Below are 83559 nucleotides of genomic sequence, written 5' to 3' on the forward strand. Positions count from 1 at the left end.
CGAGGGACGGGCCCGTCAAGCCGTGACCGGAATCGGTGAAAATACGTTAGCGCAACCGGTGAAACCGCCTTTGCGCGAACGGTGCGCCTGTTTAGCGAAACTGGTGAAAAATAGATTGACGCTAACATCGGACGCCCACCCGGGGCTCGTCCGGGCGCTCGGCGAGGTCTTCCAGGGCGCCGCGTGGCAGCGCTGCGCGGTCCACCTCATGCGCGACTGCATGCGCGAGGCCGGCTCCTGGCAGCTCAGGCGCCGCGTGGGCAGGATCGTGTCGCAGGTGTTCCGCGGGCGCGACGCCGCCACCGTGACGGCCATGTACCACGCGGCGTGCGACATGCTGGCGGGGTGCTGCCCCAGGGCGGCGGCGGTGCTGGAGGAGGCCGAGCCCGACGCGCTGGCCTACCTCGACTTCCCGCCGACCCACTGGAGGCGCCTGCGCACCAACAACGTGCAGGAGAGGACCAACCGGGAGATAAAGCGCAGGTCGCGCGTCGTGCAGGTGTTCCCCTCCACGGGCTCGCTGGTGCGGCTCGCGGGCGCGGTCATGTGCGAGCAGGACGAGATATGGCAGGAGTCCAGGTACTTCTCGGAGGCGAGGATGAACGAGCTCTACGACGACGGTCGCACCCGGGGGACCGACGGTCACGTCGATTGGGCGCGGCTTGAGGCGGAGGCCAGGAAGATGCTCGAGTCCGGCCTCGAGCTTGCGGACAGGGTCGAGGCGGCATAGGATATCAACCGTATTCCAGATTGCAGGACGCCGGGCCGACTCGCTTCGGATCGGGCACTACACCAACTTTCTCGACACTACCGTTTCGAATAGCACTAGTGCCTTATCCCTCCCCTGAGTTGCGGTGAAATAGGGACTGAATAGGCCTATTAACAGCTTAAACACTCCCTATTTCACTTCAACTCAGGGGATTGCATTACTGGTAGCGCAGGCACTCTACGGGGTCGAGTTTTGCTGCCCGGCGGGCGGGATAGAAGCCGAAGATGACGCCGATGCCGACGGAGACCGCAAAGGCCAGCAGCACCGTGGCGATCGAAAAGCTCGGCGTAATGGTACCGCTGGCACCGAGCTCGCCAAGCACGCCGGAACCCGCGGCGAACATCGCTAGACCCCAGGCAATCAGGTAGCCAATCAAAACACCCAGCAGGCCACCGGTGACGCACAGCGCCGAGGACTCGGCCAGAAACTGCGCGGTGATATCGCGACGGCTGGCACCCAAGGCTCGACGAATCCCGATCTCGCGGATACGCTCGGTCACATTGGTGAGCATCATATTCATGATGCCGATGCCGCCAACGAGCAGTGAAATGCTGGCAACGGCGCCCATGATGAGTGAGAACGCGCCCATAAAGGAATTGAGGGCGTCGATGGCGCCTTTCATGGAGGTTGCCGATACACTGTCGTACTCATCATCCTCCGCGATACCCTTCATTGCGCGCACCTTGGATTCAATCGTCTTGCACAGCTTATCCACGTCTGTACCCTCGGTGGCGAGCGCCGTTACGCTGGGAAACGACGGGTTCTCGTCGCCAAAGAGGCCCGAGATGGTCTCGCGCGGCATGTATAGCGTGAGTGAGCCCATGGAGTCGCTGCCGCCGTCGATAACGCCGACAATCTGTACCTCGCCGTTGGAGACCTTAATGGTCTTGCCCACCGCGTCCTGCTCGTTGCCGTACAGCTGATCGGCGCCGCCACGGCTGATGAGCGCCACGCGTGCGCCAGATTGGGACTCGGCCTGGGTGTAGGTGCGCCCCGCGACGAGCTTGCTGGCGCCCACCGCGTCGAGCATGTCGCTATCGACGCCCTGCGCCATGACGGTATAGCTTTTGTCAACGGCCTTGTACTCGGTATAGGCGCTGTCCACGATGCCGATCTGCTCGATCTGCGGAACCATCTTGCGAAGCTTCTCGACGTCCGACTCAGTGAGTTCTTGCGACGAATAGATTTGCACCATGCGTGCCGCATTGAGGCCCAGGCTGTTGACCAGGCTGTTTTGGATACCGCCGATAAGCGAAGTCATGGCAATGACGGAGGCGATGCCAATGACGATGCCCAGGATGGTGAGTAGGCTGCGTCCCTTATTGGCCTCGAGGGAGTGAAGGGCTTCTTGGATAAGATCGCGCGTGCTCATGCCTTCACTTCTTTCGTCGGATTGGCGTGTGCAGAAATCATGGGCAGGTTGTCAATAGCGCCACGCAGGGTCTGCGGCGCGTGCGCAATGTACGCGCCGTCGTGGATCCTGCCGTCGCGAATGGTTACGGCACGGTCGGCCTCGGCGGCAATGCCGGGATCATGCGTGATGAGCACGATGGTCTTGCCGCGTTCCTGGAGTTTGTGGAAGGTCTCCATCACGAGTGCTCCGGTGGCGGAGTCCAGGTTTCCCGTCGGCTCGTCGGCTAGGATGATGGGTGGATCGTTGACGAGGGCACGCGCGATGGCAACCCTCTGCATCTGTCCGCCCGAGAGCTCTGAGATGCGGTGGTCCCAGTGGTCGACCGGCAGCGTGACGGCTTGCAGCGCATGGACGGCGCGCATCTCACGATGAGCCCGCGGCACGTTGGTGTACGACAGCGGCAGCATGACGTTTTCGATGACCGAAAGGCGCGGAAGCAGGTTAAAGCTCTGAAAGACAAAGCCGATGCTCAGGGCGCGGACTTCGGTGAGCTCGTCATCGTCGAGCTCCGCCACGTTGAGGCCCTGCAGGTAATAATCGCCTGCCGTCGGCTTGTCCAGGCAGCCCAGGATGTTCATGAGCGTCGACTTGCCCGATCCCGAAGGGCCGGTAATGGCCACGAACTCGCCGGGATTCACTGCCAGGCTCACGTTATGCAGGATATGGGCGCAGCCGGCCTCGCTCTCAAAAATGCGATGCACGTTGCGGATGTCGATGACGGGACGCATTACATGCCCTCGTCGGCAGATGTGCTGCCAGAGTCGCCGCCGTCGGCCGTCATGCCCGCGCCGGTGTCCACGATGAGGGTGTCGCCGTCGCGCAGTTTGGTGACCGGTACGTCCGCGTTGATCTCGTTGCCCTGGTCATCGCGCTTGACCTGCGTTTTGCCGACCACGGCATCGTTATCGTTTTGCGTCACGACGGTTACCTTTACGCGTCGGGTCTGTTCGCCTTCGCCGTCGGTTGCCACGTTGACGTAATAGTGCTCGCCATCCTCGGTCATGAGAGCCATGGTCGGTACCATCACCACGTAGTCGAGCTGTTCGGTCACCACCGAGACCTCGGCGGTCATGCCCGGCTTGAGACGCGCGTCGGGCGCTTCGATCAAAATGTCGACGTTAAAGGTCACACTGCCGCCGCCGTTGGCGTCGGAATTTGCCACCGAAGCGATTGTCGTGACCGTTCCCTGGCTCACGATATCGGGAAAGGCAGGATAGGTAACGTTGGCGCTCTGGCCCACGGCGATCTTGGCGATATCCTTTTCACCCACCTGAACGGTGACCTTCATCTTGGAGAGGTCGGCGATCTGCATGCACTGCTTGCCGCCGCTCGTATCGCCTTCGCCCATAATCATGCCGCCCGTCACCGTGGCGCCGACCTTGGCGTTGAGCTCGACGATGCTGCCCGAGCTGGGCGCGGTCACGGTGCGCTCGGCGGCTTTGGCGTTGGCCTGGTCCAGGGTCGCCTGGGCCGAGGCTAGGTTGCGTTGGGCGCTCGATACGGCACTCGTGTCGGCGGTGCCGCTGGCGCCACTCGCGCCTGCCGCTTCTGCGTCAGTCGCAGAGGCGGCTTGGGCGGCTGCTACCGCTTTCTGTGCGTTGGCGAGGTCTTCCTGTGCCGCCGCCACCGCGCGCTGCGCCTCGGCAACGTTGCGATCGAGCTCGTCGTTTTTAATCGTCATGAGCACGTCGCCCTCGTTGACGGACTGGCCAGCTTGCACGTTGATCGATGCCACTGTGCCGTCGACAGAAGGGGAGACCACCGAAGCCGAGATGGGCTTGAGCTGGCCTTTGGCCTCGACGGTGGTCGTAAACGTGCCCTCGGTGACCATGTCGGTCAACGGCCCGTTGGTACCTGCGGGTCGTGCGTTGATGACGAAGGTCATGACAACGGCGATGAGCACAACGGCGGCCACGACGCCGGCCGCAATGCCGCGTCGGATGAGCTTTTTGCGCCGACGCTCGGCACGCTTCGCCTTGAGCTTGGCGTAGGCCTCTTCGTCAGAAATCTCGGTTGTATCGCTTGTGCTGCCGTTTTGCTGTGTTGCGTGCACGGTTGTTATGAGGGGAAGCGTTTCGGTGGCACCCTCGGGCGCTCGCTCGGTATCATTCGGTCCCGGGGTGATGGTGGGGACATTCGACATGGCGTCTCCTTTATAGAAAGTTCCTCGATAAGTATATGCGCCCGTCGCGAGAGGCGGGCGCATTATGGAGGTATCTTTCGGAACTGTTAGATTGGAGCGTCAGTTCCCCTTTGTGCGAAGGCGTGATTCCTTATGAGTGCACGACCACGCATAGGCCTACGTTGATGCAATCGTGGAGTGCCTTGGCATCGGCCAGGCGCAAGTTGATGCAACCGTGGCTGCCGCACCATTTGTACGAATTTGGGTCGTCAAAGCTCTGATCGTTTTGCCATGTTGCATCATGGAAACCAACCATGTTGCCTTCAAACGGCATCCAATACGACACGGGGCTTTCGTATTTTGGTTTTCCGGTCTTTGGGTCTTTGGCTCCGATGAGCTTGCTTGCGCCGTCATTGCTATTGATCTGCCAAACGCCCTCGGGGGTGGCATCCTCTCCCGGTTTGCCCGAGATAAAGTTGGCTTCCCACACGATATTACCGTTCTCGTCATAGTAGCGCGCGTGCTGCTCGGACAGGTCGACGTCGATATACGCCTTCCAGTCGGGCTCTCCCTTTGCGGTATAGGTGTCGGCCTTCTGGGAGTACTTAATCTCGATTTCGCCGGTCTGCTTGTTGTTAATGGCGTCCTCGACCTGCTTGGCAAGCGCGTCGCTATCGACGGACCAGCCAAAGTCACCGCCCTCGACGGCACATTCTTTGCCGTCGGCACGCGTCCACCAGCGGGTGGTGCCCACGGTATTAAAGCTATTGGCGAGCTCGGCTGCCCAGCTACCGATCTGCGACGTATCGAGTGTGGGGTTGGCCGGATCGGCAAAGCTGATCCACTGCAACACGGAGCTGCCGTCGACCTTGCCGGCATCCTCGCCGTTGAGCTTGAGGGTCACGTTGACGCCCAAGAAGTTGTTGGCGGCATCGCATGCGGCCTGAATCTGATCATTGGTCAGAGTTTCATTGAGCGGCTCATAGGCATCGTTGCCGAGCTTGGAAAGATCTACAGTCTCGGCCAGCGAGGCAAGCTCGAGCTCGGCATACTTAATGACATGCTCGCGGTTGAGTTTTTCGTTGGAGCGCGCCTTCTCGACGGTAAACTTGCCGGCTTGCTCGTCATAGGAGCTATTGGCCTCGAACGTGCCCGAACGGCCCTCGTTAAACTCGTCAATGGCGGCGCCCAGATCCTCCTCAAACTTCTTTTGGTCAAAGGTGTCAGAGAGCATGGACAGGTCGACGTCTTGTTCAAGATTGACTTCGTTGGAGGTAGCGGTTGTTTTGGTCTTGCCGCTTAAGGATTCCACAAGGCGGACCGGCCATATAAAGGCTTCGTTGCGGCTGATGATTTCTTTTGCGGCAGCTTCGCCGTCGACGATGGGTTCATCGGACTCAGGCTGATAGGTCCAGTTAAAGTCGTCGCCTGTCACCGTGAGCTTATAGTGCTTCCATGCCGAGTTGACCTTAGTGGCAGCAGACGAAGCGTTGGAGAACGAGACGTCGACGCCGGCAATAGTAGTGTTGGGGTAGGCTACCTGCGAAAATGCTACGATGCCTATAATATAGACAATGACAATAAGACCCAGGACGACAAAGAGCGTCGTCTTTTTGCCCGACTTATTGTTTTCGGCGGGTTTGCGCGCGGGGCCGCGATCGCCTCGAGCGTGCGTGGGGGGTTGCTTGGGCGCATTGCCGTTTGCCTGGTGCTGCTGACGTTGCTGACGCTGCTGGTTCGGGCGTTGGGAAGCGTTTGCCGCACCACGCTGCTGATCGCGGCTCGGCCCGATAGGACGCGGCGGCTGAACGCCGCCGGTGTGCCTGCTCGGCTGCTGCGGATCGGGAATCAGTTGAGTTCGATCGTTGTGCGACATCGTATGCATATCCTTCGAGTTTCGCCTTGCGGCTCATCGTGTTTTTACTGGGCTTGCATTATAGCGATTACCCAGTTGTTTGTGGTATTGAAACGGTGGCATTGGCAAGAGGTTGGACATTTGTCCCACCTCTTGTTTTGGTCGGGTCTTTATCCACACACGCCGCATTTAGCGCAAGCCGAAAGTGCTGCGGGAGCTTGTGCGATGCCGCCCTTGGCCGTCTCTCGTAGCGTGGCCGGCAACGCGTGGCCCACCGAGAGCATGACGTGTGCCATCTGGTCGAAGGGCACAAGGCTTTTGATACCTGCAAGGGCGAGCTGCGCCGAGCTAAATGCGGCCGCCACGCCGATCGCGTTGCGGTTTTGGCATGGCACTTCGACAAGGCCGCCCACGGGATCGCATACAAGACCAAGCAGATTGCTCAGTGCGATAGAGCTAGCGTCGAGTGCCTGCTCGGGCGTGCCGCCCAGCATCTGGACGAGCGCTGCAGCGGCCATGGCGGCGGCGCTGCCCACCTCAGCCTGACATCCGCCTTCGGCACCGGCGACGCAGGCACTTGTGGTGAGGTTGAGACCAATCGCGGCAGAGCAGTAGAGTGCGTCCATGACCTGTTCGTCATCGAGCTGTAGATGGTCGGCGAGCGCCAACACGCAGCCGGGCACGACGCCCGCAGAGCCGGCCGTGGGGGCGGCGACGATGACGCCCATGGTGGCAGAGCGCTCAAGCACAGCCATGGCGCGGGCTACGGCTTCGGTTTGGACGGCGCCCATCAGGTTTGTGCTCAGATCGTTGCGGCATGTGGCGTCGACGAGTTTAGCCTCGCCGCCGATAAGCCCGCCGAGCGAGCGCTGCGGTGCGGCGATGGGCGCCGTTGTCTCCTCGCGCATGACCTCGAGTACGCGGCGCATGGCGGCGACGGCGTGCTGCTCGCCGGTCAGGCGGGCTTCGCGTACGGCCATGACGGCGCCGATGTTGAGGCCCAGTTCGGCGCAGGCGTCGAGGAGCTGTTCGCCATCGTCGAAGATTTCCTTGGCGGAAACGCCGGGGGAGAGCGATGAGGCCGAGCCGGGAAGCTCAATGAAGGTGGCGTAATCGACATGGTCGAGCATGCGTAGCATGGGAACGACGATGTCATCGGGGGTGCCGTCGGTCTCAAAGACGGAATAAGCTTGGCCGCCTACCTCGGTGCGGTAGGTGCGGCAGAAGGCAATGTTTACGTGTGCGTAGGCGAGCTGGTTCGTGAGCGCGGCGAGAACGCCGGGGACGTCCTGGTGCGCCACAAACAGGGTGGAATACATGCCCGAGATATCGACGCCGACGCCGTTGATGCGGCTGATGCGCATCTTGCCGCCGCCAAGGCTCTCGCCGCGGACCTGCGCCGTGGCGCCCGTGTCATCGACCATGTCGATGTCGACGGTGTTGGGGTGGATGGAGGCGTCGTCGCCCTTAATGTCAAAGTGATAGCTGAGGCCCCGCTCGCGCGCGAGGTCAAAGGCCTGCTTGATGTTCTCGTCGTCGGTGTCGAGGCCCAAGATGCCCGCGACGAGTGCGCGGTCGGTGCCATGGCCGCGGTAGGTGTGGGCAAAGGAGTTCCACAGGCCAAAGGTGACCTTGGTGATGCGGCCTTCCAGCAGGCTGGCGGCAACTTGGGCACAACGCAGGGCGCCGGCGGTGTGCGATGAGCTGGGGCCGACCATGATGGGGCCCAAGATCTCGAATGCCGAGGTCGTAGCTAGTGTTTGCGGCTTGCCTGCCATATGCGCTCCTGTTCTATCCCGTCGTCCCGAGGGGCGGGGCATACGCTGTCCCGCCGTTCCGAGGGCTTTAGTATTTGGTCGCCTGCTCGGACAGTCCTGCTCACACGGAGGCCACATTAAGTGGCCTCCGGCTCGTGCGGAACTCGCGATCGACCAAATACTAAAGTCCTCGGAACTTAGGATACATGGTTGGAGTTGCTCTGCTGCAAAAATTATCGGCCTGTGACCTATTCCATGTCCCAGTTCGGCTCATCTTCACCACCGTTCAAATAAAAAAGAGGTACCGGTTGTTCCGGTACCTCTTTTTGGTGCGTTTTTATTTGGCTGTGGCTTTTCTCGTTAGCTTACAGGCCGCAGGCTGCTTTGAGTTCGTCGATGCGGTCCGTTTTCTCCCAGGTAAAGTCGGCGTCTTCACGGCCAAAGTGACCGTAGGCTGCCGTCTTTTCATAGATGGGGCGACGCAGGTCCAGGTCGCGGATGATTGCGCCCGGGCGCAGGTCAAAGGTCTTCTCCACGGCCTCGACGATCTTGTCCTCGGCAATATGCGCGGTGCCAAAGGTGTCGACCATGATCGACAGCGGCTTGGACACGCCGATGGCGTAGGCCAGCTCGACCTCGCAGCGATCGGCCAGGCCGGCGGCGACTACGTTCTTGGCGACCCAGCGAGCGGCGTACGCGGCAGAGCGGTCGACCTTGGTGCAGTCCTTGCCGCTAAAGGCGCCGCCGCCGTGACGGCCGTAGCCGCCGTAGGTATCGACGATGATCTTGCGGCCGGTTAGGCCCGTGTCGCCCATGGGGCCGCCCACGACAAAGCGTCCGGTGGGGTTAACATAGATATCGGCGCCATCCCACGGCATGTTCTCGGCATCCATGACGGGTGCGATGACATGCTCGATGAGGTCGGTCTTGATCTTGCCCATGTCCTCAACTTCGGCAGCGTGCTGCGTGGAGATGACGATGGTTGTGACCTCCACGGGCTTTCCGTCCTCGTAGCGCACGGTGACCTGGGTCTTGCCGTCGGGGCGCAGATAGGGCAGGGTGCCGTCGTGGCGCACGGCGGACAGGCGTTCCGCCAGGCGGCTTGCCAGGTAGTGCGGCATGGGCATGAGGGTCTTGGTCTCGTTGGAGGCGTAGCCAAACATCATGCCCTGGTCGCCGGCACCGATCAGGTCGATCGGGTCGGTGGTGGCGCCGGTCTGGGTCTCAAATGACTCGTCGACGCCCTGGGCGATATCGGGGGACTGCTCGTGGATGAGGCTCATGACGCCGCAGGTATCGCAGTCAAAGCCAAACTTGGCGCGGTTGTAGCCGATGCGGCGGATGACGCCACGGGCGATTTCCTGCACGTCGACGTATGCCTGGGTGCGAATCTCTCCGGCGACGATGACGGTGCCGGTGGTCACGAGGGTCTCGCAGGCGCAGCGGACGTTTTCCACATTGGCGGGCACGCCGTTGGGCGCAATATAGCCCTGCTCCTGCAGCTCTATTTCTTTGGCGAGGATTGCGTCGAGGACGGCATCGCTGATCTGGTCGGCGATCTTATCGGGATGGCCTTCGGTCACCGACTCCGACGTAAACACAAAAGACCCCTGCTGGGGCGGGATGGAACGAAGCTCTTCTGACATGACTGTCCTTTCGAATAACGTGTCCCAGCGACCGTTACCATTCCGCCGGGCTCTGTATGCAGGGGCACATCATAGCGCGTAAATCCAACATTCACACCCTTTTCGCACCTACTCATTGGGTAGCTAATTTGGGACGGGGCTTTTTTAGCTACTCCGGCTGATTGTTTGCTGGTTTAGCCGATAGCCTGCCGGGGCAGCTAAAAAAGCCCCGTCCCAAATTAGCTACCCGGCTTCGATGACTGGGTCGGTGCCCTTTGTGCGGAGGTGGGCATTGTTGCTTTATACTGGTACGGTTAGACATCCATCCTGCAATCGAGGAGATTTCCATGGCATCAGACGTTCGCGTCCGCTTTGCACCCTCACCGACGGGCAAGCTGCACATTGGCGGCGCCCGCACCGCTATCTATAACTGGGCTTTTGCCCGCGCAAACGGCGGCACGTTCATCCTGCGCATCGACGACACCGATCCCACCCGCTCTACCGACGAGAACACGCAGATCATTCTGCGCGCTATGCGTTGGCTGGGCCTGGACTGGGACGAGGGCCCCGAGGTTGGCGGCGACTATGGCCCCTATGCCCAGACCGAGCGCCTGGACCTGTACAAGCAGGCCGCCCAGAAGCTTTGGGACGAGGGCAAGGCCTATCCCTGCTTCTGCACCAAGGAGCAGCTCGAGGCCGACCGTAAGGCCGCCCAGGAGCGTAAAGACCCCTTCCAGGGCTATCAGCGCCGCTGTCGCGATCTCGATCCCGAGGAGGCACGCCGCCGCATCGAGGCCGGCGAGCCCTACGTCCTTCGCATCAAGGTGCCCGAGGACCGCGGCGATGTCGTCATTCACGACGCCGTCCACGGCGAGGTGACCTTCGACGCCAAGGAGCTCGACGACTTTGTCATCTTCCGCTCCGATGGCACGCCCACGTATAACTTCGCGACCGTCGTCGACGACGCCATGATGAAGATCACCCATGTCATCCGAGGCGACGACCATCTGTCCAACACCCCGCGCCAGGTCATGGTTTACGAGGCCCTCGGCGCGCCCGTTCCCACGTTTGCCCACATCTCCATGATCTTGGGTGCCGACGGCAAGAAGCTCTCTAAACGCCACGGCGCCACCTCGGTGGAGGAGTACCGCGACGCCGGCTACCTGTCCGACGCGTTCGTTAACTACCTGGCGCTGCTCGGCTGGTCGCTCGACGGCGAGACCACGATCATCCCGCGCGATGTCCTGGCCAGCAAGTTCTCGCTCGACCGCATCTCCAAGAACCCGGCGACCTTCGACCCCAAAAAGCTCGACTGGGTCAATGCCGAGTACATCAACAACATGTCCGACGCCCAGTTTGCCGACGAGATCATGGTCCCCGAGCTGCACGAGGCCGGTATGATCGAGGGTAACATCGAGTACGGCGAGGACTGGATCGATGCGCTTGCCGCCATCGTCAAGCCCCGCACCAAGATGCCGGCCGACGCCGTGACCGTCGCCGCTCCCATCTTTGCCACGGCCGAGACGCTCGAGTATGACGAGAAGTCTGTCAACAAGGGTTTGGCCAAGGAAGGCATGGGCGCCATTCTGGATGCCGCCAAGGCCGCGCTCGAGGGCGTGGATGAGTGGACGGCTGCCAACATCGACGCCGCGCTTGAGCCGCTGCCCGAGCAGATGGACCTCAAGAAGCGCGTGGTGTTCCAAGCTGTGCGCGTCGCCGTCTGCGGTAACATGGTGAGCCCCCCGCTGGGCGAGACCATGGCGCTCGTCGGCCGCGACGACTGCTTGGCGCGCATCGACCGCGCCCGCACGATGGCGCTGTAGCAGCTGCGTAAACGCATGTATCCGAGCCCCGTTCACCCGAGCGGGGCTCTTGTTTCTAAAGACGTATGGGATGGGAGGTACAGAGACCATGGCCGAGCAACTGTCGCTGTTTGGTTCGCCGGAACCGGATGAAGCTCCGAAGTCCACGGCCCCTGCCGCCGCCCCGGCGCAACCCGGTCTCGCACCCGAACCCGTCTCCGCCTACGCGAGCGTGGTCGTCGACATCCCGACCCGTGCGCTCTCCGAGCCATTCTACTACGGCATCCCGCAGTCCCTTGCCAACGATGCCCAGATCGGGTCCACGGTCCTGGTCCACTTTGGCAACCGTGCGGCCGCGGGCTATATCGTCGATATCGCGCCCGGGCTGGGCGACCTGCAAGGCAACGACACCCTCGACCCCTTGCGCATCAAGCCCATCGAGGCCATCCTCAGCAAGCCGCTCTTTACCGCCGAGGCTGCACGCATTGCGCGCTGGATGAGCCACGAGTACGTCGCGACGCTTTCCGAGTGCCTGCGTCTGTTCTTGCCTCCGGGCGGCAGCCCGCGTGTCGTGAAGGGTGATGACGGCGTGTGGACCGTTGAGCGCCCCGCCGTAAAACCCATCCAAAACCGTTGGGTCATGCTCACGCCCGAGGGATTCGACTACACGCCGCCCAAGACAGCGGTCCGTCAGCGTCAGCTCATCGACGCGCTCCAATGCGGCCCGGTCACGACGCGCGACCTCAACCTGCTCTACAACAGCATGTCGGCAACCATTAAAGCGCTCGAAAAACGCGGCGTCGTGGTGGTGGAGGAGCGCCGCGCCTGGCGTGGGTGTAGCGAGCAGACCACGTTGTCCTCGGCAAGCGGCAAGGCGCCGGTTTCTCTCACCAACGGCCAGCAGCAGGCGCTCGCCCAGATTGAACGCGCCCGCCTTGATGCCCATGGCGACGTGGTCCTTGTCGATGGCGTCACCGGTTCCGGTAAAACCGAGGTTTACCTCTCGGCCATTGAGCGCGTGCTGGCGGCCGGCCGTTCGGCCTGCGTACTCGTGCCCGAAATCTCGCTGACGGCCCAGACCGTCGGCCGCTTCCGCTCGCGCTTTGGCGAGACGGTCGCGGTCTTCCACTCGCGTCTTTCGGCCGGCGAGCGTCTGGACCAGTGGGATATGGTTGCCAGCGGTGCCGCGCGCGTGGTCGTGGGCGCCCGCTCGGCGCTCTTTTGCCCGCTCAGCGATCTTGGCCTCATCATCATCGACGAGGAGCACGAGACCAGCTACAAGCAGGGCTCCAGCCCGCGCTACCATGCGCGCGAGGTGGCTGCCGAGATGGCGCGCCGCTATCGGTGCCCGCTCGTGTTGGGCTCCGCCACGCCCTCGGCCGAGGCCCTCGACCGCTGTCGCCGCGGTATGTACAACGGTGCCACCTGGACGCGTGTCGAGATGCCCGAGCGCCCGGGACACGCCGTGCTGCCCACGGTCCGCATTGCCGATCTGCGCCGCGAGTTTGCGCACGGCAGCCGCTCCATGTTCTCAAAACCGCTGATGGAGGGCTTGGAACGCGTGGTCGAGCGCCGCGAGAAGGCCGTACTGCTGCACAACCGCCGCGGTTTTGCTCCGTTTTTGATGTGCCGTGAGTGCGGCTGCGTCCCCACCTGCAACCACTGTTCTACCGCGCTCACGTACCACGAGCGCACGCACACACTGCAGTGCCACACCTGCGGATCGTCCTGGCGCGTGCGGCCCTATCCGGCGCCCACGAGTCGTTGTCCCAAGTGCGGCAGCCGCTACCTGGCAAAAATGGGCCTGGGTACGCAGCAGATCGAGGACGCCCTACACCAGATGATGCCCGAGGATGTCGCCATCATTCGCATGGACGCCGATTCCACACGCGGCAAGGATGCGCACAAAAAACTACTCGAGCAGTTCGATGCCGCCGATTGCGCGGTGCTGCTGGGCACCCAGATGATTGCCAAGGGCCTCGATTTTCCCGAGGTCACGCTCGTGGGCGTGGTCAATGCCGACTTTGCGTTAAAGCTGCCCGATTTTAGGGCGGGGGAGCGCGCCTACGATTTGCTGGAACAGGTCGCCGGCCGCGCCGGTCGCGGCGATCGTCCCGGCGAGGTTATCATCCAGACGTATCTGCCCGAGGACCCGGTCATTCGCGCCGTCGCCGAGCACGATCGTTCGATCTTTACCGACTACGACCTGGACCAGCGCCGAGACGCGCTGTACCCGCCTTTCGTGCGTCTTGTCAACATTTTGGTGTGGTCGGCGAACGCGGATGACGCGCAGGACTACATTGGGCGCATCGCAAAGCTCCTCAAGCGCCGCTGGCATGCCGCCGCTCCTGACTTTTTGCGGGCCGGAAGTGTCGTGCCGCAGGTGCTGGGACCGGCTTCGTGTGTAATCGAGAGAGCCAAAGACCGTTATCGCTTCCATCTGCTTGTAAAGTCGCCGGTAGGGTACCATGTCTCTGATGATATCGACGCCTGCCTCAAAGAGGTGGGCTCCGTGCGCGGCGTGAGCGTGAGCGTTGACGTCGACGCCTATGATTTGATGTAACAACCCGAAAGGATGGCCATGGAAGCCAACGGAATCGTACTTTCGCCCGACCCTCGTCTGCGTCAGGAGTGCGCCATTATCGAGGAGATCACCCCGGCGATCGAGGCGCTTGCCGAGAAGATGAAGAAGATGATGTTCGACAACGGCGGTTGCGGCCTGGCTGCCCCGCAGATCGGCGAGCTCATCCAGCTCGTCACCATCGACTGCGACTACACCGACAAGAACGACTATGATCCCTACGTGCTCATCAACCCTGTCATTGTTGAGCAGAGTGACCATCTGGTGCCGTTTAGCGAAGGCTGCCTGTCCATCCCTGGCATTAGCTGCGAGATCGAGCGTCCCGACCATGTCGTTGTCGAGGCATACGATCTGGACGCCAACCTGATTCGCTATGAGGCCTCGGGCGACCTGTTCTGCGTGTGCCTGCAGCACGAGATCGATCACCTGCACGGCAACACCATGTTCGAGCGACTCAAGCCGATGCAGCGCATCAAGGCCGTCAAGGAGTACCAGGACGCCCTGGCCCGCGGCGCTCGACCGGGCGAGACTGAATAAGGTCGTCCGTCCCTGGGGCTGGCCGCCTATATATCGTCCCGCGCGCAGTTTCGCAGCGCAGCGAGAATGTTTGAGCACGGGATGATATATAGGCGGCCAGCCCCAGGGACTACTAGTTCTTGGCTCGGTTCGCCCGGGTGCCGTCGGGCCAGGGAGGGACGTCTTCGCTGATAATTGCTTTGTTGGAAGAGCTGCTTTTATTGCGGCTCTTTCTTTGGTTTTGGGTATATTTGTTCTTGTTGAATTGTTATTGCGGATGGGCTGGCGACTTGGCTTTCCGCTGGTATTTGTAGCCGTCTCGGTTTTGTTTGAGGGGAGACGTTCTTGATGCGTATTGTGTTTATGGGTACGCCCGATTTCGCGGTGCCGTCGCTGACTTCGCTTGTTGAGGCTGGGAATGAGATTACGCTGGTAATTACGCGTCCCGATGCTGTTCGCGGGCGTGGTAAAAAGCTGGAGCCGTCTCCTGTTAAGGCCAAGGCGCTTGAGCTTGGTCTGCCCGTTGTTGAGGCAAATCGTATGACGCCGGATGTTATTGATCGGCTTAAGGCTGCTGATGCCGATATTTTCTGTGTGGCTGCCTATGGCTGCATTTTGCCCGATGAGGTGCTGCATATGGCGCCGCTCGGTATTGTGAATGTTCATGCTTCGCTGCTGCCCCGTTGGCGTGGCGCTGCTCCCATTCAGCGTGCCATTCTTGCTGGTGACGAGGTTGCCGGCGTTTCCATTATGCGCATTGGGCATGGCGTGGATACGGGCGCTTATTGCGCCCAGGCGTCGACCTCGGTTGCCGGTAAACATGCCGAGGCACTCACGATGGAGCTTGGTGAGCTGGGCGGTAAGTTGCTTGCCGATACGCTTCCCTCGCTTGCCGATGGCTCGGCTGTTTGGACTGAGCAGGATGAGTCACTCGTCACTCATGCTGCCAAGATTTCCAAGCAGGAGATGCGTCTGGATCCGCAGATGGCCGCGCTTGATTGCGTGCGTCATGTGCTTGCCTCTTCCGACACCGCTCCCGCTCGCTGCGTGATTGCCGGCAAGACCGTGCGCGTGCTCGATGCCGCGCCGGCAGATGTATCGCTTGGCGAGGGGCTCGTCGCCGTTCGGGCCAAGCGCGTCTACCTGGGCCTGTCCGATGGCGCGGTCGAACTGCTCGAGGTTAAGCCCGATGGTAAGCGTGCTATGGCTGCTTCTGCCTGGGCTGCCGGCCTGCAGGGTGCGGATCTTTCGTGGGGTGTTTTGTCATGAGTAAGCTTTCCCCCGCGCGCAAGCTCGCGCTTGATGTTTTGATGGAGGCCGATCGCCGCGGCATGTACGCGCGTGACGTGCTCTCGTCGCGTGCTTCGGCCAAGGCCATTGACCAGCGCGATTCTGCTTTTGCCGCTCGTTTGGCACTGGGCGTTGCAGCCACCCAGGGCATTTTGGATGAGCTGCTCGACCAGTTTCTCGATAAGCCCAAAAAGGTCGCGCCTCGTGTGCGCATGGCACTTCGTATCTCGGCCTTCGAGATGCTCTACCTGCATACCCCGGGTCGCGTTGCGGTGAGTCAGGGCGTTGAGCTCGTGCGCAGCGGTGCTAAGTCTGCCGCCGGTCTGGCGAACGCCGTGCTGCATAAGGTTGCGAACAACGTCGAGGACTTTGCCACTGCGGCGGATGCCGATGAGTCGGAGCGCCGTTTGGTTCGCCTATCTCGCCTGATGGGCATGCCGCGCTGGCTTTGCGCTCGCATTATGGCGTCGTTCGATACACCCGAGGGCGCGCTCGGCTTTGCCGGCAATCTGGCGCCCGCGCCGCTGGCTTTGCACGAGAATGCCTTTGCAACCAAATCCGATCCGTACATTTCGCAGCTTGTGGCACCCGTGTTCCCGGGTTGCCATGCGCCGGTCGACGCGCAGGCCACGGTTGCGTCGGGTGTGTTTGAGCGCGCAGCTGCCGTGGCCTCGGACCTTAACGCCCAGCTCATCGCTACCGCGGCGACCCGTCCCGGGCGTTGTCTAGAGATTGGCGCCGGTCGTGGCACCAAGACCTATGTGATGATGTGCCAGGCCAAGCGTGCCGGTTACGACCGTCAGCACACCGCACTCGATTTGCACGACCGCAAGTGCGACCAGAATCTCGCACGTCTGCATAAGGCGGGCATTACGGGTGTTCGTACGGTGTCGGGCGATGCCTGCGAGCTTAATGAGGTGCTCACGTCCTTTGACGCGATGCTTGGCGAGCCTGCCCTGTTCGACACGGTGTTTATCGATGCTCCGTGCTCGGGCACCGGCACCATGCGCCGTCATCCCGAGATACCTTGGCGTCTGACCGAGAACGACGTTACGACTGAGTTGCCCCGCCTGCAGCTGACGATGCTCAAGGAAGCAGCCGCGCGCGTGGCTGCCGGCGGTGAGCTTATCTATGCCACCTGCTCGGTCTTCGACGAGGAGAACACGCAGGTCGTTGATGCCTTCCTAGCCTCTCCCGAGGGCGCCGGCTTTACCGTGGCGCCGCTCTCCGAAGCCCAGATTTTGCAGCTACCCGATTTCGCGCAGGCCAAGAAGCTTGTCTCCGTACGCCAGAACGACCGTGGACTTTTCCAGAGCGTCCCCGCAAACGCCGATTCCTACGACGGCCACTTCTGCGCCAGACTGGTCCGCAAGTAAAACGGATTCCAAGGGTAGCTAATTTGGGACGGGGCTTTTTTAGCTGCCCTGGCCGCCAGTCGGCCAAACATTTGCGTTATCAGCTGGGGCAGCTAAAAAAGCCCCGTCCCAAATTAGCTACCCTACGTTTCAAGATGACCTGCCCGCCACGAAATGGGCCTATCTACTACATTAAACCCATTACCCTCAACCATGCCGAATTTAGCGAAAACAAAACCGCAGGTAGACGGCTCGTCGATTTTGTAAAAAAGCAGGTGTGCTCGGACCATACGGGTCAAACGTAGTAGATAGGCCGTTTTCGTGGCGCAACCCCAGACCAGTCGCCGGGGCGTGGGACATTCCTGAAAAAATTCGGCCCTGCGATCGGCGTTGATCGCAGGGCCACGTTGTTCTTAGTGGTTATGTGGGCAGTCGGCGCAGCAACCACTGGTGGCGCTGGTGCTGGACCCGCCACTGCGCTGGTCGGTGTTGTAGAAACCGCTGCCGTCGAACTTAATGCCGCTGGCCGAGAACGTCTTGGATGCCGGGGCGCCGCAGCTGGGGCATACGACCTCGGGAGTCTCGGACATGGGGTGCTCAACCTCAAAAACGTTGCCGCAGCTCGTGCACTTATATTCGTAGCGCGCCATAATACTTCCTTTTCAGCACAAAGCGGGCAGATCGCTCTGCCCGCAAAAATTCAAACAGCTGTAACTGTACCCCATATCGGGGGTTTTATCACGCTTCGCCCCAGAATCTATGGGTGCTGCGCAGGAGCTTCGCAGTTTTCCCTTCGGCCTCCGCAACGTCTGCCTCTTGTGCTTGCCACGTCCAGTTGCCTGTGGCTACACCCGGCACGTTCATACGTGCGTCGTCGCCCAGCCCCAGCACATCCTGCAGCGGCATCATCACCAGGGGGGCGTCGCTTGCGAGCGCGTCGCCCATCAGCTTGGCCGCCACCTCAATACCGATCGACTCGTCGCCGCCTGCAAAGGAGCGCGTGCACCAGCCAGCGAGCGTCGAAGTGTCGTGCGTCGAGGTGTACAGGATTTTGCCCGGCGTGGGATGAATTCCGCCGCGAACGTCGTAGTCACTAAACTCCAATACGTCCATGCCGGGAAAACCGCAGGTCGAAGCCATAGCGCGAACGCCAGGCGTCAGATAGCCCAGATCCTCGGCAATAAAATTGAGCGGACCCAGCTCGTCGTAGGCGGTCTGGAACAGGTCCTTGCCCGGACCCGCAAGCCAGCGGCCGTCGGCACAGGTTTTGCCAGCGGGAATGCTAAAGTAGCTGTGGAAGCCCAGGAAGTGGTCCAGGCGCACGCGGTCGTAGAGCGCGAACGCTCGGCGCAGGCGGTCCATCCACCAGCGATAGCCGTTCTCCTTCATGTGATCCCAGCGGAAGGTGGGGTTTCCCCACACCTGACCTTCGGGCGCAAAGTTGTCGGGCGGCGCACCGGAGATCTCGATTGCCTTGCCGGTATCGGACAGCCAGAAGTTCTCGGGCTCGCTCCACGCATCTGCCGAATCGTCCGACACATACATCGGGATATCGCCGATGACCTCGATGCCCTTCTTGTGCGCATAGTTCATGAGCTCGCACCAAGCCAGGTCAAAGCGGTACTGCATGTACGCCTGAAGCTCGGCCTCGTCGTGGAAGCGCTTGTCGTCGATCAGATGCTCGTTGTAGCGCGCGACATCTGCCGGCCAATTGTGGCGCGACTCGCCCTCAAAGTATTTCTTAACGGCCATGTAAACGCAGTACTTCTCGAGCCAATCGGCATTGCGATGTTTAAACGCGGTGTACAGCGGGTCGGCATCTTCGCCGCCGTGGGCCTTCCAAGAAGCGAAGTCGGCGGCCAGCTCCTCGTGACTCTCGGGCAGCAGGTCGATGTTACCCGCAAAAGCCGAGGGTCCGGCATAGGGGGAGCGGAAGAAATCCGTCGGGTTGACGGGCAGGACCTGCCAGTAGCGCATGCCCATGGCGGCCAGGTGGTCGATAAAGCGGCGCGTGGGTGCGCCGATCGTACCCGGCTTGCCATCGTCAGTCGGCACCGAGGTAATGTGGCACACGACGCCCGCGCCATAATCGAGCGGCTCTTGCAGGCGCCTCTCGGCATGGTGATGGATGATCGAAGAGCCCAGCGGGCACAGATCGAGCGTGACTGTACCGTTGTGGATCTCGCACTCGTGGCCGCTGATCACGTCACTCGCGCATTCACCGAGCGCCGGAATCGTCACGCGGTGCGAATTGCGAAGGCTGCGATTGACGATAACAGTCGCAGCCTCGCCGTCTTTGCCCGTGCGGGTGTAGGCTAGGACGTCGTCGTTAAGCGCGAAGGCCTTGATCTCGCCGTCAACCATAAAAGGCAACGCGCGGCGCAGGGCGGATGCGTTCTTCACGATGGCCAACGTATCGAAATCGTGGAGCTGGTCCTTTGTCGGCAGGGTACGGCGGTTGCCCGGATCGGTGAGGCCCTCCAGGCCGTACTCATCGCCATAATAGATCGAGGGCACGCCGGGGAAGGTCATCTGCATGAGCGTCGCCAGCCAAAAGCGCCTCTTGGCCAGGTCCATGGAGTTCTCGTCCAAGCGCCATTTGCTACGCTCGCTCTCGGGTAGCTGCGACTCGTCGGGACCACCGCCGAGCACCGAGATAATACGCGGACGGTCGTGGCTCGAAAGCAGATTGAGAGCGCAGGCCAGTGCCTCGCGCGGGTAGTTCTCGCGCAGTGTCTCGATGTCCTCGGCGGCCTGATAGGCATCTCTGTAGCCCATCAAAAAGCCGATGACCATGTCGCGGAAGGGGTAGTCCATGGCGGAATCGAGTTCGGAGCCCTGCAGATAACGGCGCAGATGGCCATAGCTGATCTTGTTGGAGGCGTCCTCCCAGACTTCGCCGAGCAGCAGCGCATCGGGCTTCTCTTCGAGCACGGCGGCCTTGATATCGGCCAGGAAGTCATCGGAAAGCTCGTCGGCCACATCGAGTCGCCAGCCGTGGGCACCGGCGCGCAGCCACTTGCGAATGACGCCGTCCTTGCCCAGAAGCTTTTTACGCACGAGCTCGGAATTCTCGTTGAGGGCGGGCATGTTGCTCACGCCCCACCAGCAGTCATACGAACCGTCCTCGTGGAAGGTAAACGCATCGCGCCACGGGGAGTCCTCGCTCTGCCACGCGCCGACGCCGGGATAGTTGCCGTAGCGGTTAAAGTAGATCGAGTCGTCGCCCGTATGGTTGAAGACGCCGTCCAGGATGATGGAAATGCCGAGCTTCTCGGCCGCCTCGCACAGCTCCGTAAAGTCCTGCTCGGTTCCCAGAATCGGGTCGATCTTGGTGTAATCGGCCGTGTCGTAGCGGTGGTTGCTCGCGGCCTCAAAGATCGGGTTGAGGTAGATGGCCGTAAAGCCCAGCTCGGCGATGCGGGGCAGGTCATTTTGGATACCCTTGAGCGAGCCGCCGTAAAAATCCCAGGTCTTGATGGATCCGTCTTCGGCACGCTCGTACACGGGCGGCTCGTTCCAGTCCTCGACCATGCGACGCTGGATTCCGTTACGCGGTTTTTCGACCTCGGCCAGCGTGCGTTCGCGCCAGTTTTCGTCGCGGGCGTAGCGGTCGGGGAAAATCTGGTAGACCATGCCGTGCTCGTACCAGGTGGGACGGTTCTCGCGGTGCTTGTAGACGGTAATCTGGAAGGACGGAACTTCGGCGTAGTCGTATACAACGCCCTCGCCGCCGGTGCGACCCTGCGGCGCACCCAAGCGGACCTCGGACTGGCCTTCGATATTGCATATAAAGCTGTACCATACAAGACAGGGCTCAGCGCAGTTGAGCTCACCGGTAAAGATGCCATCGCCCATGTGCTCCATGGGGATCAAGGTCTCTCCGATGCCGTCGACCCAGGTGCGCAGGGTGAGCGTTGCCTGGTTGGGGTCGGCATCCTCCAAAATCACCGAAAGCGAAACGGAAGTTCCAGTGGTCACAGCGCCAAAAGGAGTGCGAAACTGCGTCAGGCGGCTGTTGTGTATCAATCTCATAGTACGGTCCAGTTCTATACAATCATGGCCAGCGGGTCATGGGCTTAACGCACAGTGCATAAGTATATCCGTTGCACTTTAGTTGTATAAACTACAGTCGCTCACTATCGGCGAACGGTTGTCCTAGAAAATCGTTTTACCAACTATCTACAGAGAAGGGGCGCCCGGTTGGAGCGCCCCTTGTTTAGGGTTTTTATTAGGTTTTAGATCGTCTGTGGACTAGCGGCGCTTGCGGGTGGCCGTTGCCTTGCGGACGGAGGTCTTTTTGGTCGGAGCCTTTTCCTCGGCTGGAGCGGCGGGGGAGACCGGGGCCTTCTTGGCGGGTTCGGTCTTTACCGTTGCCTTTGGAGCGGTCTTGACCTCGGCGGCCTTCGGTTCCGGCTCGGCCTTTACTGCGGGTTTGTCCTTGGCTTTAGCCTCTGCCTTGGGAGCGGCTGTCTTGGTCGTAGCCTTTTTGGCCGTTGTCGTGGCGCGCTTGCGTGTGGTGGTCTTGGCGGCCGGCTTTGCCTCGACAGGTGCCTCGGCCTTGGGCTCGGAGGGCGCCTCCTCGACCTTGACGGCGGGCTTTGCAGCAGCCTTCGGGGCCGTCTTCGCGGCGGCCTTCGTCGTAGCAGCCTTGGTCGCCGGCGACTTCGTAGCCGTGGCCTTCTTGGCGGTCGCGGTCTTGGTCGCGGTCTTGGTCGCGGTCGTCTTCTTGGCAGCGGTCTTAGCCGGAGCCTTTGCCGCGGTCTTAGCCTCGGCAATGGTAGCCTCAGCGGTGGCCTCGGCCTTTACCTCGGGAGCGGCCTCGGCTTCGACGGCCTTCTTGGCTGCGGCGGTCGTACGCTTGCGCGTGGTGGTTGCCTTGGCAGCGGTGGTTTTGCTCGTAGCGGCCTTCGTGGTCGTGGCCTTCTTAGCCGTCGTCTTGCGGGTCGTCGTCTTCTTGGCGGCAGGCTTCGCCGTGGGCTTTACCTCGCCGTCGTCAGCGGGCTTCTCCTCGGACTTGGGCTCCTCGGCCTTGGGCTCCTCGGCAGCAGCGGGCTCCTTAACGGGTGCCGCAGGCTCGGCCTCAGCGGCAACCGGCTCCTCCACAGCCGCAGCAGCCTCCACAGCCTCCGGCTCCTCCACAGCCGCAGCAGCCTCCACTGCCACCGGCCTCTCAATCTCTGGGTGCATAAAGAAGTACAGGTCCAGATACTTATCGGCCGAACGTGTCCAGCTAAAGTCCTGGCTCATGGCCTGCGTGACCAGCTGATCCCAGGCCTTGCGGTTATCCCAGAACAGGCGAGCCGCACGGAACACCGCGTCGCCCATCTCGTCGCCGTTAAAGTGACTAAATGAGAAGCCCGTGCCCTCGCCGGTAAACTCGTTGTACGGTTGCACGGTGTCCTTCAGGCCACCGGTCTCGCGCACAATGGGCAGGGTGCCGTAGCGCATGGCGATGATCTGCGACAGGCCACAGGGCTCAAACTTCGAAGGCATCAGGAACATATCGGCGGCGGCGTACATGCGCTGCGAAAGCGCCGGGTCAAACTCGATACGCGCCGCCATGGTGCCGGGGTATTTGCCCTGGAAGTAGCGCAGGCCGTCCTCGTAGTCGCAGTCGCCGGTACCCAGCACGGCCACCTGAACGCCACCGGACAGGATGCGGTCGAGCGCGTACATGACCAGGTCCATGCCCTTCTGTCGCGTCAGGCGCGTGACCATCACCATAAGCGGGCGGTCGTCGCGAATCTCGAGCCCCAACTCCTCCTGCAGTTTGGCCTTGCATACGGCCTTCCCCGCACGGTCATCAACCGTGTAGTTGGCGGCAATGCGCTTGTCGGTCGCCGGATCAAAACCCGCAACGTCAATGCCGTTGAGGATACCCTGCAGTGCGTACGAACGCTCGCGCAGCACGCCGTCCAGGCCCTCGCCAAACTCGGGCGTCTGGATCTCGCCCGCATAGGTGGGGCTCACTGTGGTGATGGCATCGGCATAGTGCAGCGCGCCCAGCATATAGTTAATGCTGCAGGCGTCACAGCGCAGCTGCGTGGCGGCTGCCGGAATATGCGCCATGCCCAGTATGTCTTCCATCACGGTGTCACTAAACTGGCCCTGGAACGCCACATTGTGGATCGAGAACACGGTCTTGACGCGGTCGTACAGCGGCAGGCCTTGGTAGAACTCTCGCAAGAACACGGGCGCCAGCGCCGTCTGCCAGTCGTTGCAGTGCAGGATGTCGCACTCAAAGCCTTCGGGCAGGTGCTGCAGGCTCTCGGTGATGGCCTTGGAGAAAAACGCGAAGCGCTCGCCGTCGTCAAAGAAGCCGTAGGGATAGTCGCGCGCAAAGTAGTGCTCGTTGTCCACGAACATATAGGTGACGCCGTCGTGCTCGAGCTTCTCCAACCCGCAGTACTCGTTGCGCCAGCTCAGGCTCACGTAAAAGTCGGCAAAGTGCTCCATCTGCGCCTTGTACTCGTCCTTGATGGTGGCGTACTTGGGCACCATCACAATGACTTCGGCGCCAGCGCGCACGAGTGCCGCAGGCAGCGAGCCCGCCACGTCACCGAGGCCCCCGGTCTTAACAAACGGCGCGCACTCGGCCGAGGCAAACACGATCTGCATCTTTTTGCTGGTTTGTGCCATTTTGTCTCCCATGTTGCAATTCGAGAATAGTCGCCTGGCGCTAACCGGGCGACTATTCTACAAGTTACGTGCGATTATGTGGTGCCAACGTTAACGAGCGATGGTGGTATCGGACGTTAACGGAGCCTTGCCCAGCACCAGGATGTTCTCGGGCGTACCGCGAAGCTCGGTGTTGGTGGGAACCACGTTGTTCTTGTCCAAGATGGCGTTCTCAACACGGGCGCCGCTCTTGATGATGCAGCTCTGGTTGATGATCGAGTTGGTCACCGAGGCGCCTTCCTCGATCACAACGCCGCGCGACAGGATCGAGTTGCGCACGGTGCCCTTGATGATGCAGCCGGCCGAGATGATCGAGTTGCAGGCGTGGCTGCCGGTCGCGTAACGCGAAGGCGGCACGTCGTGGGCCTTGGTCAGGATCGGGCGCTCGGGGTCAAAGAGCTGATCGGCCACGGTCTGGTCGAGCAGGTCCATGCTGCGACGATACAGCGACTTCTCGCTAAACACGCCCACGACCTCGCCCTTGTACTCATAGCTGCACACGTCGATGTTGCCAAAGTCGCCCTGGAGTGCCTCGAGCAGGTCCAGATAGTCGGCGGCTTGGTAGTGGTCGATGATCTGGAGCAGTGTCTCGCGGTTGACGATGCAGCAGTCCATAGAGGCGTTGTCGCCGTACGCGACGCCGGCGCTCACGCCCGTCAGGCGGCCGTTCTCGTTGATATCGAGCTTGGTCTCGTCTTCGACGTTGTGCGTGGCCTTGCAGTACACCACGGTCATCTGGGCACCGGATTTCTCGTGCGCCTCGATAATGGTGTTGAGGTCCATGTTAAAGATGACGTTGGTGCCCATCATCACAACATAGGGCTTGTCCGAGCGCTGGAACAGCGTCTTGTTGGAGATGATGTCGCGGAGCAAGAAGCGCATGCCGCCCTTGGTGGTGCCATACGCGTTGCCGGGCACCATGAACAGGCCGCCGTTCTTGCGGTCCAGGCCCCAGTCCTTGCCCGAGCCCACGTGGTCGATCAGCGAGCGGTAGTTGCCCGGCATGACAACGCCGACGGTCTTAATGCCGGCATTCATCATGTTGGACAGCGGAAAGTCGATCAGGCGGTAGCGGCCCAAAAACGGAACGGACGCGATGGGGCGATCCTTGAGCAGCACGCTGCCGTAGGTCGAAGAGTAGTTAGCGGTGATATAGCCGATGGCCTTGCGATTGATCATCGGATCATTCCCCCTTCCCGACAACGACGTCATTTCCAACGACGGCCGTATCCTTGGTGGTATCGACAGAGCCGAGCTTCACGCCCTCTTCGACCGTGGAGTTCTCGCCCAAAATAGCGCGGCAAATGTGCGCGCCGCTCTTAACGTGCGCACCCGGCAGCAGCACGGAGTCCTCGACCACGGCGCGCTCCTCGATGATGACATCGGTCGAAAGGATCGAGTGGCGAGCGGTGCCGTAGATCTTGCAGCCATTGGAGACCAGGCAGTCGTCCAGGCGACCGTCCGGGCCAATGTAGTGCGGCGGACGCGTGGTGATGTTGGACATGATGGGGAAGCTCTTGTCAAACAGATCGAACTCGGGGTTGTTGCCCAGCAGGTCCATCGAGGTCTCGTGGAAGCTGGCGATGGTACCGACGTCCTTCCAAAAGCCGTGGAACTCGTAGCTGTACAGGCGCTTGTCCTCGCCGAGCAGCTTGGGGATGATGTCCTTGCCAAAGTCGTGGCTCGAGCGCTGGTCCAGAGCGTCCTCCTCGAGCGCCTTGACCAGCACGTCGGCCGAGAAGATGTAGATGCCCATGGACGCGAGGTTCGAATCGGGCTTCTCGGGCTTCTCCGTGAACTTGGTGATGCGGCCGTCCTCGGGGTCGGTGGTCAGGATGCCAAAGCGGCTGGCCTCCTCCCACGGCACGGGCATAACGCTCACCGTGAGGTCGGCGTTGTTCTCAATGTGCGTCTTGAGCATCTTGCGGTAGTCCATGCGATACAGATGATCGCCCGAAAGAATCAGGACGTACTTGGGGTCGTTGGACTTGATGTAGTCGAGGTTCTGCGTGATGGCGTCGGCCGTGCCCGCATACCATGCGCCACCGGTTTGCGTCTCGTACGGCGGCAGGATCGACACGCCACCGTCGCGGCTGTCCAGATCCCACGCCTCGCCAGACCCAACGTAGGCATGCAGCAGGTAGGGACGATACTGCGTCAGAACGCCCACCGTGTCGATGCCCGAATTGGAGCAGTTAGACAGCGAAAAGTCGATAATGCGGAACTTGCCACCAAAGCTAACCGCCGGTTTAGCGATCTTTTGGGTGAGTGCCCCCAATCGACTGCCCTGTCCTCCTGCGAGGAGCATCGCGATGCATTCTTTCTTACTCATCGATTTCTCCTTCTGTCATCGATGTTCCTAAACCCATTAGCGACGGGCGCGGCGCTCGGTCGCGCCCGTCGAGTAATGCCGTGCGGCAAAGGGAACTCGCGGCCTTTACGCGTGCCAGATCTCGTCGCGGTACTCGCGAATGGTGCGGTCGCTCGAGAACCAGCCGCTCGAGGCGGTGTTGAGCAGGGCCTTGCGGTTCCAGGTCTCCTGGTCGCCATAGCTGCCCGTGAGCTTCTCCCATGCATCCACGTAGCTGCGGAAGTCTGCCATGACCAGATCGGGGTCGTTGTTGTTCATAAGCTCGTTGTAGATGCTCTCAAAGTTGCCCGAAAGGCCGGCAAACGTGTTGTCCTTGAGCTCATCCATCACGAGGCCCAGACGTTCGCGATCATTGTTGAGCGTATCCCACGCAAAGTAGCTGTTCGATGCCCAGAGCTGCTCGACCTCGGGAGCGGTCAGGCCAAAGATCGCCTCGTTCTCGCGGCCGGCCAAATCGGCGATTTCGATGTTGGCGCCGTCGAGGGTGCCCAGCGTAATGGCGCCGTTCATCATGAGCTTCATGTTGGACGTGCCCGAGGCCTCCTTGCCAGCTGTGGAAATCTGCTCCGAAATCTCGGCGGCAGGGTAGATGAGCTGGGCGTTGCTCACGCGGAAGTTGGGGATAAAGCAGACCTTCATGACCTCGTTGACGCGCGGGTCGTTGTTGATGACCTCGGCAACGGAGTTAATGAGGCGAATGGTCTCCTTGGCAAAGGTGTAGCTCGACGCAGCCTTGCCGCTAAAGATAAAGGTCGTCGGTGTCACGTGGAAGTTGGGATTGGCGATGCGACGGTTGTAGATGTCCATCACCTTCATGATGTTCATGAGCTGGCGCTTGTAGGCATGAAAACGCTTTACCTGAACATCGAAGACGGTGTTGGGGTCTATAACCAGACCGGTCTCTGCCTTAACGTAGGCGGCAAGACGCTCCTTATTGGCGCGCTTGGAGGCACCCACGGCCTTCAGGAACTCGGTGTCGTTCTGAAAACCTTTAAGTTTCTCAAGCTCAAAGGCGTCCTTCAGCCAGCCGTCGCCAATGGCCTCGGTCACGAGCTTGGCGTAGGTGGGGTTGGCCTCGGCAAAGAAGCGACGGTGCGAGATGCCGTTGGTCTTGTTGTTGAACTTCTCGGGCGTCAGGGCATAGAAGTCCTTGAGCACATTGTTCTTGATGATATCGGAGTGAATCTTGGCCACGCCGTTGACGCTATGGCTGCAGATCACAGACAGGTTGGCCATGCGAACCTCGCCGTCCCATAGGATGGCGGTCTGGCGCAGACGCTCCTGCCAGCCCTCCTGCGTAGTATCGAACGACTCATGCCAACGACGGCTGATTTCGTCGATGATCTGGTACACACGGGGGAGGAGCTTGGAGAACGTGCCGATGGGCCACTTCTCCAGGGCCTCGGGCAGGATGGTGTGGTTGGTGTAACTCACGACCTGCGTCACGATGTTCCAGGCGTCATCCCACTCGAGCTTCTTCTCGTCGATGAGGATGCGCATGAGCTCGGGGCCGCACATGGCGGGGTGCGTATCGTTGGTGTGGATGGCCACAAACTGCGGCAGTAGCTCCCAGTTCGCGCCGTGCTCCTTCTCAAAGGTGTCGAGCAGGCTATAGATACCGGCCGAGACAAACAGGTATTCCTGCTTCAGTCGCAGCAGACGGCCGTGCTCGCCGGCGTCGTTGGGGTAGAGGATGGCGCTGATGGCCTCGGCCTCGGCGCGCTCGGCGTCGGCCAGGGCGTAATCGCCGCGGTTGAAGGCCTCAAGGTCAAAGTGCTCCTCGACCGGCTCAGCGGCCCAGACGCGCAGCTTGTTGACGGTCTCGCCGGCATAGCCCACCACGGGGATGTCATAAGGGACGGCCAGGATGTCCTGCGTGTCCACGGTTCGATAGAACGTGCGACCGTTCTCCTCAAAGCCCTCGACGCGGCCACCAAACTTAATGGTTACGGCCTTGTCCTGACGACGGACCTCCCAGGGATAGCCGTTGGTGAGCCACTCGTCGGTGGTTTCGACCTGGCTGCCGTTGACGATCTCCTGTTTAAACAGGCCGTAGCGGTAGCGCATGCCGTTGCCGTAGCCGGCAATGCCCTCGGCTGCCATGGAATCCAGGAAGCATGCGGCCAGACGACCCAAGCCACCGTTGCCCAGCGCCGGATCGGGCTCCTGGCTCTCGATGACGGACAGGTCAAGGCCCATATCGTCGAGCGCCTCGGCGACCATGTCGCGCACGCCAAAGTTGAGCAGGTAGTTGTCGAGCAGGCGGCCGATCAAAAACTCGATCGAGAAGTAGTACACGCGCTTCTTGCCCTCGGCGGTGGCGCGGGCGTCGCTCTTGGTGGCAACGGTGCGGGCCTTCTCGGCCACGAGCTTGGCCAGGGCGTTAAAGCGATCCAGATCGCTGGCTGCCTCGACGCTCTTGCCGCTAATGCTCATGACGGCATCGCGATAGAGCTCGGTAAACTCCTGCTTGTTGTCGAAGATCTTATTCATACGTTCCTTTCCCCCGGGGATGTTTCTCCCGGAACGGTTGTGACTTGTATCCTACGCCCCGCTGGGGCGGGTAATTACAGCTGTAACGGCTTTGTTACGCATCCTTAGGTGATGACTTAACAGAAGCAGACTTGGCTTTGGTAGCGGCCTTTTTGGCAGCCGGCTTCTTGGTCGCGGTAGCCTTGGCAGCGGGCTTTGCGGTGGCCTTAGCCTTGGCCTTGGTCGTCGTAGCCTTCGCCTTGGCCGGAGCCTTCTTGGCGGTCGCCGGCTTGGGCCTTACCGAGGACGCACGCTTGCGGGTCGCCTTCTTGGGCTCCTCGACCACGGGCGGCTTATAGCTGCTGGGGCCGCGACGCTTAAGCACCACGCCTGCCAGGCTGGGCACCTTAATCTCGATGGAGTCCATCTGCCCGTTCCAGGGATAGGGCTCGCTCGAGCAGGTGTAGGGCTCCTCGCCAGCATAGCCGCTGCCGCCAAACTCGGGACGGTCGGAGTCAAAGATGACCTCCCAGTCGCCCTCACGCGGCACGCCCACTCGGAAGCTCTCGTAGGCCGCCGGGTCAAAGTTAATCAGGATCACGAGGTCGTCATCGACGTTTTCGCCCTGACGCACAAAGCTCACGATGGACTGCTTGGAGTTGTCCGCGTCGATCCAGGTAAAGCCATCGTCATTGTAACCGCGCTCGTACAGGGCGGGCTCGGCGGTATACAGGTGGTTGAGCGCCTTAATGAACGCCTGATGGTGTGCATGGGTCTCATACTGCTCGGTCAAGAACCACTGAATAGATTCGTAGTAGCGCCACTCGATAAACTGGCCAATCTCGTTGCCCATAAAGTTGAGCTTGGCACCGGGGTGTGTCATCTGGTAGAAGGCGAGCGTGCGCAGGCCGGCAAACTGGCGCCACCAGTCACCCGGCATGCGGCCGATGAGCGAGCACTTGCCGTGCACGACCTCGTCATGGCTCAGCGGGCAGATAAAGTTCTCGGTAAAGGCGTACATGATGGAGAACGTGAGCAAGCCATGGTTGCCGGGGCGCCACGGAAAATCGGTTTGCATGTAGTGCAGGGTGTCGTTCATCCAGCCCATGTCCCACTTGTAGTGGAAGCCCAGGCCGCCGTCCTGCGGCGGATAGGTCACAAGCGGCCACGCGGTGGACTCCTCGGCCATCATCATCACGTCGGGGTAGTGCGCCTCAACAGCGCAGTTGACCTGACGGATAAACGCGCTGGCGTCCAGGTCCTCCTCGGTACCGTACTTGTTGAACTTCTTTTGGCCAGGATCGTCAATGCCAAAGTTGAGGTACAGCATGCTGGACACGCCGTCCATGCGAATGCCGTCCACATGGAAGTTCTCGATCCAGTACAGCACGTTGGAGACCAAGAAGGAGCGGACCTCGCCGCGGGCGAAGTCAAACTTGTGCGTGCCCCAGTTGGGGTGAATCTCGTGCTCAAACAGCATGTGCCCGTTAAAGGTGGCAAGGCCGTGGGAGTCGGCGCAAAAACCGCCGGGCACCCAGTCCATAATCACGCCGATGCCCGCCTCGTGGCACGCATCGATAAAGTGCATGAGCTGCTGCGGGTTGCCGTAGCGCGATGTGGCGGCAAAGTAGCCGGTCGTCTGATAGCCCCAGGAGCCATCGAAGGGGTGCTCCATAAGCGGCATGACCTCGATATGCGTGTAGCCCATATCGCGTACGTAGTCCACGAGCTCCACCGACAGGTCGTCGTAGGTGTAAAACTCGCCGCGCTGCGCAGGGAAGGGGTCCATGGGGCCGGGGTAGTTGCCGTACTCGTCCGGCTCGCCCTGTGGCTCGTCTCCGTGGCGCTTCCACGAGCCAATATGCACCTCGTAGATGTTGAGCGGCTGCGACATGTGGTTGTGGCCGGCGCGGCGCTTGAGCCACGCGGCGTCGTTCCACTGGTAGCCATCGAGGGTCCACAGCACGCTCGCCGTTCCCGGAGGGCACTCGGCCTTAAAGGCGTACGGATCGGCCTTGTAGAGCTTTTCGCCCTCGTTGGTCTCGATGAGGTATTTATAGAGCTGGCCCTGCTCGGCGCCAGGAATAAAGCCTTCCCAGATAGCGCTCGTGTGTACGGGCACCAGCGGGTTGGCTTGTTCGTCCCAATTGTTGAATTCACCGATAACGTGGACGCTCTTAACGTCGGGCGCCCAAACGCAAAAACGCCAGCCGCGCGTGCGCTGCTGCGTGTCGGGATGCGCGCCCATCTTTTCCCAGCTGCGCTCCCACATACCGATGCCAAACAGATAGACATCGTCCTTGGTGAGCTCCGGTGCGTGCGGGGCGGCTTTACGGGTAGCGGGCTTTTTGGTTGCTGGCTTTAGCTTTGTATCGCTCACGTTTGATCCCATCATGACGCGGCAGCGTGTTGCCTTGGTGACTAGATGCGAAAGGTCCAAGGCTGCACGAATCGAAGGGACGGCGATAGCTCTATGATTCGTCCCACCTCGCGTGCACGGTGGAACTTTCGGCAAAAACCACAATAACACCTGTCCGTTACATTTATGGACGAAAGTGGATTTACGGTGGCGTTTAATCGGTGAGCGCCATGTTTATGCCACTGACAGAATTGCGATGGTAAAACTCTTGACAGTTTTACCAATTAGGGTTTCAAGATTTTTAGATTTACGTTTGGTAAAACGTTTTTAGCAGGTTGTTTACCATTTGACATTGAAAGGCTCGTTTATGGACCACATCGCTGCCCCAAGTGTTGCTTTTATTTTCGATTGCGACGGAACGCTGGTAAATAGCACCCCCGTTTGGGGCCATGCACAGACCGAGTTATTGCGCCGTCATGGCATTGATGTAATGATTGACGATTTTGCCCAGTTTGAGCATTTGTCGCTCGAGGACGAGTGCCAGGCCTATCACGACACCTGGGGCATTGGCGCAAATGGCGAGGAGCTGTATCGCGAGCTGAGTGACATCCTGATCGATGGCTACTCCAAGGTGCCGCCGCGCGAGGGGCTCCTCGCGTTTCTGGAGCAGGCGAAGTCGGCCGGCATTGCTATGTGCGTGGCCACGTCCACGCCGGCCGAGCTGGTGCAGTCCGCACTCGCGGGTGCGGGGCTCGACGCCTATATGGAGTTTATTACCACGACGGGCGAGGCGGGCCGCTCCAAGCAGTTCCCCGATGTGTACGAGCTGGCGTTGCGCCGCCTGGAGGAGCGCCACGGTCACCAGTTTGAGCGCGCGTGGGTGTTTGAGGACGCGGTCTTTGGCCTTAAGAGCTCTGGCACTGCAGGCTTTAAGCGCGTGGGCATTTATGACCCGCACGGCCGTATGGAGCGCGACGAGGTTCGCGACAATTGCGATATCTTTATCGACAGCTATGAGGACCTGGATCTGGCCCGCGTGCTTTCGTTTGAGGGCTAGGCGAGGGCCGTGGCTTGTAAGGTATTAGTGGTATGTGGCTCGCCCGTGGTGGCGAGCGCGGATCTGTTGCGTCGACTAGCGGGGGAGTGCGACCACGTTGTCGCCGTGGACCGCGGGCTCGACGCGCTGCTGGGCGCCGGCCTGGGCTGCGACGTGTATGTAGGAGATGCCGACACGGTGAGCGACACCGGTCGCGCGTTGGTCGATGCCGCCGAGGCCTTTGAGGTTGAGCGCCACGACCCCTACAAGGACTATACCGATCTGGCGCTGGCGCTCGATTCCGTCCGACGTCGATGGCCGGGTGCAGAGGTGGTTGCGACCTGCGCCACCGGCGGTCGCCCGGACATGGCGCTGTCTGTGTTAGGGCTACTGGCAGGCTATGCGGACGCCCCCGTCTGGATCGAAGAAGACGAAGTGACAGCCAGAATCCTGCACCAGGACGAGACCTGGACCATTGAGGGCGCCGTGGGCAAAACCTTCTCCATCATTGCCATAGCCCCCAACACAGAAATAAGCGAACACGGCCTAGAATGGGAGCTAGATCGGAGCTCGCTGGGCCTGTTGGCCGACACCGGCATCTCTAATGTCGTAAGGAAAACGGCCAAGATTCAAGTCCACCAAGGAACGGCAATCGCCTACCTCTACAAGTAAGGTGCCGCCGCGTGAGGGTTTTATCGGGACGGTGGGCGAGTAGGCAATCGCCGCGTGAGGGTTTTATCGGGACGGTGGGCGAGTAGGCAATCGCCGCGTGAGGGTTTTATCGGGACGGTGGGTTAATTAGCTGGTTTTGGCTAAGCCAAAACCAGCTAATTCAGCCCCGTCCCAGGAAAACCCGTAAGTAAGAAGTTCAATCCAAAAAACTTCTTGCACAACCAAGGATCTTCCCCTATAGTATCTCCTCGTCACGGGGGCGTAGCTCAGCTGGGAGAGCGCTTGACTGGCAGTCAAGAGGTCAGGGGTTCGATCCCCCTCGTCTCCACCATCGTGAATGCAAAGGCCTTCGGAAAACCGAAGGCCTTTTTTCATGCGTATCCACACTACAAACCAAAGTGACGCTCGCATCAACCTGTAAAAAGTTGCGCAATTACCTCCCCGTTTTGTACAAAGTTTGTTAGCCAAGCATAATAGTTTGAGCAATTCACGCCGCCAGTAATACAACTCAGGCAGTGCTCACCAACCCACACACCCCCATAAACCTGCGGCAATGTGTGCAAGGCGGCACAATATCTCCCATAACCACGGCAAGTAACCAATATGTTGCTAAACACACCCCAAAACGTATGGGCTACCTGCTGTGCTAGGATAACTAACATTACATGGGTTCAACTGTGTTCACGGCTCCAGCAAGCCGCAAAGCACAGGGTCGATCAGCATCCGGCCGTAACGGCGGTGCCAGAAAAACCACGAGCTCCAATAGCGTCGTCATGCGTTTCGCATCGAAAGGCTTTGTTTTTGTCTACGGGCAAGCCGTTCTTTCGATTCGATATTTCATGACTCATCGCAGCAGTCCTACAGCTGTTAGCGTGCGGTCCAGTTTTGTTCCCGCTTGACTGGATCGCACGCAGCCAGCTGGGGTCGCGGTCATTTTGCGATACACGTCCGCGACTCTAGCAACTGCACTTATACATACCGTTCACGGTGGGGCAGAGCCACGTGCTTGTCTAACTGGGCTCAGGGTTTGAATATGGAGCGCCTTCGCGCACAAGCGCCCTGGCGAAGCCATACCTAAACCCCGTGAGCCACACGTAAGACAGCAAGGGGGGTGGTGCTCGTGTGGTATGTGATCCAGGTCATTAATGGTCGCGAAGATGTAATGCGCGAGCGCATTGAGCGCATGGTGCCGGCTGGCGCCATTGCGGAGCTCTTTTATCCCCAATTTCAAACCGAGATAAAGGTACACGGCGAATGGGTCAATACGACCAAGCCGCTCTTTCCCGGTTATCTTATCTGCGATACGGCAGATCCCCGCACCGTGCAACAGTATCTGCTGCGCATGGACGACTTTGCCCGGGTGCTATCCCAGGACGGTCAGTTTGTGCCGCTGGCAAAAGAAGAGGTCCAGCTTATTGGCAGCTTTACTCATGCGGGAGACCGCGTAGTGCCCATGAGCGAGGCCTTAAAAGACGGCGACCAGGTCGTAGTGACGGCAGGTCCGCTACTGGGCCACGAAGGCCTTATCAAAACCATTAACAGACGCAAGAGCACTGCTTATTTGGAGCTCGACCTGTGCGGCCGACGCGTAACTACGCGCGTTGGCCTTGCCGTGCTTTCAGCCGAGCAGCGCGCAATGCGAAACCATAAAAAGGCGATCGCCTAGCTGCAGGCGACTGTTTAACGGGACAGGGAGGATCCCCGGGGGCGGGGACGTAGACAACGGGATTAATAGAGAAGAGAAGAGCTAATTTGAACACTGAATCCAAGAGTGCAAAGCAAAAGGGTAAGCTGAGCGCCTTCGAACCGTATGCGCTGATGGCCTATGACTTTGCTGCGACCTTTTTCGCGGTGTTTATCGCATCGTGGGGAACGCAGCATTGGGCATCATTTAGCGGGGCTGCGGGCGCATTCCCGGCAGTTACTGTGCTCGCGGTTATCAACGTCATCGTATTTTGGTTTTTCCACATGTATAGCAGCCTGTGGCGCTATGCGAGCATTTCCGAAGCCGGACGTATTGTTGCCGCGGTAACTGTCGGTTCGATTATCGGCGATGTGATCTTTAGCGCACTCTTTGGCAAGGGCATGTCGCTTCGCGAGGACGTCATGGCGTGGGCCATTTTAGTCATTATCTGCGGTGGTGGCCGTTTTGGTATTCGCGCTATGTACGGCAGTCAGCTCTGGCGTTTTAAAAGCAAGTCCGACGCTCATCTGCCTCGCACACTCATCGTCGGAGCTGGCGAGACCGGATCGCTCACTATCAAGCGTATGCTCAACGGAGATCCCGATATGATCGGTGACCCTGTTGCCGTTGTGGACGACGACCCCAATAAGCAGAACCAGCGCATTCACGATATTAAGGTTTGCGGCACCTGCGAGGACATTCCCGCTATTGCACACGATTGTGAGGCAGAGCAGATTGTCGTAGCCGTACCGAGCGCCACACATGAAGAGCGTCAGCGTATCTATGACCTGTGCATGAAGACAGGTCTTAGGGTCCTCACACTCCCCAATGTTCGCGATATTCCGCAGGATGGTTTAGGCAGGGTTGCCCTTCGTGAGGTCGAGATCAGCGACTTGCTTTCTCGCGAGGAGAAGTCGCTTGACCTTAAGCAGATGGGCTACGTTACCGGTAAGCGCATTTTAGTCACGGGCGGCGGCGGATCTATTGGCTCAGAACTTGTGCGTCAGCTGCTTCCGGCAAAGCCTGCGCAAATCGTGTTGTTCGACATTTACGAGAACACTACCTACGAGCTGTATCACGACATCGTCAAGACCGCTCGTGATCAAGGCACTGATATTCAAGTTTATATCGGCTCCATTACGCATCTTCCGGCGATTACCAAGGTCTTTGAGAAGTACCATCCTCAAGTTGTTTTCCACGCTGCAGCCCACAAGCACGTTCCTCTTATGGAACACAACGCCCGTGAGGCAATCGAGAATAACGTTTTTGGCACGCTCAACGTCGTGCGTCTTGCCGACAAGTACCAGTGCAGTCACTACGTGCAGATTTCTACCGATAAGGCCGTTAACCCCACGAACGTAATGGGTGCCACCAAGCGTATGGACGAGATGATCGTTCAGTATTACGCGGCCAACAGTAAGACGATCTTTACGGCTGTTCGGTTTGGCAATGTTCTGGGCAGTCACGGATCGGTCATCCCGCTGTTTAGGCGTCAGCTTCGCGAAGGCGGTCCCATCACCATTACGCACAAGGACATTACGCGTTACTTCATGACCATCCCAGAGGCAAGCAAGCTGGTCATTACTGCTGGTGCTTTGGCGCATGGCGGTGAGATTTTTGTTCTGGACATGGGCGAACCGGTAAAGATTTACGACCTTGCCGTGAACCTCATCACGCTTAGCGGTCTTAAGCCTGGCAAAGACATCGAGATTAAAGAAGTCGGCCTGCGTCCTGGCGAAAAGATGTACGAGGAGCTCCTTATGGACAACGAGCAACTCCTGCCGACTGAACATTCAGAGATTCGCATCTCCACGGCCGAGGCCGACAAGATGGAAGAGATCAAAGACAAGCTTCAGAGGCTTCGTGACTGCCTCGACAAGGATAACGATACGGTCAAGACCGTTCTTGCCGAGGTTGTACCTACGTATCATCCGCAGTTTAACGATTAGGGATAAGGAGCCACGATGGACATTAAGCCTTTTGAGAACAAGGTCTGGCTTAGTTCGCCGACCATGCACGGCGATGAGCTCAAATACGTTACCGAGGCATATGAGACCAACTGGATGTCGACGGTAGGCGAGAATATTAATGAAGTCGAGCGACAAATGGCCGAAAAGATTGGTTGCGGCTATGCCGTTGCCCTTTCTTGCGGTACTTCTGCGCTGCATCTTGGCATGAAGCTCGCTGGTATTAAGCCGGGTGATGAGGTCCTTTGCAGTGATATGACGTTCGACGCTACGGTGAACCCAGTTGTTTATGAGGGTGGCGTCCCTGTATTTATCGATACTGAGCGCGATACCTGGAACATGGATCCTGTCGCCCTGGAGAAGGCTTTTGAGCTGCATCCGACTGCCAAAGTTGTTGTGGCGGCGCATCTTTACGGCACTCCTGGCAAAGTTGAAGAACTTCGTTCAATTTGCGATGCGTACGGGGCTGTCCTTGTTGAGGATGCTGCTGAGTCACTTGGTGCCACGTATAAGGGTCGTCAGACTGGTACGTTTGGTGACATCAGCGCCATTAGCTTTAACGGCAATAAAATCATTACCGGATCCGCCGGCGGCATGCTTTTGACGGACAGCAAAGAGGCGGCTGATAAAACGCGCAAATGGTCGACCCAGTCGCGCGAGGCCGCTCCCTGGTACCAGCATGAGGAGCTTGGTTATAACTATCGCATGAGCAACGTAATTGCCGGTGTCGTGCGTGGCCAGATTCCGTACCTGGAGGAGCATATTGCCCAAAAGAAGGCTATTTACATGCGTTACAAAGAGGGCTTCAAGGGTCTGCCAGTGAGCATGAACCCCTACGACCCCAACGTTTGTGAGCCAAACTTTTGGCTTTCTTGCTTGCTGATTGATCCCGAAGCGATGTGCAAGCAGGTTCGTGGCGAGAGTGAGGCGCTTTACGTAAGCGAACCTGGAAAGAGCTGTCCCACCGAGCTTCTTGAGGCTATTGCCGCCATTAACGCCGAGGGTCGTCCCATCTGGAAGCCTATGCACATGCAGCCTGTTTATCGCATGAATGCTTTCGTAACGCGCGAGGGCAATGGTCGAGCTAAGACCAACGCGTATATTTCCGGCGGCGCTACGGGTGCAGATGGCTTGCCTTTGGATGTAGGAGCCGACATCTTCCATCGTGGCCTCTGCCTGCCCTCCGACAACAAGATGACTCCCAAGCAGCAGGACGTAATCATCGAAGTGATTAGGCGTTGTTTTGAGTAATCAAACGTTTAATAAGGTTAATGAGGGAGGGTCTTTGCAAAACTGGATTCAGCTAGAACAGACGTATGGCGTAAATAAAGGGATTTATGCTCGATATGTTAAGCGTCTATTAGATTTTGTTCTTACGTTAGGTGGCTTAATTCTTATCTCGCCGCTTCTCATTGTTCTCTGCCTTCTTGTTCGCATCAAACTCGGTAGCCCGATTTTCTTTAAGCAAAAGCGAACTGGTCTTAATGAGAAGACCTTTGAAATGATTAAGTTTAGGACAATGAGCGATGCTCGAGACGCTAATGGCGATTTGCTTCCCGATACCGAGCGCTTCACTTCTTTCGGCAATTTTTTAAGAAATACCAGCCTGGATGAATTGCCCGAACTTTTTAATGTGCTTAAGGGGGATATGAGCCTCATCGGTCCAAGGCCTTTGTATCCTTTTTATCTCCCTTATTACACCGAAAAGGAAAGTCTCCGTCATTCCGTAAGGGGTGGAATCACCGGTTTAGCTCAAGTTAACGGCCGTGCTCTGCTTCACTGGAATGAGCGATTTGCAATGGACGTCGACTATGTCCAGAACATCACTTTTCTCGGTGACGTAAAAATTCTCTTTAATACTTTCTACAAGGTTTTTAAAAAGGACGATATTGGCGTCCCAAGTGTGACTGAAGAGGGCGGTCTACATATCGTTCGCGATGTTCAAAGGCCGGAATACCTAGTCGATTACGGAACAGACAAGAATATGCCTAAGTTTATCCAAGGGGTTGCAGGCAATGAATAACAGACTTGTAATTCTGGGAACCAATGAGTACCAGAATCCTCTTATCGTACGTGCCAAGGAGCTAGGGTATGAGACCCATGTCTTTGGATGGAAAACCGGCGCCATCGGTGAACAAACTGCTGATGTATACCACGATGTCAATATTATGGACTACGATGCGCTCTGGAACGAGGTAAAGAAGGTGGATCCATGCGGAGTTGCATCCATTGCGTCAGAGCTTGCTATGCATCCTATGAACTATCTTTTAAGGAAACTTGGAATTCCGTGCAATTCTCCCAAAACAGAAGAGATTGCCACAAATAAGTATCTTATGAGATGTGCTATGCGCGATGCTGGCGTCGAAGGTCCTCAATTTGTATTGATCGAAGACTCTTTCACGCCCGGTATTGCAGATGGATTTAACTACCCGCTTATCGTTAAGCCGATTGATTTAAGTTCCAGTCGCGGCGTCATGAAAATCAATAACGCCGACGAGTTAGAGACCGGCGTTGAGTATGCTCTCAGCTGGTCGAAAGTTAAAAAAGTAATCCTTGAAGAGTTTGTTGAAGGACCTGAATACAGCGGCGAGAGCATTGCTTATGAAGGTAGGTATAAGCTGCTTGCAATTACTGAAAAGCACACCACCGGCGCCCCCCATTTCGTCGAGCGTGGTCACGTACAGCCTGCAAATATTGCTCCCGCAATGTATGAAAAGGTAGAGCAGACACTCTACAAAGCTTTTGCTTCAATGGGGATTGAATACGGAGCAGTCCATCCCGAGTTCCGCATCACCAAAGATGGCGACATTCGTTTTATGGAAATCGGCGCCCGAATGGGTGGCGACACTATCGGCTCCGATCTCGTGCCACTTTCCTCGGGTTATGACTACATGGGAATGGTGATTTCCATTGGCTGCGGTAAAGCCCCCAGCTTTACAAAAATCAATGAGCCTAGAAGAGCTGAGATTCGTTACATCGTTGATGAAAACGACTACAAGGAATACCTACGAATTCAGCAAGAAGAACCTGACGTACTGATTCGGCATAGTGACATAAAGCCTGTATATGGCAATGAAATACTCAAGAGCGCCGATCGCTCGGGTTATTTCATCACTGCTCGCCCAATGTAATGATTTTTGACGGGATATTCTATGAGTTTCTTAGAAATGGGAAGAAGAGCCTGCTTTTGGGCAATGGACGCTGTAAAAGGTTCGCCCGTAAAGAAAGAACTCGAAATCTTAGAGAACTTAAACTCTCAAGTTCAGGATGATGATTTCGAGAATAGAACGGATGTCAAAAAGCTTCTGGAGCATGCCGTCAGCACTACGGATTTTTATTCGCATTTCGATGCTACTGATTTATCCAGTTTTCCTTTAATTACAAAAGCAACGCTCAAGGAAAACTACGAGCAGTTCCTATCTAGCTCGTTTGATAAAGACTCGTTATTTCGTATGACCACAAGCGGCTCTACGGGTACACCGTTTACCTGTCTTCAGGACTATAGGAAGAAAAAGGCAACTTACGCCGAAGTGCTTTATTACAACGGAATGATTGGGTATTCGATAGGAAAAAAAATAATTTACCTACGTTCTGTTGTTGAGGAGTGTTCGAAAACTCCTATTCAACAGTTTATGCAGAACATTTATCTGGTTGATTGTAATGATTTAAGTGACGAGGGCATCGAACGAATGCTTACCAGAATTGCCTCGTTAACCAAGCGAGAGCCCGCCATGATGATGGGTTATGCCTCGACTTTGGATGCATTCAGAGATTACTTCACTCGTAACGACAACCGCCTTGCTAAGCAGGCACATATCTACGGAGTCATTAGTGGCAGTGAGATGCTCTTTGATGACACAAGAAAGGCAATCGAGCAAGCTTTTTCTTGCACATGTCTGAGCAGGTATGCCAATGAAGAAAATGGATTCCTTGGACAAGATCTCTATCGTCCTAATGAATTTGTAATCGACAACGCTCACTACGTTTATGAGATCGTCGATTTTGATTCGGATAAACCTTCGCCAAAAGGTCAGGTAGGAAGAATCGTAGTAACCGACCTGAGGAACTACGCTATGCCAATGATCAGGTACGACACTGGGGATGTTGGCCGACTTGAAAATCGAACATTCAGAGACAAGCACTACACTGCACTGGTTGATTTTGGCGGACGAAAAGTCGATGTCATTTATGACTGCAATGGGCAAAAGATTTCTCCCCACGCGATTACCAATCTAATGTGGAAGTTCACGGGTATCAACCAATATCAACTAATTCAAAAGGACAAAGGTTCTTATTTGCTTAAGATTAACGTTCCGGACTCCTTTTCCTTCAATGAGGAACTTGAACATGATCTCATGCATGTTCTTGGTATTGGTGCAAACCTGCAGGTTGAACGAGTTGATGAAATTCCCGTTCTATCTTCAAGGAAAAGGAAATATATCGTCAATGAATGCAACTAGGCAGATTGCTGTTGGGTTAGGTTGGGTTTTATGCTAATTCTTGGCGATCTAGCATGTCCGTCGAAGGCTATTTCAACCCGCTTGATTGAAGACATGAGAGCGATGGGGATCTTCGATAACGAACTTATCCTCTGCAACTTCGAAGGGCTTTTGGCTGAAAATGCGAGCCTGGAAGATGAGAAGTTATTCAACGTTGAAGATGTCCTTCGAGCGTTCACGCCTGAACAGACCGTATTCTCTTTGGCTAACAATCATATCTACGACTATCCAGAATATATTGAGAAAACTGAGCGAACGCTTAACAACTGGGGCTTTTACACTGTCGGTGTAAAACACGGGGAATCGTTGACCCCTACTGTTTTAACTTGGCGGGGAACCAAATATGCATTCTTCGCTCATTGTTGGAATGTTTACACACGAACGAACTCAAACAATATTAACGATATTTCCATTGTAGATGACGACTACCCGATTTTTGTAAATGCAGTTTCCGAATACGCTCGATCTCATGCAGAGCAGCGCGTCATTTGTTACTTTCACTGGAATTATGATTTCGAAGAAATTCCATTTCCAATGCATAGGGAAATTGCACGCTCCCTTGCTGAGGCTGGCGTTTATTCAGTTGTCGGCGGCCACTCCCATGTTCCACAGGGCGGCGAGATGATTAATGGCTGCCCCGTTCTATATGGGTTGGGCAACTTCTTCATTCCTTCTGGTGTATATTTTGGCGGTGCTTTGAAATACCCGAAGGAATCTCTTATTACAACCGTTCTCGACATTGATGATGAGACCGATGATGTGAATTGCTATTGGCTAGAAACTGATGGTGAGCATGCGATTTCACTCATTAAGGCTGAACGATTTGACGATGGCAATTTGATTAAAAGGTTTTCGCCGTATCGAGGAATGGGAAACGACGAGTACGTGTCCTATTTCAAGAAAAACCGTACGAAGAATTCACTTGTTCCGGTATTTGACAGATATGAAGGCGCAACAGCCAAGCTTAAGCAGTTATTTGCCGTTATTCGAATTAAGCTAATAAAAGCCATTAAAGGGTAAACGATGCGTATTCTATTTCTGACAATTAGTTATTCCGACGAGCAGCGTGTCAGCTTCTACGAGGATTTACTGCAGGAGTTCGTATCAAACGGGCACAATGTATCCGTTGCCTGTGCGGTCGAGAGGCGTACGGGCAAAGAGACGACCCTGAAGAAGATTAGAGGGATCGATGTTCTCCAAATTCGTACGGGGAATCTAACTGGGAATGTTGGTTTAGTTGAAAAAGGGCTGTCAACTATTTCCATCGATAACTGTTTTAAAAAATCAATTAGTCGATACTTTCAGAATATCGACTTTGATTTAATCATATACCCTACACCGCCCATCACGCTTGCAGGGACCGTTAAGTATCTCAAGAATAAAACCGGGGCCTCGACGTATCTGCTTCTGAAGGATATATTTCCTCAAAATGCCGTTGATTTGGGCATGATGTCAAAGAAAGGCGTCAAAGGTTTAATTTACAGTTATTTCCGGGCGAAAGAGAAACAACTTTACCAGGTTTCGGACTATATCGGATGCATGAGTCCTGCCAATGTCAACTATCTTCTGGATCACAACTCTGATATTGACTCCGCTCATGTTGAAGTCTGTCCAAATTGTGTTAAGCCGATCCCTTTGAATTTCTCTGAGTTCACTAAAGATGAGGTCAGGAATAAATATCGCATCCCACTTGATAAAACTGTCTATCTGTATGGCGGGAATCTTGGTAAGCCCCAAGGTATCGATTTTGTTCTTGATTGTCTTGAAGCTTGCTCCCAATTAAAAGACGCATTCTTCCTTATTATCGGAGGAGGAACCGAAGCAGAAAAAATCAAAACCTTCATCAATGATCATAAGGTTCCTAATGCAATGATTTTGGGAGCATTGCCAAAAGATGAGTACGAAGGCATGGTTCGCGCGTGCGATGTCGGTTTAATCTTCCTCGATAATCGTTTTACAATCCCAAATTTTCCGTCAAGGATTCTTTCTTACCTTCAGTCGTCACTGGCTGTTTTAGTTGCTGCTGATCACGCAACTGACATGGGCGATATTGCCGTGAGTAACGGGTTTGGTTGGAAGTGCTACAGCGATGACATTCAATCGTTCGTTGAAGCTGTGAGGGAGTCTTCGAATTGTGATTTGCGAGCAATGGGAGAGGCTGGTCATCAGTACTTACTTGAAAACTACAACGTAAATAACGGCTACAAAATCATTGCAAAGCACTTTGAAAATGCAATTTTATAGGGGGACGAACAACTTGAATACTTCATTTAACGGCAAAACATTAATGATTACAGGCGGCACGGGTTCCTTTGGATCCACCGTCCTCAAACATTTTCTCCACTCTGACATTGGGGAGATCCGCATCTTTTCCCGCGACGAGAAGAAGCAAGATGATATGCGCCACGAGCTCCAGGCACAGGCTCCGGAGCTTGCTAAGCGCGTAAGGTTTTATATCGGAGATGTCCGTAATCCGCAGAGCGTTCAAGATGCAATGCATGGAGTCGACTACATCTTTCATGCAGCAGCTCTAAAACAAGTCCCTTCCTGCGAGTTCTTCCCTATGGAGGCCGTTCGTACCAACGTTATTGGAACTGATAACGTTCTGCATGCAGCTATTGCCGAGGGCGTTGAAAAGGTTGTTTGTCTTTCTACGGATAAAGCTGCATACCCCATTAACGCCATGGGCAAATCTAAGGCTATGATGGAGAGCATTATTTACGCAAATGCGCGTAATGGCGCAGGTCGAACGACCATCTGTTGCACTCGATATGGCAATGTCATGTGTTCGCGTGGGTCGGTAATCCCCCTGTTCATTGACCAGATTCGCGCTGGCAACCCCGTAACGGTCACCGATCCCAATATGACGCGATTCCTTATGAATCTGGATGAGGCCGTCGACCTTGTTTGTTTTGCGTTTGAACACGCAAACCCGGGAGACCTTTTTATTCAAAAGGCTGACGCTTCAACAATTGGCGATTTGGCCGAAGCGGTTCAGGAGCTGTTCGGTAAAACCGGAACGAAAATTATCGGCACGCGTCATGGAGAGAAGCTCTACGAGACGTTAATGACGCGCGAAGAGCGTCTACGTGCCGAGGATATGGGTGACTATTACCGCGTCCATGCAGACACCCGCGATCTTAATTACGACAAGTTCTTTGTCGAGGGCAATGTTCGCACGGAGGCAGATGAAAGCTATACGAGCCACAATACCCAAAGGCTCGATATTGCCGGAACTATCGAAAAGATTAAAACGGCTGAATACGTCCAGAAATGTTTGGCAGGTGAGCTGTAATGAAAACAGTTCTGATTACGGGAATCGGCGGCCTAACGCCCCGTTCAATCGCCACGATTCTTAGGGAAAATCATCATGATTATCGAATCATCGGCTGCGATATTGATAAAAAGGCCGTAGGCTTCTTTATGAGCGGCTTGCTTGACGAGCATTATGTTTGTCCGCGTTGCGATTCCGAGGAGTATTTCCCTTGGATTGAAAAGCTTGTTGCTGAAAAAGGAATTGATTACGCCTTTGTTCAGCCTGAAGCTGAGATTGTTGCATGGGGCGCATACTTCGAGCAGACCGGTAAATATCCATGTCCGGTTTTTATGGGATGTAAAAAACTGTCCGAGAGCCTTCGTGATAAGTCAATTATGGCCGACTTGCTCGAAGGTACCGATTTCATCCCAAAGACAATTAAGGTAACTCAAGAAGACCCTCGCTTTGATCAGGTCTCCAACGAGATCGGGTTTCCCTGCTGGATTAGAGCAACTGAAGGTACTGGCGGGCTTGGTTCGCTGCGTCTTGATGATTTAAGTAGCTTTAAAAGTTGGCTTTTTATCAACGCCGCGATTCCTGAATTTACGGTTAGCGAATTCTTAACTGGAAGGCATCTAGCGAACGAGATGCTGTATTACGAAGGCGAGTATGTAAAAGGTGCGGCCCTTGAGTGCGCTGAATATGTTATGGCGAACACCGCTCCGTCGCATGTTACCGGAAACACCCATTTCGGTCGCTTCTTGGACGATGACCGCATTAATGGATTTTGCGACTCGTGCGTCAAGTACCTTGAGAATAAACTTGGTGTCCCTGCACACGGCATCCTGTCGTTCGATCTTAAGGAGAATGCCCGCGGTGAGCTCAAGGTAACTGAAGTAAATATTAGACATATGGCCTATGCCGGCGTAATGGCTCACGCAGGTTTTGATTTAATTGAGGACACGGTAACGATTATGGAGGACGGCAACTGCGATCGTGTCGTCCGCGATCAGTTCCATCATTACGATAAGCCATATGTCTTCCTTCGCGACGTCGATGTCGAGCCAATTCTTCTTGAAAGCGAAGAGGTTTTCGATGCATAGCGGTTCCAAAGGGATGCGCGTTCTCGTAACTGGGGCTAAGGGCTTTGTCGGAAAGAACCTCTGCTGCGCGCTGAAGAACATCCGCGACGGCAAGGACCGCCGCGAGCAATACCAGTCACTCCTTCCCCTCGAGGTCATGGAGTACGACGTCGACTCCACGCCCGGGGAGCTGGAGGACTTCTGCTCCCGCGCGGACTTCGTCTTCAACTTGGCCGGCGTCAACCGCCCAAAGGACCAGGCGGAGTTCATGGAGGGCAACTTCGGGTTCGCCTCCACGCTGCTGGACACCTTGGAGCGCCACGGGAATAAGTGCCCCGTCATGCTCTCCAGCTCCGCGCAGGCGAGCCTGTCGGGCCGCTTCGAGGGCTCGGTCTACGGCGAGTCCAAGCTCGCGGGGGAGGGCCTGTTCCGCGAGTACTCGGAGCGCACGGGGGCGCCCGTGCTCATCTACCGATTCCCGAACCTCTACGGCAAGTGGTGCCGCCCGCGCTACAACTCCGCCGTGGCCACCTTCTGCGACGCCATCGCCAACGGGCGCCCCTACACCGTCAACGACCCGTCGGTGGAGCTGGAGCTCCTCTACATCGACGACCTGGTAGGCGAGATGCTGGGCGCCCTGCTCGGCGAGGAGCATCGCTGCGGATACGATGTGCTTGAGAGGGTAGAGGGTGACGAGTTCTGCTACGTCCCCGGGACCGACGTGAAGACCTTGGGCGAGATCGTCTACCTGCTGGGCACTTTCCGAGACAGCCGCGAAACGCTCTCCGTGCCCGACCTTTCGGAGGGCTCCTTCTCCAAGAAGCTCTGGAGCACGTTCCTGTCCTACTACGAGCCGGGCAACTTCTCCTACGGCCTCAGGCCCAACGTCGACGACCGCGGCTCGTTCACCGAGTTCCTGCGCACGCCCGAGCGCGGCCAGGTCTCCGTCAACGTCTCGAGGCCCGGGATCACCAAGGGCAACCACTGGCACATGAGCAAGTGGGAGAGGTTCCTGGTGGTCTCCGGCACCGCGTCGATCAAGTTGAGGAAGGTGGGGGAGGACTCAGAGGGCAAGCCGTTCCCCGTTGACGAGTACGTGGTCTCGGGTTCCGACATGCGCGTGGTCGAGATGATCCCCGGCTACACGCACTCCATCACCAACCTGTCCGACACCGAGGACCTCGTGACGGTCATGTGGGCTAACGAGCCTTTCGACCCCGAGAACCCCGATACCTTTTTCGAGGAAGTTTAGAGATTCGCCAGCCCATTGTTCAGCAAGAGGTAATTAGAATGAAAATCTTAATCATTACCGGTGGATTTTTCCCCGGCGTTAAATGCGGAGGGCCTCCGGTTAGCGTAAATAACTTCTGCACGCTTATGCAAGACGATGAGTGCTATATCGTTGCTAAGAATCATGACATGGGAGAAACGGAACCGTATAAAGACGTTAAGCCCGGGTGGAACGATCGAGGTAATTGTTCAGTTAAATATCTAAGCGATTCCGAATATTGCTATAAGGGCTTTGCCGAGGCAATGAATGAAGTTGCGCCAGATGTACTCTATCTGCAAAGTTTATTTGCAGACTGCATAGTGCCATGTCTAATGCTTGCGAAGAAGAATAACATCCCCGTACTTCTCGCTCCGAGGGGTGAATTATGCCCCGGAGCAATGAAGAAGAAATATAAAAAACTACCCTATATTTCTTTCCTCCGCGCTTTGGGCCTAGTTCGCAATATTAGTTTTCAATACACGAGTCAAGATGAGCTTGAGGGCATAAGGAAATACTTTGGCAAAGATAACCGCTGCTACTTCCTAACCAACGTGCCTTCCATGCCATCTGAAAATTACAGTCATCCAGAAAAGAAACCAGGTGAAGCTAAGCTCGTATTCATTTCGCGCATTGTGCCCAAGAAAAATCTTCGCAAGGCAATAGATATTCTTACAGGGATACAAGGAAAATTGACTTTCGATATTTACGGGCCAATTGAAGATCACGATTATTGGGACGAGTGTCTCTGCGCCGCGAAAGAACTACCAAGTTCGATAAAGGTGTCATATAAAGGAACGGTCGGGCAGGGTGAGGCTGCGAAAACCTTCGCAAATTATGACTGCTTTGTCTTCCCTACAATGAGCGAAAACTATGGACATGTAATTGCGGAGTCCTTGTCAGCCGGATGTCCCGTGCTTGTAAGTGATCAAACTCCTTGGGATTTTAATGGACACGTCGATGCCGGTGCCGCAATCCCGCTTGTATTAGAAGAGCCATGGGTAAAGGCAATTCAACAAATTATTGACGACAGCGAAGAGACCTTACGTCAAAAGAGAGTAGCTGCAGTTTCCTACTTTAAAGAGTCATCTGATTTCTCCCATTTAAGAACCCGTTATTCTAACTGTCTTTTCCATATTAAGGAGACAGCACGATGAGATGGGAATGTGCCGTTGTTTCACTACTCCCTCTAATCACTTTCTTGATATTTCATGACAAAAGGGATTTGTTTGGGCCTAAGAATATATTCTCACTTTTGTATATTGTCGGAATAATTATTCCCATAGTGTATTATTCAGACAAAGCAAACTGTCTAACTGTTGGTAATGCATATTTATTTGATGCATTGAATAATGACAGCGTATTTTTTAAGTATGTCGCTCTTCAGACACTGTCATATCATTGCGTTATGGCAGGTATCGGCCTTATTTCAAAAAACGAAATTTGCGGTAATCAAAGACAGCCAAATGATTTAGTTGAACTTTCAGCTTATAAGTTTTGGGGCTATTTATTTGTGATCGCTGGGCTTATCGCTTTTTCTTTAATAATGAGAAAAATTGGCGGCCTGGCTTATTTTATTTCTCATCTACAGTCGCGGACCTACCTGGTTAGAGATCTTGATGTTCTATCCTGGATACTCTCGCTTGCTCAATATGGATGTCTTTTAATTATTGCCTCTAGGATTGACAGAGAGAAGCCTATCAATCTAGGTGTAATAATTCTTATTGTTATGGTTGGGTTAATGTGTGGCCTTGGCGGCAGAAAAGCCCTGCTAATTTTGGTTGTTGAAGCCATTGTTATTTATCACTATATGTTTAAGCAGATTACCATTTCGGACATTCTAAATCCGAAAATCATATTTGCACTACTTGCTATTCTTGTTTTCTTTCTCGTGTTGTCCGATCTAAGAGCAGAAGGTGCATTCGATCGTCTAGCAAACGATCCGCTGTCTTTTATTTCCAGCTCTTTTTCCGGCTTAACCAGTTCGCTTGTAGGCGAATCGTATGTGCCTTTCTACGTTAAAGTTGTTGAGTACTTCAATTTGCATGAACTGTGGGGCGGCTCGTCATTTCTAGGGTTAATTTCAGCTTTTATTCCATCTAGCCTTTTTCCTAATAAGCCCCCCGTTGATGACGGTGCGTATTTATATTCAATCTGTCAGGGAAGGAATGGCATTGTTCCGCCTATGCCTTTCAATCAGCTCAATGGATCCTCGTTTCCTTTGGAAACGTTTGGGTCAATGTATTCAAACTTCGGAGCTATAGGTCTCGCCGTTGGCATGGTAATTCTTGGCATTATTTATGGCCTCGTCTATAAGAAGATGCACTCAACATCCTGCAGTCTTTTTTGGACCATCATGTATCTACAGGTAATCATGACATTTCAGCTATCGACGCTACGCATATTTCAGTTCATAGAGTGCTTTGTTCTCATGGGGCTCGTTATTAAAACCTCGGAATTCCTCGTTTTGAAAAGAACCGAACAACGGTCCAGGAAGTCACCTTTCCTGATAGAACAATCTGATAAGAGGTAGAGATTTACAATGTTAAAGAAAATTGCATACTCTAGACCCGTTACTTTAGTTTTAAAAACTATTTTGTCTTTGTTTTTCGACAGAAAATATCTAACCGGAAAGTTTTTTGAACAAAAGCGCATGGGGTATGTTTGGTGTCTAAAATCTCTATCGCGATATTCTCAACTCAAAAGACAGCACATTAAATTTCCTGTTGGTAAAAATACTTTAGTACTTGACGGCAGTAAGATAACTATTGACCCATCTTCATTAAATGTTATGCAGCAACCTGGTTGTTATTTTCAGGCATTTGAACATCTCGTAATTGGAAAAGACGTTTGGATTGCACCAAATGTTGGAATTATTACGGCCAATCATGATCCTAGGAATCCAGAAGAACACTTACCTGGATCGAAAGTAGTAATCGGTGACAAATGCTGGATCGGTATGAACTCCGTTATTTTGCCTGGCGTTGAATTGGGAAACAATGTCACGGTAGGAGCTGGTTCAGTTGTGACAAAAAGTTTCAAACAGGGCAACTGCATAATCGCTGGCTCACCGGCAAAGATTATTAAAGATTTCAACTAACAGAACGGTGATTGTGGTCATTTGGTTTAGCGCAGATGGCTTTCACACCTTCTAAGACGAGGGTTAATATGGTAAAAAATGATGGACTGGGAAAAAATATTGCCATTATGGGTTTAGGGACCGTTTTGGCACAGGGTATTAACGTTTTAATCCAGCCGTTACTGTCTCGCATTTTTCCCGCTTCTGATTTAGGGATATATACCTTTGTAATCTCTATTGCAAATATCCTAATTCCAATTGCATCCCTTAAACTTGATTTACTTATCGTTTCAGAAAAAGACGAGCTTAAGGCACAATATATAACTGATATTTGCGTCTTGGCTAATTTTTGTGTCGCCTTTGGGCTATTTATCTTTCTACTTTTATGTAATCTGCTATCCCCAAACATGGTGCTCTTTCAGTATGGGCTCCTGATTTATTTTGCTCCAATTCTGGTTTTAACCAATGGACTGCGCTTCCTGTTTATCAGCTATAACAACAGATATAAAGAATATAAGCTTATTGCGAAGCTTGAAGCTCTCCGAGAGGCCGTAAGGGCTGCTGTTCAAACTCTTTCTGGGTTGTTAGTCTTTGGAGCTCCTGGTCTACTTACTGGCTATGCCGCCGCTCCCGTACTTGGCTATAAACTACAGATGAAGCGCTATTTTAATGGATTAAAAAATCGGCCTAGAATTACTTCATCTCAGATAAAAGAACTGTTATTTCATGGCCGAAGGCAAATTCTTTATATTATGCCAGCACAATTAATCAATAGCTTTTCTTCTTCTCTCGTTACCATGTTGATTGGTACATTGTTTTCTGCCACGGCTTTGGGATACTATTCTATGGGCGTTCGTGTGCTCGAAGTCCCAATTATGTTTATTTCAGCAAACGTGAGTAAAGTTTGCTATCAACGTATATGCGAAAGCATTTCCGAGTCATTGCCGCTATCCAAAACTATCCTGAAGTTAATCGCATTGTTAGCTGCAGCTTCGTTCTCAATTTTTGGGATGGTCTTCTTTGTTGCGGTTCCATTATGCGAATTCGTATTTGGAAATGGGTATAGCGCCGCCGGCTCTTATATTCGCTGCCTCTGTTTAATGTATGCACTTAGGCTAGTTGCTACTTCTTTCGCGGGATCATTTACAGCTTTTGGAAAACAGAAATTTGAACTACTCCTCAACATCGCGCTTGTATTAGCTGCACTTGTTGCATATGCATTGACATCAGCACTATCACTTTCAATGGAAGGGTTTCTTACCACAATTGGTCTTGGCTATTCACTCATTTACGTTTGCGTTCTAATGGGTGTTCTTGTTTGTTGCTTTAAATTCGATAGACAGCTTAAAGCATAGTTGTGTTGTTTATTGCTTATAGAGTCCTGAATAGGGGTTGGTTATGAATAAGGAGAACTCTGTTACTTTCTTGAACGACGGCCGCCTGAAGTTGCTGATCATCGTGGGCACCCGCCCCGAGGTCATCCGCCTGTCCGAGGTCATCAAGAAGTGCCGCCGCCATTTCGACTGCCTGCTGGCGCACACCGGGCAGAACTACGACTACACGCTCAACGGCATCTTCTTCCGCGACCTGTCGCTCGACGACCCGGACGTCTACCTGGATGCCGTGGGCGCCGACCTGGGCGAGACCGTGGGCAACATCATCGCGGCCTCGTACAAGCTCATGATGCAGGTGCAGCCCGACGCCCTTCTGATCCTGGGTGATACCAACAGCTGCCTGTCCGCCATCGCGGCCAAGAGGCTCCACATCCCCATCTTCCACATGGAGGCGGGCAACCGCTGCAAGGACGAGTGCCTGCCCGAGGAGACCAACCGCCGCATCGTCGACGTGATCTCCGACGTCAACCTGGCCTACTCCGAGCACGCCCGCCGCTACCTCAAGGACACCGGCTGCGCCCCGGAGCGCACCTACGTTACGGGCTCGCCCATGGCCGAGGTCCTGCGCGCGAACCTGGGCAAGATCGAGGCCTCGGACATCCTCTCCGAGCTCGGCCTGGAGCCCAAGCGCTACATGCTGCTGTCCGCCCACCGCGAGGAGAACATCGACACCGAGGCGAACTTCACGAGCCTGTTCACCGCGATCAACGCGCTCGCGGAGAAGTACGACATGCCGATCCTGTACTCCTGCCACCCGCGCTCCCGCAAGCGCCTGGAGGCCACCGGCTTTAAGCTCGACCCGCGCGTGCGCATGCACGAGCCCATGGGCTTCCACGACTACAACTGCCTGCAGATGAACGCCTTCGCCGTTGTCTCCGACTCCGGCACCCTGCCCGAGGAGTCCAGCTTCTTCGCGAGCGTCGGGCATCCGTTCCCGGCGGTGTGCATCCGCACCTCCACCGAGCGCCCCGAGGCCCTGGACAAGGCCTGCTTCACGCTGGCCGGCATCAGCGAGCGCGGCCTGCTCCAGGCCGTCCACACCGCCGTCGAGCTCGACGCGGAGGGTTCGCTGCCCGAGGCGCCCGTTCCCGACTACGCCGACGAGACCGTGTCCACCAAGGTGGTCAAGATCATCCAGAGCTACACCGGCGTCGTGGACAAGATGGTGTGGAGGAAGAGCCTCTAACTTTTAAGCCCCAACAGCTGTTGGGGGTATTTCTAACCTGCTCTTTGACAATTGGAGAATGACATGAAGATCGCTGTTGCCGGTACCGGCTACGTCGGCCTGTCCCTCGCCGTCCTGCTCTCGCAGCACAACGAGGTGCATGCCCTGGACATCGTGCACGAGAAGGTCGAGAAGATCAACAACTACGTATCGCCCATCCAGGACGACGAGATCGAGCGCTTCCTGGCGGAGGCCAAGGCGGGGGAGCGCGAGCTCGACCTGCACGCCACGGCCGACGTGGCCGAGGCCTACACGGGCGCCGACTACGCCGTCATCGCCACGCCGACGAATTACGATTCCGATAAGAACTTCTTCGACACGAGCTCCGTCGAGGCCGCCATCGCCGCCGTGCGCTCGGTGAACCCGGACGCCTGGATCGTTATCAAGTCGACCATCCCCGTCGGCTACACCGCGGGCCTGCGCGAGAGGCTGAGCGACGAGAAGATCTTCTTCAGCCCCGAGTTCCTGCGCGAGAGCAAGGCGCTCTACGACAACCTGCACCCCAGCCGCATTGTGGTGGGCGCTCCGAAAGAGGACGCCGTCGCCGTCGCGGCTGCCGAGCGCTTCGCACGCCTGCTCGCGCAGGGCGCCGACCCCGCCGAGCTCGAGCGCGCGAACGCCGACGGCACCAAGGGCATCCCGGAGCTCGTGCTGGGCACCACCGAGGCCGAGGCCGTCAAGCTCTTCGCCAACACCTACCTGGCGCTGCGCGTGGCCTACTTCAACGAGCTCGACACCTACTGCGAGGTCCGCGGCCTCAACACCCGCGACGTCATCGACGGCGTCTGCCTGGAGCCGCGCATCGGCAGCCACTACAACAACCCCAGCTTCGGCTACGGCGGCTACTGCCTGCCCAAGGACACCAAGCAGCTGCTGGCCAACTACAGGGACGTGCCGCAGAACCTTATCGAGGCCATCGTGGATGCCAACCGCACCCGCAAGGACTTCGTCGCCGACGAGGTGCTGCAGCTGGTGTGGGACCGCGTGTACGAGGGTAAGCCGAAGCCGGTCGTGGGCGTGTACCGCCTGACGATGAAGTCCAACTCCGACAACTTCCGCGCGAGCTCCATCCAGGGCGTCATGAAGCGCGTGAAGGCCAAGGGCGTGCCCGTGGTGGTCTACGAGCCCACGCTGGACGCGCCGGAGTTCTTCGGCTCCGAGGTGACCCACGACCTGGAGGCCTTCAAGGCCAGCTGCGATGTGATCGTCGCCAACCGCTGGAGCGACGAGCTCGCGGACGTGGCGGACAAGGTCTACACGAGGGATCTGTTTAAGCGGGATTAGGGGAGAGGATTCCCGACCGCGATTTTTAGCCTTATCTATGAGTTGCATTGTCAAGAAAGAGGTCATATCGGCTAACGCCGATATGACCTCTTTTGGTATAAGACTGATTCCTTTTGCAGCTGGTGAGCGATGCGTTGTATATAGCACGTTAAGCAACGAACTCCATTTTCCCTGCTTTTAGCCTTGAGCGTCAAGAACGGGACATCGCCCGTGCTGCAATCGACTGCGTCGGGCCTCTTGATCCAGTCCGACAGGCTTCCGACGTCGTGGCTCAGCCAATGCGTCACCCAACTCCGCGTGGGCCATCCCAGACATTTTGAAAAGCCCCATGCTTGCATTGGTGACGACAAGGTTGAAGTGCTTATATGGTTTTTCCAAATGGGATTCCACATTTTAATGCAGGAGCGTTTGTAAAGAATGTTCGTTATGCAAACCAAGCTGAATGGCGTATCGCCGTTAATAGGAATGAACGCTCATATGAGCCTCTAATTCTTAAGCTTGGCGATCTAACTGATATCGCTCATTTGACTAGGAGAACGGAGCTTGCTGAAGATTTGCAACGGGTGCGCGGTTGTTCGGTTCCCTATTTGACTCGGGGGTGCTTTGGAACGAAGACTTCTCAAGAACTATCTCAGGATCTCTTTGAGTTGGGAAATGAGGAGGTCTTTATTACGCTGACGATTGGATAGCGCACAATAAGCGAGGATAGAGGTAATGGACTGGTGACCCCTCTTTGTTAAATAGACGCTAGGGGGTCGCCCCTACACCAACATTTTCGGCACGAATGCCTTTCACCGACTGGCAAAACGATTTACACCTAATTTTGGGAGCCGATCACAGGTTTCCTTCTTCGCCCGATATCTGATCTCGCTACACTAATAACTGCTGCTACAAGGGCATTTCCAGTAGCGGCTTCCATTGGCTCTTGCGAAGATCGGAGCGGTTATGTTTGCTGCCGCGTTCCACACCAGCCGACACTACATCCTGTTTATTGCCATGGCCTGCCTATGCGTTTTGCTGGGCGGGCCTTCTTATGCCGCGGGCGCGGAGAGCCTGATCATCGCGGGCGCGACGTACTACGAGCCGGGCGTGTCGGGCCCCGGTTGGGCTTGGACCGATGCCGACCGCCTGGAGCTTAACGGCTACACGGGCGAGGCCATCGGCGCCGACGGAGACCTGGTGGTGACGCTGACCGGGCAGAACACTGTTGACGAGACGAGCGCGCCCGACGTGGACATCTCGCAGTGCGGCATGGAGGTGTGGGGCGATCTGACGCTCCGCGGCACCGGGTCGCTGGTGGCCACGGGCTCGCAGTGCGGGATCTACGTGTCGGGGACGCTCGCGGTGGACGGCTGCAAGGTCGACGCGCGGGCCGACGGCGACGGCATCACGGAAGCACGGGTGGCAGGCGTGATCGCGGACGGTCTTGCCGTTCGCTGCAGTGAGCGCTTTGTCGCCGCGGGCGCGGGCTCCGGGGCGGACGTGCTCGCCTATGGCGTGTGCCTGCCGAGCGGGGCTGCCGGCGGCGGCGCGGCCGGGAAGCTTACCGTCGATGCGTCCTGGCTGGATGCTTCGGGCGCCGAAGGCGGCGTCGCCTGCTTGGGCGGGTCGCTTGCATCCGCTCGCTTTGTGGCGCCTAAGGGCGGGGCCTTCGGCGATGGCGGCGTGGTGGATGCTGGTGGGGCTGTGGCACCGCACGTGGTTATTGAGCCCGTGGATACCACGGCCCCGGCGGGGGAGGCCGGCGGGCCCGACGTGCCTGATGGCGCGGGCGATCCGGCCGGTGATGCCGGTCCTACCGTTGAGCAGCCCAGTGCTGGGTCCGTAACGGATCCCGTCCTGAAGGCCGCGACTGCGACGCCCAAGACAACCGCGACAACCAAAACGACCGTGACCAAGACCACGGCGTCCACGCCATCCAAGGCCAAGACTGCCAGCGCTGCCACCGTCACGCTCCCCAAGACAGCCGACATCAACTGGATCGCCGCCTCCTTAGCGCTATTCCTGCCGGGAACAGCGCTTCTAGGAAGGTGTCTGCTGCCTTTATCTTAATGGTCACGATATAGAGTGGCGGTTGTTCTTGCATCGAGCTAAGCGGGCAACCGATTAAAAGCGAGTTTTATGTTTCCTATAGTAGGGGCGCGCCGGCTAACGCCGGCGCGCCCCTACTATAGAACGGACAGTTTTATTCACTAAAGATATCCTCAAGAGAGCAAGAAAATAAAGAAATACAGCTTATAATATTACCAAGTTAAAGAATATCTGTTCATAGTTAGATTCTTAGACGTGGCTTGCATTTGAAAGGCGTTCGAAATGCTTCGGATTAGTTATATAGAATTGGTTGATTATAAGAACACCGAATTCGGGGTAATTCAGTTTCCATCCTCGGGAACCGATCCCAAGGATTTGGCTCCTGGCGCAGATGTCGTTGGTATTTATGGCCAGAACGGATCAGGTAAAACGAGTGTCGTTAATTCCCTGGAAATTATCAAAGGCTTGCTATCCGGTGATGGCTACTCGATCTCGACCGTTCAGGATTCTTTTGCTTTTGGTAAGACTCAGTTTTCGCTTGCCATCGGGCTTGAGCACTCCCTTGGTGGCGTTGTTCGCGACATCCTAAGGTATGACGTTGAGTTCTCGAAGGACAAGGATGTCATTTGGGTGTCACGGGAAAAACTCTCGGGCAGGCTTACAGGTCCTGTTCCAGAAAAGGCCAAGCCTTCTCACAGGACTCTTATTGAGATTTCACAGGCCTCCCCGATGTCAGTGCCCGTGTTATCTCCTAAAGGGTCTTGGAGATCCTTACTTGCTGCAGATTCACGGATCAAGACGGATCTGTTGGTTAATATGAGCGTCGCTCAGCGTCAGCATTATTCACTTATCTTTAATCATGATATTTACCCTTTGCTCCGCGAGCTTCATGGGCGGGCATACCGTTCTGACAATGATTCGAGTTCGTTCGCTAATGGTGATTTTGATTCGGTTGATTGGGGTGCGCCCGAATCTGCTCCGGCGACTTTTAGGGATGCCTTTTATGATGTGCTCAATCCACTGGTTTTCTTTATTCCAGTTATTGGTTATCACTTTGTAAGCAACGTCGAAATCATTACTACGCTTGACCATGCTGCCTGTTCTATGCAGCTGATGACTGTGAACACCGATGTTGAGCGCTACGGGTTTGGCGAGCCGCCCGTAACCCTACGTTTATATAAGCCTGCCGAGCTCAATGACCTTGAATATGAAGCTGTATGCTCAAGCATAGCCGGCATCAGCCAGGTGATGGCCAGTCTTGTCCCGGGCTTTTCTCTTGAAGTTAAAAATCTCGGCAATCGCATCTCTGATGTCGGAGAAGAAGTCCGACGGGTGGAGTTTATTTCAAACCGAGACGGAGTCAGGATTCCTCTACGTTGCGAGTCCGAGGGAATCCGCAAGCTTATCTCACTCACCACGGCTTTAGTTCAGGTTCACACTAAACAGGATGCCTTTGTTGCCATTGACGAGCTTGATGCTGGCGTCTTTGAATATTTGCTCGGTGAATTGTTGGGTGTGATTGGTGACTTCGGTCGTGGCCAACTCTTATTTACCGCTCATAATCTTCGCGCTCTTGAAACGCTTAATGCTAGGAGCATTGTGCTGTCTACAGCCAATCCTAAGAATCGGTTCATTAAGTTCAAGGGACATCGCACGACAAATAACCTCCGTGACCAGTATTTGAGGGCAATTAACCTTGGGGGCCAGGACGAGTCCGTTTACGTGCCCACAAATAAATATGAGATTGACGAGGCACTGTATTCTGCAGCAGCTCAAACTGCCGATCTTAAAGCTGATCATCAAGCGGGGGAGGGGCAGTAATGGGAAAGAGCCGTAGCTATGCATTGTTTATCGTTGAGGGCTCAACTGATGAGCTGGCACTCGGCCGAATTCTATCAAATCTAGTTGGGATGAAATCTGGCAACGAGTCTAAATTTATCGTTATGAGCGGTGATATCCTTACGGAGTCGCGGCTTTCGACGGTGCCGCGCGGCGAGATTGCCCCAAAGAATGCGCGCGACAAAGTTAGGGCAAAAGTCCTTTCCTTTATTAGTTCCCAGCGTATTAACTGGACCGACCTTGCCCAGATCGTCTATATCACTGATACAGATGGGGTTTTTATTCCTGACGATTCGGTTGTTTTGGATGAATCTTTAAATCGGTTGGAATATGGTGCATCCGAGATTCGATGCAGTAACCCCGAGGCTATATGTGCGCGTAACCATCAGAAGGCGAGTGCACTGAAGGCACTTAGTAGGGTTAATGTGCTGAAATATAATCGAAGGGCCATCCCGTTCTCAGTATATTATTTTTCAAGAAATCTTGAGCATGCTTTGCACGATAGGACCGAGGAACAGTCGACGGATCAAAAGGTTCAGCTCGCGCGTGCATTCTCCCGGACTTTCGCAAATGACATCCCCGGTTTCCTAGAGTTATTGGCCGATATATGTCCCGAGGGGAACCATCACGAAACTTGGGAGTATATTGCACAGGGCGCCCATTCTTTGGAGCGTGGTTCGAACCTGCTTCTTGCAATGTAGTTTTTAAGCGTTGCACCTTGTTATTTGTACGCGCTTGAAGGCACCTCAGATCGCTGCCAAAATGCCTATATTTCGGAAGTGCGGGGAAACGCTTATCGACATATCAACTGTCGACTCTCGCGCGATTTCTCGTTATGTTGGTTTTTCGTGTCCCGCTACGCTTTCCAGCATGGCGGGACTATTTTGACTAGGACGTCCACCACGGACTCGAGCGACATGCGCGCGAGAGCGCCAGGGCCGCCTCGGCGGAGTCGTAGGCAGAGTGGTGCTGTCAAGATTCTTTCGCAAATTGATTTGGCCGTCCTCGGCCCCGTCCTCTTCTAGCCCTCCGCCTTTCCCCTCAGCTCGCCCATCTCCTCCAGCTTCGACATGTCCAGGTACCTCCTCTTGTCCCACTTGTGCTCCGCTATGTACTTCAGCCTCGCCGTCACCAGCATGAGGGCCGAGTTGCCGTCCGGGAAGGTCCCGACGACCCTCGCCCTTCTCCTGATCTCGCGGTTGATGCGCTCGATCCCGTTGTTCGTCCTGATCCGGCGCCAGTGCTCCGGCGGGAATTCCGTGTAGGCAAGCGTCTCGGCGAACCCGTCGCGCACCGTCCCCGCGGCCGCCCCGAGCCGCATCGACTCCAGCTCGTCCGCCACCTCCCCGGCCTTCCTGCCGCATGCCTCGCGTGATTCCTGCGCGTGGATCGCCTTCAGCATACGCGCCACGGCCTTCCGCCTGGTCACGGGAACCCTTCCCAACACGTTGCGGTAGAAATGCACCGTGAAGCGATGGTAGCGAGCCCCGGGGGACACCTCCTCGAGCGCACCGAGCATCCTCGCGCACTAGTCGCCGGTGACGAGCCGCACGCCGGAGAGCCCGCGTCCCTTGAGCCAGGAGAAGAACTCGCGCCAGGACTCCGCGGACTCGGTGTACCCCTCGGAGCAGCCGATGATCTCCCGGTCGCCGGCGGAGTTGACGCCGATGACGAACAGCACGGCCACGTTCTCGTGGGACACTCCCCAGCTGCGCTTGAGGTAGATGCCGTCGACGAAGACGTAGGGGTAGCCGCCCTCGAGCGGCCTCTGCCGCTAGGCCTCGATGGACGGCTCACGTGGAGCACTCGGGCAATCTCGGACCTCGAGCGCCCGGCGGCATCCATCGACCGTATATCATTCACTGTGTCCAGGAGCACGGTCATCTCCTCCATCCTTCCCGGGCGGACTCGCCAAAGTAACCGCCCGGGGAAACCATACGGCGAGGGCCGCGCCCCCGATCCCCGGGGCGCGGCCCTCTTGCTTAAACTGCTCAATTTTTCGTGCTCACGGTGCTTATATCCCAGCGATCACTCGGACCACTTCTTAGTGAACATCAACACCAATCTTCTCGGCTATCCCCTGCACCTTCCTGGTGCTGGTGCCGGTCGCGTACATCTCGGCCACGGCCGCCACGAGCGTGCGGTCGACGCGCTGGTAGCGCTCGAGGACGTCCTCGGGGAAGAAGCTGCCCGTCCTGAGCTTGGGGGTTCTCAGGTTGAGCGTGCCCACACATGTCTCGAGGCTGCGGTCCCTGTAGCCGTTCCTGCTGTTGGCCCCATCGCCGCAGAGCTGGTCGGCCTCCTCGTCCATGATGGCGTTGACAACCTGCTCGGCGAGCAGCCTGAGCAGCGACAGGATGTCGACCATCCCGTCGGTCGACCTCGGGATGGCGGCCTTCTCCGGCATCGCGTCTGCTAATATCTCCATAGCGGTCCCTGTCCTTTCTCAGAACCTGTGTTATGTAGCAATTCCAGATTCTAGGACAGTGGCCGCTTGCGTTTGGCGGTCAGCCGTCGGCGCGCTTACACCAACATTTCCGACGCGATCAGAACTATCGCTCGTGGCAATATGCAAACATATGTTCTATACTTGTAAAAAGGAGTTGGTGAGAGGCGGTTATATGAAAGTCAGAAGAGATGACATCGCGAGCAGCGTTGTTCGTTTAATTATTGAAGCGGGGCGCAGCCCCTATCTATTCGTTGGCTCGGGCTTTTTTCGTAGACATATGGGCACTGTCGATTGAGAAGGCCCATGCAGCCTGCCGGCAGGGTTCGGGTCTTATTGGATTAATTCAATTCACCTCGTGTTAAATCCACTCCTTTCTTTAAACTCAAATGCAAACACTAAGGAGGTATTCATGTTTTGGAGCTATGTTCAGCTTGATGATGGCACCCAGTTTGCCTACTCAGAGACAAGAGAAGACGGAACCGTTCGCGTGGCCGTCGAGCGCCCGGTTGACTTTGGCTTTGACCATGCGGAATGCTTCTTGCCTGCGGTCAAATGGTTCAACGTCGAAGGATTTACTGCTGATGACCTCAATTTCTTGACTGAATTCGTTAGATCAAACGCCCCGTTTATCTTCGAGCTCGCCGAACGCAAAAAAGCCGGACCGGCGGTGGCATAATGCCTCGAGTTCTTATTTTTGGGCAGTACGTTCTGTTCTTTTGGATTGCGGAAAACGGAGAACCAATTCACATACACGTAGGTGTAAAGAGGGCGGCTGCTAATTCGACCAAGTTTTGGCTGACGAAAGAAGGCGGATGCAAACTTGCCAACAACGAGAGCAAGATTCCGGCTAAGGATCTCAGGGATCTTTCAAAACTAATCACCATGAATCATCAATTCATATGTGACAAGTGGTGCGAAACCTTTGGTGATGATTCGCTGACGTTCTACTGTTAAACGCCCAATTGAGACATGGTTTCACTTGCTGACATATCATCTGCGGCCTCCCGCGTGCTGGTTCAATACGACGTCAGCGAGGCATATTTATTTGGTTCGTTTGCCCGAGGCGAGCAAACGCCTGATAGCGATATTGACTTGCGCCTAGTCTTCGGCAACACCATGACGTTCGGCGCGCTTTACGAACTCTCCCATGAGCTCGAGAAGGAACTTGGGCGAAAAATTGATATCGTCACCAACCCACCAGAGCACATGCGCCCGCCCTTCCGCAAAAGCATCGAACAGGATGAGGTGCTTGTTTATGAAGCGTTGTAAACAAGACAAGGAGCTTGCGAATACCAGCCCTCAACCCTTTCCTTCCAATGAACCCAACCCGGAGACCCTCGAGGCCATTCGCGAAGGTGATTCGTTCTTAGCGACGGGGGAGTCCGGTCGCTTCGACAACGGCGCCGATCTTATCGATGCGGCTCTAAAAGCCCCTGAAGTGTGAGAGAATTCAATCACCGAAAAGGCGATTGTCTTGGAAGTGTCAGACTGGCGAGGTTCGTACCTCGCCATTTTTATGCGAATTCCGGAAGTGCTGGGAACAATCGGGGGCCGCCGAGCTCAATATCCTCGGCATTGGCGCTCGCAAAAACCTTACCCTGCAGCATCGAAGACCTTGTCTGGCAACCGATCGCCATAGAGTACGATTCGAAACCCTGTTCATCCGTAATCTAAATACTAAGATTATTGTTGTTTATCTTTCCTTTCAGTACGTATTTAAATGGGTCTATAATACGTATTAGAGACATATTTTGAAGGAGGTTGCTATGGTTGCCGTAATAGACAAGAAACTCGTTTTCGGACGCGAACAGGTGCTGACTTCGACGCAGGCAAGCAAAAATTTTGGCGAAGCGAGACGTCGCGCTCGAAGGGAGCCGCAATTTGTCTCAGACAGGAACGATGGCATCGATACTGTTATCGTCGGCTTCGACGAGTTCGAAGCGATGGCGGTTGAACTCGAACAGCTCCGAGAGGAGCGCCTGCACGCCATAGCCGCTGCAAGGCTCGCGCAGGGCGACGCTGAATCGAATCGCAAGGGCATCCCGTTCTCCTATACCGTGGGACGTGAGAGGTTCGAGACCATGCTAGAAGCCGAGGCGACCGATCCCATTTCCGACGAGGAGCTGTTCGAGTGAGCGTGGCTAGGTTTAAAGTTGAGTTTTACGACAAGACTGCCGAGAAAGAGTATCTGTCACTCGATGGCTCGGTCCGCGCTATGGTGAACAAAGGTATTGCGCGTCTTGCACTTCGAGCCGATGAAATTGGTAAGCCACTTTCGGGTCTTCTTGCAGGTTGTAGGGAACTTAAGTTTCGCACTGATGGCATTCGCGTAATTTATCGCATCCGCGATGGGCACGTCGAAGTGGTTCAAATCATCGCAATAGGTGCAAGGGACAAGGACAAGGTTTTCGACCTGGCATCTAGACGCCTGGACAGCGATGATTGATTGCCTCAAGAAAAATCTATTTAGATTGCATGGTCAAAATGCTCGGGTTAAACGCTCGGATTCAGACTGCAGAAGGACGGCGTGATGAAAACGTTAAATGCAACGACATGCCCTGATAGTTGTTGCAGCAATTATCCTGAAAGCATGACTTTTTGCGGCTGTACAGCTGATGCAACCGACTCCACCGCGCCGAAAGCGCCCCGTACTTTACCCGATGATCTGGACAGTATCGCCTTGCTCGACGAGGTCATTCAGTCAACTATTGTGGGCATGCCCAACGCGCTCAGGCTCTTGGAGAACTCATGATGGCGGCTACGCAGCGGAGCGCTCATCCGTTCGCGCCGCTCGCGTTCGATGATGCCGGTTCGCTCGAAGCTATGGCCGCGGCCGTGATGCGCCTACACAGCACGCTGATGACGGTCGGGCGCTGCTATACAACCGACGCCACAGGCGGCCGGGCCGCGCTTGAGCTTGGACGCGTCGAGTCCGTGCTTGCGGGTGCATTCTGTACGATATTCGGCCAATCGCCGGCCGACCGCTTCGCAGACATCTTTGACCAGATCACCTACGTGGCAGAGCACATGGTCAAGGACCACATCTTTGAGGACGGTAACAAACGCACCAGCCTTGTCTTTGCGTTGTCTGTCCTAAGGTTCGCCGGCACTCCGGTCGTGCTGTCCGACAGCTCCGAGCCCAAAGACAACCAGTACTACGTCTGGATCCAAGACCTCGTATCCGGAAACCGCTCTCGCGCCGATCTCGCGGAAGAGCTTAGGCGCAATTGCGTTGTGTGTCTCGACTGCGCTTCGCCCGTATAGAATCAAACCTTCCGCACGCTGGTTACTGAATGGATTGGACACCGCATGGAACTCCCTAGCACCCTGTGCAGCAATGTGTATGACTTCGCGTTTTGTCCCGAGACTTCCTGGATTAAGCGATAAATGGTGGTTTAGCTGCAGGTTTGCCGGTTTCTTTGGTTGCTTTGGTTTGGCTGGAGCCCACGAATTTAAAATCGAGGGCAAAAAGTTCTTGGTAAACCGCGCGCGGCTATGTTAGTATCTCTTTTGCCGAAAGGCGACGGGCGATTGGCTCAGGGGTAGAGCATATCCTTCACACGGATGGGGTCACAAGTTCGAATCTTGTATCGCCCACCATCAAAAGCACAGGTCAGAGGTATTAAGCCTCTGGCCTTTTTCTTTTTGACACCAAGGGTGACACCAAAACTGACACCAAAAATAAATCGTAGTCGTCTAAGGCGTCATTTTTTTCGCACCCTTTTTGCTGATGCTATCGCATGTTTTGTATAAAACGCATGCGTATTTTCATTGAATTCCCCATCTGATTCGAGCGCAAATGTGGAGACAGGGACCACACTCCCAGGGCTCCTGCCAGCGGATTTCTATCACACGAGGGATCTTCGGCAGAACTCGTCAAGCTATTGGTTTGCTTCCGGTACTTACCCGCATGATGGCCCAGTAGATTATCGGCCATGCCCGTGATCCACACGGCCCGCGGCCGAAACCAGGGGAGACGCAAATGGACGAAATCGTCTGCGCAAACACCGCATTCCGCTACTGGCGCTGCCCACCGCAGGTGCGCGATCTCTACCCGCGCCTGCCCAACTCCGAAGACGGCTGGCGAGCTCTATCCCAAGCCCCTTTCGTAACCGACGTCCTCAAGACCCCGATTATTACCACAACATTGCCCGGTGGCGTTAACTACCATTCGGGATTACGGACGACAATCCACTGTGATGATGCTTCTGGGTTGGACAGCACGCTGGAAACCGCGATGAACTTTAGGGTTACCAATCCACTTGCGACGCTATTTACCATGGCGCGCTTTGTGTCTTTAACCGATCTTGTCCTTGCCATGTACGAATTCTGCGGATGGTTCTCAGTCTTTGAGCCCACCGCCGCAGCAGAAGTGGAACTAGACAAAGCCAAAGACGCTGCCGAGAATGCAACAACCGAATCCCTCTTTGACCTCGATGAAAGCCAAGACGAGCCACAATGGAAACGCGTTTATGCTCGCATAAAAGTCAAGGAACAGGTAAATGCGAAGGGGACCAACGGACAAAAGAAGACGAATGAGGTCACAAGGCTAAAGGGCACTTCGCTCTGGATGAGGAAGCCGCTCATCGAATTACACGAGCTTCATGAGTACGCCAGTAAGATTAAAAAACGAAAGTGGGGTACGAAGTTTTATAACGCCGCGCAGCTGGTGACGGGTATAGCCGCTTCTCCGCTCGAAGTTGCAGGAATTTTATTGCTATCGCTTCCTCGCTCTCGCGGCGGCGCCGGTTTTAGAAACGTTTACGTCAACGACCTTACGCCGCTTACCGCATCGGCGCAGAGCATTGCAGGGCAAAAAGTCTGCTACGGGGATATCGTGATTGTGAATCCGACCATAATGAAGGCAGGCATCGTGGAGATTCAGGGAGAGGTCATCCACGGATCAGGCGCCGTGCTCGACCACGATGCCAAACGCATGACGGCGCTGCAAAGTATGGGGTATGACGTCTTCCTGGTTACACACGACATGCTCAACGATGCCGAACAGCTTGATGCGATCGTGCGAAGTCTTTGCTCGCGTTTGGAATTGCGCTATAGGTGCAAAACTAGGGCGCAAAAGACGACGGAAATGGAGTTACGAGCCAACGTGCTGTGCAATTGGCTGGAAATCGGTCGTTAAACGGGTGCCTGCTCACTTCCGGGCGCCCTCGGCCGGCTGCCCTCGACGCTGCCGCCACGGATGCGGCCCATCTACTACGTTTAGCCCCGGCCCCTCGACCATGCCCCGTATTTCGCGAAAACCGCAGGCCGTCTACCTGCGGTTTTATTTTTAACCGTGACGCCATGGTCGGGGGATGCCGCCCAAACGTAGTAGATGGGCCGCATCCGTGGCGGGAGGTCCCCGGGGGCGGCCGGCCGGGCGCCGGGAGGGCGGGCGGCGGCAACGCCGCCGCCCGCGGGGCGCGCCCCCGCGGGCCGGATCGGGCATCGCGGGCCACTCGCTCCCGAGCCCGTCCCGCATCCCCGGCCCCGCCGCCGAAAGATTTTTCCGAGATTGTCCTTGCATCGGCGGGGGAGTTCCCGTATAGTACTTCTTCGCACGGGGGCGTAGCTCAGCTGGGAGAGCGCTTGACTGGCAGTCAAGAGGTCAGGGGTTCGATTCCCCTCGTCTCCACCCGAGCATTGAATGAGGCTCCAACGCAAGTTGGGGCCTTTTTTCATATAGGCACACAAGGTCAAAGGCGGCACCATGATCCTCCTGGTCGACAAGATCGTGCGTTGAACGGGTGCCGCGTGCATGGTAGTATTTCACGTCGTAGGTCAAAACGTTGGAAGTTGTTCTTCAACCCTAACCGCGACAGCTACTTTATAAGGGCTCTTGGCGCAACGGTTAGCGCAGGGGACTCATAATCCCTGGGTTCTGGGTTCGAATCCCGGAGGGCCCACCACTATCTACCAGCGGTTTCTCTGATATTCAGTTAATCGGGGGAACCGCTTTCGTTTTAGCTTTCCCTTCTAGAATCCTCGTGTTTCTTCTGGCTATCCGCAACTATCCGCAACAGCCAAATGTATAAACACTGGCCGGTTTCTGCTCGATGACAACATTACCTGCCCGCAAATCAGTTTGCTTGTCCACCTCCATGCATCCGGGCCGGCTGCCCTCGACGTTGCCGCCACGGAACCGGCCCATCTACTACGTTTAGCCCCGGCCCCTCGACCATACCCCGTATTTCGCGAAAACCGCAGGCCGTCTACCTGCGGTTTTATTTTTACCCGTGACGCCATGGTCGGGGGGTGCCGCCCAAACGTAGTAGATGGGCCGCATCCGTGGCGGGAGGTCCCCGGGGGGGCGGCCGGCCGGGCGCCGGGAGGGAGGGCGACGCCCGATCCGGCCCGCGGGCCCCTCGCTCCCGAGCCCGTACCGCATCCCCGGCCCCGCCGCCGAAAGATTTTTCCGAGATTGTCCTTGCATCGGCGGGGGAGTTCCCGTATAGTACTTCTTCGCACGGGGGCGTAGCTCAGCTGGGAGAGCGCTTGACTGGCAGTCAAGAGGTCAGGGGTTCGATTCCCCTCGTCTCCACCCGAGCATTGAATGAGGCTCCAACGCAAGTTGGGGCCTTTTTTCATATAGGCACACAAGGTCAAAGGCGGCACCATGATCCTCCTGGTCGACAAGATCGAAAAAAGCTTCGGCGCGCGCGTCCTCTTTAGCGGCGCGTCCTTCCAGATCAACCCTGGCGAACGCTTTGCGCTCGTGGGACCCAACGGCGCCGGCAAAACCACCATGCTCAAAATCATCATGGGTATCGACAGCCCCGATGCCGGCCAGGTCCAGTACTCCAAGGACTGTCAGGTGGGCTACCTCGAGCAGGAAACCAACCTGGAGCACAAGGATACGACCATCCTCGCCGAGGTCATGGCCGCCGCCAAGGAAATCCGCCGCATGGGTGAGCGCGCCAACGAGCTGCAGGCCCAGATCACCGAGCTCTCTGAGCAGGGCAAGGACGTCGACGCGCTCCTTAACGAGTACGGCCAGGTCCAGGACCGCTTTGAGCATCTGGGCGGCTACGAGCTCGAAAGCAATGCCCGCAAGATCCTGTCCGGTCTGGGCTTTAAGGTCACCGACTTTGAGCGCCCGTGTTCCGAGTTCTCGGGCGGCTGGCAGATGCGCATCGCGCTGGCCAAGCTCTTCCTGCGCCATCCCGACCTGCTGCTTCTGGACGAGCCCACCAACCACCTGGACCTCGAAAGCGTCCAGTGGTTGCGCGGCTTTATCGCAAACTACGACGGCGCCGTGCTCATCGTCAGCCACGACCGCGCCTTTATGGACGCCTGCGTCGACCACGTCGCCGCGCTCGAGAACCGCCGCGTGACCACCTACACCGGCAATTACAGCAGCTACCTCAAGCAGCGCGAGGACAATCTGGAGCAGATGCGCGCCAAGCGTGCCGCCCAGGAGCGCGACATCGCCCACATGCAGGTTTTCGTCGACAAGTTCCGCTACAAGCCCACCAAGGCCGCCCAGGCCCAGGAGCGCATCCGCAAGATCGAGCAGATCAAAAAGGAGCTCGTCATCCTGCCCGAGGGTCACAAGCACATCGACTTTAAGTTCCCCGATCCGCCGCGCTCGGGCGACATGGTCGTGGGCCTGGAGGGCGTGTCCAAGTCCTACGGCAACAAGCACATCTATAGCGATATCGACCTCAAGCTCTATCGCGGCGAGCATGTGGCGCTCGTCGGCCCCAACGGCGCCGGCAAGTCCACCCTCATGAAGATTCTCGCCGGCCTGGAGCCGCCCACTACCGGCACGCGCGACCTGGGTACCAACGTGGGCGTGGCCTATTACGCCCAGCACGCGCTCGAAGGCATGACCGAGTCCAACACCGTCCTGCAAGAAATCGACACCGTCACGCCCAAGTGGACCGTGCCGCAGCAGCGCAGCCTGCTGGGCGCCTTCCTGTTTAGTGACAACGATTCCATCGAAAAGCAGGTTCGCGTTCTTTCCGGCGGCGAAAAGGCGCGTCTGGCCCTGGCTAAGATGCTCGTGGCCCCCGAGGCACTTCTGTGCCTGGACGAGCCCACCAACCATCTGGACATCGACTCGGTGGACATGCTCGAGAACGCCCTGCAAAACTTCCCCGGCACCATTGTTCTGATCAGCCATGACGAGCACTTGGTGCGAGCCGTGGCCAACCGCGTGATCGACATCCGCGATGGCAAGGTCACGGTCTATGACGGCGACTACGACTACTACCTCTACAAGCGCGAGGACCTCGCGGCCCGCGCCGCCGCCGAGGCGTCCACGGAGAGCACGACTTCCGCGGCCAAGCCCACCAAAGCCAGCGCCGCCCAGGCCGACACCCCCGCCGCCGCCCCCAAGCCGGCCGAGGGCAAAAAGACCAAGGAGCAAAAGCGCGCCGAGGCCCAGGCCCGCGCCGCGCTCAACAAAAAGCTCAAGGGCGTGCGCAACCAGCTCAAGAAGATTGAGGCCGAGCTCGACAAGAAGCGCGCCCGCTATGACGAGCTTATGGAATTGATGGCAAGCGAAGAGCTTTATGCCGATCAGGATAAGTTCAACGCCGCGCTGGGGGAATATAACGGCCTTAAGCAAGAGCTGCCCAAGCTCGAGGACGAATGGCTGGAGCTTTCCACCCAAATCGAAGAGGAGACCGCGCGTGAACTCTCGTAAGGCCGCTGCCGTGGCGATGAGCATCATAGCCATCGCGTGCCGCATCTGCGGCATCTTTATGAGCGCGATGACTGTGCTGCTGTGCTTTAGCGGCCTCACCGCCAAGCTGCAGATCGTGGGCTTTGTCGTTGAGCTTTCTCGCGCGCTGCCGACCGCCATCGCCGGCTATGGCGTCATCACATCGCCCTTCGGCGGAGTGTTCCGCCTGGATTACGCCATCGTCGCCGTCATCCTGTTTGTGGCCGACTACCTGCTCACGCGCGCCTCGCGCCGCGTCCGCTAGGGGAGTGCCATGTCCAGTAGCTACCTCATGAACCTGCTTGCCAGCGCCGTCGCCGTCATCGTGGGCATCGTGATCCACGAGAGCGCACACGCCGCCGCAGCCTGGGCGCTTGGCGACAAGACGGCCCGTTCGCGCGGCCGCGTCTCGCTCAACCCGCTCAACCACATCGATCCGTTTGGCACCATCATCCTACCGCTGCTCATGCTCGCCGCCGGCGGCCCGGTGTTCGCCTTCGCTAAGCCCGTGCCCGTCTACCTCAACAACCTCAAGCACCCCAAGCGTGACGAGGTCTTGGTGAGCGCGGCCGGCCCAGCATCGAACATCGCGCTGGCGTGCCTTGCGGCCGCCATCATGCACGCAGCATACGGCAACCTCTACACCAGCATGTCCTTTGCCGTAGCGTCCCAAATCATGAACTTCGGCGCCACCTTTATCGTGGTCAACCTGTCGCTCGCGTTTTTTAACCTCATCCCGATTCCGCCGCTTGACGGCTCATCTATCATCGTGCCGTTTCTCAAAGGCAAGGCACTCGCCAATTACTACCAACTGCAGCAATACGCCATGCCGATTCTTATCATCGTGCTGTATCTGCTGCCCATGTGGACCGGCATCGATGTGATCGGCCGGTATTTCGACGTTACCGTGTATCCGCTCGCTGGGCAGCTGCTTAACTTCGCAATCGCCGGCATCTAGGGTAAACTTACAGGTCGACCGTGCAAAACGGTCGCAACATGCACCCAAACCGCGCCGCGAAGGCGCCGTCAAAGGAGGTCGAAGATGTCGTATCGCGTGTCGACGCAGGTCTACAGCGGACCGTTCGACCTGCTGCTGCAGTTGGTAACCCGCCAAAAAGTTGATATCGGCGCCATCTCGATCAGCGAGGTGGCCGAGCAGTACCTGGCCGAGGTCGAGCGCATCGAGGCGCTGGACCTGGACGTAGCGAGCGACTTTCTGCTGGTGGCGGCAACCCTTTTGGACATCAAGGCCGCCTCGCTGGTGCCCCAGGAGGCCCCACGCAAAGCCGACGACGATGACGAGATTGACGAAGACCTCGAAGAGCTCAGCGCGCTCGACGGCGACGCCCTGCGCGAGGTCCTGATTCAGCGCCTGATCGCCTACAAGCAGTTTAAGGGCGCGGCGGCGGCCCTTGGCGCGCGCATGCAGGCCGAAAGCCGCATGCATCCGCGTGTGGCCGGCCCCGACCCCGAGTTTTTGGGCCTTATGCCCGACTACCTGGCCGGTATCACGCTGCGCGGCCTCGCCGTCATCTGCGCCGACCTGGACGGCAAGCGCCAGACCTTCCTGCTGGAGGCCGAGCACGTGGCGCCGCATCGCGTGCCGCTCGACTTGACGGTGGCCTCGGTCGACCGCTTTACCATGGCGCACCAAACCTGCACCTTCCGCGAGCTGTTAGACGGCGACGCCACCACCAAGCAGCTCGTCGTCACCTTCCTGGCCATGCTCGAACTCGCCAAGCGAGGCTCGCTCACCCTGAGCCAGGACGAGATCTTTGGAACCATTCAGATCAACCGCGTCGAGGGCGCCGAGGCCTACGTGCCCGGCGTGGGCCCCGAGCTCACCGAATAGGAGCGGCAACCATGTCAACCCTTTCCACGCTAGAGGCAAACAGCCTCAAAGGCGCCTTGGAGGCGCTCCTGCTGGTTTCGAGCGACCCCGTCAGCGCGCCCGCGCTGGCAGATGCGTTGGATATCGCCCCGGGCGAGTGCGCGTCGCTTTTGGCCGAGCTCAAAGTTGAGTACGAGGAGGCCAATCGCGGCTTTCAGCTGCGCGAGGTCGCCGGCGGCTGGCGCCTGTTTACGCATCCCGCCTACCACGATGTGGTCGAGTCCTATGTGCTGAGCTGGGACACGCAAAAGCTGTCGCAGGCGGCGCTCGAGACCCTTGCCGTCATCGCCTACCACCAGCCCGTCACGCGCGAGGTGGTCAAGGGCATCCGCGGCGTCAACTCCGACGGCGTCATCGCGTCGCTCGTTGACAAGGGTCTGGTGCGCGAGCTCGGTCGCGACCCCCAGCGCGGTCAGGCCATCATTTACGGCACGACCAACGCCTTTTTGGAGAAGTTCGGTCTGCGCTCCACCCGCGACCTTCCCGATCTGGAGCAGTTTGCCCCCGACGAGCAGTCGCGTCAATTTATCCGCGAGCGCCTGAGCGGCCGCAGCATTCAGTCTACGCTCGAGGAGCAGGTCGAGGACCTGGACGAAGAGCGCGAGCTGCTGGATACCGATGTTGAGGATGTCGAGGCAGTCGGTGGCGGGGAAACACTTGCCACTGACGACGCTGCGGAGGATACGCATGACGAGGACTAGCGAAGCAGGGGAGACGCGTACCTCACACGCCGCGGGCGCTGCGGCGCCCAATGCGGATACGCACAAGTCCGTCTCCCAGCCCGTCTACCCACACACGATGCGCCTGCAGCGCTTTTTGGCGCGCGCGGGCGTGGCGAGCCGCCGCGGCTCGGAGGACCTGATGACCGCCGGCCGCGTGACCGTCAACGGCCAAGTCGCGACCGAACTGGGCACCAAGGTCGATGTGGACCGCGACCATATCGAGGTTGACGGCATGCCCGTCAAGCTCAACCAGGGTGCCGTGTACCTGATGCTCTACAAGCCGACCGGCTATCTCACCACCATGAGCGATCCGCAGGAGCGCCCCTGCGTGGCCGACCTGGTCCCGCGCGACCGCTTTCCGGGGCTCTTCCCGGTGGGTCGCCTGGACCGCGACACCACGGGCCTTTTGCTCTTTACCACCGACGGCGACCTGTCGCAGGACCTGCTGCACCCCAGCAAGCACGTCTACAAGACCTACCAGGCGCTGGTGGACGGCCACCTGACCGATCGCGACTTGGAACCGCTGCGCCGCGGCATCGAGCTCGACGACGGCCTGTGCCAGCCGGCAATCTGCCGCGTTATTACCGCGCGCGAGGCCGAGGCCGTGGCTCCGCAGGGTGTGAAGCCCGGCACAACCGCCGTGGAGGTCATTATCCGCGAGGGGCGCAAGAACCAGGTCAAGCGCATGCTGAGCAAGATCCACCACCCGGTGATCCGCCTGCACCGCTGTAACTTTGCCGGCCTGGAGCTCAAAGACGTGGCCAAGGGCTCGTGGCGCGAGCTCACCGACCGCGAGGTGCAGATCCTCAAGGCCGGAGGCATCCCGCCCAAGCAGGCCGGCGCCAAGCGCGGCGCTGCGCCGGCGACCAACACCGCGAGCCGCACGCGTCACCACGGCAGCCACGGCTCCGCGCCCAAGCGCAACACCTACCGCGAGCGCTACACGGGCTAGCCAGTCCGCCAAGCCCCAGCGCCCGCGTCCCATACCAGCACGTCAACCACCGAAAGGAAGCATTGCATGATCGTCGCCATCGACGGCCCCGCCGGATCCGGCAAGTCCACCATCGCCAAGGAGATCGCCCGCCAGCTGGGCTTTAACAAGCTCGACACGGGCGCCATGTATCGCGCCGTCACCTTCGCCGCGCTCGACCGCGGCATCGATCTGGACGACGAGGCTGCCATCGATGCCCTCGCCGAGCAGATCGAGATTCGCTTTACCAACGGCACCGGCGAGGACACGCGCCTGACCATCGACGGCGCGGACGCCTCGGCTGCCATTCGCACCCCGCAGGTGGACGCCAACGTCTCCAAGGTCTCGGCCTACCCGGGCGTACGCGCGGCCATGCTCATCCATCAGCGTCGCGCCGCCGAGGACCGCGACATCGTGGCCGAGGGTCGCGACATCGGCACCGTCGTGTTCCCCAACGCGCAGGTCAAGGTGTTCCTGACCGCCGACCCGCGCGAGCGCGCCCGTCGCCGCGTGCTGCAGCGCCACCAAAACGACGCCCAGCCGCCCACCGAAGAGCAGCTCGAGGCCGAGGTAGACGAGACCCTCGACGCCCTCAAACAGCGCGACAAACTCGACAGCAGCCGCGAGGTCGCGCCGCTCGTGCCCGCCGAGGACGCGGTGCACGTCGACTCCACCGCACATACCATCGACGAGGTCGTCTCGATAATCGAGGACCTCATCAACCAAAGGAGGTAGCTCATGCGCCTGTTTAAGCAGACGCCCGAGGATTACTACAACGCGCCTTATGCCGAGTTCCCCGTGCTCATCCGTGGCACCGTCGCTGTGGTCATGGGCATCCTGTGGGTCTTCTCCAAGCTCATGTGGCGCTGGAAGGTCGAGGACGCCGACCTGCTGTTTGAGCGCCAGGAAGGCCGCGGCAGCGTGGTCATCTGCAACCACACCTCTATGGCCGAGCTCCTTGCTGTAGAGACGGCGCTATTCTTTGGCGGCCGCCGCATTCGCCCCATTTTTAAGTCCGAGTTTGCCAAGAGCAAGATCGTGCGCTGGGCCTTTAGCCGCGTGGGCGGTATTCCCGTCGAGCGCGGCACCGCCGACATGAAGTGCCTGCGTGCCGCCCAGCATGCGCTGCAGCGCGGCGAGGACGTTCTGATCTTCCCCGAGGGCACGCGCATCCGCTCGCGCGAGATCAAGCCCGAGGTCCACGGCGGCTTTGCACTCATTGCCCAGATGGGCAAGGCACCCGTCAACCCGCTCGCCATCTGCGGCTGGTCCGATATCACGCCTGCGGGCAAAAAGCTCATGCGCCCCAAAAAGTGCTGGATCCGTGCCGGCAAGGCCATCTCGCTATCCGATGCACCGGCTGAGCTCAAGCGCAAGGAGCGCCTGGCATGGTTTGAGTCCGAGGCCATGAGCCGCGTCTACGCCATGCGCGACGACCTGTGTGCCGAGCACCCTGGCAGGTTCTAGCCATGGGCGAGAACGTCATGAATACCGCCGCGACCGCCGCTGAGGAGGTCGTCCCCACCATCGAAATCGCAGCGCATGCCGGCACCTGCTACGGCGTGCAGCGTGCGCTCGACATGGCGCTGGCGGCCGCCCCGCAGGCGGGGGAGGACGCCCAGGTCCACACCCTGGGCCCGCTCATCCATAACCCCATCGTGGTGCGCGAGCTCGCCGAGGCAGGCGTCGGTCTTGCCGAGACCCTGAACGACGCCGCATCGGGCACCGTGGTCATTCGCGCGCACGGCGTGGTGCCGCAGGTCATCGAGGCTGCTCGCGAGCGCGGCCTTACCGTGGTCGATGCCACCTGCCCCTACGTGAAGAAGGTCCACGTGGCGGCCGAGCGTTTGGTGCGCGAGGGCTACCGTGTGATCGTCGTGGGCGAGCCGGGCCACCCCGAGGTTGAGGGCATCCTGGGCCACGCCGGCGATGACGCGCAGGTCGTGAGTTGCGCCGCCGATGCGGACGCGCTGCCGCTCAAGGGCAAGGTGGGCCTGGTTGTGCAGACCACCCAAACCGCGCAGAACTTGGCCGAGGTAGTGGCCTCTATCACCCCGCGCGTGCAGGAGCTGCGTGTGATTAACACGATCTGCGCTGCCACGAGCGAGCGACAGCAGGCGGCCGCCTCACTTGCCAACCGCTGCGACTGCATGGTCGTCGTAGGCGGCAAAAACTCCGGCAACACGCGCCGCCTGGCGCAGATTTGTGCCGATGTCTGCGAGCGCACCCATCACATCGAGGAAGCCTCCGAGCTTGAGGCCGCATGGTTTGCCAACGCGCGCCACATCGGCATCACCGCCGGAGCCTCAACTCCGCAAGAACACATCGAACGCGCCGTTGCGCGCATCAAGGAGCTTTGTCGCTAATCATGGACCAGACCGTACCCGCATACGCCGCCGAGGTGGCCGATTACGGGCGCAGCCGCGACCCCGAGCCGGGTGAGGGCGCGCTCGTAAAAAACGTGCGTCCCGAGTCGCCTGCATGGGATGTGGGTATCGAGCCGGGCATGCGCGTGCTCACGGTCAACGGCGAGCGACTCACCGACATGATCGTGTGGCTCTGGGAGGCAGATGACGACACCGTCGAACTTGAGGTTCTCGACCCGCGCGACGGCACCGTCACCCCCGTGGAGCTTGACCGCTTTCCCGGCGAGGACTGGGGCCTTGAGTTCGATGGCCCCATCTTCGACGGCATGCGTACCTGTGTGAACGCCTGCGTGTTCTGCTTTATGACCATGCTGCCCAAGGGCGGCCGCTCCACGCTCTACATTCGTGACGATGATTACCGCTTGAGCTTTTTACAGGGCAACTTTGTCACGCTCACGAACCTTTCCGACGAGGACGTGCAAAACGTTATCGACCGCAATATGAGCCCTATGAACGTGTCGGTCCATGCCGTAAGCCCCGACGTCCGCCGCCGTATGATGGGCCGCAACGCCCAGCGCGGCATGGACGTGCTCGAGACCATCATGGCCGCCGGCATCGAGATCCACGCGCAGATTGTGCTATGTCCCGGCATGAACGACGGCGAGGAGCTGCAAAAGACCCTACGCTTTTGCGAGGAGCACGAGCAGATCACCAGCCTGGGCATCGTGCCGCTCGGTTTTACCAAGCATCAGAGGCGCTTTACCTGGTCATACAGCGACAAACCTGAGCTCGCGCGCGAAACCATTGCCATGATCCGTCCCTTCCAGGATCGTGCCTACAAGCGCTTTGGCCGCCACACCTTCCAGATGAGCGACGAGTTCTATCTGGACGCCGGCATCGAGCCTCCCGAGGCAGACTTTTACGACGGCTACCCGCAGTATTATGACGGCATCGGTATGATCCGCTCGTATCTGGACGAGACCGATGACGTGCTCGCCGCCGACGCCGAGCGTCTGGGCCGCGTTCGCGAGGCAATCGCCGCCCGTGGCCAGCGCCTCCTGTGCCTCTCCGGCACCAGCGCGCGCGACACCGTGGCGCGCTTTGTGGAGTCGCCACGGGGCCTTGCCGGCACCGTCACCGCTATCGAAAACCGTTACTTTGGCGGCAACGTGGACGTGACCGGCCTCATCGTCGCCTGCGACATTCTGGAGCAGCTGCCGCAGGACCTCTCGGGGGTTATGCTCTTTGTGCCTAAGCTCATGTTCAACGCTGACGGCATGACGCTTGACGAGTATCATCGTGACGATTTACTCGCAAGCCTTGAAGCTCGCGGCGCCGAGGTTCATGTGGTGTCGACCATGCCGCATGAGCTGCTCGATACCCTGGAGCATATCCTTGGCATTGTGCCCGCAGGCTCTACTAATTCCACTGACCCTACCCATTAAAGGAGTGCAGATGAAACCTATCGTCGCCGTCGTCGGACGCCCCAACGTGGGCAAGTCCACGCTCGTTAACCGCCTGGCCCAGACCTCGGACGCCATCGTCCATGAGTCCCGCGGCGTAACGCGCGACCGCTCCTACCACACGGCCGACTGGAACGGCCGCGAGTTCACCATCGTCGACACGGGTGGCATCGAGCCGCTCAAGAGCGATGACGTCTTTGCCACGTCCATCCGTGACCAGGCCCTCGCCGCCGCCGAGGAAGCCGCCGTCATCCTGTTTGTGGTCGACGGTCGCACCGGCGTCACCGAGGAGGACGAGTCGGTCGCCCGCATGCTCAAGCGCTGCGACAAGCCGGTCTTTCTGCTGGTGAACAAGCTCGACAATCCCGATCGCGAAAACGACAGCATCTGGGAGTTTTATTCGCTCGGTATCGGCGAGCCAACGCCGCTCTCGGCCCTGCACGGCCACGGCACGGGCGATCTGCTCGACGACATCGTTGCCCTGTTGCCCGAGGAGGAGGACGAGGTCGCCGACGAGTTCCCCGACGCGCTGAACGTCGCCATCATCGGCCGCCCCAATGCCGGTAAGTCCTCGCTGTTCAACCGCATCCTGGGTGCCGACCGCTCTATCGTGTCCAACATCGCCGGCACCACGCGCGACGCCATCGACACCGTCGTGGAGCGCAACGGCAAGCACTACCGCATGGTCGACACCGCGGGTATTCGCAAGAAAAGCACCGTGTACGAGAACATCGAGTACTACTCCATGGTCCGCGGCCTGCGCGCCATCGACCGTGCTGACGTGGCACTGCTCGTCGTCGACGCCTCCGTGGGCGTTACCGAGCAGGACCAGAAGGTCATGGGCTTGGCCATCGAACGCGGCTGCGCCATCGTCGTACTGCTCAACAAGTGGGATCTGCTCGACGACGACCGCAAGCGCGAGGCCTGCATGGAGACCGTCGACCGCCGTCTGGGCGTCATGGCTCCCTGGGCCCAGTACCTGCGCATCTCGGCCCTGACCGGCCGTGGCGTCGAGAAAATCTGGGCAATGGTCGACGCCGCCGAGAAGACGCGCTCGCAAAAGATCACCACCTCGCGCCTCAACACCTTCCTTACCGACCTGCGCGAGTTTGGCCACACCGTGGTGGACGGCAAGCGTCGCCTGCGCATGCACTACGTGACCCAGACGGGCGTCAACCCGCCGACGTTTACGTTCTTCGTCAACCACAGCGACCTGGTCAACGACACCTACCAGCGCTACGTGGAGAACCGTATGCGCTCGACCTTCGATTTTTCCGGCACGCCCATTCGACTCTTCTTTAGGAAGAAGGAGCAAAAGGATGCATAATCCGATTCTTCTGACCGTCATCTGCGCCGTGGTCTCGTTCTTTATCGGAGCGATTCCGTTTGGCCTGATCCTGGGCCGCGTGTTCAACCACACGGATATTCGCAAGGCGGGCTCCGGCAACATCGGCACCACCAACGCCCTGCGCGTAGCCGGCCCCAAGGTCGCGGCGCTCACGCTGCTGCTCGACTGCTTGAAGGGCGCCATCTGCGTCCTTATCGCGCGCCCGCTCATCGCGAGCGTGGGCTATGGCTTCCCGGTGAGCATCATGGCTCCCGGTGCCGCCGGCGACTGGATGCTCGGCGTCATTTGCCTGGCTGCCGTGTGGGGCCACATATTCTCGCCCTACCTCAACTTCCACGGCGGCAAGGGCATTGCCGTGGGGCTGGGCGTCATACTCGCCTGGTACTGGCCCATCGGACTTTCGCTGCTGGGCATGTTTATCGTGGCCGTCGCCATCACCAAGTATGTTTCGGTGGGCTCGCTTGCCGCGGCCATCGGTCTTCCCATCGCCGCCTGCGCGGTCTTTCCGTACAGCAGCCTGGGCCTCAAGTTTTGCATGGCGATGATCGGCATCACCGTGGTGTGGGCCCATCGCGCGAACATCAAAAAGCTCATGACGGGTAAGGAATCCAAGCTCTCGTTTACCAAGCGCGTCACCGAGCCCGACGATAAGTAGGAGAGAGTCATGAATGTTGCGCTGATTGGCTCCGGCTCCTGGGGAACCGCCGTCGCCGGCCTTGCCGCCGCGCGAGCCGAGCGCGTGACCATGTGGGCCCATAGTGAGCAGACGGCCGCCGGCATTAACGGCGAGCACCGCAACCCGCGCTATCTGGTGGACTACGTGCTGCCGGAAAACGTTGTCGCCACGACGGACCTGGCCCAGGCGCTCGACGGTGCCGATGCCATCATCTTTGCCGTGCCTTCGACGCACCTGCGTGGCGTCTGCCACCAGGCGGCACCCTTTATCGCCGCCGACACCCCGGTGCTCTGCCTCACCAAGGGCATCGAGCCCGAGTCCGGCATGCTCATGAGCGAGGTCATCGCCAGCGAGATCGGCAACGAGGCGCGTGTGGCGGCGCTCTCGGGCCCCAACCATGCCGAGGAGATATGCCGCGGCGGACTTTCCGCCGCCGTCATCGCCAGCAAAGACTCGCAGGTAGGGGAGACCTTTAAGGACCTGCTCCTATCCACGGCCTTCCGCATCTACCTGTCGCAGGACATGACCGGCGTCGAGGTTTGCGGCGCCATGAAAAACGTCATCGCCATCGTGTGCGGTATTTCCGCCGGTACCGGCGCAGGCGACAACACGCTCGCCCTTATCATGACGCGCGGCCTGGCAGAAATCAGCCGACTGGTGCACGCCCGCGGCGGCCAGGCCATGACCTGTATGGGTCTTGCCGGCATGGGTGACCTTATTGCCACCTGCACCTCCGAGCATTCGCGCAACCGCACCTTTGGCTACGAGTTTGCCCACGGCGTATCGCTCGACGAGTACCAGGCGCGCACGCATATGGTGGTCGAGGGCGCCGTCGCCGCCCGCAGCGTGAGCGAGCTCGCCCGTTCGCTGGGCGTAGACATTCCGCTCACCTTTGCCGTGGAGCAAACGCTCTACAAGGGTGTTACTTTGGATAGGGCGCTCGAGATCCTTACCGACCGCGTCCCCTCTCAAGAGTTCTACGGACTCACCGACTAGCGCAGAAAGGCTACTACCATGGGTTCCATCAAAATCGCTCCGTCCGTCCTTTCGGCTGACATGGCCAACCTCAAGGGCGAGCTCGACAAGATCGCCGGTGCCGACTATGTGCACTTCGACGTCATGGACGGTCACTTTACCGGCAACCTCACCTTTGGAGTCGATATCCTCAAGGCCGTCAAGCGCTCCACCAAGGTGCCGGTCGACGCGCACCTGATGGTGTCGAACCCCGACGAGACCGTCGATTGGTATGCCGACGCCGGCGCCGATATGATCACCGTGCACTACGAGGCCTCCACGCACCTGCACCGCACGCTCACGCACCTACAGCAACGCGGCGTCAAGGCCGGCGTGGTGCTCAACCCCGCCACCCCCGTCTGCGTGCTCGAGAGCATCATCGAGGTCGTCGACATGGTGCTGCTCATGAGCGTGAACCCCGGCTTTGGCGGCCAGAGCTTTATCCCGGGCACGCTGCATAAGCTCCACGAGCTCAAGGCCATGTGCGAGCGCCACGGTGTGTCGCCCATGATCGAGGTCGACGGCGGCATCTCTTCCAAAAACATCGCCGAGGTCGTCAAGGCCGGTGCCAACGTACTCGTAGCCGGCTCCGCCGTATTTAAGTCCGAAGATCCCGCCGCCGAGGTTGCGCTGCTGCAGAAGCTGGGCAACGAGGCCGCACAGGAGGCATAAACCCTTATGACCGCAGGTCAAAACCGCATACCCGTGAATCTTGACTATGCCGCCTCGACGCCCATGCGCGCCGAGGCGCTCCTTGCGCAGCGCGAGTACGACGAAAGCGAGCTTGCCGGCGTCAACCCCAACTCGCTGCACTCGCTCGGCCGCAAGGCTGCCGCACGTCTGGAGGTTGCACGCCGCGAGATCGCCCGCAGCTTTGGCACACGCGTTCGCCCGTCCGAGATTGTTCTAACCAACGGCGGCACCGAGGCCAACCAGCTGGCGCTCCTCGGACTTGCCGAGGGTGCTCGTCAGCGCGATCGTAAGCGCGAGCGCGTGATCGTGTCTGCGATCGAGCACGATTCGATCCTGGACAACCTATCGCTGCTGCGAGCCGCGGGCTTTACCGTCGACTTGGTGCAGCCCTGCCGTGCGGGCTACATCGAGCCTGCCAAGCTGAGCGACTTGTTGGGCGACGACGTCGCGCTCGTGAGCATCATGGCCGCCAACAACGAGACCGGTGTGGTACAGCCTACGCGCGAGCTTGCCGCGGCTGCGCACACCGCGGGTGCCCTGTTCCACACCGATGCCATCCAGGGCTATCTGCATATTCCGCTCGATGTGACCGAGCTGGGCGTCGATGCTATGACCGTTGCAGCACACAAGATTGGCGGCCCCGTAGCCTCCGGCGCGTTATACCTAAAAAACCGCACGCCGCTGCGCCCCCGCATCTTTGGCGGAGGACAGGAAGCCGGACGTCGTGCCGGCACGCAGGACCTGCGCACGCAGCTGGCCTTTGCCGCTGCCGCCTCGTCTCTGGCGCCCCATGTGGCTCAGGAGCGCGAGAAGCTGCAAGCCCTTTCCGACAAGCTCTACGCCACGCTCACGGCCCATCCGCGCATTCACGCCACCATGGGCGACTACACGCAGGCCGACCGTCTGCCCGGCATGGTATCGATCTATATTGACGGCATGGACTCCGAGGAGCTCATCATCAAGCTCGACGCCGCCGGTTTTGAGGTGTCGGCCGGATCGGCTTGCTCGAGCGGCAGCATGGACCCGAGCCACGTGCTCAGCGCCATGGGCATTGGTCGCGAGCAGGCGCTGGGCGCACTGCGCATCTCCTTCGATGACCGCGTGAATCCGAGCGATCTGGACGACTTTGCCCAGACGCTGCTCACGATCGTAGGTGCCGCATGATCGTCGCCGAGCTCGAGCGCGCCCTGCTGGCACGCTATCCCAAGACGGACGCCGAGCCCTGGGACCACGTAGGCTTATCCGTTGGCGACCCCGACGACGAGATCCGCGGCGTTGCCTGCGCGCTTGACGCTACCAGGGACAACGCGCAGCGCGCCTTGGAAGCCGGAGCCAACGTGTTGCTCACGCATCATCCCGTCTACATCAAGGCGCCCGAATCGTTTTGCCCGCCCAGCGCAACGCGCCCCCAGTGCAGCGCGGCGCTCTACGAGGCGGCCCGCTGCGGGGTGAGCATTATCTCGCTCCACACCAACCTGGACCGCTCGCACGAGGCGCGTATCCGCCTAAGTAAGCTGTTGGATGCGGCGCCTGCAAGCTCGTTGGAGCACGTGGACGACCCCGAGGCCTGCGGCCTGGGCGCGCTTGCAACACTCAACGACCCGTGCACGCTGCGCGATCTTGCCGCCCGTGCTGCCACGGCCTTTGGCAGCGACCCACGCGTATGGGGCGATGCCGAGCGCCCGTGCCGCACCGTCGCCATTCTGGGCGGCTCCCTCGGCGACTTTGGCGAGCTTGCCATCGCCGCCGGTGCGGATGTCATCGTGACGGGCGAGGCGGGCTATCACGTGGCGCAAGACCTTGCCTTGCGCGGGCTGAGCGTGATCTTGCTCGGCCACGATCGCTCCGAGGAGCCGTTCGTGGATATCTTGATGAACTCTGCGGTTGACGCCGGGATCGACCCCCGTCATGCGATTAAAATACTGAACCCTTGCCAATGGTGGACTGTGACAAAAGGAGAGAACTTATGAGCGCCGGCGCTACGCTACTCAAGCTGCAACAAATCGATTTGGAGCTCGCCCGCAACAAGAGCGAGCTTGCCAATATGCCGGAGCTCAAGGAGCTCGCCTCAAAGCGCAAAACCTATGTAAAGCTTAAGTCCGAAATGACCAAGCTCTATGCTCAGCGCAAGGACCTCGACATTGAGCTGGACGATCTCAACACCACCGAGATCCAGACCAACAACGCCATCGAGGCCGCCAAGAAACGCCACGTCGACGGCTCTGACTACCGCGAGGTCCAGGATCTGGAAAACGAGCTCGCCACCCTGGCCAAGCGCCTGGACAAGATTGAGCACACCCGCAAGGATGTCGTTGTCGCCCACAAGGAGGCGCTCGACCGTGAGGCTCGCGCGCAGGCCATCATCGCCAAATTCGAGGAGGGCGTGAAGGCCGACACCAAGGCTGCCCGTGCCAAGGCCGCCGACCTGCAGGCCCAGATTGATGCCGCCTCCAAGGAGCGCACCGCGCTCGCCGCCACGCTGCCCGCCGACGTCCTCACCGATTACGAGCGTTTGCTCAAGCAGTTCCGTGGCCTGGCCGTCGAGACCATTAAGGGCAACATCCCCACCGTCTGCCACACCGCGCTGCAGGCGTCGTCCATGAGCGACCTCAACCACGACGGTAGTGAGATTACGCACTGCCCGTACTGCCACCGCCTGCTCGTGCTCCCCAACAAGGAAGCCTAGCAATGACGACGGCACCCGACCATTCAATGCAACTTGAGGGAAAAACGATCCTGCTGGGCATTACCGGCGGGATCGCCGCCTATAAGTCGTGCAATATCGTGCGCCTGCTGCAAAAGCGCGGCGCCCGCGTCAAGGTCGTTATGAGCGAGCATGCCACGGAGTTTGTGGGCCCGCTCACCTTTCGCGCGCTCACGGGCGAGCCGGTCGCTGTAGGTCTGTTCGACGACCCCTCCGACCCCATCCACCATATCTCGCTGGCGCAGGAGCCCGACTTGGTGGTCGTGGCGCCCGCGACGGCCAATATCATCGCCAAGATGGCCAACGGCATCGCCGATGACCTCATCTCCACCACGCTGCTTGCCACGCCGCGTCCTATCGTGGTCGCGCCGGCCATGAACAATGGCATGTGGAAGGCGCCGGCCACGCAGGCCAACATGACCACGCTGCGCGAGCGCGGTGTCCACGTTGTGGGTCCGGGTAGCGGCTACCTTGCCTGTGGCGATGTGGACACGGGACGCATGAGCGAGCCCGAGGACATCGTCGAGGCCGTCTGCAAGCTGCTCGACCCCGCTCCTCAGGACCTTGTGGGCAAGCGCATCGTGATCACCGCCGGCCCCACGCACGAGCCGATCGACCCCGTGCGCTTCATTGGCAACCGGTCATCGGGCAAGATGGGCATCGCCCTGGCGGGGGAGGCCGCGCGCCGCGGTGCCGCCGTCACGCTCGTGCTGGGACCGACATCGCTCGACGTTCCCCGCAGTGTAGCGTGCGTGCGCGTGCAGACCGCCGCAGAGATGCTGCAGGCGGCGCTGAGCGCCTTTCAGACGGCCGACGCGGCCATTTGTGCCGCCGCCGTCGCCGACTACACGCCTGCGGCCCCGGCGGACCATAAACTCAAAAAGGCCAACGAGCGCCTGGATCGAATTGAGCTCGTCGAGACCGTTGACATCCTGGCCGAACTCTCACGCCAAAAGGGCGATCGCCGTGTAATCGGCTTTGCGGCCGAGACCGATAACGTCGTGGAGTACGCGCAGCGCAAACTCGTGCGCAAGGGTTGCGATGCCATTATCGCCAACGATGTCTCGCGCGCCGATTCGGGCTTTGGGACCGATACCAACAAGGCCTGGATAGTGAGCACAGCGGGCACGCAAGAACTTCCCGTTCTAAAAAAACCCCAGCTCGCAGATACAATTTTAGACTTGGGTTGATTTCCGATCTCAGCCGAACACATTGAGCTGATGGCTCGCTCCCGCAGTTAACCGAACGCCCCCGCGGCCCCTCTCGGGCCCCGGGGGCGCCATTTTCCCAGTTGAAGGAATGGTGGAGATG

At 57.8% G+C, this 83559-nt stretch carries 69 protein-coding genes, 5 tRNA genes and 1 pseudogene; 60 read left to right on the forward strand and 15 right to left on the reverse strand.

Going from position 1 to position 83559, the window contains the following annotated elements:
• Window positions 1-730, forward strand: a 730-nt coding sequence (locus FYJ40_RS06030; RefSeq protein WP_229770692.1) for a transposase, incomplete at its 5' end; no start/stop codon positions are given.
• 196 nt (window positions 731-926) lie between these two features.
• Here the strand turns inward: FYJ40_RS06030 and FYJ40_RS06035 are convergent.
• The 6 genes from FYJ40_RS06035 to metK all read right to left on the reverse strand — a co-directional run bounded on the left by FYJ40_RS06035 (window position 927) and on the right by metK (window position 9563).
• Window positions 927-2141 (reverse strand): ABC transporter permease, encoded by a 1215-nt coding sequence (locus FYJ40_RS06035; protein WP_154518098.1) that lies wholly within the window; start codon window positions 2139-2141, stop codon window positions 927-929.
• Complete coding sequence (locus FYJ40_RS06040) at window positions 2138-2911, reverse strand: ABC transporter ATP-binding protein (protein WP_154518095.1); 774 nt, start codon at window positions 2909-2911, stop codon at window positions 2138-2140. Before FYJ40_RS06040 ends, FYJ40_RS06035 begins: the two co-directional genes overlap by 4 nt.
• The gene (locus FYJ40_RS06045) at window positions 2911-4326 is read right to left on the reverse strand and encodes an efflux RND transporter periplasmic adaptor subunit (RefSeq protein ID WP_195838617.1); all 1416 of its coding nucleotides are present in this window, start codon (window positions 4324-4326) and stop codon (window positions 2911-2913) included. The genes FYJ40_RS06040 and FYJ40_RS06045 overlap by 1 nt, the downstream gene beginning before the upstream one ends.
• A 130-nt stretch (window positions 4327-4456) precedes the next feature.
• Window positions 4457-6181 (reverse strand): L,D-transpeptidase, encoded by a 1725-nt coding sequence (locus FYJ40_RS06050; RefSeq protein ID WP_195838910.1) that lies wholly within the window; start codon window positions 6179-6181, stop codon window positions 4457-4459.
• 149 nt (window positions 6182-6330) lie between these two features.
• Window positions 6331-7938 (reverse strand): L-serine ammonia-lyase, iron-sulfur-dependent, subunit alpha, encoded by a 1608-nt coding sequence (sdaAA, locus tag FYJ40_RS06055; RefSeq protein WP_154518086.1) that lies wholly within the window; start codon window positions 7936-7938, stop codon window positions 6331-6333.
• Window positions 7939-8282: 344 nt separating this feature from the next.
• Window positions 8283-9563, reverse strand: coding sequence for a methionine adenosyltransferase (metK, locus tag FYJ40_RS06060; protein WP_154518083.1), 1281 nt, complete (start codon window positions 9561-9563; stop codon window positions 8283-8285).
• A 326-nt stretch (window positions 9564-9889) separates the two neighbouring features.
• Here metK and gltX point away from each other — a divergent pair, with 326 nt between their 5' ends.
• The 5 genes from gltX to FYJ40_RS06085 all read left to right on the forward strand — a co-directional run bounded on the left by gltX (window position 9890) and on the right by FYJ40_RS06085 (window position 17107).
• Entirely contained in the window at window positions 9890-11365 is a 1476-nt protein-coding gene (gene gltX / locus FYJ40_RS06065; protein WP_154518080.1) for a glutamate--tRNA ligase, read from the forward strand.
• Between the two features lie 70 nt (window positions 11366-11435).
• A complete protein-coding gene (gene priA, locus FYJ40_RS06070) occupies window positions 11436-13907 on the forward strand; it encodes a primosomal protein N' (RefSeq protein ID WP_154518077.1) in 2472 nt (823 codons plus the stop codon).
• A gap of 18 nt (window positions 13908-13925) precedes the next feature.
• Complete coding sequence (gene def / locus FYJ40_RS06075) at window positions 13926-14462, forward strand: peptide deformylase (protein WP_154518074.1); 537 nt, start codon at window positions 13926-13928, stop codon at window positions 14460-14462.
• Window positions 14463-14789: 327 nt separating this feature from the next.
• Window positions 14790-15710: a methionyl-tRNA formyltransferase gene (fmt, locus tag FYJ40_RS06080; protein WP_154518071.1), complete on the forward strand. Its 921-nt coding sequence runs from the start codon at window positions 14790-14792 to the stop codon at window positions 15708-15710.
• The gene (locus FYJ40_RS06085; protein ID WP_154518068.1) at window positions 15707-17107 is read left to right on the forward strand and encodes an RsmB/NOP family class I SAM-dependent RNA methyltransferase; all 1401 of its coding nucleotides are present in this window, start codon (window positions 15707-15709) and stop codon (window positions 17105-17107) included. The genes fmt and FYJ40_RS06085 overlap by 4 nt, the downstream gene beginning before the upstream one ends.
• A gap of 392 nt (window positions 17108-17499) precedes the next feature.
• Here the strand turns inward: FYJ40_RS06085 and FYJ40_RS06090 are convergent, their stop codons facing one another.
• From FYJ40_RS06090 to glgB, 7 genes are all read right to left on the reverse strand, one after another.
• Window positions 17500-17736, reverse strand: coding sequence for an FmdB family zinc ribbon protein (locus FYJ40_RS06090; RefSeq protein ID WP_154518065.1), 237 nt, complete (start codon window positions 17734-17736; stop codon window positions 17500-17502).
• A gap of 88 nt (window positions 17737-17824) precedes the next feature.
• A complete protein-coding gene (locus FYJ40_RS06095) occupies window positions 17825-21121 on the reverse strand; it encodes a 4-alpha-glucanotransferase (protein ID WP_154518062.1) in 3297 nt (1098 codons plus the stop codon).
• A 219-nt stretch (window positions 21122-21340) separates the two neighbouring features.
• Window positions 21341-23728, reverse strand: a complete 2388-nt coding sequence (gene glgA, locus FYJ40_RS06100; protein ID WP_195838616.1) for a glycogen synthase GlgA — start codon at window positions 23726-23728, stop codon at window positions 21341-21343.
• Window positions 23729-23818: 90 nt separating this feature from the next.
• Window positions 23819-24946, reverse strand: coding sequence for a glucose-1-phosphate adenylyltransferase subunit GlgD (glgD, locus tag FYJ40_RS06105; RefSeq protein WP_154518059.1), 1128 nt, complete (start codon window positions 24944-24946; stop codon window positions 23819-23821).
• A gap of 4 nt (window positions 24947-24950) precedes the next feature.
• On the reverse strand, window positions 24951-26099 hold the full coding sequence (locus FYJ40_RS06110; protein WP_154518056.1) for a glucose-1-phosphate adenylyltransferase: 1149 nt from the start codon (window positions 26097-26099) through the stop codon (window positions 24951-24953).
• A gap of 105 nt (window positions 26100-26204) precedes the next feature.
• Window positions 26205-28631 carry a glycogen/starch/alpha-glucan phosphorylase gene (locus FYJ40_RS06115; protein WP_154518053.1) on the reverse strand — a complete coding sequence of 809 codons (2427 nt, stop codon included), beginning with the start codon at window positions 28629-28631 and terminating at the stop codon, window positions 26205-26207.
• A gap of 94 nt (window positions 28632-28725) precedes the next feature.
• Entirely contained in the window at window positions 28726-31005 is a 2280-nt protein-coding gene (gene glgB, locus FYJ40_RS06120) for a 1,4-alpha-glucan branching protein GlgB (protein ID WP_154518113.1), read from the reverse strand.
• A gap of 331 nt (window positions 31006-31336) precedes the next feature.
• On the opposite strand from glgB, the gene FYJ40_RS06125 reads away from it, so the two are divergent.
• The 24 genes from FYJ40_RS06125 to FYJ40_RS06240 all read left to right on the forward strand — a co-directional run bounded on the left by FYJ40_RS06125 (window position 31337) and on the right by FYJ40_RS06240 (window position 57985).
• On the forward strand, window positions 31337-32026 hold the full coding sequence (locus FYJ40_RS06125; RefSeq protein ID WP_154518050.1) for an HAD family phosphatase: 690 nt from the start codon (window positions 31337-31339) through the stop codon (window positions 32024-32026).
• A 9-nt stretch (window positions 32027-32035) separates the two neighbouring features.
• A complete protein-coding gene (locus FYJ40_RS06130) occupies window positions 32036-32677 on the forward strand; it encodes a thiamine diphosphokinase (RefSeq protein ID WP_370450669.1) in 642 nt (213 codons plus the stop codon).
• A gap of 255 nt (window positions 32678-32932) precedes the next feature.
• Window positions 32933-33008, forward strand: a tRNA-Ala gene (locus FYJ40_RS06135).
• A gap of 783 nt (window positions 33009-33791) precedes the next feature.
• Window positions 33792-34343, forward strand: a complete 552-nt coding sequence (gene loaP, locus FYJ40_RS06140) for an antiterminator LoaP (protein ID WP_370450668.1) — start codon at window positions 33792-33794, stop codon at window positions 34341-34343.
• Window positions 34344-34429: 86 nt separating this feature from the next.
• Complete coding sequence (locus FYJ40_RS06145; RefSeq protein WP_229770693.1) at window positions 34430-36310, forward strand: nucleoside-diphosphate sugar epimerase/dehydratase; 1881 nt, start codon at window positions 34430-34432, stop codon at window positions 36308-36310.
• A 15-nt stretch (window positions 36311-36325) separates the two neighbouring features.
• The gene (locus tag FYJ40_RS06150) at window positions 36326-37579 is read left to right on the forward strand and encodes a DegT/DnrJ/EryC1/StrS aminotransferase family protein (RefSeq protein ID WP_154518047.1); all 1254 of its coding nucleotides are present in this window, start codon (window positions 36326-36328) and stop codon (window positions 37577-37579) included.
• Window positions 37572-38351, forward strand: coding sequence for a sugar transferase (locus FYJ40_RS06155; protein ID WP_304515504.1), 780 nt, complete (start codon window positions 37572-37574; stop codon window positions 38349-38351). Before FYJ40_RS06150 ends, FYJ40_RS06155 begins: the two co-directional genes overlap by 8 nt.
• The gene (locus FYJ40_RS06160; RefSeq protein WP_154518045.1) at window positions 38344-39459 is read left to right on the forward strand and encodes an acetyl-CoA carboxylase biotin carboxylase subunit family protein; all 1116 of its coding nucleotides are present in this window, start codon (window positions 38344-38346) and stop codon (window positions 39457-39459) included. Before FYJ40_RS06155 ends, FYJ40_RS06160 begins: the two co-directional genes overlap by 8 nt.
• A 21-nt stretch (window positions 39460-39480) precedes the next feature.
• Entirely contained in the window at window positions 39481-40788 is a 1308-nt protein-coding gene (locus FYJ40_RS06165; protein WP_154518042.1) for a phenylacetate--CoA ligase family protein, read from the forward strand.
• An 81-nt stretch (window positions 40789-40869) separates the two neighbouring features.
• Complete coding sequence (locus tag FYJ40_RS06170) at window positions 40870-41847, forward strand: CapA family protein (protein WP_195838911.1); 978 nt, start codon at window positions 40870-40872, stop codon at window positions 41845-41847.
• Window positions 41848-41850: 3 nt separating this feature from the next.
• On the forward strand, window positions 41851-43071 hold the full coding sequence (locus tag FYJ40_RS06175) for a glycosyltransferase family 4 protein (RefSeq protein WP_154518036.1): 1221 nt from the start codon (window positions 41851-41853) through the stop codon (window positions 43069-43071).
• 13 nt (window positions 43072-43084) lie between these two features.
• The gene (locus tag FYJ40_RS06180; RefSeq protein ID WP_304515505.1) at window positions 43085-44122 is read left to right on the forward strand and encodes a polysaccharide biosynthesis protein; all 1038 of its coding nucleotides are present in this window, start codon (window positions 43085-43087) and stop codon (window positions 44120-44122) included.
• A complete protein-coding gene (locus FYJ40_RS06185; RefSeq protein WP_154518030.1) occupies window positions 44122-45186 on the forward strand; it encodes a hypothetical protein in 1065 nt (354 codons plus the stop codon). The genes FYJ40_RS06180 and FYJ40_RS06185 overlap by 1 nt, the downstream gene beginning before the upstream one ends.
• Window positions 45187-45199: 13 nt before the next feature.
• Complete coding sequence (locus FYJ40_RS06190) at window positions 45200-46417, forward strand: NAD-dependent epimerase/dehydratase family protein (protein ID WP_154518027.1); 1218 nt, start codon at window positions 45200-45202, stop codon at window positions 46415-46417.
• Between the two features lie 38 nt (window positions 46418-46455).
• Window positions 46456-47589 (forward strand): glycosyltransferase, encoded by a 1134-nt coding sequence (locus FYJ40_RS06195; protein WP_154577086.1) that lies wholly within the window; start codon window positions 46456-46458, stop codon window positions 47587-47589.
• A complete protein-coding gene (locus tag FYJ40_RS06200) occupies window positions 47586-48965 on the forward strand; it encodes an O-antigen polymerase (RefSeq protein ID WP_154518021.1) in 1380 nt (459 codons plus the stop codon). Before FYJ40_RS06195 ends, FYJ40_RS06200 begins: the two co-directional genes overlap by 4 nt.
• Window positions 48966-48974: 9 nt before the next feature.
• Window positions 48975-49532 carry a DapH/DapD/GlmU-related protein gene (locus FYJ40_RS06205; protein WP_154518018.1) on the forward strand — a complete coding sequence of 186 codons (558 nt, stop codon included), beginning with the start codon at window positions 48975-48977 and terminating at the stop codon, window positions 49530-49532.
• 68 nt (window positions 49533-49600) lie between these two features.
• Window positions 49601-50866 carry a lipopolysaccharide biosynthesis protein gene (locus FYJ40_RS06210; protein WP_195838614.1) on the forward strand — a complete coding sequence of 422 codons (1266 nt, stop codon included), beginning with the start codon at window positions 49601-49603 and terminating at the stop codon, window positions 50864-50866.
• A gap of 43 nt (window positions 50867-50909) precedes the next feature.
• Window positions 50910-52091, forward strand: coding sequence for a non-hydrolyzing UDP-N-acetylglucosamine 2-epimerase (wecB, locus tag FYJ40_RS06215; protein ID WP_154518012.1), 1182 nt, complete (start codon window positions 50910-50912; stop codon window positions 52089-52091).
• Between the two features lie 63 nt (window positions 52092-52154).
• Window positions 52155-53414, forward strand: coding sequence for a nucleotide sugar dehydrogenase (locus FYJ40_RS06220; protein WP_154518009.1), 1260 nt, complete (start codon window positions 52155-52157; stop codon window positions 53412-53414).
• Between the two features lie 365 nt (window positions 53415-53779).
• Window positions 53780-54103 (forward strand): hypothetical protein, encoded by a 324-nt coding sequence (locus FYJ40_RS06225; RefSeq protein WP_154518006.1) that lies wholly within the window; start codon window positions 53780-53782, stop codon window positions 54101-54103.
• A gap of 256 nt (window positions 54104-54359) precedes the next feature.
• The gene (locus FYJ40_RS06230; protein WP_154518003.1) at window positions 54360-55466 is read left to right on the forward strand and encodes a hypothetical protein; all 1107 of its coding nucleotides are present in this window, start codon (window positions 54360-54362) and stop codon (window positions 55464-55466) included.
• A gap of 261 nt (window positions 55467-55727) precedes the next feature.
• Window positions 55728-57266 (forward strand): AAA family ATPase, encoded by a 1539-nt coding sequence (locus tag FYJ40_RS06235; RefSeq protein WP_154516523.1) that lies wholly within the window; start codon window positions 55728-55730, stop codon window positions 57264-57266.
• Entirely contained in the window at window positions 57266-57985 is a 720-nt protein-coding gene (locus FYJ40_RS06240) for a hypothetical protein (protein WP_154516520.1), read from the forward strand. The genes FYJ40_RS06235 and FYJ40_RS06240 overlap by 1 nt, the downstream gene beginning before the upstream one ends.
• Window positions 57986-58305: 320 nt before the next feature.
• On the opposite strand, the pseudogene FYJ40_RS06245 reads toward FYJ40_RS06240, so the two are convergent.
• Window positions 58306-59058, reverse strand: a pseudogene (locus FYJ40_RS06245) (IS256 family transposase); the annotation flags it as partial.
• 270 nt (window positions 59059-59328) lie between these two features.
• The gene (locus tag FYJ40_RS06255) at window positions 59329-59712 is read right to left on the reverse strand and encodes a transposase (RefSeq protein WP_229770694.1); all 384 of its coding nucleotides are present in this window, start codon (window positions 59710-59712) and stop codon (window positions 59329-59331) included.
• Between the two features lie 430 nt (window positions 59713-60142).
• Between FYJ40_RS06255 and FYJ40_RS06260 the strand changes: the two genes are divergently transcribed.
• The 30 genes from FYJ40_RS06260 to coaBC all read left to right on the forward strand — a co-directional run bounded on the left by FYJ40_RS06260 (window position 60143) and on the right by coaBC (window position 83438).
• The gene (locus FYJ40_RS06260; RefSeq protein WP_154516511.1) at window positions 60143-60409 is read left to right on the forward strand and encodes a hypothetical protein; all 267 of its coding nucleotides are present in this window, start codon (window positions 60143-60145) and stop codon (window positions 60407-60409) included.
• Window positions 60409-60687, forward strand: a complete 279-nt coding sequence (locus tag FYJ40_RS09220) for a DUF4160 domain-containing protein (protein ID WP_154516508.1) — start codon at window positions 60409-60411, stop codon at window positions 60685-60687. Before FYJ40_RS06260 ends, FYJ40_RS09220 begins: the two co-directional genes overlap by 1 nt.
• Before the next feature lie 15 nt (window positions 60688-60702).
• A complete protein-coding gene (locus FYJ40_RS06270) occupies window positions 60703-61002 on the forward strand; it encodes a nucleotidyltransferase family protein (protein ID WP_154516505.1) in 300 nt (99 codons plus the stop codon).
• Window positions 60989-61177, forward strand: a complete 189-nt coding sequence (locus tag FYJ40_RS06275) for a hypothetical protein (RefSeq protein ID WP_229770695.1) — start codon at window positions 60989-60991, stop codon at window positions 61175-61177. The genes FYJ40_RS06270 and FYJ40_RS06275 overlap by 14 nt, the downstream gene beginning before the upstream one ends.
• A gap of 322 nt (window positions 61178-61499) precedes the next feature.
• Window positions 61500-61868 carry a hypothetical protein gene (locus FYJ40_RS06280; protein WP_154516502.1) on the forward strand — a complete coding sequence of 123 codons (369 nt, stop codon included), beginning with the start codon at window positions 61500-61502 and terminating at the stop codon, window positions 61866-61868.
• Window positions 61865-62179, forward strand: a complete 315-nt coding sequence (locus FYJ40_RS06285) for a type II toxin-antitoxin system RelE/ParE family toxin (RefSeq protein ID WP_154516499.1) — start codon at window positions 61865-61867, stop codon at window positions 62177-62179. The genes FYJ40_RS06280 and FYJ40_RS06285 overlap by 4 nt, the downstream gene beginning before the upstream one ends.
• Before the next feature lie 302 nt (window positions 62180-62481).
• Window positions 62482-62997, forward strand: a complete 516-nt coding sequence (locus tag FYJ40_RS06290; protein ID WP_154516496.1) for a Fic family protein — start codon at window positions 62482-62484, stop codon at window positions 62995-62997.
• 261 nt (window positions 62998-63258) lie between these two features.
• Window positions 63259-63333: transfer RNA gene (locus tag FYJ40_RS06295), tRNA-Val, on the forward strand.
• 382 nt (window positions 63334-63715) lie between these two features.
• Window positions 63716-64873: a hypothetical protein gene (locus tag FYJ40_RS06300; protein WP_154516493.1), complete on the forward strand. Its 1158-nt coding sequence runs from the start codon at window positions 63716-63718 to the stop codon at window positions 64871-64873.
• A 422-nt stretch (window positions 64874-65295) separates the two neighbouring features.
• A tRNA-Ala gene (locus FYJ40_RS06305) sits at window positions 65296-65368 on the forward strand.
• 198 nt (window positions 65369-65566) lie between these two features.
• Window positions 65567-65642, forward strand: a tRNA-Ile gene (locus FYJ40_RS06310).
• A gap of 559 nt (window positions 65643-66201) precedes the next feature.
• Window positions 66202-66274, forward strand: a tRNA-Ala gene (locus tag FYJ40_RS06315).
• 75 nt (window positions 66275-66349) lie between these two features.
• On the forward strand, window positions 66350-68383 hold the full coding sequence (locus tag FYJ40_RS06320) for an ABC-F family ATP-binding cassette domain-containing protein (protein WP_154516490.1): 2034 nt from the start codon (window positions 66350-66352) through the stop codon (window positions 68381-68383).
• Window positions 68370-68666: a hypothetical protein gene (locus FYJ40_RS06325; RefSeq protein WP_370450603.1), complete on the forward strand. Its 297-nt coding sequence runs from the start codon at window positions 68370-68372 to the stop codon at window positions 68664-68666. The genes FYJ40_RS06320 and FYJ40_RS06325 overlap by 14 nt, the downstream gene beginning before the upstream one ends.
• A gap of 9 nt (window positions 68667-68675) precedes the next feature.
• On the forward strand, window positions 68676-69359 hold the full coding sequence (locus tag FYJ40_RS06330; protein ID WP_154516487.1) for a site-2 protease family protein: 684 nt from the start codon (window positions 68676-68678) through the stop codon (window positions 69357-69359).
• An 84-nt stretch (window positions 69360-69443) separates the two neighbouring features.
• On the forward strand, window positions 69444-70253 hold the full coding sequence (locus FYJ40_RS06335; protein WP_154516484.1) for a ScpA family protein: 810 nt from the start codon (window positions 69444-69446) through the stop codon (window positions 70251-70253).
• A gap of 11 nt (window positions 70254-70264) precedes the next feature.
• A complete protein-coding gene (gene scpB, locus FYJ40_RS06340) occupies window positions 70265-70993 on the forward strand; it encodes an SMC-Scp complex subunit ScpB (protein ID WP_154516481.1) in 729 nt (242 codons plus the stop codon).
• Window positions 70980-71966, forward strand: coding sequence for a pseudouridine synthase (locus FYJ40_RS06345; protein ID WP_154516478.1), 987 nt, complete (start codon window positions 70980-70982; stop codon window positions 71964-71966). The genes scpB and FYJ40_RS06345 overlap by 14 nt, the downstream gene beginning before the upstream one ends.
• A 66-nt stretch (window positions 71967-72032) precedes the next feature.
• Window positions 72033-72719 carry a (d)CMP kinase gene (cmk, locus tag FYJ40_RS06350; RefSeq protein ID WP_154516475.1) on the forward strand — a complete coding sequence of 229 codons (687 nt, stop codon included), beginning with the start codon at window positions 72033-72035 and terminating at the stop codon, window positions 72717-72719.
• A 3-nt stretch (window positions 72720-72722) separates the two neighbouring features.
• A complete protein-coding gene (locus tag FYJ40_RS06355; RefSeq protein ID WP_154516472.1) occupies window positions 72723-73451 on the forward strand; it encodes a lysophospholipid acyltransferase family protein in 729 nt (242 codons plus the stop codon).
• Window positions 73452-73453: 2 nt separating this feature from the next.
• Window positions 73454-74350, forward strand: coding sequence for a 4-hydroxy-3-methylbut-2-enyl diphosphate reductase (locus FYJ40_RS06360; protein ID WP_154516469.1), 897 nt, complete (start codon window positions 73454-73456; stop codon window positions 74348-74350).
• Between the two features lie 2 nt (window positions 74351-74352).
• A complete protein-coding gene (locus FYJ40_RS06365) occupies window positions 74353-75795 on the forward strand; it encodes a DUF512 domain-containing protein (protein ID WP_154516466.1) in 1443 nt (480 codons plus the stop codon).
• Window positions 75796-75805: 10 nt separating this feature from the next.
• Complete coding sequence (gene der / locus FYJ40_RS06370) at window positions 75806-77140, forward strand: ribosome biogenesis GTPase Der (RefSeq protein ID WP_154516463.1); 1335 nt, start codon at window positions 75806-75808, stop codon at window positions 77138-77140.
• Window positions 77133-77816, forward strand: a complete 684-nt coding sequence (gene plsY / locus FYJ40_RS06375; RefSeq protein WP_154516460.1) for a glycerol-3-phosphate 1-O-acyltransferase PlsY — start codon at window positions 77133-77135, stop codon at window positions 77814-77816. The genes der and plsY overlap by 8 nt, the downstream gene beginning before the upstream one ends.
• A gap of 9 nt (window positions 77817-77825) precedes the next feature.
• Window positions 77826-78833, forward strand: a complete 1008-nt coding sequence (locus tag FYJ40_RS06380) for an NAD(P)H-dependent glycerol-3-phosphate dehydrogenase (protein ID WP_154516457.1) — start codon at window positions 77826-77828, stop codon at window positions 78831-78833.
• 18 nt (window positions 78834-78851) lie between these two features.
• Complete coding sequence (gene rpe / locus FYJ40_RS06385) at window positions 78852-79523, forward strand: ribulose-phosphate 3-epimerase (RefSeq protein WP_154516454.1); 672 nt, start codon at window positions 78852-78854, stop codon at window positions 79521-79523.
• A gap of 6 nt (window positions 79524-79529) precedes the next feature.
• Window positions 79530-80708, forward strand: a complete 1179-nt coding sequence (locus tag FYJ40_RS06390) for a cysteine desulfurase family protein (RefSeq protein WP_154516451.1) — start codon at window positions 79530-79532, stop codon at window positions 80706-80708.
• Window positions 80705-81514: a Nif3-like dinuclear metal center hexameric protein gene (locus tag FYJ40_RS06395; RefSeq protein ID WP_154516448.1), complete on the forward strand. Its 810-nt coding sequence runs from the start codon at window positions 80705-80707 to the stop codon at window positions 81512-81514. Before FYJ40_RS06390 ends, FYJ40_RS06395 begins: the two co-directional genes overlap by 4 nt.
• Window positions 81511-82230: a zinc ribbon domain-containing protein gene (locus tag FYJ40_RS06400; protein WP_154516445.1), complete on the forward strand. Its 720-nt coding sequence runs from the start codon at window positions 81511-81513 to the stop codon at window positions 82228-82230. Before FYJ40_RS06395 ends, FYJ40_RS06400 begins: the two co-directional genes overlap by 4 nt.
• Before the next feature lie 2 nt (window positions 82231-82232).
• Entirely contained in the window at window positions 82233-83438 is a 1206-nt protein-coding gene (gene coaBC / locus FYJ40_RS06405; RefSeq protein WP_229770696.1) for a bifunctional phosphopantothenoylcysteine decarboxylase/phosphopantothenate--cysteine ligase CoaBC, read from the forward strand.
• Window positions 83439-83559: the final 121 nt, after the last annotated feature.

Origin of the sequence: Collinsella sp. WCA1-178-WT-3 (M1) (assembly GCF_009696325.1) — a bacterium.
In the GTDB taxonomy this organism is placed as follows: Bacteria; Actinomycetota; Coriobacteriia; order Coriobacteriales; family Coriobacteriaceae; genus Collinsella.

Coding starts and splice junctions, on each gene's coding strand:
- FYJ40_RS06090 (WP_154518065.1), bottom strand. CDS start 17,736: ATGGCGCGCTACGAATATAAGTGCACGAGCTGCGGCAACGTTTTTGAG.
- FYJ40_RS06110 (WP_154518056.1), bottom strand. CDS start 26,099: ATGAGTAAGAAAGAATGCATCGCGATGCTCCTCGCAGGAGGACAGGGC.
- FYJ40_RS06345 (WP_154516478.1), top strand. CDS start 70,980: ATGACGAGGACTAGCGAAGCAGGGGAGACGCGTACCTCACACGCCGCG.
- FYJ40_RS06185 (WP_154518030.1), top strand. CDS start 44,122: ATGAAAACAGTTCTGATTACGGGAATCGGCGGCCTAACGCCCCGTTCA.
- FYJ40_RS06205 (WP_154518018.1), top strand. CDS start 48,975: ATGTTAAAGAAAATTGCATACTCTAGACCCGTTACTTTAGTTTTAAAA.
- metK (WP_154518083.1), bottom strand. CDS start 9,563: ATGTCAGAAGAGCTTCGTTCCATCCCGCCCCAGCAGGGGTCTTTTGTG.
- der (WP_154516463.1), top strand. CDS start 75,806: ATGAAACCTATCGTCGCCGTCGTCGGACGCCCCAACGTGGGCAAGTCC.
- FYJ40_RS06225 (WP_154518006.1), top strand. CDS start 53,780: ATGGTTTTTCCAAATGGGATTCCACATTTTAATGCAGGAGCGTTTGTA.
- glgD (WP_154518059.1), bottom strand. CDS start 24,946: ATGATCAATCGCAAGGCCATCGGCTATATCACCGCTAACTACTCTTCG.
- FYJ40_RS06210 (WP_195838614.1), top strand. CDS start 49,601: ATGGTAAAAAATGATGGACTGGGAAAAAATATTGCCATTATGGGTTTA.
- glgA (WP_195838616.1), bottom strand. CDS start 23,728: ATGGCACAAACCAGCAAAAAGATGCAGATCGTGTTTGCCTCGGCCGAG.
- FYJ40_RS06300 (WP_154516493.1), top strand. CDS start 63,716: ATGGACGAAATCGTCTGCGCAAACACCGCATTCCGCTACTGGCGCTGC.
- wecB (WP_154518012.1), top strand. CDS start 50,910: ATGAATAAGGAGAACTCTGTTACTTTCTTGAACGACGGCCGCCTGAAG.
- FYJ40_RS06175 (WP_154518036.1), top strand. CDS start 41,851: ATGCGTATTCTATTTCTGACAATTAGTTATTCCGACGAGCAGCGTGTC.
- FYJ40_RS06320 (WP_154516490.1), top strand. CDS start 66,350: ATGATCCTCCTGGTCGACAAGATCGAAAAAAGCTTCGGCGCGCGCGTC.
- FYJ40_RS06165 (WP_154518042.1), top strand. CDS start 39,481: ATGAGTTTCTTAGAAATGGGAAGAAGAGCCTGCTTTTGGGCAATGGAC.
- FYJ40_RS06125 (WP_154518050.1), top strand. CDS start 31,337: ATGGACCACATCGCTGCCCCAAGTGTTGCTTTTATTTTCGATTGCGAC.
- FYJ40_RS06095 (WP_154518062.1), bottom strand. CDS start 21,121: ATGAGATTGATACACAACAGCCGCCTGACGCAGTTTCGCACTCCTTTT.
- FYJ40_RS06115 (WP_154518053.1), bottom strand. CDS start 28,631: ATGAATAAGATCTTCGACAACAAGCAGGAGTTTACCGAGCTCTATCGC.
- FYJ40_RS06400 (WP_154516445.1), top strand. CDS start 81,511: ATGAGCGCCGGCGCTACGCTACTCAAGCTGCAACAAATCGATTTGGAG.
- FYJ40_RS06280 (WP_154516502.1), top strand. CDS start 61,500: ATGGTTGCCGTAATAGACAAGAAACTCGTTTTCGGACGCGAACAGGTG.
- FYJ40_RS06150 (WP_154518047.1), top strand. CDS start 36,326: ATGGACATTAAGCCTTTTGAGAACAAGGTCTGGCTTAGTTCGCCGACC.
- FYJ40_RS06255 (WP_229770694.1), bottom strand. CDS start 59,712: ATGGAGATATTAGCAGACGCGATGCCGGAGAAGGCCGCCATCCCGAGG.
- fmt (WP_154518071.1), top strand. CDS start 14,790: ATGCGTATTGTGTTTATGGGTACGCCCGATTTCGCGGTGCCGTCGCTG.
- FYJ40_RS06390 (WP_154516451.1), top strand. CDS start 79,530: ATGACCGCAGGTCAAAACCGCATACCCGTGAATCTTGACTATGCCGCC.
- glgB (WP_154518113.1), bottom strand. CDS start 31,005: ATGATGGGATCAAACGTGAGCGATACAAAGCTAAAGCCAGCAACCAAA.
- FYJ40_RS06275 (WP_229770695.1), top strand. CDS start 60,989: ATGAAGCGTTGTAAACAAGACAAGGAGCTTGCGAATACCAGCCCTCAA.
- FYJ40_RS06270 (WP_154516505.1), top strand. CDS start 60,703: ATGGTTTCACTTGCTGACATATCATCTGCGGCCTCCCGCGTGCTGGTT.
- FYJ40_RS06085 (WP_154518068.1), top strand. CDS start 15,707: ATGAGTAAGCTTTCCCCCGCGCGCAAGCTCGCGCTTGATGTTTTGATG.
- FYJ40_RS06235 (WP_154516523.1), top strand. CDS start 55,728: ATGCTTCGGATTAGTTATATAGAATTGGTTGATTATAAGAACACCGAA.
- plsY (WP_154516460.1), top strand. CDS start 77,133: ATGCATAATCCGATTCTTCTGACCGTCATCTGCGCCGTGGTCTCGTTC.
- FYJ40_RS06380 (WP_154516457.1), top strand. CDS start 77,826: ATGAATGTTGCGCTGATTGGCTCCGGCTCCTGGGGAACCGCCGTCGCC.
- FYJ40_RS06240 (WP_154516520.1), top strand. CDS start 57,266: ATGGGAAAGAGCCGTAGCTATGCATTGTTTATCGTTGAGGGCTCAACT.
- priA (WP_154518077.1), top strand. CDS start 11,436: ATGGGAGGTACAGAGACCATGGCCGAGCAACTGTCGCTGTTTGGTTCG.
- def (WP_154518074.1), top strand. CDS start 13,926: ATGGAAGCCAACGGAATCGTACTTTCGCCCGACCCTCGTCTGCGTCAG.
- FYJ40_RS06260 (WP_154516511.1), top strand. CDS start 60,143: ATGTTTTGGAGCTATGTTCAGCTTGATGATGGCACCCAGTTTGCCTAC.
- FYJ40_RS06335 (WP_154516484.1), top strand. CDS start 69,444: ATGTCGTATCGCGTGTCGACGCAGGTCTACAGCGGACCGTTCGACCTG.
- cmk (WP_154516475.1), top strand. CDS start 72,033: ATGATCGTCGCCATCGACGGCCCCGCCGGATCCGGCAAGTCCACCATC.
- FYJ40_RS06355 (WP_154516472.1), top strand. CDS start 72,723: ATGCGCCTGTTTAAGCAGACGCCCGAGGATTACTACAACGCGCCTTAT.
- FYJ40_RS06220 (WP_154518009.1), top strand. CDS start 52,155: ATGAAGATCGCTGTTGCCGGTACCGGCTACGTCGGCCTGTCCCTCGCC.
- FYJ40_RS06360 (WP_154516469.1), top strand. CDS start 73,454: ATGGGCGAGAACGTCATGAATACCGCCGCGACCGCCGCTGAGGAGGTC.
- FYJ40_RS06290 (WP_154516496.1), top strand. CDS start 62,482: ATGATGGCGGCTACGCAGCGGAGCGCTCATCCGTTCGCGCCGCTCGCG.
- FYJ40_RS06195 (WP_154577086.1), top strand. CDS start 46,456: ATGAAAATCTTAATCATTACCGGTGGATTTTTCCCCGGCGTTAAATGC.
- FYJ40_RS06040 (WP_154518095.1), bottom strand. CDS start 2,911: ATGCGTCCCGTCATCGACATCCGCAACGTGCATCGCATTTTTGAGAGC.
- FYJ40_RS06200 (WP_154518021.1), top strand. CDS start 47,586: ATGAGATGGGAATGTGCCGTTGTTTCACTACTCCCTCTAATCACTTTC.
- FYJ40_RS09220 (WP_154516508.1), top strand. CDS start 60,409: ATGCCTCGAGTTCTTATTTTTGGGCAGTACGTTCTGTTCTTTTGGATT.
- FYJ40_RS06365 (WP_154516466.1), top strand. CDS start 74,353: ATGGACCAGACCGTACCCGCATACGCCGCCGAGGTGGCCGATTACGGG.
- FYJ40_RS06190 (WP_154518027.1), top strand. CDS start 45,200: ATGCGCGTTCTCGTAACTGGGGCTAAGGGCTTTGTCGGAAAGAACCTC.
- FYJ40_RS06330 (WP_154516487.1), top strand. CDS start 68,676: ATGTCCAGTAGCTACCTCATGAACCTGCTTGCCAGCGCCGTCGCCGTC.
- gltX (WP_154518080.1), top strand. CDS start 9,890: ATGGCATCAGACGTTCGCGTCCGCTTTGCACCCTCACCGACGGGCAAG.
- FYJ40_RS06395 (WP_154516448.1), top strand. CDS start 80,705: ATGATCGTCGCCGAGCTCGAGCGCGCCCTGCTGGCACGCTATCCCAAG.
- scpB (WP_154516481.1), top strand. CDS start 70,265: ATGTCAACCCTTTCCACGCTAGAGGCAAACAGCCTCAAAGGCGCCTTG.
- FYJ40_RS06230 (WP_154518003.1), top strand. CDS start 54,360: ATGTTTGCTGCCGCGTTCCACACCAGCCGACACTACATCCTGTTTATT.
- FYJ40_RS06035 (WP_154518098.1), bottom strand. CDS start 2,141: ATGAGCACGCGCGATCTTATCCAAGAAGCCCTTCACTCCCTCGAGGCC.
- FYJ40_RS06045 (WP_195838617.1), bottom strand. CDS start 4,326: ATGTCGAATGTCCCCACCATCACCCCGGGACCGAATGATACCGAGCGA.
- rpe (WP_154516454.1), top strand. CDS start 78,852: ATGGGTTCCATCAAAATCGCTCCGTCCGTCCTTTCGGCTGACATGGCC.
- FYJ40_RS06160 (WP_154518045.1), top strand. CDS start 38,344: ATGAATAACAGACTTGTAATTCTGGGAACCAATGAGTACCAGAATCCT.
- sdaAA (WP_154518086.1), bottom strand. CDS start 7,938: ATGGCAGGCAAGCCGCAAACACTAGCTACGACCTCGGCATTCGAGATC.
- FYJ40_RS06050 (WP_195838910.1), bottom strand. CDS start 6,181: ATGTCGCACAACGATCGAACTCAACTGATTCCCGATCCGCAGCAGCCG.
- coaBC (WP_229770696.1), top strand. CDS start 82,233: ATGACGACGGCACCCGACCATTCAATGCAACTTGAGGGAAAAACGATC.